This is a genomic window from Pseudoalteromonas piscicida, assembly GCF_002208135.1.
Taxonomy (GTDB): Bacteria; Pseudomonadota; Gammaproteobacteria; order Enterobacterales; family Alteromonadaceae; genus Pseudoalteromonas; species Pseudoalteromonas piscicida_A.
The window spans coordinates 646544-761886 of record NZ_CP021647.1 but is presented as its reverse complement, the minus strand read 5'-3'; the positions used below and the strand labels follow the sequence as shown (position 1 = coordinate 761886).

97 protein-coding genes and 2 pseudogenes (1 of these 99 cut by a window edge) are annotated in these 115343 nt (G+C 43.0%); 43 read left to right on the top strand and 56 right to left on the bottom strand.

Annotated features, from left to right (window positions below; translation table 11 throughout):
* Positions 1–379: 379 nt before the first annotated feature.
* Together B1L02_RS21820 and B1L02_RS21815 are read left to right on the top strand one after the other, a co-directional pair.
* Positions 380–1255 carry a trypsin-like serine protease gene (locus B1L02_RS21820; protein WP_223192156.1) on the top strand — a complete coding sequence of 292 codons (876 nt, stop codon included), beginning with the start codon at positions 380–382 and terminating at the stop codon, positions 1253–1255.
* A 79-nt stretch (positions 1256–1334) separates the two neighbouring features.
* A complete protein-coding gene (locus B1L02_RS21815; protein ID WP_088532841.1) occupies positions 1335–2147 on the top strand; it encodes a response regulator transcription factor in 813 nt (270 codons plus the stop codon).
* 91 nt (positions 2148–2238) lie between these two features.
* Here the strand turns inward: B1L02_RS21815 and B1L02_RS21810 are convergent, their stop codons facing one another.
* The 3 genes from B1L02_RS21810 to B1L02_RS21800 are packed head-to-tail and all read right to left on the bottom strand — an operon-like array spanning position 2239 to position 6089.
* Positions 2239–3327 (bottom strand): HlyD family secretion protein, encoded by a 1089-nt coding sequence (locus B1L02_RS21810; RefSeq protein WP_088532840.1) that lies wholly within the window; start codon positions 3325–3327, stop codon positions 2239–2241.
* Between the two features lie 30 nt (positions 3328–3357).
* A complete protein-coding gene (locus B1L02_RS21805; RefSeq protein ID WP_088532839.1) occupies positions 3358–4686 on the bottom strand; it encodes a glycosyltransferase family 2 protein in 1329 nt (442 codons plus the stop codon).
* Positions 4683–6089, bottom strand: a complete 1407-nt coding sequence (locus B1L02_RS21800) for a diguanylate cyclase (RefSeq protein WP_088532838.1) — start codon at positions 6087–6089, stop codon at positions 4683–4685. The genes B1L02_RS21805 and B1L02_RS21800 overlap by 4 nt, the downstream gene beginning before the upstream one ends.
* A 244-nt stretch (positions 6090–6333) precedes the next feature.
* On the opposite strand from B1L02_RS21800, the gene B1L02_RS21795 reads away from it, so the two are divergent.
* The 5 genes and pseudogenes from B1L02_RS21795 to B1L02_RS21775 all read left to right on the top strand — a co-directional run bounded on the left by B1L02_RS21795 (position 6334) and on the right by B1L02_RS21775 (position 11623).
* Complete coding sequence (locus tag B1L02_RS21795) at positions 6334–8154, top strand: leukocidin subunit S (protein WP_088532837.1); 1821 nt, start codon at positions 6334–6336, stop codon at positions 8152–8154.
* 297 nt (positions 8155–8451) lie between these two features.
* Positions 8452–8820, top strand: coding sequence for a VOC family protein (locus B1L02_RS21790; RefSeq protein ID WP_088532836.1), 369 nt, complete (start codon positions 8452–8454; stop codon positions 8818–8820).
* A gap of 905 nt (positions 8821–9725) precedes the next feature.
* Positions 9726–10910 carry an alpha/beta hydrolase-fold protein gene (locus B1L02_RS21780; RefSeq protein ID WP_088532834.1) on the top strand — a complete coding sequence of 395 codons (1185 nt, stop codon included), beginning with the start codon at positions 9726–9728 and terminating at the stop codon, positions 10908–10910.
* Between the two features lie 125 nt (positions 10911–11035).
* Positions 11036–11180 (top strand): annotated as a pseudogene (locus tag B1L02_RS25250) (IS30 family transposase); the annotation flags it as partial.
* A 131-nt stretch (positions 11181–11311) separates the two neighbouring features.
* Entirely contained in the window at positions 11312–11623 is a 312-nt protein-coding gene (locus B1L02_RS21775) for a cupin domain-containing protein (RefSeq protein WP_088532833.1), read from the top strand.
* A 309-nt stretch (positions 11624–11932) separates the two neighbouring features.
* On the opposite strand, the gene B1L02_RS21770 is transcribed toward B1L02_RS21775, so the two are convergent.
* Entirely contained in the window at positions 11933–13633 is a 1701-nt protein-coding gene (locus B1L02_RS21770) for a hypothetical protein (protein WP_151208261.1), read from the bottom strand.
* 454 nt (positions 13634–14087) lie between these two features.
* Positions 14088–15098 (bottom strand): nucleoside hydrolase, encoded by a 1011-nt coding sequence (locus B1L02_RS21765; protein ID WP_197696999.1) that lies wholly within the window; start codon positions 15096–15098, stop codon positions 14088–14090.
* Positions 15099–15563: 465 nt separating this feature from the next.
* On the opposite strand from B1L02_RS21765, the gene B1L02_RS21760 reads away from it, so the two are divergent.
* Together B1L02_RS21760 and B1L02_RS21755 are read left to right on the top strand one after the other, a co-directional pair.
* Entirely contained in the window at positions 15564–16535 is a 972-nt protein-coding gene (locus tag B1L02_RS21760; protein WP_088532830.1) for a transposase, read from the top strand.
* A gap of 326 nt (positions 16536–16861) precedes the next feature.
* The gene (locus B1L02_RS21755) at positions 16862–17659 is read left to right on the top strand and encodes an SDR family oxidoreductase (protein ID WP_088532829.1); all 798 of its coding nucleotides are present in this window, start codon (positions 16862–16864) and stop codon (positions 17657–17659) included.
* Positions 17660–18016: 357 nt separating this feature from the next.
* Here the strand turns inward: B1L02_RS21755 and B1L02_RS21750 are convergent, their stop codons facing one another.
* The 10 genes from B1L02_RS21750 to B1L02_RS21710 form a co-directional block, all read right to left on the bottom strand.
* Positions 18017–18220, bottom strand: coding sequence for a hypothetical protein (locus B1L02_RS21750; protein WP_010375761.1), 204 nt, complete (start codon positions 18218–18220; stop codon positions 18017–18019).
* Between the two features lie 18 nt (positions 18221–18238).
* Entirely contained in the window at positions 18239–18376 is a 138-nt protein-coding gene (locus B1L02_RS24070) for a hypothetical protein (protein WP_019647480.1), read from the bottom strand.
* Between the two features lie 185 nt (positions 18377–18561).
* A complete protein-coding gene (gene cspE, locus B1L02_RS21745; RefSeq protein WP_010375758.1) occupies positions 18562–18774 on the bottom strand; it encodes a cold-shock protein in 213 nt (70 codons plus the stop codon).
* A gap of 256 nt (positions 18775–19030) precedes the next feature.
* Entirely contained in the window at positions 19031–19546 is a 516-nt protein-coding gene (locus B1L02_RS21740) for a hypothetical protein (RefSeq protein WP_088532828.1), read from the bottom strand.
* Positions 19547–19655: 109 nt separating this feature from the next.
* A complete protein-coding gene (locus tag B1L02_RS21735) occupies positions 19656–22328 on the bottom strand; it encodes a TonB-dependent receptor (RefSeq protein ID WP_088532827.1) in 2673 nt (890 codons plus the stop codon).
* 74 nt (positions 22329–22402) lie between these two features.
* Positions 22403–23446, bottom strand: coding sequence for a FecR family protein (locus tag B1L02_RS21730; protein ID WP_088532826.1), 1044 nt, complete (start codon positions 23444–23446; stop codon positions 22403–22405).
* Between the two features lie 23 nt (positions 23447–23469).
* Positions 23470–24045, bottom strand: a complete 576-nt coding sequence (locus B1L02_RS21725) for an RNA polymerase sigma factor (protein WP_088532825.1) — start codon at positions 24043–24045, stop codon at positions 23470–23472.
* A gap of 86 nt (positions 24046–24131) precedes the next feature.
* Positions 24132–26876, bottom strand: coding sequence for a family 20 glycosylhydrolase (locus B1L02_RS21720; protein ID WP_088532824.1), 2745 nt, complete (start codon positions 26874–26876; stop codon positions 24132–24134).
* A gap of 128 nt (positions 26877–27004) precedes the next feature.
* Entirely contained in the window at positions 27005–29290 is a 2286-nt protein-coding gene (locus tag B1L02_RS21715; protein ID WP_088532823.1) for a beta-N-acetylhexosaminidase, read from the bottom strand.
* A 208-nt stretch (positions 29291–29498) separates the two neighbouring features.
* Complete coding sequence (locus tag B1L02_RS21710) at positions 29499–32027, bottom strand: TonB-dependent receptor domain-containing protein (RefSeq protein WP_088532822.1); 2529 nt, start codon at positions 32025–32027, stop codon at positions 29499–29501.
* 687 nt (positions 32028–32714) lie between these two features.
* On the opposite strand from B1L02_RS21710, the gene B1L02_RS21700 reads away from it, so the two are divergent.
* Positions 32715–33296 carry a hypothetical protein gene (locus B1L02_RS21700; protein WP_088532820.1) on the top strand — a complete coding sequence of 194 codons (582 nt, stop codon included), beginning with the start codon at positions 32715–32717 and terminating at the stop codon, positions 33294–33296.
* 113 nt (positions 33297–33409) lie between these two features.
* Here B1L02_RS21700 and B1L02_RS21695 read toward each other — a convergent pair whose 3' ends face one another.
* Positions 33410–35638, bottom strand: coding sequence for an EAL domain-containing protein (locus tag B1L02_RS21695; RefSeq protein WP_223192158.1), 2229 nt, complete (start codon positions 35636–35638; stop codon positions 33410–33412).
* A 291-nt stretch (positions 35639–35929) separates the two neighbouring features.
* Positions 35930–36274 carry a VOC family protein gene (locus B1L02_RS21690; protein ID WP_088532818.1) on the bottom strand — a complete coding sequence of 115 codons (345 nt, stop codon included), beginning with the start codon at positions 36272–36274 and terminating at the stop codon, positions 35930–35932.
* Positions 36275–36442: 168 nt separating this feature from the next.
* Between B1L02_RS21690 and B1L02_RS21685 the strand changes: the two genes are divergently transcribed.
* The 4 genes from B1L02_RS21685 to B1L02_RS21670 all read left to right on the top strand — a co-directional run bounded on the left by B1L02_RS21685 (position 36443) and on the right by B1L02_RS21670 (position 40383).
* Positions 36443–38239: a glycoside hydrolase family 3 protein gene (locus tag B1L02_RS21685; RefSeq protein WP_088532817.1), complete on the top strand. Its 1797-nt coding sequence runs from the start codon at positions 36443–36445 to the stop codon at positions 38237–38239.
* Positions 38240–38251: 12 nt separating this feature from the next.
* Complete coding sequence (locus B1L02_RS21680; RefSeq protein WP_088532816.1) at positions 38252–39052, top strand: D-glutamate cyclase family protein; 801 nt, start codon at positions 38252–38254, stop codon at positions 39050–39052.
* 9 nt (positions 39053–39061) lie between these two features.
* Positions 39062–39790 (top strand): 5-oxoprolinase subunit PxpA, encoded by a 729-nt coding sequence (locus B1L02_RS21675; protein WP_088532815.1) that lies wholly within the window; start codon positions 39062–39064, stop codon positions 39788–39790.
* Positions 39791–39852: 62 nt separating this feature from the next.
* Entirely contained in the window at positions 39853–40383 is a 531-nt protein-coding gene (locus tag B1L02_RS21670) for a GNAT family N-acetyltransferase (protein WP_088532814.1), read from the top strand.
* Between the two features lie 366 nt (positions 40384–40749).
* On the opposite strand, the gene B1L02_RS21665 is transcribed toward B1L02_RS21670, so the two are convergent.
* The gene (locus B1L02_RS21665; RefSeq protein ID WP_088532813.1) at positions 40750–41163 is read right to left on the bottom strand and encodes a VOC family protein; all 414 of its coding nucleotides are present in this window, start codon (positions 41161–41163) and stop codon (positions 40750–40752) included.
* A 166-nt stretch (positions 41164–41329) separates the two neighbouring features.
* Here B1L02_RS21665 and B1L02_RS21660 point away from each other — a divergent pair, with 166 nt between their 5' ends.
* From B1L02_RS21660 to katG, 4 genes are all read left to right on the top strand, one after another.
* Positions 41330–43348: a S9 family peptidase gene (locus B1L02_RS21660; RefSeq protein WP_088532812.1), complete on the top strand. Its 2019-nt coding sequence runs from the start codon at positions 41330–41332 to the stop codon at positions 43346–43348.
* A gap of 88 nt (positions 43349–43436) precedes the next feature.
* Positions 43437–44219, top strand: a complete 783-nt coding sequence (locus B1L02_RS21655) for a class I SAM-dependent methyltransferase (protein WP_088532811.1) — start codon at positions 43437–43439, stop codon at positions 44217–44219.
* A gap of 122 nt (positions 44220–44341) precedes the next feature.
* The gene (locus B1L02_RS21650) at positions 44342–45490 is read left to right on the top strand and encodes a hypothetical protein (RefSeq protein WP_088532810.1); all 1149 of its coding nucleotides are present in this window, start codon (positions 44342–44344) and stop codon (positions 45488–45490) included.
* A gap of 487 nt (positions 45491–45977) precedes the next feature.
* Positions 45978–48200, top strand: coding sequence for a catalase/peroxidase HPI (gene katG, locus B1L02_RS21645; RefSeq protein WP_167651283.1), 2223 nt, complete (start codon positions 45978–45980; stop codon positions 48198–48200).
* Positions 48201–48487: 287 nt separating this feature from the next.
* On the opposite strand, the gene B1L02_RS21640 is transcribed toward katG, so the two are convergent.
* Together B1L02_RS21640 and B1L02_RS24810 are read right to left on the bottom strand one after the other, a co-directional pair.
* Positions 48488–49384 (bottom strand): MBL fold metallo-hydrolase, encoded by an 897-nt coding sequence (locus B1L02_RS21640; RefSeq protein WP_223192159.1) that lies wholly within the window; start codon positions 49382–49384, stop codon positions 48488–48490.
* Complete coding sequence (locus B1L02_RS24810; protein WP_223192160.1) at positions 49345–49599, bottom strand: hypothetical protein; 255 nt, start codon at positions 49597–49599, stop codon at positions 49345–49347. Before B1L02_RS24810 ends, B1L02_RS21640 begins: the two co-directional genes overlap by 40 nt.
* An 84-nt stretch (positions 49600–49683) precedes the next feature.
* Between B1L02_RS24810 and B1L02_RS21635 the strand changes: the two genes are divergently transcribed.
* Complete coding sequence (locus B1L02_RS21635; protein WP_223192161.1) at positions 49684–50643, top strand: LysR family transcriptional regulator; 960 nt, start codon at positions 49684–49686, stop codon at positions 50641–50643.
* Positions 50644–50710: 67 nt separating this feature from the next.
* Here B1L02_RS21635 and B1L02_RS21630 read toward each other — a convergent pair whose 3' ends face one another.
* The 5 genes and pseudogenes from B1L02_RS21630 to B1L02_RS21610 all read right to left on the bottom strand — a co-directional run bounded on the left by B1L02_RS21630 (position 50711) and on the right by B1L02_RS21610 (position 55754).
* On the bottom strand, positions 50711–51079 hold the full coding sequence (locus tag B1L02_RS21630) for a hypothetical protein (RefSeq protein WP_232003194.1): 369 nt from the start codon (positions 51077–51079) through the stop codon (positions 50711–50713).
* Positions 51080–51277: 198 nt separating this feature from the next.
* Positions 51278–52126, bottom strand: coding sequence for a lipase secretion chaperone (locus B1L02_RS21625; protein ID WP_088532808.1), 849 nt, complete (start codon positions 52124–52126; stop codon positions 51278–51280).
* Entirely contained in the window at positions 52123–53040 is a 918-nt protein-coding gene (locus B1L02_RS21620) for an esterase/lipase family protein (protein WP_088532807.1), read from the bottom strand. Before B1L02_RS21620 ends, B1L02_RS21625 begins: the two co-directional genes overlap by 4 nt.
* Before the next feature lie 367 nt (positions 53041–53407).
* Positions 53408–54370: a phosphatidylinositol transfer protein gene (locus B1L02_RS21615; RefSeq protein ID WP_088532806.1), complete on the bottom strand. Its 963-nt coding sequence runs from the start codon at positions 54368–54370 to the stop codon at positions 53408–53410.
* A 404-nt stretch (positions 54371–54774) separates the two neighbouring features.
* Positions 54775–55754, bottom strand: a pseudogene (locus B1L02_RS21610) (NAD(P)H-dependent flavin oxidoreductase).
* Positions 55755–55971: 217 nt separating this feature from the next.
* On the opposite strand from B1L02_RS21610, the gene B1L02_RS21605 reads away from it, so the two are divergent.
* Both B1L02_RS21605 and B1L02_RS21600 read left to right on the top strand, forming a co-directional pair.
* On the top strand, positions 55972–56415 hold the full coding sequence (locus B1L02_RS21605) for a GNAT family N-acetyltransferase (RefSeq protein ID WP_088532805.1): 444 nt from the start codon (positions 55972–55974) through the stop codon (positions 56413–56415).
* Between the two features lie 87 nt (positions 56416–56502).
* Positions 56503–57018: a hypothetical protein gene (locus tag B1L02_RS21600; protein ID WP_088532804.1), complete on the top strand. Its 516-nt coding sequence runs from the start codon at positions 56503–56505 to the stop codon at positions 57016–57018.
* A gap of 96 nt (positions 57019–57114) precedes the next feature.
* Here B1L02_RS21600 and B1L02_RS21595 read toward each other — a convergent pair whose 3' ends face one another.
* From B1L02_RS21595 to B1L02_RS21560, 8 genes are all read right to left on the bottom strand, one after another.
* Positions 57115–57321, bottom strand: a complete 207-nt coding sequence (locus B1L02_RS21595) for an EF-hand domain-containing protein (protein WP_010375685.1) — start codon at positions 57319–57321, stop codon at positions 57115–57117.
* Positions 57322–57330: 9 nt separating this feature from the next.
* On the bottom strand, positions 57331–57552 hold the full coding sequence (locus tag B1L02_RS21590) for a crotonobetainyl-CoA--carnitine CoA-transferase (protein WP_010375684.1): 222 nt from the start codon (positions 57550–57552) through the stop codon (positions 57331–57333).
* A 49-nt stretch (positions 57553–57601) separates the two neighbouring features.
* Positions 57602–57823, bottom strand: coding sequence for an EF-hand domain-containing protein (locus B1L02_RS21585; RefSeq protein ID WP_088532803.1), 222 nt, complete (start codon positions 57821–57823; stop codon positions 57602–57604).
* 50 nt (positions 57824–57873) lie between these two features.
* Complete coding sequence (locus B1L02_RS21580; RefSeq protein WP_017218753.1) at positions 57874–58095, bottom strand: calmodulin; 222 nt, start codon at positions 58093–58095, stop codon at positions 57874–57876.
* A gap of 68 nt (positions 58096–58163) precedes the next feature.
* Positions 58164–58385, bottom strand: a complete 222-nt coding sequence (locus B1L02_RS21575; RefSeq protein WP_088532802.1) for an EF-hand domain-containing protein — start codon at positions 58383–58385, stop codon at positions 58164–58166.
* Between the two features lie 59 nt (positions 58386–58444).
* Complete coding sequence (locus B1L02_RS21570) at positions 58445–58666, bottom strand: calmodulin (protein WP_017218756.1); 222 nt, start codon at positions 58664–58666, stop codon at positions 58445–58447.
* A 579-nt stretch (positions 58667–59245) separates the two neighbouring features.
* The gene (locus B1L02_RS21565; protein WP_232003193.1) at positions 59246–59617 is read right to left on the bottom strand and encodes an SH3 domain-containing protein; all 372 of its coding nucleotides are present in this window, start codon (positions 59615–59617) and stop codon (positions 59246–59248) included.
* 5 nt (positions 59618–59622) lie between these two features.
* Positions 59623–60549, bottom strand: a complete 927-nt coding sequence (locus B1L02_RS21560) for a hypothetical protein (protein ID WP_088532801.1) — start codon at positions 60547–60549, stop codon at positions 59623–59625.
* Between the two features lie 178 nt (positions 60550–60727).
* Here B1L02_RS21560 and B1L02_RS21555 point away from each other — a divergent pair, with 178 nt between their 5' ends.
* Complete coding sequence (locus tag B1L02_RS21555; RefSeq protein WP_232003192.1) at positions 60728–61366, top strand: hypothetical protein; 639 nt, start codon at positions 60728–60730, stop codon at positions 61364–61366.
* Between the two features lie 247 nt (positions 61367–61613).
* On the opposite strand, the gene B1L02_RS21550 is transcribed toward B1L02_RS21555, so the two are convergent.
* Positions 61614–62339: a YebC/PmpR family DNA-binding transcriptional regulator gene (locus B1L02_RS21550; RefSeq protein ID WP_010375669.1), complete on the bottom strand. Its 726-nt coding sequence runs from the start codon at positions 62337–62339 to the stop codon at positions 61614–61616.
* A gap of 195 nt (positions 62340–62534) precedes the next feature.
* On the opposite strand from B1L02_RS21550, the gene B1L02_RS25055 reads away from it, so the two are divergent.
* From B1L02_RS25055 to B1L02_RS21535, 3 genes are all read left to right on the top strand, one after another.
* Positions 62535–65270 (top strand): methyl-accepting chemotaxis protein, encoded by a 2736-nt coding sequence (locus B1L02_RS25055; RefSeq protein WP_088532800.1) that lies wholly within the window; start codon positions 62535–62537, stop codon positions 65268–65270.
* Positions 65271–65433: 163 nt separating this feature from the next.
* A complete protein-coding gene (locus B1L02_RS21540) occupies positions 65434–65754 on the top strand; it encodes a GNAT family N-acetyltransferase (protein ID WP_316829548.1) in 321 nt (106 codons plus the stop codon).
* 907 nt (positions 65755–66661) lie between these two features.
* A complete protein-coding gene (locus tag B1L02_RS21535) occupies positions 66662–67078 on the top strand; it encodes a hypothetical protein (RefSeq protein WP_088532799.1) in 417 nt (138 codons plus the stop codon).
* A 598-nt stretch (positions 67079–67676) separates the two neighbouring features.
* On the opposite strand, the gene B1L02_RS21525 is transcribed toward B1L02_RS21535, so the two are convergent.
* Both B1L02_RS21525 and B1L02_RS21520 read right to left on the bottom strand, forming a co-directional pair.
* Positions 67677–68150 (bottom strand): peroxiredoxin, encoded by a 474-nt coding sequence (locus tag B1L02_RS21525; protein WP_088532798.1) that lies wholly within the window; start codon positions 68148–68150, stop codon positions 67677–67679.
* A gap of 119 nt (positions 68151–68269) precedes the next feature.
* Positions 68270–70339, bottom strand: coding sequence for a winged helix-turn-helix domain-containing protein (locus B1L02_RS21520; RefSeq protein WP_088532797.1), 2070 nt, complete (start codon positions 70337–70339; stop codon positions 68270–68272).
* Positions 70340–70679: 340 nt separating this feature from the next.
* Between B1L02_RS21520 and B1L02_RS21515 the strand changes: the two genes are divergently transcribed.
* Entirely contained in the window at positions 70680–73715 is a 3036-nt protein-coding gene (locus tag B1L02_RS21515; RefSeq protein WP_088532796.1) for a TonB-dependent receptor domain-containing protein, read from the top strand.
* 46 nt (positions 73716–73761) lie between these two features.
* Here B1L02_RS21515 and B1L02_RS21510 read toward each other — a convergent pair whose 3' ends face one another.
* The gene (locus B1L02_RS21510) at positions 73762–74919 is read right to left on the bottom strand and encodes a serine hydrolase domain-containing protein (protein ID WP_088532795.1); all 1158 of its coding nucleotides are present in this window, start codon (positions 74917–74919) and stop codon (positions 73762–73764) included.
* A 246-nt stretch (positions 74920–75165) separates the two neighbouring features.
* Between B1L02_RS21510 and B1L02_RS24795 the strand changes: the two genes are divergently transcribed.
* The 5 genes from B1L02_RS24795 to B1L02_RS21490 are packed head-to-tail and all read left to right on the top strand — an operon-like array spanning position 75166 to position 78292.
* A complete protein-coding gene (locus B1L02_RS24795; protein ID WP_232003191.1) occupies positions 75166–75483 on the top strand; it encodes a hypothetical protein in 318 nt (105 codons plus the stop codon).
* Positions 75480–75956 carry a MipA/OmpV family protein gene (locus B1L02_RS24790; RefSeq protein ID WP_335682214.1) on the top strand — a complete coding sequence of 159 codons (477 nt, stop codon included), beginning with the start codon at positions 75480–75482 and terminating at the stop codon, positions 75954–75956. The genes B1L02_RS24795 and B1L02_RS24790 overlap by 4 nt, the downstream gene beginning before the upstream one ends.
* A 10-nt stretch (positions 75957–75966) precedes the next feature.
* A complete protein-coding gene (locus B1L02_RS21500) occupies positions 75967–76338 on the top strand; it encodes a DUF3019 domain-containing protein (RefSeq protein ID WP_088532794.1) in 372 nt (123 codons plus the stop codon).
* Between the two features lie 8 nt (positions 76339–76346).
* A complete protein-coding gene (locus tag B1L02_RS21495) occupies positions 76347–77039 on the top strand; it encodes a response regulator transcription factor (RefSeq protein ID WP_088532793.1) in 693 nt (230 codons plus the stop codon).
* Complete coding sequence (locus tag B1L02_RS21490) at positions 77039–78292, top strand: sensor histidine kinase (protein WP_088532792.1); 1254 nt, start codon at positions 77039–77041, stop codon at positions 78290–78292. The genes B1L02_RS21495 and B1L02_RS21490 overlap by 1 nt, the downstream gene beginning before the upstream one ends.
* Positions 78293–78383: 91 nt before the next feature.
* Here B1L02_RS21490 and B1L02_RS21485 read toward each other — a convergent pair whose 3' ends face one another.
* Complete coding sequence (locus B1L02_RS21485; RefSeq protein ID WP_088532791.1) at positions 78384–80372, bottom strand: beta-propeller domain-containing protein; 1989 nt, start codon at positions 80370–80372, stop codon at positions 78384–78386.
* 210 nt (positions 80373–80582) lie between these two features.
* Between B1L02_RS21485 and B1L02_RS21480 the strand changes: the two genes are divergently transcribed.
* The 6 genes from B1L02_RS21480 (at position 80583) to B1L02_RS21455 (ending at position 86018) form a co-directional block, all read left to right on the top strand.
* Complete coding sequence (locus B1L02_RS21480; protein ID WP_223192165.1) at positions 80583–81458, top strand: MipA/OmpV family protein; 876 nt, start codon at positions 80583–80585, stop codon at positions 81456–81458.
* Complete coding sequence (locus tag B1L02_RS21475; RefSeq protein WP_088532790.1) at positions 81448–81837, top strand: DUF3019 domain-containing protein; 390 nt, start codon at positions 81448–81450, stop codon at positions 81835–81837. Before B1L02_RS21480 ends, B1L02_RS21475 begins: the two co-directional genes overlap by 11 nt.
* A complete protein-coding gene (locus tag B1L02_RS21470; RefSeq protein WP_010375648.1) occupies positions 81837–82526 on the top strand; it encodes a response regulator in 690 nt (229 codons plus the stop codon). The genes B1L02_RS21475 and B1L02_RS21470 overlap by 1 nt, the downstream gene beginning before the upstream one ends.
* Positions 82527–82533: 7 nt before the next feature.
* Positions 82534–83769 (top strand): ATP-binding protein, encoded by a 1236-nt coding sequence (locus B1L02_RS21465; protein ID WP_088532789.1) that lies wholly within the window; start codon positions 82534–82536, stop codon positions 83767–83769.
* A 110-nt stretch (positions 83770–83879) separates the two neighbouring features.
* Positions 83880–84851, top strand: coding sequence for a DUF3137 domain-containing protein (locus B1L02_RS21460; RefSeq protein ID WP_088532788.1), 972 nt, complete (start codon positions 83880–83882; stop codon positions 84849–84851).
* A 225-nt stretch (positions 84852–85076) separates the two neighbouring features.
* Positions 85077–86018 carry a PD40 domain-containing protein gene (locus B1L02_RS21455; protein ID WP_088532787.1) on the top strand — a complete coding sequence of 314 codons (942 nt, stop codon included), beginning with the start codon at positions 85077–85079 and terminating at the stop codon, positions 86016–86018.
* Positions 86019–86101: 83 nt separating this feature from the next.
* On the opposite strand, the gene B1L02_RS21450 is transcribed toward B1L02_RS21455, so the two are convergent.
* From B1L02_RS21450 to B1L02_RS21410, 9 genes are all read right to left on the bottom strand, one after another.
* A complete protein-coding gene (locus B1L02_RS21450; protein ID WP_088532786.1) occupies positions 86102–87001 on the bottom strand; it encodes an SMP-30/gluconolactonase/LRE family protein in 900 nt (299 codons plus the stop codon).
* 7 nt (positions 87002–87008) lie between these two features.
* Complete coding sequence (locus tag B1L02_RS21445) at positions 87009–89375, bottom strand: beta-N-acetylhexosaminidase (RefSeq protein WP_223192168.1); 2367 nt, start codon at positions 89373–89375, stop codon at positions 87009–87011.
* Between the two features lie 7 nt (positions 89376–89382).
* Positions 89383–90336: a sugar kinase gene (locus B1L02_RS21440; RefSeq protein WP_088532784.1), complete on the bottom strand. Its 954-nt coding sequence runs from the start codon at positions 90334–90336 to the stop codon at positions 89383–89385.
* A complete protein-coding gene (locus tag B1L02_RS21435; protein WP_088532783.1) occupies positions 90333–91763 on the bottom strand; it encodes a sodium:solute symporter family protein in 1431 nt (476 codons plus the stop codon). The genes B1L02_RS21440 and B1L02_RS21435 overlap by 4 nt, the downstream gene beginning before the upstream one ends.
* A 37-nt stretch (positions 91764–91800) precedes the next feature.
* On the bottom strand, positions 91801–92187 hold the full coding sequence (locus B1L02_RS21430) for a RidA family protein (RefSeq protein ID WP_088532782.1): 387 nt from the start codon (positions 92185–92187) through the stop codon (positions 91801–91803).
* Between the two features lie 28 nt (positions 92188–92215).
* Positions 92216–93682 (bottom strand): N-acyl-D-amino-acid deacylase family protein, encoded by a 1467-nt coding sequence (locus B1L02_RS21425; RefSeq protein ID WP_088532781.1) that lies wholly within the window; start codon positions 93680–93682, stop codon positions 92216–92218.
* A complete protein-coding gene (locus B1L02_RS21420) occupies positions 93682–94554 on the bottom strand; it encodes a MurR/RpiR family transcriptional regulator (RefSeq protein WP_088532780.1) in 873 nt (290 codons plus the stop codon). Before B1L02_RS21420 ends, B1L02_RS21425 begins: the two co-directional genes overlap by 1 nt.
* 13 nt (positions 94555–94567) lie before the next feature.
* Complete coding sequence (locus B1L02_RS21415) at positions 94568–95794, bottom strand: amino acid deaminase (protein WP_088532779.1); 1227 nt, start codon at positions 95792–95794, stop codon at positions 94568–94570.
* A 106-nt stretch (positions 95795–95900) separates the two neighbouring features.
* Positions 95901–99119, bottom strand: coding sequence for a TonB-dependent receptor (locus tag B1L02_RS21410; protein ID WP_088532778.1), 3219 nt, complete (start codon positions 99117–99119; stop codon positions 95901–95903).
* A gap of 486 nt (positions 99120–99605) precedes the next feature.
* Between B1L02_RS21410 and B1L02_RS21405 the strand changes: the two genes are divergently transcribed.
* The gene (locus B1L02_RS21405) at positions 99606–99965 is read left to right on the top strand and encodes a hypothetical protein (protein WP_088532777.1); all 360 of its coding nucleotides are present in this window, start codon (positions 99606–99608) and stop codon (positions 99963–99965) included.
* A gap of 20 nt (positions 99966–99985) precedes the next feature.
* On the opposite strand, the gene arfB is transcribed toward B1L02_RS21405, so the two are convergent.
* The 6 genes from arfB to B1L02_RS21375 all read right to left on the bottom strand — a co-directional run bounded on the left by arfB (position 99986) and on the right by B1L02_RS21375 (position 106061).
* Positions 99986–100399, bottom strand: a complete 414-nt coding sequence (gene arfB, locus B1L02_RS21400; protein ID WP_088532776.1) for an alternative ribosome rescue aminoacyl-tRNA hydrolase ArfB — start codon at positions 100397–100399, stop codon at positions 99986–99988.
* Between the two features lie 80 nt (positions 100400–100479).
* The gene (locus tag B1L02_RS21395) at positions 100480–101688 is read right to left on the bottom strand and encodes an ABC transporter permease (protein ID WP_088532775.1); all 1209 of its coding nucleotides are present in this window, start codon (positions 101686–101688) and stop codon (positions 100480–100482) included.
* Positions 101689–101698: 10 nt separating this feature from the next.
* Positions 101699–103030, bottom strand: coding sequence for an ABC transporter permease (locus tag B1L02_RS21390; protein ID WP_088532774.1), 1332 nt, complete (start codon positions 103028–103030; stop codon positions 101699–101701).
* A 9-nt stretch (positions 103031–103039) separates the two neighbouring features.
* The gene (locus tag B1L02_RS21385; RefSeq protein WP_088532773.1) at positions 103040–103729 is read right to left on the bottom strand and encodes an ABC transporter ATP-binding protein; all 690 of its coding nucleotides are present in this window, start codon (positions 103727–103729) and stop codon (positions 103040–103042) included.
* A gap of 12 nt (positions 103730–103741) precedes the next feature.
* Positions 103742–105013 (bottom strand): efflux RND transporter periplasmic adaptor subunit, encoded by a 1272-nt coding sequence (locus B1L02_RS21380; protein ID WP_088532772.1) that lies wholly within the window; start codon positions 105011–105013, stop codon positions 103742–103744.
* Positions 105014–105257: 244 nt separating this feature from the next.
* Positions 105258–106061: a chromosome partitioning protein ParA gene (locus B1L02_RS21375; protein WP_088532771.1), complete on the bottom strand. Its 804-nt coding sequence runs from the start codon at positions 106059–106061 to the stop codon at positions 105258–105260.
* A gap of 92 nt (positions 106062–106153) precedes the next feature.
* Here B1L02_RS21375 and B1L02_RS21370 point away from each other — a divergent pair, with 92 nt between their 5' ends.
* Positions 106154–107053: a response regulator gene (locus B1L02_RS21370; RefSeq protein ID WP_088532770.1), complete on the top strand. Its 900-nt coding sequence runs from the start codon at positions 106154–106156 to the stop codon at positions 107051–107053.
* On the opposite strand, the gene B1L02_RS21365 is transcribed toward B1L02_RS21370, so the two are convergent.
* Together B1L02_RS21365 and B1L02_RS21360 are read right to left on the bottom strand one after the other, a co-directional pair.
* Complete coding sequence (locus tag B1L02_RS21365; RefSeq protein WP_088532769.1) at positions 107045–107470, bottom strand: hypothetical protein; 426 nt, start codon at positions 107468–107470, stop codon at positions 107045–107047. The genes B1L02_RS21370 and B1L02_RS21365 overlap by 9 nt on opposite strands.
* Before the next feature lie 125 nt (positions 107471–107595).
* On the bottom strand, positions 107596–107901 hold the full coding sequence (locus tag B1L02_RS21360; RefSeq protein WP_223192171.1) for a hypothetical protein: 306 nt from the start codon (positions 107899–107901) through the stop codon (positions 107596–107598).
* Between the two features lie 185 nt (positions 107902–108086).
* On the opposite strand from B1L02_RS21360, the gene nhaR reads away from it, so the two are divergent.
* A complete protein-coding gene (nhaR, locus tag B1L02_RS21355; protein ID WP_088532767.1) occupies positions 108087–108977 on the top strand; it encodes a transcriptional activator NhaR in 891 nt (296 codons plus the stop codon).
* A gap of 13 nt (positions 108978–108990) precedes the next feature.
* Here the strand turns inward: nhaR and B1L02_RS21350 are convergent, their stop codons facing one another.
* A complete protein-coding gene (locus tag B1L02_RS21350) occupies positions 108991–109701 on the bottom strand; it encodes a LytR/AlgR family response regulator transcription factor (protein WP_088532766.1) in 711 nt (236 codons plus the stop codon).
* A 280-nt stretch (positions 109702–109981) separates the two neighbouring features.
* Here B1L02_RS21350 and B1L02_RS21345 point away from each other — a divergent pair, with 280 nt between their 5' ends.
* The 3 genes from B1L02_RS21345 to B1L02_RS21335 all read left to right on the top strand — a co-directional run.
* Positions 109982–112825 carry a TonB-dependent receptor plug domain-containing protein gene (locus tag B1L02_RS21345; RefSeq protein ID WP_088532765.1) on the top strand — a complete coding sequence of 948 codons (2844 nt, stop codon included), beginning with the start codon at positions 109982–109984 and terminating at the stop codon, positions 112823–112825.
* A 223-nt stretch (positions 112826–113048) separates the two neighbouring features.
* Positions 113049–114848, top strand: coding sequence for a 2OG-Fe(II) oxygenase family protein (locus B1L02_RS21340; RefSeq protein ID WP_088532764.1), 1800 nt, complete (start codon positions 113049–113051; stop codon positions 114846–114848).
* Between the two features lie 17 nt (positions 114849–114865).
* On the top strand, positions 114866–115343 hold the start of the coding sequence (locus tag B1L02_RS21335; protein WP_088532763.1) for an aspartyl/asparaginyl beta-hydroxylase domain-containing protein. The gene runs 683 nt beyond the window's last position; only the first 478 of its 1161 coding nucleotides appear in the window; it begins with the start codon at positions 114866–114868; its stop codon lies off the right edge, out of view.

Here is a 115343-nt window from a genome sequence, read left to right as displayed (position 1 = left end):
ATTGATTCAAAATAGTATAGCGCTAGGTTAACGGTTACTGACTTTCCTCTATCAATAACTCGCCCTTGATTACAAAAACCTTAACTTCGACATGCTATGAGTACATAAATCAACCTCACCTTAATGCTGTTACCCCACAAACTTGATTGCAGCTGTCACATTTCTTATCAATCATGTTGCTGAACTAATTTGCAATATTTTTGGCGCCATAACATGACAACAAACATTTGTTTTTATTTCTTTTAATCTTGTGAGCGTACAAATATTTTTGAAGGAGAGAGCGCCTTAAAAATAGGTACATTTATTAATGCATTGAAAAGAAAGTTTACGTATGATGTTTTATTGGCCACTTTGGAAACAATAACAACTATAAGGAATAATGATGAAATACCTTGCCATTTTTTTGCTCATGTTTGCCTCTTTTCAGAACCATGCGGTTGTCAAAAGACATGATGTTGACCCTGACTTATATAAGGTTAACAGCATCCCGCAGTTTTATGTTGATATGCCATTTCAAGGCGGATCGGTGTTAATTGACAAACATTGGTTGTTGGCACCAGCTCACGTTATTTATACGTTTATGTATGACTACCAAGACAAACCTATCATGGTACATGGCGTTGAAAATCAAATTGCACAAATCATAATTCATCCGGATTACAAAAAGGTAGAAGGTGATTGGAGTGAAGGCGATCCGGCACCGCTTATGGAGCAGCTAAATAACGCCAAAGACATTGCGTTAATTCGCTTAAGTAAGCCTGTGACACACATTCAACCCATCGCCATATATGAGGGAAATGAAGAGTTAGGTATGGAAATAACCGGATTTGGTCGTGGTGCTATCGGAACGGGGATAACAGGTGAAGAGAACGACTCTGAAGGACCAAGCCTAACTACCTATGCATGGTATCAAGTCACCAAATTTTTCTCAGATTGGGCTTTCACTCAAGACGACTATCAAATGCATGTTTACAACAATGTGATCACAGAAGCAAAAGCCCACTGGCTCAGATTTACCTTTGAACAAGGAGCCGATGCGCTACCGTTAGAAGGCACGATAGGTTCTGGAGATAGCGGCGGCGCAGCAATCATTTATCAAGGCTCAACACCGGTGTTGGTTGGATTAGCAGCGTGGAGAGAAATTGAAGGCGATTTGGAAAATTATACTTTAGGAAAATACGGTTCAACTGCAGTATTAACCCGTGTATCTTATTACCAAGATTGGATAAATAAGCATATCAATAAAGGTCAGTAGCAAGTATAGCGCTTCTAAAAAGCAGACCATAAAACGGTTGCTAAATTTACCAGCGTCCATAGCTAGATGCAGAGGTTTTATGGATTACAAAAAATTTTTACCTAGTGAAAATTTATCCTCATTTATCAATTGCTTTTGGACGCTGGAAATTACCGCAGATAAAGATGCCGCAAAGCAACGCATTGTTCCCGACGGCTGCATTGAGCTGGCCTTTATATTGGGCGACGATATTAAGCGCTATATATCAGAACATGACTATATACTGCAACCGCGCGCAATGGTACTTGGACAAACTGTTTCGCCTTTTTATGTTCAACCAACTGGTTACGTTCACACCTTTGCAGCCAGCTTCTTTCCTTATGCCTTTTCCCACTTTATTTCGAAACCGATGAAAAACTTAAAAAATAAGGAAACATCGATTTACGAACTGTTTAAGCCCGATGAGGCAGCAAAGCTTGAAAGCGGTATCATCCAAGCGCGAAACACAAGTCAAAGGATTGAGATTTTAGAGGCCTTTCTCCTTCACAAGCTCAGCGATCCGCAGACAATTGAGCACATTGTAAAAACAACGGTAGATATTATCTTTGCACAAAATGGCGATATATCGGTTAATGCAATCACCAAATCAAATCCCAATAAAAGACGCCAACTAGAGCGGAAGTTTTTAGATCTCGTCGGTATTAGTCCAAAGCATTTAAGTAAACTTGTACGCTTGCAAAGCGCTTTAACACTCATCATAAATCGTGAAGACAACCTCACCAACATCGCGTACAAAAGCAACTATTATGACCAATCTCACTTTATTAGAGACTTTAAAGAACTCACAGGCGTGAGCCCGCGAGATTTTCTCGATGATAGCAGCATGGCGCTTTCACTGCTGTTTTACAAATAACTCCGATACTTATTCCTGTCGACGAATAATCAGCTTGGAATATTGGCTCAAGTCGTGATGCGCTAACCGTACTTTGGTTCAGGACTTGCGGTCACTCCTTTGGCCATAGATCCGCAATGCTACTTACAGCCTTTCTTTCAAATAGTATCGTAATGGGTAATCCTTCTATTTGATATTCTGCGGGTAAACTTACTTTTAATATCAGTTTTAATGCTGCCTTTTGGCCTTCAAAAGGCCCTGATAACTGCAGTGGGATCTTGCTCGTTAGTTCAGTGTATTCACTAATTACCGCATTAAATCTTTTTCCATTCGGTAATTTTACTACGGCTTTTTGGCCGATTTTTGAATATTCTAAATACTTAGGTGCAAGATACCCGTGTACTTTTACTGTTTTTTCAGTCACGACGGAGAACAATGGTTCATTAACCGTGACATACTGACCTTCTTGGACAAATATATCATTCACCTTACCTTCAAACGGTGTATTAACAGTTAAACTTTGGTTTAGTGCCGACAAACGTGCAAATTCAATTGTTAACTGTTGATAGCGCTGGCCTTTTAAGCCGTAAAGTCTTTCCATGTCTTGCCGCTCTTTCTCTCGTAAAATATCAACCTTAGTCTGCTCCAAATTAAGCTCAGCCGCATTTAGAGCTGCTACAGCACTAGCCAAGTTAGATACAGGTACAACCCCACGCTTTTGATACTCTTTATATTTATCCAGTAAATCTTGCTGTCGTTCCACGCCATGTTTTGCGACAGCCTTTCTCGTTTCTAGTTGACTTAGAATATCATCAGTAAATGGCGTTTTCTGTTGAGTTAATGAAAGCAGCTGTCGATTCACTTCTTGATATTGACCAGATAATTCAAAATTATATAGCTCTAGTAGCTTCTGATCTTGTTTTACTAATTCTCCCAACACCACTTCTACCTTCTCGACTGTGCCACTGCTAGGGGCACTGATCACCAAAGGCTCGCTGGTAACTATACCTACAGCTTCAACTTTGAACTGAGGGACAAGGTAAAACCAGGCAAGAATACACACAGGGCTAAATGCAATAACCAGTAATAAATACCATCTAAATTGATAAGACACTCTTTTTGGCCCTGTATAAGGGATCTTAATACCGTGCTCTTGGGTGGGGTGTTCAACTTTAGTCGACCCTTTAAATTTAAGTTTCATATGCATACCTATTGAAATATGTTCAAAGGTTTAAAACTTCTCACCGCGCTTAAGCACCCACCATGGTGCCATACTTGTCTCTTCGTGAGAGCGTCGAACTAGTTCGTTCAATAAAGCAAAACAACATACTGTTCTCATAAAGAATGCGTATATTGGATATAGAGGTAGCCACAAGGCTAGTTTTAAGTCTTGCCTGGGCCTCTCGGAAATACTGACTAAAACCAAAAAGTAGAAATAGCTGATGGTGAACAAATATAGGCCATAGATTACAATGAATAGCGCTAAAGCAAATTGCCATGGGAATAGGAACAGCATTGCGACTGAGTGAATTAGAATCACGAATGGCAGAATAACATTTTGTATGTAGCCATAAAGAAGCGTAAAAATAAAATTTTTCCAGCCAAGTAACTTGGGTGTAAAGGCCGGCCAATGTTTTCTGAAATAGAGAAATAGTAAATCGCCATCCCAGCGTAAGCGTTGTTTTATCAAATCCCCTATTGTGCTTGGTGCATCAGTATGTGCGATTGAAGCCGTTGCATAGGGCACCTCCATATTTGGATAGCGCCGAAAATATTGTTTAATCCGTACGGTCAAATCTAGATCTTCCGCGGTATGCGTATCCCAGCCACCGACTTGTTTCAAAAAGTCACGTCTAAATGCCCCAAATGCACCCGATATATTGTTGATCAGGTTACATTGCGCTAATCCAGTCTTTCCGCCTTGCATGGAAACCAAATACTCTATCGCCTGCATTTTTGTCCACATGGACTTATCTACATTCCGGACTCGCAGCGCCCCACCCACAGCTGGCACATCTGGATTTTCAAATAAACGTACCAAGTGGGATAACATATCATTATCAAATGAAGTATCAGCATCAACATTGACGATAATTTCACCTGTGGCAAAAGACAAACCAGCATTCAGTGTTGATACTCGCCCTCCCCTTTGCCATTTAGGTAAGAGAACAAGGTTACGATTTGGTCGATAAAAGGCTTTCTTACAATACTTGGCAGCTTCATAGGTATGATTGTTTTGTACAGCACCGTCAATTACTGCAATAATCTCAATTTTCCCAGGATAGGTTTGCTCCATTAATGAAATAATGGTTTGTTTAACGGCCTCCCCCTCGCCGTAACAAGTAATAATGCAGCTTACATTGGGTAAATAGTGACTCGAAGTGGATTCATATGTGCTTTTTAATTTTAACCATTTACAAATCCCAAAGGTAATGAGGATAAAAAGCGGGAGCTCGTAGGCTAAGTACATAGGAATAAATAAAACCAACAACGGTAAGTAACTTTGCACCCAAACAACAATTTGCATTGTGAGATGCTCTAATAATGAAATCAGGTTCATAGCTCTACTCCAGCATGGTCATTAAACGCGTCGTCAAGCCAGTTGCCTACTTCATTCACCAAGGCATTAGAGGGCAGGCCAACGGCACGTATCGATAGCGCAATATCTCCACCCGATTTCAATGCGCTAATCTCTTTTAATTTAGTATAAATAGAATCCAATTGGCTTAGTGTTGTATTCGGCAACATAAGCAATAACGTATGTTCACCAGCTAAACAGCAAATATCGGTCGTTCTAATCGTTTCATTTATACGACTTTCAAATTCATCTAATAGCTGTATGGCACGCAGTTCACCAAAATCTTGGATAAAGGAGAGTAAGTTACGCAACTCAACTCTGACTATAGAGTGCTGTTGTTTATGGCGTATTCCCAACTGATTTTGCCACTTAACAAGCCATTCAAAGTGCGCATAGTCAACTGCTTCTGCCCCTGGTAAGTGAACATTATTAAAGCGATCTCCCAACTTGATTAGACTTTTGCCTGCCTGAGATATACCAAAGCTGTGAATATTCTGAATAATTAAATCGTCTACACTATTGCTTTCGTTACAACTAAAGCAGTTAGCAATCACTTCAGCATCAACGAAGCTACTATGACACTGATTGCACCTTTGGTTTTCAATGGGACGGTCGTAATCAACACCAATATGGCGAAGCCGAACACTACAGTTAGGGCAGCTTAAGCCTACGCCATGTTTAAATTTAACCTCCTCATTTACATGACCACAATTGAAGCAATGTAAACTTGTAACTAACTCAATATCGATGCTCTGACAGCTAGGACAAGCATCAACGTAATTTAAATGACCAGACCGACAGCTTCGGCAAAAGCGAACGCGATCGATTAGTCGTTTTGGTTCAATAACCTTTCGTCTTTGAATACCTGACAACCAAGTAAAAGTCTCCTGTGGCGCTACGCCAAAACTTTCTAGAAGAGGATAGGAATAAATACTCTTTATGCCTGAATCATGGTTTGGCAACACCTCCGCATCTTTAAAGATCCATAAGTAGGCCAATAGCTTTGTCATCGTGGATTCTATTGATTCTTGACCTAACGGTAACCGGTTACTTCGCTGGAGAAATAGCTGATACTCAGGAACACATTGCGCATTCCAAACACCATTAGCCAGTGCAGCCGATAACTTACATTGGTTTGTAACGCATATATAGCTGCACCATAAGTATTCATGACTTCGCAAAGCCATTAAAACCCGACTCTGCTGAGCTACGTCCGTTCCTAGAACGATTAGCACTACTTGAGAGTAGTTTTCGATACGCTCCATCAAGTCATCTAAAGTGGAAAAAACAGAAAACTTAATATTGTCAAAGCTTTTATCAGACGTACAACCATCACCCAACCATAAATACGTTGAGCCTTTTACTTCACTATCAAAACTCGACATTTCAACCTCACTTCAACGAGCTGAACAAATTCACCATTCCGATAATTGCAACAAATTCAAACTTACAGCTCTATTTCAGCATTTATTACAATTCCATTACTAATCCTTTTTAACTAGACCGAAACTTTATGAACGAAATATACATACAAAAATACTATATAAAAATTGAAAAAAACGAAATAGTATAAAAAAAGAACAGGTGTTCACTTAAACTTTACACTAACTAATAAATTAAGGCTATAAAATGATAAACATACATAAAGTAGTTACGCTACAACTAGTGGGTTTAGCAATATTAGCTCTCCCCCCTTTTACACATGCGGCAATGAGTGACGACAGTGCCTGTATTGTCAGTAGGCAGACACAGGAATCATATTGTTTGAAAGCCGGTGAGAGCTCGGGGTATTCATTACCTAGTTATATTTACAATCATGAAGTTGATGTAATTGCTCCGCCAGGATTGGGGGTAATGTTAAGTGACTGGGATAATTTATCTTACAATCGCATCGCAACATTTACTGGTTACACAAACAATGCCCAACTGAAACAAGTAACGGCAAAAAATGGTCAAAAACTAGACTTTTCTCACCCTCGCTCCATGAGGGTTGTAAGCACACAATCCCAACCTCAAGCTTGTATCCGCAGCCTAGACACTGGCGACAAATTTTGCTTAGAGGCAGGACAGCGTTCTGGATATAGTCTACCCAGCTACATCAATAAGCATGCAGTGGAAGTGATAGCACCACCAGGTTTAGGCGTAGTGCTAAGTGACTGGGATAATTTATCTTACAATCGAATTGCAACCTTCACTGGATACAAAAGCAATAGTCAATTAATAAACGTACAAGCCCGAAATGGCGAAGCGCTTAACTTTTCGACTCCTCGCTCCATGTCGGTTGTTAGAGTGGATAGCTTAAAACAAGCGTGTATTAAGAGTTTAAAGACGGGTGAGTTTTACTGTTTACAAGCAGGTGAAACCTCGGGTTATTCATTACCTAGTTATATTTACGAACAGGAAGTCGAGGTTATAGCACCTGAAGGACTCGGTGTCGTACTGAGTGATTGGGATAATTTATCCTATAACCGTATCGCTACATTTACTGGCAATGTTAGTAATAAAATGCTTGAGGCCAATCTCGCAAACAACGGAGAGTACCTTGATTTTTCATCACCACGTTCCATGAAGGTTATCAGCATAGCCCCCAAAGTAGAGTTCACAAGTATTGAAAGTGTAACGTCAACTTATGTTCCGTATAGCAATGAATTTGTCTTTAAAGTCAATTTCATGGAAGACAGTGTCGGCACTGAAAAACTGAACATCCAATTCCAACATGAGTTAAAAAATGCAAAAGAGCAATATACATCGATTGTTTATATAAGCTTTGATGGCGGAGCGACTTGGCCTACCGTCGTAGATGTGTCTGATCTTGCAGACATCACCATTCCAAAGGGCGCACAAAGTGTATGGATTAAAGGGTTATCACTGCCAAATGCGCAACAAGGAGCCAAGTTAACATTACAAGCATGGCTTAGTAGTGCAGTGACAGACTCTTTTGAAGCCAGTCTTGATTTAAATGGGTTTATTACATCAAATTCTAGTCGCGTTTCTCGTATTAAGACGATCTCAAGAAATAAACAGGGACAGAGAAACGACACAGGCAAAAAATGTATTATTAAAAAGATCTTTAAACTTGAAAACGTTCCAGGTTATTGCACGCAAGCTGATGAAGGGGACATAGTGACAAGTAAGGTTTTCTTTGACAACCCAACGACTTCGCAGACGCACCTCTTCGTTCAGTTTGTTAACGGTACAGCGAAAAAAGATACCGATATCCGTTCTATAAAAGTGACGGTTTCTTATAAAGGTTATAGTGAGAAATACACTCTGAAAGTTAATTTAAAAGACTTTAAGGTCTTAAACCTACCGGAAGGTGTCGAGCACGTTCGTCTTTCATACCGAGTATACAAAGATAATGTCTCTGAGGATGCTGAGTATTTATCATTCAAGGCCTGGACCGTAAACGATGACGTAAACTACAGTCAAATCACCATTTCTGAAAATTAAGATCTGACTATTATTGCTACCCAGAGAGCGTATTTTTGGGTAGCAATAGGCTTATTGTCAAGTTGCAGCTCATATGCAATCCCTTCACCTTAAGGCGGCTACAACGATAAAAAAGACGCTTCAATTTACGCACTATTTGAAATTGATATTGCCGAAGCTGTCGCTTTTTTACAATTGATTGTTACTCAACCACTCTATCTTATACCCGCACTCGTTGTGCCCTACACGAGTCCATCAACCACGATGCTAGTCACACCATGTGCTAGCTGCAACACAAACTAAAATAAGGACGACAACATGCATAACTTAGCATCAATTTTTGAAATTCCGGCAACCGATTTAACACGCGCCGTAAAATTCTACAGCAGTATTTTTACTATAACGATTGAAACCATGGATATGCCTGAAATAAGAATGGGGATACTCCCCTACGAAAGACAATCTACCGTAGGTGTGATTGTTCAAGGTGCAGGTTACACACCTTCCAGCACCGGCGTCACACTGTATTTAAACGCAGGCGAAAACTTACAGCTTGTGCTATCTAAAGTAGAGGAAAACGGAGGGAAAATACTAACCCCTAAAACCCCACATGCCGACGAAAGCGGCTTCTTCGCGTTGTTTTTAGATACAGAAGGCAATCGATTAGGCCTGCATTCGCCAAAGTGAATACGATAAATTGAATACGCTGGGATTATCTTGCTTATATAAACAGCCGCTGGATAAAACCTATCGCGCAATCTGCGCAGAAAAAAGGAAAACACACTAGTACGACTTTTCATCGTTTTAGTAGCTTTACTGTGAAACACTGCAAAAACGACGGCGGACGAATCTAACAAACTGCGAGCGCTTGTTGGCTTAGCAAAACTCACATTCTCAACTCTAGAGTATCTTACTGTTGTATTTGCAGCGCGTTGTCGTACGCGATACCCCAGTTTTAGTGAATAGATACGCTGAGTGCTAAAAATTAGCCTACCGATAAACGTTTTTGCTCAAAGTGATTGAAGTGTTTTCATGCTTTTTTACTTCAATTTGTCAGCGTGAATGCTAATAGTAATTGGTGTCACGTATTTTCTACATATTTTTCAGTTAGGAAAATGAACAATCCGATCGCTTTTATCCTCAAGCAACCTAAGCTTTAAAGGCAGAAAGCTTTTTGTAGCAATAAGTTATCCAGTATGATAAAAACTCCTTAAGTAGACGTTCGAGGTGGTTAACGGTAAGAAAGCGACCGAATCGCTCTTAGGTGAAGATAGTTAGCATCACAAAGGAAACTCATCACATGAGCAGGATGCCGCAGTACTCGAAGAATATTATGCTTCATGACTGGAAAAATTCGAAAAGGAAATGAATCATTTATTGGCTATAGCTGGCGAATGGTTTTATGGCAGCATAGCCAACGAATATGCAAAATTAAAGCGAAATCTCGCAGTCCTTACAAAAAAGATCGTGAGGCATACCCCGTTAAAAAGTGGCCTTTTATACAACATGCTCTACAAGGTGCGGAATGCTAACAAGCTACGGGCGTTAAGTGCGATTTGGCGTATTCATCATCAAAGGAGTAAGTTGTGACAATGAGAAAGCTATTATTTTTCCTTTGCGCACTAATTTCGCTAAGTACATTTGCGGAAGATATTGTTATTGGTAAAAGGCACGAAATAGAATCAAAAGTCCTGAATGAAAGTAGGGAATATTGGGTATCTTTACCTACTTCTTATAAAGCAAAAGGATATAAAAAATATCCAGTTTTGTATTTCACTGATGCAAATTTAAATAGCTTTTTCCATGCTTTTTCAGGTATTACAAAACAAATGAGCTCTGATGCTAGCCCTGAAATTCCTGAAATGATACTTGTTGGGATTGTGAGTCAGAACCGTGGTCGTGATAGTTCGCCCACTAAATCACTTATTCAATGGGGTGGAAGTGTCTCAAAGTCGCAAGAAACGACAGGAGGTGCTGATAATTTTTTAAAGTTTATTCAAACGGAACTAGTACCCCAAATAGAGCAAGATTACCAAACCGCTGACTACAAAATTCTAGCAGGCTATTCATTTACCGGTTTAACTGTTATTCACTCGCTTTACCAAACGCCGGAATTCTTTAATGCATATATAGCTATTGATCCGAGTCTTTGGTGGGATAATCAAATAATGCTTAAACGTTACACAGAATTTTCGAAAAAGGAGCTTAACAAACGACAGCTTTTTGTTTCAACATCTGAACGCGTGCCCTCGCTTTATCCTAAAGAAAATTACGTCCGTGAATTTATCCATAAATTAGAGGCTTCACCAATTAAAGGATTAACCGTTCATTCCAAAACTTTTGGTACTGATCAAAACCATCATACAATGCCAATAATGAGTTTTTACTTGGGATTGAAAAATATTTTTAGTGGTTATATGGTCGATGACGCAATCAGATTTAGACCAGCAGTGGAACTGCAGGAGCACTTTAATATAATTTCAGAGAAATTAGGAGTAACCCTCAAGCCCAGAGAGAGCTTAGTGAATTTCTTTGGTTATAACAGGTTGTATGACAACCAGTTTCCTACCGATAGTCAGGTCGCAATTGATTTTTTCAGGTTAAATACTGAGTATTACCCAAAATCTTCTAATGCATGGGATAGTCTAGGTGAGGCATATTTGTTTGGAAAACAGTATAAATTAGCTCTAGATGCATATATAAAATCTAGAGAACTGAGCCCGGAAAATAAAAATGCAGAAGAAAAAATTAAGGAAATAAAAGAGCATTTAAATTGAAGATGTTGATAGTTAATGAGTTCCAAATTCAGATAATAAGGGCACCACTAGTGGTTAAACGGTGAGAAAAGATCAACTGCCTGCTGGTGGTACTCTGTAATCGCCAAAAAACAAGAGTTGATACCATGAGTTACAAGCAGTTGTTCGAAGGGCAAAGATACCAAATTGAGACCTACTTACGCGAAGGTTTTAGGAAAAAGGCTAAAAGTGAGCCACAGCGCCATAAGTTGTGAAGTTAGGCGCAATAGTACTCGAAGTCATTACTTGCCATTGATTGAAAAACGATGACATCCAAAACCATCGACTCTTCGACTAGATAAAATAACTCTATCGTTTGTACATTATGAATCTAGCAATAGACAGAGATTTTAGAATGTTAACAACCCAAACCTGGAAGCATCATGGAAATAATTAGAAGCAAAGCATTTACAGCACAACGCGCTTGGGGCGCAAAAGACATCGCCAATATGAATGGTATTACAACCCGCCTGCATTGGACTGATCAGCCTTATAAGTGGCACGTTAATGACGGTGAAGAAGTCTTTGTCGTGTTAGATGGTGCGGTTGAGATGTTATACAAAGAGAATGGCGTTGAGCAATCAACCCTATTGCAAACTGGTGATATTTTTTATGCTTCAATTGGCACTGAGCATGTTGCCCATCCTCGTGGCAAGGCGAGAATTTTGGTCATAGAATCCGAAGGTAGCGTCTAGGGTTAGGGTCGGTGTTAAACACCGATATCCATTAAATTGGATAGGTCTAAACTTGAACTGTCAGATCCGGTTGATAGGGTCCCATCAAATCTAAGAGTCGCATATTTCCCAATAGCGGGCAATGGTTACACCAAGCTTAGCTGATTTTGAAGTTTATGCTGTCGAGATAAATCTCGACCTACGGCACTCTCCAGTAGGAAGGAGTTTACCTCGCGATCTTTTATTCCTTTGAATAAAAGGTAAGCGAAAGCCGCTCAGTGGAGTGGCTCTCAGTTATCTTTAGATGATTGTTTTATCGAATACTTCAGATTAATTACGGCCTCTGAAATCTTTTAAAACATGATCGTTAGGATCATCAAGCTGCTGATTTTCAACCCACTCTAGCCATTGCTGCAATGAGATAGAAAGCTGCATCGAGTAATCCAAAGAGATCCATTCTTTCTTGTTCGGAGCAAAATCATAATTAGGTTGAGCTAGACTTTTACCATTGACACGAATATTAAATGATTCACCAGCACCTGTATTGGCGAAGTACAGGCTATCGATTTGTGCGAAGTTAATACCATCATGGATTTTACCTGTGTCTCCACCTCTATCTTTACCCAACGTTGCGCTATTAATAAGCGGTACCGCACATTCAGGCGTTTGCTCTCCAAACTGTGAGATCATCAGTGGTGTATTACGCGTACTATCAGGTAAAGAAGCAGTGCCATGGCAAGACATACAAGAGCTATTGGTGTTATCGGCAGGGCCATTCAAGCGATTGTTACAACCAAGATGTCCAACTTGGCGTGTCATAGCACTGCCACTGTACTTGTTAAGTTCATCAACTAAAGACCAGTTTATCACTGCCTCTGAAAAGCCATTTATTCTTGGGTTTACCGGTGTATTAAACGCTAAATGGCCTTTTGCAGGCGTATCGTTACCCCACATAAGTCCCAGCCATGTCATTTTTTCCCATGGGTTTTTGACATTTTCTTTGCGTTGACCGTCCGCTACAAAGGTGCCGTATACCCAACCTGTATCTTTCGCTCTATCGTCTCTGACGGCAACATCAAATTGAAGCAGTTTTACATCATCCCAAGCCTGACTGTTACGCTTACATTGCTTACTTTCTTCAATAAAGTTACACTCTTTACGCTCGTTTCCATCTTTATCTTTGCTTCCTGGTGTTACTTTACATTTACAGTAAGCGGGATCTGAGATATTGGCATTCCAGCTTGGTAATCCTGCTAACACAGGTATTTGAGCGATAGTTGAAGTATTAAATAATGGCTTAATGATGACGGCACCTTCGTGGAATCGCAGGCCTTCTTTTGGTAATTTGGCTGTGCCATCTTCTTGCCATACTTCCCCTAAAGTGTACGCTGCTGTGGCATTATAAAAGCCGACAGCCCACATGGTAGAGGCGTCTGTACCTGAGCTATCTTGAACCGAAAAAGTGACCGGCGCTTCACGTGTTAAGCCCCTGATGTACTCTCGCCCTGAAAGTGGATCGTAAGTCTGAAATGGAATGTGAAACCAAGGTCTATAGTTATTTTCACAAGTATCAAAGTCCCTCGAAGCAACCCTTCCTTTGCCCGCAACATTCCCTTCAAGGCCATAGGCATAAACAAGCTTTATGTATTCTTTGGCAAGCTTGCTTTTTTCCCGTTGCGAAGTACTTTCATCGAATAGCGCATCAAACTTGGCGTCATACCAAGGCTGATTTTTCTTTGGTTCAACAACAAGCTTTCTTGGGTATTTATCTGAAAGTGCGAATACTCCTTCATCCCATAAAGTTGTTGGCACATTTGAAATGGTTTGGCCTTTCCACATTTTTGTAAATTTGGGATTTGGGTCTTGCCAATAGCTTGGGTATGTTTGGGTACAAGTATTTAACTCTGTATATTGACCTTTGTACATTGATTGTTTGTACCAAGGTTCAGCTTTCGCTGCGACAGAGTATGACGCGAGTGCAGTCAATACCAGTGCAGCCGCTTTTACTATTGATGAGGTACTGATGTTCATTTTATTTCCTTTTATTACTTGATACACAAACAGAAGGCGCTCACCACGCCAGCTAGAATGAATAGTAATCGCATTAATTTTTAAACCAATTTGAAGAAGAGGAAGTACCATACTTGCTTGGCTAAGCGCTTTCATTTAACACAACTAAATTATAAAATTTTTCCCTACCTACATGAGTTGGCAGTCTTGCTGTAGCCGAGTGGTATAACGTGATTTCCCCGCATCAAAAAAGGCTCATTTGCTCAATGTGATTGCTATAAACTGAGCTTGTCTGTAGTTATCATCGGTGACGGATATGAGTTTGGTTGACATAACTCGAGTGAATTGTAGTGCTGAGTAGGACACATTGGTATTACATTGAATTACATTAGATTACACTTTAATATTGCAGTATTGAGTTTTTATACCGTTATGGGGTATTTGCCCACGTCGAGTGGGCAACTAGTAAAACAGACTAAGCTGTGAATACAGCAAGGTAAGTTTCGTACACGAGAGACTTATTTGCGGAGATTGCAACGCTTATTTTAGTGCCCTCTACTTCATCCACAATCAGTTTTCCTGAAGTATCTTGCTCTTCATTCATGGCTTGTTCGATGCGGATCGCAAAGGATTGAGTTGAGACAATATCTGGATTGGTAATAACACAGGCAGCAAGCGGATCCCAAAAAGATAAGAAGCTACCGATCCCCTCTTTATTATCGGGATAGTCAAGTACTTCAGATAAAAATTGGGCTTGTGGCGACTGAATGTGCTTTAGTTTTGTCACAAAATCACTGTCAATTGGCACATCTGATGTTGCATTTAATGAAACTAAAGTAACTGGGAGTCCAGAGCCAATAACCTCTTCTGCACCTAGCGGATCGATAAAAATATTCCATTCAGCCACGGCATTTGAATAGTAGGGATTGTCACCCAAAGTATCGAGTATATTACCACCTGCACCAGGCGTAATGTACTCATCGGTAAGATTTCCGCCCATCATGACTATTTGCTCTATGGCATTAAAAATACCCGTTTGCAACTGTTTATCAGTTTTGGCTGTTTGTAATAGTTGGCCAAAGTTTGTACCACCGCCAATGGATAACACAGTCACTTTGTCTGAAGTGGACGAAAAGTAATCGGTTAACCACGCTTGCGCCTCATATATATTTGCTTGCGTATTCTTTTGAGGGAATGTGGCTTGATAATGGCTATCAGCACCTTGTCTGACAGTAGCTGGGAAAACATTACTATATCGCAGTGGTGCATTCGCACCTTTTAGGATAGGAAGCTTTTGCGTTTCATCACTATACAAGGTCAAAAAGTTAGCTAAGTTTTCCACTCCTTTAGACAAGTGAGCGGCTCCACAGCCTGTAACACTGATAGCTAATACTTCTATCTGCGGATGTTGAAGTAGGTAAGTTAGTGCCATGTAATCATCAAAGTCCATGTCGGTATCAATGATAACTTTTGTTAATTTGCTCATTTTCATTTCCTGTCTAAGTGAGTGAGTTAGGAATATAGAAAATAAAGAGCAGTAAAGATATTACAATTAGTTACACACAATTACACACATCAAACTTGTTACAGAGAGCGCAAATCGCTGAAGAGCGCAAATCGCTGACACCCACCACTAACTTGCCCTATTGCACACAGGTCATATTTTTTATGCATCAATTGGCACTGAGCATATTGCGCATCCTCGTGGCGATAGCGCAAATCGCTGACACCCACCACTAACTTGCCCTATTGCACACAGGTCATATTTTTTATGCATCAATTGGCACTGAGCATATTGCGCATCCTCGTGGCGAGGCGAGAATTTTGGTCATAGAGTCAGAGGGTAGTGTATAAAAAACTAGTAAATCGCTGACACCCACCACTAATTTGCACCTTCCTAAGATCCTGCCTAAGCTTTAATTCTGCACTCAAAGGATTGAGGAAACCAACTATGGCAACCGCCCGTAAAAGACAAATCAGTTTAACCGACACCAAATACTACCACTGTATCTCCCGTTGCGTAAGGCGTGCTTTTCTGTGCGGTGAAGATAAATTTACTGGCAAATCATACGAACACCGCCGGGATTGGGTTGAAGAAAAGCTCCTAATGTTGGCAACCGTATTTTGCATCGATGTCTGTGCTTATGCTGTGATGAGTAATCACACCCACATTGTTTTATATGTTGATGATAGAAAGGCTAAGCGCCTGTCGGATAAAGCAGTTGTAATACGGTGGCACAAGTTGTTTAAAGGCAATTGGATAAGCCAAAAATTTATTGAAGGTGAGCCACTCAGTGAATTGGAGCAATTGATACTCAGTGAACATGTCGCCAAGTACAGGGAAAGACTTGCAGATATTAGCTGGTTTATGCGAGTACTCAACGAAGACATCGCCCGCAGAGCAAATAAAGAAGATAACTGTACAGGTCGGTTTTGGGAAGGACGATTTAAATCCCAAGCGCTGCTGGACGAGGCGGCATTGGCTGCTTGTCTCGTTTACGTAGACCTAAACCCCATTAGAGCCAAAATCGCAGCAACACCTGAAACCTCAGACTACACCAGCATCAAAAAACGCATCGACCACGCTAAACAGGGCAAACAACCAAAAAGCCTACTACGCTTTGCGGGCAGCCCACGAAAACATATGCCAAAAGGCCTGCCTTTTGAACTCAAATCCTATATTGAATTGGTTGAACTCACAGGCCAATGTATTCGCGCCGATAAACGCGGGTATATCAATGAAGCACAACCCATTCTTACTCGATTAAATATAGAGCCTGACAACTGGATAAAACTCACCACACAATTTTCTCGGGTATTCCATGGTGCAGTTGGTCGAGAGCGAACAATAACCGCTTACTGTGAAACACTGCAAAAACGACGACGAACAAACCTAACAAACAGCAAGCGCTGGCTGGCTTAGCGAAACTCACGTTCTCAACTCTAGAATTTTCTTACTGTTGTATTCGTAGCGCGTTGCCGTGCGCGATAATCCAGTTTTAGTGCAGAGATATGCTTGGACACTAAAAATTAGCCTACCGATGAACGGTTTTGACCAAAGTGATTGAAGTGTTTTGATACTTTTTTTACTTCACTTCCTCAGCTTTGAGGCTAATAGTGATGGGTGTCACTTATTTTCTCCTTATTTTCTCACTTATTTTCATTTCCATTTATTTTCCTTAACTTTTTTTGGGTTTGGGTGCGTTTTATTTTATATTGAGATAACAACCTACTAATTAGAAGAATAAAATGAATCTAGCGAACAAAACCATTTGGATCACAGGGGCCTCTTCGGGTATTGGTAAAGCGCTGGCTATAGCTTGTGCAAAAAAAGGCGCTCGTATAATTTTATCGTCACGAAATACAGAAGCATTAGAGCAAGTAAAGTCGAGCTTAACGTCATCTCAGCAACATCTGATAGTGCCATTAGACCTAGCACAACCTGAGCAATTAAATGAATTGGTTGTTAATGCGATGTCACAAATTGGCCATGTTGATGTATTAGTAAACAATGGTGGTATAGGTCAACGAGGATTTGCTTGCGAAACTCAGCTTGATGTGCAGCGAAAGGTGATGGAAGTAAATTATTTTGGTGCTATTGCCATGACACAAGCGCTGTTGCCCTTTATGAAGCAGCAAGGTCAAGGCACTATTGCTACTGTAGCAAGCGTAGCTGGACTAGTAGGTGGTAAGAGTATGGCTGGTTACAGTGCTTCAAAACACGCAATTGTTGGTTATATGGATTGCCTTAGAGCGGAAGAAACCACTAATGGCATCAAGGTGTTAAATATTTGTCCTGGGTTTGTACATACACAAATATCCGTCAATGCGTTTCGAGGGGATGGGTCAAAATTTGATGAAATGGCCAGCTCAATTGCCAATGGTATTGCCGTAGAAGATTGTGCCGATCAAATTGTCACTGCATTAGAAAAAGACAAAGCACAAGTTATTATTGGTAAAGGTATTAGCTACTGGGCACCAACGGTGAATAAATTTTTCCCTGCAATATTTCGTCGATTAGCGGCAGCAAAAAATTATAGAGAGTAAGCTTTAGAGCTGGATAACGAGCAAAAAATTCTGTTTTTTTACACTCAAATTGCAATGTTTTGGTTGTGTTATTCAAAAAAGTTGCAATTTGAGAGTAGTAAGATCTTTTAGATCTTCAAGTAATTCAATAAATTAAATTGGTTTCAGGAAGAACTATTTATACAAACAAGGAAGTGGTTTAGATGAACGAATTAATGTAGGGTTTGTTCAGGTGAGTTGGTTAAGATAAACACTAACTTTTCTATATTAGCTTTTGGTTCATTCCTTGAACTTTGCAACTCAGGTAAGCAAATTTAAAGCGGGATTAAAGGCAGATACATGCCTTGTCATTTGCTTTAATATTGAAGTTTATGAGTTTTAAGACTGTCTATTGATGAAACGTTCAGCACGCGCAAAGAGCTTGTCACACTTATCTTTCTGCTCGCTATATTCGACCGAATCTTCCGTAAGAGCATCAAGCACTTCTTTTGCTTGACGATATTCACCTACCACTTGTTCAAGTTTACCTTCAAAATCCTCTTTCCGTGTTTTTTTACTACTTTGTCTTCTTGGTCTAGCCATAACTCACTTCTCTTTAAATCAAAGTCCCAATAATTTCTTTCGCTCTCGTTCAGACAGAATATCTTCGATTTTTCTTCTTACAACGTGAATATTATTTGACTTACTTTTATCAAGAGCCGCATCTTCGCCACTCTTTTTTTTCGACTGTTTTTTCAATTTAAAATCCTACCTCTCAAAACAAAATAATATGAACGAAAAACGCATAAAACTCCCTATCAATGTGAGTTAAAAACGCACATCAATTAAATGGAGTTTTATGAAATTATGGTGTTAATATTGAAATGGACTTTTACTTTGAGAGATGGATATTGACTGGAAGTCCTCTCCAGTCTATTCGCTACTTATACCAAAGTAACGTTTGCAGCATTTGGACCTTTAGCCCCTTGCTCAACATCAAAAGCTACTTTTTGACCTTCATTCAGTGTTTTAAAGCCTTCACTTACAATTGATTTAAAGTGAACAAAAACATCTGGACTACCATTTTCAGGTGTAATAAAGCCAAAACCTTTTAACTCATTAAACCATTTTACAGAACCTAAAATCTTGTTAGACATATATACCTCGATATATTAAAAAATATTAGTTACTAAGCATGTAATAAAGGAAAAGATATCGCAGAGCATATATGACGAACTGGTTCGAAAGGAAACTGAGAAGAACTTGAACTAAATGTTACATTAATAGGTAACTTATTGAGTCACCCACTATACACGAAATATAATTAATAGATATAACTTTCTTTTTTATTTTATTTATTCAACAAAATCAACAGCACAACCTTTCGCATTACACCTCGACTTTAGGTGCTTACTACACCTCACTCAAATACTGGATCATCCGTCCTGAGCGTTTCTCTTCTTTAAAGTCACAACTGGTTAAACGATATTGAACGAAGTTATCTGTTAAGCAGCGGGTGTCGTGGATATCGCCGGGTAGAAACACTCGGCAATCACCTGCTTTGAGCGTGTCTGTACCTCTTGATACAAGGTGGGTTTCGCCGCTTGCTGTGGTGACGGGTTTGTAAGTTGTCATTTCCATTTCGCCGGATTGCACGGCATAAAATACCCAACCGGCGCCATGATCATGAGGCGGGCGGTACGTGCCCTTTTCTTCGGCATGGACTAGCAGCATAAAACCATGGTCAGGGTCTTGGTAGAGTGTTTTTGATGCCAGCCTTTCACGCATAATGCTCGCAAGCCAAGGCTCGTGCGGTGGAGACTGAGTAAGTTCACTTAACAATTCACGTACTGTTACTGTGGTGCTTGAATTTAACCCGCTCCAGTTGGCTTTTATGTCATTGACGATTTTATCTAAGCTATTTTGCATTGCCTCTGCCTCTTATCGTTTGTTCACTGTCATTCGTTTAAGAGGAGCATACAACTTCAAGTTCACTTTAAGTCAAGGAATAGAATTGCTCGAATAATATCGGTTTCGCTTAAAACTGATAACTTAACGAAAGTTTGATGGTGCGACCAAAAATGGGTCTAGCATAAAAGATGGCCTCTTGATGGCTTAAATCGTCCCTAGGATTACCCTCAGTCAGCCCCAAAGCATTGGTGAGGTTTTTAACCTCAAGCTGTACACTGAGCTTGTCATTAATCGCCAACTCTGTAAATAAATCCCATGTTTGATAGGCTGGTAAGGCAAACCGATTGGCGATATCCGAATAACGTTTACCAACATACGACCAGGTGATAGCCGCGGTAATAGGTCCAGCTTTGTATTCCGGCGTCAGTCGTAGTTGTAATTCCGGCGTGCGTGTTATTTGATTGCCATTAAATTCGCTTTGTGGCAATTGCTTGGGAATGCCATAAAACCCAGCGTCTTGCCACACACCTATCGCTCTAAATTGCAAAGCCGGACTGTATTGATAGTCAAACTCGAACTCCAGCCCTCGTGTTTGGGTATTGATTGAAACGGCTTGTTGAGTCGTAGCCGCGCCGAGATATACCGTAAGCGGGAGCGGATCAAACTTGGTCTCAAATAACGCGCCACTAAACTGCCAATCAGCGGTTTGATAACGCAGTCCAACTTCACCTAACGCCAAACGAATGGGTTGACCAAAATCTTGTTGTGCGCGCTCTTTTTCACTTTTAGCCCACCCGCGGCCATTGCCGTAATTAATGAGCCGTGGCATTTCAAAGGCATCGGAATAACGTGCAAATATCGCCATCGCGTCACCAATTTGGTAATTAGCGCCAATACTGAGCGCATTTTGCGTAAAGGAATCACGCAAAGTGGCAGCCGAGAGATAGTGAGAATAAGCGGCTTTTGATGAGTCTGTGTACGACTTTACCCCCTCTAGTAGCGTGCTGGTGAGATTCAGATGTTCGTTACGCAGTGCCAAGTCAACTCTAAGGTTTTCAGTGAGCTGCCAGTCTATATTGGCATACAGCGAATGTGATTGAGACAAGCCGCTACCGCTTAAATAAACGGGTCCGGCGTAAGATAAAAAGCCTTGCTCGGTAAAATTGGCAATCACATTTTCTTGCCCATCAACCAGTACGATGTCCAGTCGCTCTGGTTGGTGCTTTACGTCAGTGAGTAACGCACCAAGCCATTTATCTAGCGGTAACTCATCAAAATCATTTCGTGCGTAAATATGGCCGAGGGTCAGTGACCACTGCGCATCGAGATAATCCACACTAAAATGATTTACCAGCTGCTGTTGTTTGTAACGTGAATATAAAGGATAACTAGCAGTCACGAGACCATTACCATTAAGCGTTGCGGGGTTGGCCACTAAGGTGTTATCTGAATAACGTAAGTATCGAGGGCGCAATGCGCTATTTGCAAAATGGCGTTTAAATTCGGTGATATCGGCGTGTTGCAATCGGCTTGTGGCGTCGACTATGGTTTGGTTGCCCAAATTCATTAAGGTATACAAATCATTGTTTAAGCTTGAAAGTCGCGCGCGATTGCTCAGGTTAAAGTGTTCAAAAAGCGGCATATTAAACAGTAAAGTGTAGCTGTTTAGGCGTGTTTGCTGAGCGTCTTCTAAGTCACGCTGCACGCGTCCTTCCGGAGTGAAGAAGGTGAGCGACCTTAGGTCGTCGCTCAGTAGGGTTCCATCGTCATAAGGCAGGCTCGCCAGCTCTCGAATTTCACCGCTGTTTTGCATCACTAAAGGCGCGTAAAAGCTGGTTTTATCGTTTAAATGTTTATAGCTAAAATCAAGCTCAAATGCGTCGGGTAACCAGCTCACGCGCGCACTCACTTGGCCCCCTAGGTCGCTTTGATAGCCCGGCTCCCGAATACCGTCGGAAGTGCGATAAAACCCGCCTACAGTATAAAACCATTCATCATTCAACGCTCCGCTAAACACGCCATCAAAACGAGTGTAGTCATAGCTCAACCCCTGACTCACTTTCACTAAATTAAAAGGATTTTCTGAGCCTCGCCTACCGATATAATTCACCATTGCCGCAGGCCCGTTCACGGTAAAAATACCGCTACTGCCGCCACGCACCGCTTCAATGGCTTGATGGGTTAGGTCTGGACGTAAAAAAAAGTCCCCCCAAATGCCATCATAGGTCACGGGCAATCCATCTTCCATCAGGCTGATAAATCTAAACCCCTCGCCACCTCTGAGCCCCCTTGGCGCAACATTATTGTTGGTTTCACCACCCGAGTCTTCAACCCAAAAGCCGGTGATATTTTTAAGCGCTTCTGCGCTGGAATACGGTGTTTGTTTTTCAAGTTGTAGGCTTGCAAGCTGAGTGATTGAAATAGACGAGTTTAAAATGCTACGGTTTTTGCCGCTTACACCCGTTACAATAATGCGCTCAAAGTGTTGTGCAGACTCAATTTTTTTAGGAGTCACAAAAATACGCTGCTGCTCTGGGTCTAGGGAAAAGTCGTAGGTGGCTTGTTGAAAGCTGGTGAGCAAGACTTGTTCGAGGGTGTAGCGGCCAGTTACCTGTTTAACGCTAATGTCATCTGGAATTTCAGCTGCACTTAACTGCCAGCCACTTTGCGCAGCAATATCGAGTAAACGCTGCTGCAAAGTCGCTTTAGGCAAGTTAAATTGATGATCCGTGGTAGCAAATGCAACGCCACCAAACCATATTAACCACGCTAACAGCGGGATTAATAGCTTGAATAACATAGTTTAAATCAATGTATTTATTATTGTATAAACTTTGTACCACTTATATTGTGACTTTGCTATGACACTTTTAGCTAATTTGCGATTAGGGTGTACTCCTCGCCTTTTTGCATCACGGTGATCGGATAAATCTTTTCTAAACTATTGAGCCAATCGTCTATTTCAGTGGTTAAAAAGGTGCCGTTGTAGGTCAGTTTTGCTAGGCGTTGATCGCTTAATTTCACTTTGATTTCGCTATATCGTGACACATCATTAAGCACATTACCTAACTCTGCGTTTTGATACACTAAGTAGCCTTTTTGCCACGCCATGGTCAACGCTTCACCTTGGGCTTTACTACGGGTAACTTCGCCTTGCTGCGTGACTTCTACCGCTTGCCCTTGGGTCAATTTAATTGCTTGTTGCTGAGTCACAGCCACACGCCCCTCAAGCACATCGACTCTAATTGAAGCCGGATTGGCGCGAACATTAAACACCGTGCCTAGCGCCTCTACTTGGCTGTTTTGGTAGCGCACGATAAACGGTCGCTGCTTGTCTTTACTCACGCTAAACAGCGCCTCACCTTGGTACAACAGTAGTTCTCTTGAAGTGTTGCTGTAGCGAACAGCCAATTGGCTATTGGCCCCTAAATCAACCTGACTATTATCATCTAGCGTAATGGTGCGATGCTCGTTGACCTTAGTTTGAAAGAACTCGCTGTACACTGTATCGACTGGTGCAGGCTTCGCACTGGCAACGGGTGCTTGCTGTAGTGGCTGCTCCGGTGCCACCAAAGTTACCAAACCAACCAGCAGCAAAGTAGCGGCAATCGCAAGATACCAAGGCTGAGCGCGGCGCTTGGGTTGTGGCTTAATGTCAGTTGCAGCCGTGGTATTTTCTGCATCTAGCTGTGCAAGCTGCTGAGTAACATAGTCATCGTCAAGTTGAGCTGAAAGCGTCCAAAGCTCCAGCATTTTATTGAACACATCACTGTGTCGTGGATTTTCAGCTAACCAAGCGTTAAGCGGCTGTGGATATTGAGTGCTGTCATGAGGTGAGATCTGCTGCTCGTCTAAGACTAATAACCAATCAGCGGCTTGTTCTTCAATTATTGCTAAATCGTCAGATAATGGAGTCATGTTTATATCCTTAACACTCATGATCAAAGCTCATGCTGTAACTGCTGGTAGCAATGACGAACTGCACGTAATACATATTTTCTTACCATACTTGGGGATATCTGTAAGGTCAAAGCTATCTCCTCATAGCTTTGACCACGTATTTTATACAATAAAAAAGCCAGCCTACATTTATCGGGTAAGCTTGCGAGAGACTTTTCCATTTCTTTAAGTAGCTCTTGGTTGTGGTGGTTTTGTTCAGGGTTAGCACTTGCACAAGGCTGTGGCATTTGATCGCTATCGTGCTCACGATCATCAAACGGGCTACGCGCTTTGCGCCGCAGCTTATCAATAGCCAAATTGGTTGCAATTTTATACAAGTACGCGGCGATGTAGTTGCTGACATTATCCTGCTCAAGTCCAAGCAACTTCACAAACGCCTCTTGGGCAACGTCTTCCGCCTCACGTTTGTCTAACCCTTTACCCATAATATGGCGGATCAGCTTTTGTTGTTGTTTTAAAAACAGCTGCTCTACTTGCTGGCGACGTGCAAGTTCATCGTTTGCAGCGGCCTTAATGGTATCGACTGCTTTGCGCTTAAAAGATAATAACGGTGGCATGTATACGCATCCTACTCTTCCATTTGTGTTAGCGTGCAGCGAACCCATAAATAGTAGGTTCGCTGGCGTTGCTTAAACCAATTTGCTTAATTAACCGTTGCGACTCGGCTTACTTTGCCCGAATCACTCACCGTTCTGAGTTGTACTTTAGATGACGCGGTCAATGTCACAGGCCCTTCATAGCGCTGCCATGTTACGCCTTGGTCAACCGAATACTCCGTAGCCATGCCAACAAACCGGGTATTGACAATTAACTTACCACCTTCAATCGCGCCTCCAGGTAATGGAATACGATAATTTACCCCTACCTGCTGTGGTATTTGAGCATTAATATCGACCACTTGGTAATAGTCCAATAGTGGTAGAGCGTATTGTCCTAAAGTGTTGGTAAAGGTGTGCCAAGCCTCGGTAGTCGCTGCGCCTTGCGCTGGCATATCTTGCACCCATGCACGCTCAGCGGCACCCAGTAATTTCGGGAAAGTCATGTAATCAAGAATTTCTGGTGACTTTTGGTTTTCGCCAAATAGTTGCGCCTGAATACCTTGAACATTTTGTTTACCCGCTTCGCTCAGTAACACCCATTTTGGGTTCAACGGCACTGGATTGCCCAGCTTGTCACGCTCCGCATTAGCGTAAATATTAAACGGACGATATTCAAACGCCTTTTTGGTATCTGTGTAACCTGCCCAGTGATAGCCTATTTCATCCGGATGCTTGTTATATGCAAGGTCAAGATACAAGTTTGTCGCATGGGCCAGCACCACTTTGTGACCTTGGTTAGCAAACTTGTAGGCCTGATGCTCATTGCCCCAACCCCACACGTTATTCCAAAACACGGGGAATATCTCACCGTAACTTACATTACCCGTACCATTGTGCGATAACACATCGCCCCAGGTTGCCATATCAAAACCATGCTGATTGACTATCTGCTTCCAGCGTAAAAAGAAGTAGTCAAACAGCTCTGCATCGGTTTTGCCCGCCGTAGCTGGGTTTTGACCGACCGCTGGAGATTGCGCCCACCATTCATTCGGGCCTAAATGTGGTAGCTCGTCACCACCGCCATGTAGCCGAGTCAGTGTCGCATCGGGCACAGCATCATAAATGGCGCGTGTTTCTTTCACTACATGGTTGAGGAAAGTAAAGGTGCTCTCAAGCGCTGGGTTCACAAAATTGTCGGTATAAAATTGTGGGGTGTAATACTGCGACTGGTCGAGCGGATCAATCAACCTAAAACGATTTGCTTCAACTGGGTCGCTATCTTTGTATTTGTTGTAGCGATATTCCATCGCTTTGATTGCTGCACGCGCATGGGCTGGAAAGTCATATTCGATGATCACATCGATATGACGGTCAGCGGCATACTGAAGAATTTCTTTAAAATCATTCACCGTGTAGTAGCCCCAGCCTTTACCGAGAAAGTTTTGCTGAGCAATTTCAAAGCCTTGATAACTAGGCGCGGTGCCTAAGTTTGCTGCTGTTTCATCCGTGGGTTTATTTTCAATCCCATCTCCTGGCGCAAAACCATTGGCAGCTCCCATAAAAGTATGCAGCATCGTACTTTCGCTCAGGTCATATCCCCGCTTTGCCCCAAACTCCGTGAGTTCAGGAATACCAGGAATTTCTAGTCGCCAACCTTCATCGTTGGCAAGGTTAATTTCGAACTTGTTTAACTTGTAAAATGCCATCAAGTCCAACAACTTAAATACCGTTTCTTTGCTTTGGAAATTGCGCGACACATCCAGCATCATGCCTCGATATTCAAACCGTGGTGCATCCAAAATGGTGCTAGCGGGTAGTACGGCATTGTCGGACAAAGTGGCTGAGTTTTTAGCCGTTTTATACACAGTGGTGGGGAGCATTTGACGAAGTGTCTGAATACCATAAAACACCCCTTGGGCGTCACTTCCGGTAATGGTGATCCCCGCGAATGCATCGACTTCAAGCTGATAACCACTTGCGTCCGGCTGATTGTCTTGATTGGTATCGAGATTTGGGTCTAGCTGCAACTTGATAAGGTTCGGGCCATTTTGCACCGTGCTATTAATCGCAAATGTGCCGCTCAGAATATCGCGCAGTGCAGTTTGTAAGAAGGTGGCTTCTTTAGCCAGTGAAGCCGGCGCTGAAATACTGGTTAATTGGCTCATCAAAGTTAAAAATTCATCATTCGGAGTGACCACTGAATGGGGCTGCGGAACCAAGCGGTTTTTCAGCGGCAATGCCATGTGCGTCGCGCTGTTTTCGGCGAATCGGATGGCGGACGTTTGCACCGGCATATTATCGTTAACCGCTTGCTTTGTTTGTTTTGGATCGCTTGGGTCCATCATCACGTCCACCAGCACAGCTTGAGGCGCTTGGTTATTGTAGCTAATGTGAAAACCCGACGGTGAGTCGTTTTTCAGCATTTGCCAATACTGTGCAACGATTTCAATAGTACGAGACTCACCCGATTGAATGGGGGCAAAACCCGCTGTGGGCTTAAGTACAAAGTAATCACCACTTTTTGCGTCATCGGCATTTTCTAAACTTAGATTCTGCGCGGCGATATGCTGGCGCGCATACTGACCATTTGGATCTGAGTCTGGTAGTACGCTTGCAGGCGGCCTTACCGAGCTAAAATAAAGCGCCCAGCCAGACTCACCCAACGGTTCAAGACCATTATTAGTAATCGTCAGACTGCCAAGAAAGATATTCTCTCCAATGCCATGATCCACGACTTGCCAGCGTAATGCTAAGTTATCTGGGTGAGGATGTGCGACGCTATAGTGGCTCGCAGTCAACAAGGCTAAGCCTGACAGTGAGGCAGTAATTATCTGTTTTTTTGCAAACATGTTGGCTCCTAAAATATTGTTATTGTTCGGATAGAGCGCGTACTGCTGCCACTCTATCTATTAAAACGTTTGAGCCGAGGAAGTTGGGAATGGAATCGTAAATAATGCCCTAATTAGGGCTGGTGTGATTAATATACCGCTATTTCATCGATATACAGCGGAAGTTTGGGGATCTGGATATCGTCAGATTGCTTACTATTAACGGCCACCACCTTTAAAAAGCGCACACTTACAGGAGCAAACGACAACACCGACATGGGCCCACGCGGATTATTAACCTCAGCTAACGTTTGCCACTGTTGTTTATCACTTGAACCCAGTACTTGAATATGTGTTGGCGGGTGCAGTTGTCTATGTCGCCCGCTGTCAAAGCCCAGCTTAACCTGCTGCACTTGCGTTGACGCATCCAAGTCAATAACCGCCTCAAGATCAGTATCGTAAAAAATCGCATAATCATCAACGCTGTAAAATTGATCATAGGCAAATTGACCATCCTGCAGCTTAGTCGCAGAGCCTTCGGCGGCTAGCGAAGCAAGCGTTATCTCTTTTCCAAGCGCTAAATGAGGCGAAAGCGTTAAACGCGCATCGCCTACCAGTTGCCCTAGATCGCTTACATAACTGCGGGCGCGAAGCTGCGTTTCGTCAGTTATCACTAGCGGCTTTTGATATTGCTGGGATTGTAGCGTTGGCTCGCTGCCGTCTAAGGTATAGTAAATAGCCGTGTTGGCAATTTCAGAGGTAATGGTGGCGATGAGCTGCTGCCCATTAATCTCACTTGAAATAATAGGCTTATGGCTACTATAAGCGGTATTGAGGTGCATCTGCTGGTAGCGTTTTAAAAGCGCGGGTAAACGATATTGGCTGTAATCAGACCACGACTTTTGTGTTTTATCCGACCACAATGTTTCGGCCAGCGCACTCAAGCGCGGAAACAGCATATACTCAGCATGACGAGGCGTTTTTATATATTCAGTCCAAAGTGCCCCTTGCGCACCAATTATAAAGGCTTGTTGCTCAGCGGTTAAGTGGCTGGGTTGTGGCTCATATTGATAAACGTTTTTTAGACTTGAAAGCCCATGGATGGCTTTGGGCTCGTCAAGATTGCGCGATTGATAGGCATCAAAATAAATATATTGATAAGGGCTCATGATCACCTGATGACCCATTTTTGCAGCTTGAATGCCTCCTTCCGTGCCCCGCCAAGACATAATCACGGCGTCATCCGCTACCCCTCCTTCTAATATTTCATCCCAACCAATCACCGTATTGCCAAGATTTTGGACGATTTTGGCGACCCGTTTAATAAAATAGCTTTGCACTTGCTCAGGTGTGGTTAACTGATGCTGTTGCATCAACTTTTTCACCTCGGGACTTTCTAACCACTGTTTTTTTATCACCTCATCGCCACCAATATGAATATATTGGCTTGGAAATAGCTCGGCAACCTCTTTGTATACAACACCAAGAAAAGCAAACACGTCTTCACGGGGGCATAGCACATCTTCAAAAATACCAAACTGCGGCTGTACCTTTACTGCTCGCTGGTGACAAGATAACTCTGGATATGCGGCAAGCATCGCACTGCTATGCCCCGGAATATCAATTTCAGGGATCACTTCAATATGTCGCGCCTGCGCATACTCAATCACTTCCTTAATTTGCGCCTTGGTATAAAAGCCCGACACCGTTTTATTATCAAACAATGGTTGATAATCATAGGTATGACCAACCACGGTATGAGGCCGCGTTGCCCCAATTTCGGTTAGTCTAGGGTACGCATCAATGGCAATTCGCCAGCCTTGATCATCGGTTAGGTGCCACTGGAAGACATTGAATTTATGCATCGCCAGCCAATCGATATAACGCTTCACAAAAGCCACATCGAAAAAGTGCCGACTCACATCTAAATGCATGCCACGGTATGAGAATCTGGGCTGATCTTTTATTTCTACCGCAGGTATTGCCCAACTCGCCTGATTGATGGGCATACGCGACTCAATCTCTGCAGGGAGTAATTGTCGCAGCGACTGCATCCCCCAAAATAATCCGGTCGTAGTATTCGCTCGTATTTCAACCCCTTCAGGTGTCACGCTCAGCGTGTATCCCTCTTGAGATAACGCTGCATCGACAATCTTAAAAGCAATACTATTTTTAGTTGTATTATCAGCCTGAGACACTGGCAACTGATAGCCCGTAGGCGAGCGCAAAAAGATCGCTAATTGCTGCGCAACGCTTTGAGCTTGCTGCTGGTTAAAGGTAATTTTACTGTCATGGGTAAGGTTAAAGTGACCGTTACCAAAACTAGCACTCACCGGTTTTGGGGTGATCTGTAGCGCTGCACAAAGTGGTGTGAGCAACAAAGAAAACAGCAATAAACTGCTTTGCAAAAACGTATAAAAGACACTCTGGTTCATAAATAACTTCCTGAGAAAAGCCCGCTTGTAGCGGGCTTGAGTGAACTAATTAGCACTGGGCAGTGTGCAGATTAGCAAGGGAAAGACAGGGTCTAATGACCTTTGCTATTTAATTTTTGTTCCCCTGAGTGAGTTTTGGTCGCGACGCTCGACTTGTATAAATACCAATCAAACTGCTGCAAAAACAAACTTAAAAGAACATTAGGCCCTAAAAATTAAGCGTCAGCGATGCGCTGATGGTGCGTCCTAAGATCGGCCGAGCATAGTAATAGTCGTATCCTGCTTGAACATCGTTGATGGCACGCGGGTTTCCTTCGGTTAACCCAAGTTCATCACTGATATTTGTCGCTTTCACATGCAGTGCAACCGCGTCGGTAAAGCGATAATTCACCCCCATATCGATTGTGGTGTAGGCAGGGAGCTCAAACTTATTCTCACCGTCTGAGTAACGCTCTCCTAAGTGGTGAATGGTTAAATAGATATCACCATCGTCAAAGTAGTAGGTTGGCGTTAACCTAAGCTGCACTTTGGGTGTGCGCTTCACTTGCTTGCCTTCCCAATGTGCAAATGCCCCAGTAAATCCTTCCATTTTTGGGTTTTGCAACACGCCAGTCAACTCAAGCTGTAAATTGTCGTGTGCCTGCCACACTGTTTCAAACTCAAGACCATCGGTAACTGTGTCTATGGTTTGATTCGCCACCTCACCATCGCTGCCGGTAAAATTACGTTCCACTAAGTCATTAAATTTAGTTCTAAACAAGGTCAGTGATGCGCCAATTGAATCGCCAGCATAGCGAGTACCCAATTCGCTAAAGATTAAATTAACGCTGTCATTAAAGTCAGCATCAACCCCTGAGTGAATATTCTGACCAAAGCTCATTAACCTTGGCATTTCAAAGGCGTCGGCATAACGACCAAATACTGACACATCATCCGAGAAGGTATAGTTGAATCCCACCGTCCATGCAGTTTCGGTTTCGCTACGTGTTTTCGATAAGAAATTGTTTGACGGGATGTCGACGTAATTGTTGGCAAGATTGTTATCTATGTCATTACCAGCGCTGTCAAAAGCGCCAGCAACAGGCTGGGCAAATGTGGTCGCAGAGGCTGTGCTATCCAGCTCCAACCACTCAACCCGAATCCCACCGTCAATACGAAGGTTATCGGTTGCTTGGTATTGCTCATTGATAAATAAAGAGTTGGAAGTACTGGTACCAAAAGCGGTTGCCTGACCCCAACCAGGAGCATAACCCGTTGAGCCGTGGTCAGTTAGTTGACCAACCACTTGCTGATTGCTGTTAACTGCAACAATATCGAGTAATCGAGCATTGTCTTTTACTTCCGTTAAAAACTGCGATTCCCATTTATCAACTGGCAAGGAGTCCGCATCTACATAGGCAAATAACCACCCTATGGTCAGCGTGTGCTGATCACCTTCATAGGTAAAATTGAGCTTGTTAACAAACTGCTCGGCATCATAGCGCGAATAAAGCGGGTAGCTTGTGGTGACTAAGCCGTTTCCGTTTAAATTGCTGACATCTGTCAGTATTTCACCACTATCGACGTATCGATACCGTGCGGCAACGGCGCCATCACTGGCAAACTGGTCCAGCATATTTTGCACATCTTGCTGCCCAAGTCGGGTATTGGCATTGACGAGCGTCGAGTTATCGAAGTTAAGCAAAATATACATGTCGTTTTCAAACTGTGAGTAACGGCCAGCTGTATTTAGCAGCCAACGGTCGCTTAACTCCCAATCTAAGTGATAGCCTAGCGTACTAAACTTGGTATGCTGCCCATCTTTAAGGTCTCGTGTTTTATAGCCGCCATCAGGCTGTAAATAGTGTAAAAAGCGCTGACCATTACCAATTAGGGTGCCATGCTGTGGGTCAACACCAGCAATGCCTTTAGGGTCGCTTTGATCTCTAAGCGGAATAGGCACAAAGAAAGTGGTATGGTCATTAAGGTGTTTGGCAGACAGCGTGAGTTGGCCTTTTTCGAACTCACGCACTAAATTGAGTCGAAGTTGGCCGCCGTGATCTGCGGTAAACTCAGTGTCTCTCACGCCATCCGAGCGACGATAAGAGCCACCGATCGACATTTTCCAGTTGTCACTAATGGGTGTGCCATAAAAGAACTCGCCGCGATACATGCCGTAATCGGCAGCAGTTAAGCGGATCGTCGCTTCTTCAATGTCATCCGGTTTGCGGGTAATAAAGTTTACTAACGCCGCAGGGCCATTGGTGGTCAGTAGGCCTGAGGTGCCCCCACGAACCGCTTCCATATGTTCAATCGTGATATCTTGACGCTGATAAAAATCAACCCAAACGCCGTCGTACACAACAGGTAGCCCGTCTTCTTCAACACCGATATAACGGAAACCTTCACCGCCACGTAGTCCTCTAGGCGCAACATTATTGTTGGTTTCACCACCTGAATCTTCAACCCAAAAGCCAGGCACGCTTTCCAGTAGATCCGCCGTACCTAGCGGTGCTTCTCGCGCCAACTGTTCGGCATTTAAGGTGGTAATTGAGACTGATGATTCCAACTTAGTTTGGCCACGCCCACCGCTGCCAGTGACGACAATTCGCTCAAGGTCGAGTAGTTTCTTTTTTTCTGTATTTACTTGAGCGTCTTGTGCTTTTGTTTGTGCAAGCGCGGCTTGCGAACCCAATAACGCGCCACTGATAGCAAGCGCAATAAGATGTTTGTTATAACGAGATGTATTGTTGCTCATGGTATTCCCTTCATTCTTGTTGTTGGCAGAGCAAGTGAGTGAACGCTCTGTAAACCTATAAACGAACGAAGTGAAAGTTTTAGGAATATTTTTAAGCAAAAAAAATAAAGAGAAGTAACTTTTTGATACTAAGAGGCAAAAGATAATATCGCCAAAGGTTATAATTTCAATATAGTAAATTGCTGTATTCTGTTACTTGACAATTGCAATTTTTAGAACTACATACCATAGACTCATAAGGACATAAAAAACGCCTTCATGAGCCGCCCCACTTGCGCATATAAACAAGGTGAAAGCTTCGTTAGCTTGCGGGTTTCAGTGGGTATTTAACCTGAATTTTTGTACAATTGACGATAAGGAATTCTGTTATGAAAGTAATATCCACTTTAATTATACTAGTATTCAGTGCTTGTGCATTGGCAACTCAAACTACAAATGAGCCTTCCATTCAAACTCAAGTTGAACTAGATAATTTACTTATCAACAATCAGCAACCAATTCATTTAAACTTGGTGTCGTCAACAAGTAGAACTCCTCCTTCGTGTGACTGGAGTGAGTGTGTTGACAATTGTGATGAATCTCGAAAAGATTGCCTCAAAGGTAGCAACTCTTCTAAGTGCGGCCCTATTTATGAGCGTTGTAAAGAACGCTGTAACAAGCGCTGTAAATAGAAGCAGGCATTAGAAAGTGATATATATAGGATATAGTATATTTGCCTTAGTACTGGGGTGCTTTATTGGCGCGTCAAATACCCCAGTCGTTGCTTCTTTTTTTGCGGTTGTCGCTGCTTTATTAGGTACTATTTTTGGCGTTATTAAGATTGAGGTTAATTCACCGACTAAGCAGAAACTCAACTTACTCGGTGCATTAATTGCAATATTTTCAGTATCATTACTCATTGGCGCAATCATTGGGGAAAAATATCGAAACTATGAAATACCACTAAAGCAAAAAATAGTTCCGTGGGAAGGAAAGCAAGCACCTTCTAATACGTATGAAGCGCTCGACTGGATAATAACCGCTAAGAAACTCTCGGCGCTTGGATATAGTACGAATCAAATATCAGAATTGTATGACATTAGGCTAATTGAGAAAGTAAGACTGGAAAAAGTCATTGCTCAAGAACAAGAAAGTCGAAATGACTGTTATACACTTGAAAATACCGTTATATATAACCAATCAAATCCATTTCACACCATGCTTCCGGATAATTTAACAACACCGAAAAAAGCCGCAGCAAGAGGCCCTGCTAGTGAGAAAGACAATTAATCGCTCTGGGCTTAGCTTTCAGAATTAATATTTTCTCATCCAGAAATTAACGAATTGTTAGGCAGTTAGCAGGTGGTGCACTTGGATTTATGCACCAACAAGAACCTTCAAAACTAATTTTGGCCTAATCTACGTCGCTCTACGCTCATGTGGGTGCTGAGAATCGGGGTGATCTCGGACTCTGGGGCGGGAGCAAAAAGGTGGTTGCCTTGGATAAGGTGACAACCATTGAGATTGAGAGACTTAGCTTGCAACGCGGTCTCAACACCTACCGCTACACATTCTACATCCAAGCACTTTGCCATCTGTACAATCAATTTTGCAATATCATTTTGTGAGGCAACCGACTGAGGGGTCGCAAGGAAAGCCGGTGGAATTTTAATGGTTTCAAACGTGAGCTTTTGCAGGTACAGCATGCTGGTATGCCCTACACCAAAATGATCAATTGAGATCCGCATGCCGGTTTGCTCTAATTCCGCCATCACATCCGGTGCTTTATCAAGTAGTTCTATCAGATCAACTTCTTTGATTTCTATTTCAATTTGCCGAGATAGCAACTGATGTTGTGCAGCCTGCTCCATAAAGTTTTTTATTACTGTTTTATTGGTGAGTTCAGCAAGCGAAAAATTAAAGCTAACCACGAGATTATCGTACTTATAAAACCATGTTTTCATCGCCTTGAAAGCTTGTGTTCTGAGCTGCTGCCCAATTTCTACCATCAGATCGCCATCACATGCCGCTTCAAAAAAGTCTTCAGGTAGCAACAATTGTTCATCTTGCTGCCACCTTGCGAGCACTTCAAGTTTTTTAATCTTGCGTGTATGCGCATCGACAATAGGCTGGTAATAAGGAATAAACTCTCGATTTTCTAGCCCCTGAATGATCCGACTTTCTTGCACTAAGCGCTGCTCTGACTCGTGATCTAGGCGTGCGTTATAAAACTGAAATTCCGTTTGTGTGGCTTTTTTAGCTCGATACATTGCCGTATCAGCATGCTTTAACAAAGCTTCCGTGTTATCACCATCATCAGGGTAAATTGCAACGCCTGCACTCACAGTTGCTTTTAGGCTAACTTGGCGCAAACAATACTGCCCGTTAACGCTACTCAGTACTTTACTCACCACCTTACGTACATATTTTTTATCTTGGATGCCATCAATGAGTAACACAAATTCATCGCCCCCCATTCTGGCAACGGTGTCGCATCCTCTAATTTGCTGAGTTAGCCGGCTCGCAATCTCTCTGAGTAATAAGTCGCCATAATCGTGTCCCAATGAGTCGTTGATTTTTTTGAACTTGTTGACGTCTACAAAGACCAAAGCAAACTGGTGATTCAAGCGCTTGGCCCGTTTACAAGCCTGTACTAAGCGGTCATGAAGCAACAAGCGATTAGGTAACCCAGTTAACGCATCGTGATGGGCAAGGTGATTCATTCTTTTCGCCATCAATCTCGACTCAGTCACATCCTGAAAGACCATCACTGTGCCAAGATAGCTGCCATCTTTAGCAATAATAGGAGAGAAGGAATCTTGGATCGCAAAGGTAAGGCCAAGATGATTGGTAATGGAAGTGAGCTCAGGTAAACAAATAGTATGACCTTGTTTTAGGCAAAGCTCAGGGAATTTATTAACCGAAGCTTTGGTTTCTTCGTGATACATAGACATAACATCATCAAATCGCCGCCCGACCACTTCTTCATTTAACATCGCGAGAATGGCCTCTGTGACTGGATTAATATAAGTGATCACGCCGTTTACATCTGTACAGATCACGCCATCACCAATAGAGCTCAACGTCACTTCGAGCAATTCCTTTTCTTCTTCCAATGCCTGAGCGAGGCGATTCTCTCTGTTACTAGTATTAAAATAACAGAGGTATCCAGTAACGGTATCGGCGACTTTGATTGGTAAAGCAACAGGACTAATAACTTTGCCATTCTTTTTGGTCGTGCAATTGCCATAGCTTTGTGTAACCAGCGCTTCGATCATATTCGTTGCACCAGCCTTCCCCTCACTATTGATGTTACCGCTCACGGTGATTAAACTTTCAAGTTCTAACCCTATTACTGTACTGCCACAACCCACCAGTATGGCTTGCATTTGTTCATTGGCTTGCAAGATGACGCCATCACTGTCTAACACCATTTGTGGCACTTTAGAGCCATCATCAACTGTAACTTCTTTAGCACCTCGGGCTTGCCACCAGAGCAATGATACAAGTAAAAAAACCACAGCGCTGATGGCAATAAAAGTAACAGGCAACAATAAGAAAAGGCCCAATTTATCGGCCATAAGCATGGTTAAGGAGAGTAAAATACCAACAACTAAGAATATCCGTCTCATTGCCTAATCAAACCTAAGTGTGGTGATGATGCGTTTAGCGGTGTTTCGCACAATGGTTGCCCTTGCCACCGGCACTTCTACGCTAAAGCTGAACCCGTGAGATAAGCCAGTCAGCCGATTAGGCAGTAAGCAGGTATCAAATACAAAGTGATGTTTGCACCAATGTTTAATAACTATTGTTCACAATAACAACGAATTCAAGTTTTTATCTGATATGAAAATTAGAGGTTACTGCTGCAATAACTGAGTGTTCACATGCGTTGTAAAGCCCCTTTACAACGCAAGGTTTGGTTATTTAGCCCATACCGCAAATTCATTGCCGCTGGGCTCAATAAAGTGAAAGCGACGACCGCCAGGAAATTCAAATATAGCCTTGCTTATCTCTCCGCCCGCTTGCTCTACTTTGCTTTGCACGGCTTCCAATTCATCGCTGTATAACACCACCAATGCGCCTCCTTGTGCTTGCTTAGAACACACATCGGCTCGGAAAAAGCCGCCGTCAAGGCCTGAATTTGCAAACGCAATATAATCTGGCCCGTAAGATTCAAATTGCCAATCAAACACTTGCTCGAAGAAAGCTTGTGTTGCTACTAAGTCTTTTGCTGCTAATTCTACATAGTTTATATGGTTGTTCATTTTTTATTCCTTTTAAAATCTGTGCTTCATTTATGCAGTTATCGCCTAACAGAAAGCATTTTGTAGTCGCTTCTAAATCAATGTTAAAGTGTAGACAATTTTATTCAGCGTTTATTATTGATTGTGCGATTATTATCTCTGCTCACTACTTTAGGAACTATCACATTCATGAGTTTCATCACTTCAGCTCACGCAACAGCAGCACAAGTGCCACTGACCACTTCGCAAATGCTTGGACAAAAGCTTATGCTCGATTTTCGCTATTACTGCGGTGAAAGCAAAAAGCCAAGTGGAGATTGTAGAGCAGCGATGACAACTTTACCGCCTGAGCTGTCCGAATTGATTAGTAAATACGACATCGGCGGCGCTATTTTGTTTGCCGAAAATGTGCAAAACACCGCGCAAATCGTTAGCCTCACCAATGCTCTGCAACATGCGGCACGGCAAAGTAAGAGTCAACTTCCTTTATTTATTGCAATCGATCAAGAAGGTGGCCGTGTTGCGCGAATAAATCGTGAACAAGCAACGTCATTTACCGGCAATATGAGTATTGGGGCAACCTATCCAAAACAGGGCGATACTTACGCAACCAAAGTGGCAAGCGCAATTGGAAAAGAGCTAAATAGCTTAGGGATCAACGTAAACTTCGCCCCAACGGTAGATGTGAACAGCAACCCGAACAATCCAGTGATCAATGTGCGTTCATTCTCGGAAAATCCCAAAGTGGTCGCCAAGTTAGGTCTTGCTCAGGTAAAAGCATTTGAGGCCGCAGATGTTCTATCTGCGCTGAAGCATTTTCCTGGCCACGGTGATACACATGTTGATAGCCACACAGGATTGCCTCGTGTTGATCACGACCGCGACAAAATTAATCAGCAAGATTTATTGCCCTTTGCCGAGATAATCAAAGCATCGCCTCCTGGCATGATAATGACCGCCCATATTCAATATCCTGCGCTCGATAACAGTAAAGTCGTAAACTCTCAAGGTGAGAGCATGATAAGGCCTGCGACTATGTCCTATCAGATCATGACGCAACTACTCAGACACGAGTTGGGATACCGAGGCGTAACGGTCACCGATGCGCTAGATATGGCCGGGATCAGCGATTTTTTTAATCCAGTCGATGCGACGATTGAAACGTTCAATGCCGGAGTGGATATCGCGCTAATGCCTATTGCTATTCGCAATCGTACAGACATCAAACGCTTTGAGCAGTATATGGCTCAGTTAACTGAAGCACTTGATAAGAATAAACTAGATAAAGCGCAACTCAGTGATTCTATGACGCGTATCGCTAAGCTTAAGACAAAACTGCCGCAATCAAGCGCTTCTTTGGCCATTGCCAATTCAACGCTGGGCAATCCGAGCCATCGTCGCTTAGAAGCAGAGCTTGCACTAGCGGCTATCACCGAAGTAAAAAACGATGGTGTATTGCCGCTCAGAGATAACACACAAGTTATCCACCTTATCATGCCAGATAGGCAAAAATGTTTTGCACTCGAGCAAGCACTACAAACATTCAGCAATAACTCGCTTATACTCTCTTGCACAAGCCTACAAGCCTACGATCCAAACATTGCGCATGATGCAATTAAACAGGCCGACGTCATAATCGCCGCACATGCCTCACCACCGCAAAGTGCGGTCGAGATTGGTGGCATGGACGATGTGAAAAAGTTACGAGTGCATGGCGTTGCACGTAATGCGCAACCTGAAGCGCTGAAAGCGTTACTGCAATACGGTCAACAGCAGGGTAAAAAGCAATTATTTATCAGCCTAAGAGCACCATACGAAATTAGTACCTTTAGTCCTTTTAGTAACGCAGTGTTAGCAAGTTACGCCTATAATGTAGACATAAATCATGATACAAAAGTGGCAGGGCCTGCCTACACGGCGCTAGCCAAGGTGATTTTAGGAATAGCAAAAGCGGAAGGTTCACTGCCTGTTACAGTAAACCACTAATTGGAGGAATCTATGGATCCCAGTGCTTCGTTAAGTGCACCACATGCAATTAGAAAAATGATCAAAGATGGTGATTATACGGGCCCTACTAAAGGGTTCGTGCCTGGGTTCACACAATGTAATGTGATTATTTTGCCACAAAGCGAAGCATATTCGTTCTTTCGCTTTTGTGAGAGTAATCAATCTGTTTGCAAACTTATTATTCCACCTAGTGAGCCGGGTAATTTCAACTTTGAAGCTTTGGGTAAAGATATAGACATTCGCTACCACCTCCCCAAGTATCAGATGTTAAAACATGGCCAGCTCGTCCAAGAGTGTCACAATATTGAGGAGCACTGGCGCGACGACTTAGTTACCTTTGCTTTTGCCAGTTACCTTTCTTTTGATAACTTACTCGCGCAGTATGGAATAAACCCGCCATCGGCGAACCCAACCACGCCTTTACCACTCTACATCAGTAACTTGCCTTGCAACTCAGTAGATAAGTACGAGGCGAATCAAATACTGGCGATGCGCCCATTAACAAAGCAAAACCTTATTAATGCAATTCAAGCGGCCACACTCAGCCGACTCCCCTATGCGTTACCACTTCATTTTGGTGAGCCAAATGAGGTCGGGATAAAAGATCTCAGCAAGCCTAATTTTGGCGATCCACTGACTTGTAAAGAGGGACAGTTGCCGGTTTTTTGGAGTTCCAGTCTGACTGCCCAGTTAGCCATCGCAAAAGCTGCACCAGAGTTTTGCATTATGAATAGTCCACACCATTTATTGGTGACAGATAGACAAGATTTAGAGCTTGCAGTAACAAAGTAGGAAATAAACATGTTATTAAATTGCGATTTGGGTGAGAGCTTTGGCGCTTGGAAAATGGGGTTAGACGAATACGTAATGCCACATATCGATATGGCCAACGTCGCTTGCGGCTTTCACGCAGGAGATCCTGATGTACTCGCGCAGACACTACAACTGGTCAACACACACCAAGTGACGCTTGGTGCACATCCAAGTTATCCAGACCGCCAAGGGTTTGGCCGCCGCTCAATGCAGCTCTCAGAGCAAGAGATCATCAACACCTTACATTACCAAATTGCCGCAATTGACGGGATGGCAAAGGTGCAAGGCTTGACGCTAAGTTATGTAAAACCACACGGTGCACTTTATAACGATATGATGAAGTCACAAACGTTGTTAAGCTGTGTTATCAAGGCCATTTCACACTACCCAAGTGAGCTAAAGTTGATGGTGTTAGCCACTGCGCAACAAGCAAAACATCAACAACTCGCTGACGACTATAATGTATCACTGATTTTTGAAGCCTTTGCCGATAGGTTGTACACCGATGAAGGCTTACTGACTGCCCGCTCTGAAGCGGGCGCAGTACACGACAAGTCAGCGCTACTTGCGCAAGTTAAGCAATTACATCAGCAAGGCAGTGTCACGACAGCAAGTGGAAAATCACTTACCTTACGCGCCGACACCTTATGCGTTCACGGTGATAACGAGGCGAGCATTGCCTTAATCGAAGAAATAAGAAACGTGATAAATCAATAATTTGTGATAGTCTGGCCGTACATGTTTAATAAGTGAAAGTTAACAAAGCGAAAGGACTTTACATGCAGCTCACAACAGCAAGACTTACCTTAAGACCCATACTTAATACAGATTGGCCGCTTTGGTTAGAACTTCATCAACAACCAGATGTCATGCGTTTCGTCGGTGAAATTACCGATGAAGCTACGCTGCGTGAAAAGTTTAACCATGGTTTAAGCGCCGGACTTGGGCAGTGGTACAAAGAAGATAACACTTGGCTCACCTTAGTGATTGAAGAAACGGCCACAGCGACCCCAATCGGGCTACACGGATTTTTAAGTATGTGGACACCGTTTCAACAGGCTGAGTTAGGCTTCATGCTTTCCCCCGAATTTCAAGGAAAGGGTTACGCCTTTGAAGCTTCTAGAGCCGTCATTGACTTTGCCTTGCGCGAATGTAATTACCACAAGCTCATCGCCACCGTTACCCAAGGAAATCATGCCTCTCACCATTTACTCAAAAAACTAGGGTTTGACCTTGAAGGCACGCTAAAACATAACTTCCAAATTAACGGCGAGTGGGTAAATGACGAGAAGTTTGGGTTGCTTAAGTAACCTGAGCTTCGGATAATTAATGCCTTTCTATCAGCCAGTTTTAGCGCTAACTGCGTTGAATTCACTTCCAATAGCCAGCTATTGGTGCGCAAATTTGCCTTGCCTACAAGGATGTAGGTACCTGGGCGGTAGCAGGACGCGAGAGCGGAGTTATCCCTAAAACTCTCTGGCTAGATAAGAAGATAGTTTAAGGTGATTAAAAAACAATGAGTTAGCTCATTCCTTATCCAAACCTCAGGTTAAGTAATAGCAGAGCTGTACTCACCAAATGAGGGCGGATCATTTGTTTTTAAAAACGCTAGATCTCCCTCATTCTAACCACTCACGATAGCTATAACATGGGTAACACTCACGCTTCTTAGTAAGTTAATCACTATTGCGCTCAGAAGGCAGATCACTCATATATTCCACAAATTCAATTTCGTATCCGGCTGGATCAATAAAGTAAACGTTTTTGCGATGCGGGTGCTGCACCCCAACTTTATCGACTGCATAACCCGCTTCGGTTAGCCTGTTGACGACACGCTCGATATTTTGAACCACATAAGCAAAATGTGCCAAGCCAACTTGGTGACCTTCAAGTGCTCTGTTTTGACCCTCACCGTGATCGCTAAACGCTATATAATGATAGTCATCACCAAAGTGCAGCCATGTTCGTGCTTTGCCGTACCACTCGCCTTGCCCTTTGCTTCTAACTTTCCAGTGAGGAAATGCGGCGCGATAAAAGTGAAGCACTTCTTCTAGGTCGCTAACTACTAAATTGACGTGTTCTAAGTACATATCATCCTCTTCTTTATAAGTTCCGCTAACTGGTGATAACGATAAAACCGCAAGCTAAGTTGAGGTAAAGCCCTTTTTTATGGATTTTTAATTTGTTCACCGCAAAGAGTTGATTAACCTGCAATATGGCGCATAGTGGAAATGATAATTAGAAACAGGATGAGTCATGAAATACTTTCTAGCAGCCGTCGCCATTGCAAGCTCAGCTTGCGCAGTGCAAGCCGCATCGCTTCAGCCAACCGATATATTTAATCTTGAATATGCTAATCAAATTGACATCACCAATGGCGGTGACAAAGTCTTCTTCGTGCGAAACCGCATGGATATCAAAAGTGATAGAAAAGTCGGTAATATCTGGTCTGTCGACCTTGCTACCAACGCAATGCAGCCAGTTACCTCTGGACTGCACATGGATTATTCTCCTGTGCTGTCGCCTAGTAATGATCGTATCGCTTTTGTTTCTACTCGCGACGGTAGCAGCCAAATTTATGTGAAATGGTTGGCAACTGGTGCCATTGCCAAGATCAGCAATTTAGCCCACGGACCATCAGGACTACATTGGTTCCCAGATGGTAAAAGCTTATACTTTAGCCAGTTTGTTCCCAGCCAAAAGGCACCACCGGTATCTGTTGCAGGGAAACCCAAGGGAGCAGAATGGGCAAAGCCCCCCGTATTTATCGATGAGGTATATTATCGCGCCGACGGTGCTGGTTATACCGAAGCGGGCTTTAATCATATTTTCAAAATTGACGCCAACGGTGGCAACGCAAAACAATTAACCTCAGGCGACTTTGATCATGGCGGCGAACTGAGTTTTGCTGATGACGGAAAGACACTCTATTTTTCGGCTAATCGCCACAAGGATAATCAGTTAAACCCAACCAACAGCGAAGTCTATAAGCTAGACCTAAACTCGCTTGAAATCACAGCAGTAACTGACCGTGTAGGCCCAGATAATCACCCAGAGGTGTCACCTAATGGCCGTTATCTGGCCTACCTTGGTTATGATGATAAAAAAACCAATTACGAGAATAGCCTACTCTATGTCAAAGATCTCAAATCAGGCGAGACTCAAACCTATGCAGCCGATTTAGATAGAAGCCTTTCTTCTGTTACTTGGGCCGCCAATAGCCGTGGCGTCTATGTAAGTTACGACAGTGAAGGGAAAACCACTCTCGGTTATCAGCCGTTAAAAGGGCGTTTTGAGCAGATAACGGATGCCATTGGTAGTGTTAGTTTTGGTCGCCCCTATTCAGGTGGAGACTACGCCATCAGCGACCGTGGATTAGTGGCTTTTACCCTCGCAGATACCCAGCGTCCTGCCGATGTTGCGATTGTGAAACGCGGCGAGCCAAGACCAATTACAAAGCTTAACGAAGATGCCCTTGGCGATAAAACACTGGCAAAAGTTGAAGAAGTTTGGCTAAAGTCGAAACATGATCAATTGCCAATTCAAGCTTGGGTCGCCTACCCTCCTGGGTTCGATAAATCTAAAAAGTACCCACTCGTGCTTGAGATCCACGGTGGCCCCGTTGCAAACTACGGCCCACATTTTAGCGCCGAAGTACAACTTTTCGCTGCCCAAGGCAACGTGGTACTTTACATGAACCCACGAGGCAGCGACTCCTACGGCAAAGAGTTTGCCCAAACCATCCATCACAACTACCCAAGCCATGACTTTGATGACCTAATGACAGGTGTGGATCATCTGATCGGTGAAGGCTATATAGACAAAGACCGCTTGTTTGTTACGGGCGGTTCAGGTGGTGGCGTACTCACCGCGTGGACGGTCGGTCACACGGATAGATTCGCAGCAGCGGTCGTAGCAAAACCGGTGATCAACTGGTATAGCTTTGTATTAACAGCAGATTTCTATCCATTTTTTGCGGATTACTGGTTCCCAGGAAAACCATGGGAGCACATGGAACATTATATGAAACGCTCGCCCATTAGCTATGTGGGGAATGTAAAAACCCCAACCATGCTACTGACAGGTGAAGCGGATTATCGTACGCCAATCTCAGAAACTGAGCAGTATTATCAAGCGCTTAAGCTACAAGGTGTAGAAACAGCTATGGTCAGAATTCCAGATGCCTCACACGGAATAACCAAAAGACCATCCAACCTGCTAAACAAAGTGGCTTATATTCAGTGGTGGTTCGACAAACACGATCCGAAGAAATAAACGGGATCCCAACCAAGCCGAGGCAGTCTTGCCTCGGTTTATTTACTCGTTATTGTTAAAGAAAATCCACAAAAATAGGGAATTCAATATGGATTATGTCTCTCTCAATCGTGCGGCATGGGAAGAACGAGCCAAGGCACATTTTGACTCTGAGTTTTATGACGTCAATCGCTTTTTGCAAGGTACCTCTTCCCTCAATCCCATTGAATGTGAGCTACTTGGTGATGTATCAGGCAAGAGTCTGCTTCACCTACAATGTCACTTCGGCTTAGATAGCCTATCATTCGCAAGGTTGGGGGCTAAGGTAACTGGTGTCGACTTTTCGACAGAAGCCATTACCCGAGCAAATACATTGGCTCAACAAACTGGACTTGATACCAGTTTTATCTGTCAGGATATCGCGCAATTTGGGCTTGAGAATACCACGCAATTCGACATTGTCTTTGCATCCTATGGCACCATTTGCTGGTTACAAGATTTATCTCAGTGGGCTGCCACTATTGCCTGCGCATTGAAATCTGGCGGTCAGTTTTGTTTCGTGGAGTTTCACCCAAGTATTGATCTTCATTTAGGCTACCCTTACTTCCCACAAACTCAGCCTGATATTAGCGAGGAATCAACCTATACCGAAAACCATCAAGATAGCAAACAAACCATTGCGACTTGGCCGCACTCAATCGCCGAAGTGATGCAGTCATTAATACACGCTGGTCTTACAATCACTCACTTTGATGAGCACCCTTTTAGTCCATATAACTGCTTTGAAGGTTTAGAGGCGGTGTCTGGACACGGCTTTCAGTTATTGAATAAAGGGCATCAAGTGCCATTGCTATTTTCAATATTGGCGAGTAAAGCGGGGACTACATTTTAAAAATGTTAAGAAGCCAAAACCTAAATGCGCGCAACAAGCAGAGTTATGATAAATAAATGCTTACACTTAAAGAAATAAATGTAAACTCAGTGCGTGAATTGACCAATATATAAGGAAATAATATGAAGGTAATTACATTACTGTTTTTTATTTTACTTTTTAACTCCAACAGCAGTAGCGCAAGTTCAAATGAGGCATCAACTAGTTCAAGAGACTTCTACGAGTCTCTCATTTGTGATAACTGTGGTTATAGTGAGGCAAGAAGTATCGCATCAAGATCTAAATACGTCCCTACCATGCAATGCGTCGTCGGTAGTTCTGGTGGACCAGAAGATGAAGCTTGCTATTCAGCTGCCAACAAATTAGTGGTTTATGACATCGCACGAGAAAGCGCATATGGCTTTTATATTAGGCATAAAAATCAAGGCGGTATATCCCTAGATCTAACTATTGAAATCGCCGATATGCAACAGATCCCCGCTGATGTGATAACGCTTCATAAAAATATCGTCAATGGCTACAAAGTGATGACGAATGTCACTCGTAGTTTAAGGCAGGACTTTAGTTTTGATTCTTTAGTTTCTGGCTCTACCCAGTCAAGTCCATCGCTCAACAGTCGAGCTACATCGGCCAATACGTTAGCCACAGACTGTAGTAATAGCCCAGAGACGAAGGCTATGGATTTAGCTCATAATCTTTTAGCAAGAGGTAAATTAGGAATTGAAGCTAATAATAGGGCGGATCGTGATAGCAATTATAAAGGCTCATTCCAAGATATAAGGATAACAGGTGCCAACTTTCAAGCCGCTATCTACTCTGTTGGGATCGATGGTACTGTGGAGTATTTTGATACAACCAAGCAGATTGTTACCGACTTTACCGTTCACTCAAAATACTTTGGTACAGATATGCAAAATCAAGTCGTATTCGATTTAAAAATGCTTGATGGCACCGTGGATGCTGAGGTCAATGCTCCAAGAACTGTAATTGGAGGTGTGAGCTTGCTTGATATTCAGAGGAGTGGCAGTAGCGTCGGAACAATAAAGGCGAGTCAAATATCTAAGTGTTTAGCCGACGCGATAGATAAAACATTTCCTAAAACGGTAAGTAGCTCTGGTAGTATAGGCGGTGGAAGTAGTTCAAGTCCAAATTGGGGAAATATTCCGCTGAGTCAAGGCCATGGTAATACCGGTGGTGGTGATAGTTGTGCACACACTTACCACAATTTAAATGGAGAGCCGATGTTTTCGTTTTTAGGCCCCTGCCCTTAGCTTCGCTCTTTATGGCTCTAAGGAGGTTTGCGTATCACCCCCCTTGACTCAGATAGCAATCAATCCACAATCTAACAAGTTATTCCCCCCCTTTAGCGAGATATCAGGCATCATGTGCCATTGCTATTTTCAATATTGGCGAATAAAGCGGAGTAGAACTCACTACTCCGCCATATATTTTTTCATATCCAATACAATCACGAGACTTTTTTTGCACAACCCTTGCGCACCTAGCTAACTACCAAAACTCAATATGATCTTACAAGCTTTCTGTTTTAAGTTAATTATTGCAAAAGACTAAATTAAAGTTTTACTTCAAAAATATTCCCGCTATAGAAAATAAATATAACACTTTGATAAATATTATTTTTTATCGATTTATTTTTCCGAACATACCAATTTGTTTTTCTGGATTTTCTCTTTTTAATTTGTGAACTAAAGTTTAACACGCAGTTTGAGACACACTTTAATTACGAGGGAAAACCCCATGAATAGAAAATCTAGAACGATGTTGTCTGCCGTAGCGCTCGCAGTAACAACAACGCTATCAGCCCCGAGCTTTGCTGCAATGAGCGAAGCAAAAACCAACCAATTTTGGTGGCCAGAACAACTAAACCTAAGCCCATTAAGACAACACAGTCCAGAATCCAACCCTTACGGCGCAAATTTTGATTATGCCGCTGAATTTAGCAAACTAGATCTCAAGCAAGTCAAAAAAGACATTGAGCAAACACTCACCGATTCACAAGACTGGTGGCCTGCCGACTGGGGACATTATGGTCCGTTTATGATCCGTATGGCATGGCATAGCGCCGGGGTCTATCGTGTACACGATGGCCGTGGTGGCTCGGCAGGTGGCCAACAACGTTTCGATCCGTTAAACAGCTGGCCTGATAACGCGAACTTAGACAAAGCAAGACGATTATTATGGCCGATTAAACAAAAGTACGGTCGTAGCCTATCGTGGGCAGACTTAATGGTCTTAGCGGGCAATGTTGCGCTCGAGTCAATGGGCTTTAAGACCTTTGGTTTCGCCGGTGGCCGTCAAGACGATTGGGAACCTGATTTAGTTTATTGGGGTCCAGAAGATGCTTTCTTAAAAGACGAGCGTCGTGACAAAAAGGGCAAACTAAAGGGCCCATTGGCAGCAGTTGAAATGGGACTTATTTATGTCAACCCTGAAGGTCCACACGGTAAACCAGATCCATTACTTGCCGCAAAAGATATTCGCATGTCATTTGGTCGCATGGCCATGAACGACGAAGAAGTGGTCGCACTTATCGCGGGTGGTCACACCTTTGGTAAAGCACATGGCGCGAAAAAGCCATCTGATTGTGTGGGTAAAGAACCAGCCGCTGCAGAGATTGAAGCGCAGGGCCTAGGCTGGAAAAATAAATGCGGCACGGGTAAAGGTGCAGACACCACAACAAGCGGTTTAGAAGGGGCTTGGACGGTCACACCAACTCAATGGTCAACCAATTATCTCGACAACCTAATGAACTTCAACTGGGTAATGACAAAAAGCCCAGCAGGCGCGACCCAATGGATCCCTGACAACAAAGCTGCGGCAAACCTAGTGCCAGACGCCCACATTGAAGGTAAACGCCACGCACCAATAATGTTCACCACGGATTTGGCATTAAAATTTGACCCTGAATATCGTAAGGTCATTGAACGCTTCCGCAAAGATCCAAAGCAATATGAGTTGGCGTTCGCGAAAGCTTGGTTCAAATTGACCCACCGTGATATGGGTCCAAGAGCCCGTTATGTAGGTTCAGAAGTACCGAGCGAAGTACTGACTTGGCAAGATCCAATTCCAAAAGCGGATTATAAGATGATTGATAACAAGGACATAAACGCCCTGAAAAAATCAATCTTGAACTCAGGTCTAACAAAGCAAGAACTGATCAGAACGGCATGGTCGGCAGCATCTAGCCACCGTGTTACTGATATGCGTGGTGGTGCAAACGGTGGCCGTTTACGCCTTGAGCCTCAGATAAGTTGGGAGATAAACAACCCTGACGAAGTAAACAAAGTGCTAGCTACATTGACGGACATTCAAACCCGCTTTAATAAGCGCGCTGGCAAAAAAGCAGTCTCTATAGCCGACTTGATTGTGTTAGGTGGTTCTGCGGCAGTTGAAAAAGCCGCAAACGACGCGGGCTACAAAGTAAATGTAGCGTTTAAACCGGGCCGTACCGATGCCTCACAAGCACAAACGGATGTCTTATCATTTAGCTATCTGGAGCCAAAGGCAGACGCATTCCGTAACTACTACAGTGATGAGGCATTTATGTCACCAACAGAAATGTTAGTAGACAAAGCCAATATGCTGGACCTGTCTGTACCAGAAATGACAGTACTATTAGGTGGTCTACGTAGCTTAGACGCAAACTACAAAGGTGTAGAACACGGTGTATTTACTGACAAGCCAGGTCAGTTAAGTAACGACTTCTTTGTTAACCTGCTAGATATGTCGACTAAATGGTCAAAGGTAGAAGGTCAAGAAGGCCTATATGAAGGCCGTGACCGTAAAACTGGAGAGATAAAATGGACGGCAACACCAGTTGATTTAATCTTTGGTTCTAACTCTGAGCTTCGCGCAATTACCGAAGTCTATGCATCGGACGATGCCAAACAGAAGTTTGTAGACGATTTTATCGCTGCTTGGGTGAAGGTAATGCAACTAGACCGCTTTGACTTAAAATAAACCAATTAAGTAGAGCAAACAGGGCCTAATTTAGGCCCTGTTTTTTATTGTGCTAAAAACCTACCAAGGTCAAATATTGCCTATATGCGTTTTCGCACCACATGCCCGCAGTGTTTTCACCAGACAATTTGTGAATTAGTTTCAGGTATTCGAGACCCACGAGTAGACAAATATGGTTGATAATTTATCTGACTGGCCATGGGTAGTTGGCTTTATGCAATAGGTAGAGAGCCGATTCTTCAATTTAGTTTATGCACAAAAAATCGGCGCTTAGCGCGCCGAGTAACTTAATGGTCAATCATATCAGCCAAAATGATGGCTGCGTGGGTTTCCACCACACCTGAATCGAAACCATACATATGCCCATATTTATTCGCTAGTTCGGTATGCACATTGTTGACGATCTCTTCTTGCCAGCGTTTGAACCAAATGAAGTGGTTGCCGTCACTAAAAATTGGGGTGTAGGGTGCAACTTCTAATTGTTTACCGACTTCAGTTCTAACATCAGCAATGTACTCCAGCAGATCTTTTACGTCCTTTTTTGAACCTATATTGCCATGACCGCCATTAATAAAGTTCCAGTGCTTACTGAGCGGTTTCCTCAGAAGATTTTGTAGATCCACTTCGTAACCATGGAAATCTTCCGCTCCCGCAAAATTGTAAAACGGCAGCTGATCAGGGTTAATCATGTCAGCGAAATGCAGCACGCGATCGCTTGGAATTAGAATCATCGTGTTATCCGGTGTGTGACCAGAACCTTCTGGTGCCATCATCTTCAGCCTTATTGAGCCAAATTTGACCGTTCTAGCCTTTTTCAAATCGTACACTTCATTTGGTGCTGGAACTTTAGGGGTTATCACACCGTTTTCGTTCAATTCAGCGTGAAGGTTGATCTTGTCAGCAACGGTTTGACTAGCGATAACACGGACACGCCCCACCCTTGGGTAATTTTTCTTAATTAAGTCAATAAGTTGATTACCTCCACCTACATGATCTAGGTGATAATGAGAATACATAATGGCAGTGATCGGCTTATTGGTGATGGATTGAATTCCTCGAAAAAGTGCATCAATACGGCCATCACCAAGAGGGTCAATCAGCAACACCGAGTCTTTGGACACCACAACGGTAGCATTGTAGTAATTTACTCCAATCCAGTAGGTGTTCCTGCCCAACTTTTGCACCGTGAATTTACTGTCATCAAACTGGCGTTCATAAAGATTATTGATTTTTGGCCTATTTTCAGCGAGTGCTTTGCTGATGGTTCGACTTCGATTTGAGCCGTTTCACCAGGGAATAAAATCGCGTGTTGGTTATTATGGCCATGGCCTAACGCACTGACATTAAAAGCAAACACTGCAGCAGCAATAGGGGTTAAAGCTAAGTTGGATAGTTTCATTTTTCTCTCCTCAATAAGATGAAAAAAAGATAAAACAAAAACAAACATATCAAAAATGCATGTTTGTTATAGTATGTAGATCATTTGCGCATAATTTTATACGGTGATGGTATGGGTGTACCTGAGTTGAATCTACGTAGTATTGACCTAAATCTGTTAACGATCTTAGAGAAGGTGTTGATCCACAAGCATATTAGTCAAGCCGCTCAAGCATTAAACATGAGCCAGCCTGCAGTGAGCCGAGCCCTGATGCGCTTGCGAAAGCAATTTGCTGATCCATTGTTGGTAAAGGTGAAAAATGAGTACCGTTTAACTGCAAAAGGCGAGCGCCTTCGTAGCGAACTAGAACTATCACTCACTACTATTCGTCACATGTTGGTAGATGACGAGTTTGACCCCATGCAATACTCAGGCGTGTTCACTATAGGGGCACTGGATTTCGAAATGATGATGATTGTGCCGAAATTGTTGGCGCGTTTTCAACAGCGTGCTCCAAATTTGAAATTACAAATTGTGTCTTACAACTCGTTTATACCGCTTCATGACTACTTGGAAAAGGTGGCGGATTTATTACTGTACTCCACAGATGAGACACCCACTAACGTATTTAAACAACGCCTATTTAATGAAAATTATGCCATAGTAATGTGTTGTCAGCATAAATGGGCTCATCAGCCTATGACGTTAGCGCGCTATTGCCAGAGCCGACATCTCATCATTTCTGGTAATGGCTTGTGCAAAACGGATATGGATCATGAGCTAAAAAGGTTGGATGCTCAGCGGGAAGTAGTGGCATCTTTACCACATTTTTCGATGGTGCCGGAGTTATTGATTAACACGGATCTGATTGCCACATTACCAAAACGTCTGGTCACTCATTTAAGTAGACGTTATGACATCACGGTGGCCGATTTACCGTTTCACACTGCCGATTTTCAAGTTGAACAATTTTGGCATCTCATTCATCACAATAGTCCAATCCACCAGTGGGTGAGGCAGGAAATAAAAAGCTTGGTGGATGAAGAAATCGGTGAAGCGGTGTAAGTCCACTCAATTGAATCTCCTTTTCACTCGGTCTCCTAACTGAGCATTAGCTCTTTCGACAGTTCTGTTATTGCACAGCGCTTCGCACAGCTAGACACCCAGAGTTCTTTTTAGGCAGTGCAGCAAAGATAATCCGATATACGAACTTATCCGTCACCATATCGCTTTGCGCTTTATCGCTGCTGTTATAGAGGTGCAATTGATTATCTTCGACAAAATAAAACCCCAGTTGATTTAATCGTGCCGCCCATCGGAATCCCGATGCTAAGTCACACTTTATATAAGCACTTAACTCTCGATATTGCATTTGCTTATCACCGCCCCACAGCAACTGATAAGGCACATTTGCACGCTGTAAAGCCCCTTGCCAAAATCGTGATAAGCGCTGATTTTTATCTTTACAAAGTACCTTTCCATGTGGATTCCAGAGACTCAAGATAGCGCCCGTGTATCAAGGCGGATTGGCTGTAATGGTTGAAAATATACTTGTAAATAAAGCTGCCACAGGTTTGGTTCAATTTTCATGTTTTACTGCTTGTTTGATTGTATTTATCTGCAACCAAAATGGGGTCACAACTTAAGGTTTGGTTGCCCCTTAGTCGGCCTATCCATCTTATCAATAACTAAAAAATTATCACTCAACCAATACAGCAACTCGCTTTTGCTCGTTCTCCGTAAAGGTTTGTTTGAGTAGTGACTCGACTTTTTCTTTTGCGATTTGGCTATCACCAAGCTCGGCTAGAATATTTTGCTTTTGCAGCATAAAACTTTGTAGTTTTTGCTGCCAATGCTTTTGCTGCTTCTGGACTTCAAGTATACGAGTTGCGGCTTCATCGCCGTATTCAGCACTTAGTTCGTTATAGTGTTTTTGCTGCCAATTTGCGTTTAGGGTGTGTAACTGGGCTGAGGTATGAAATAACACTTGTTCGCGCTTTGGGAGCCCACTGATATGCGTTTCAATTAATTGTTGCTTTTGCGACTCAGATATAGATGCATCTGACAAAATTTGCCAGCGGGTCAAAGCTTGCGTATCCCAAGCATTATCATCTTCAAACCAAACTGCGATCACTTCATCCGTAAAAAATTGCCGCTGCAGTGCGTGTAGCAGCTCAACGCGTTCTTGTAGATTAAGATGCGTATCCACGTCAATTAAGGCCTGCTTAAATTGCACGTAGAGACCAGCAACTTCGTGAAGGCATTGTGGTAAGAATTCCAGATAAGCTTGCCACTGCTCGGCTTGGTTATTGTTTTGTAGCTCAAAAAGCCAATCGTCGATTTGGTTCTTATGCTGTTTATTAATCGGCTCACAATGTACGCTTGCAGATACATTCTTTGTGGGTTGTGGGACCTTATGCGCATCATTTTGCTGCTCAGATATCACCGCGAACCGGGGAACATGACGCGGCGTCTCTTGCTGTTCACTCTCGATATAAACCAGCGACAGCATAGTCAAAATGATTAGCAAAAGGCCCCACTTTTTCATAGCGCCAGACCTTTTAAGCGGCGAATATGCTGGCGATAAACGGTTAATGGGTCTGTTTCGAACAAGTGATGAATACCAATGGTGTGGTTTACCTGATCTAAATGGTTCATTTTGAATTGGTTGTTGATCACCTGACCTAAATTACTAGAACAAGTTGATACTAGGCCGTCGTTGGCCTCATCAAAAACTTGAGAGAACAGTGCAAGGGCGTTGTCAGCAGGGTCAAATACGTTGGTCCATGCTTTGCTGCCACTCCATGAAAAATAATGCACGCCATTGCTCGCTAGACTTTGCGTTTCGCCACAATAATGACTTGGCACACCCTCAGGGTATTTTTGGTTAAATGCTAATGTGCCAGCCGTGGTCAAAGCGCCTAGCGCTTCGAGTGCGTCTTTTGGTGCGGTTGCTTTACCAGATAACAAATCAATCAATCCCGCAAGGCCGTTAGCAAGCGACGCTAAAAACTGCTCCGAAAATGAGCCACTGTCTACTCCACCGCGAACAACATCAGCAAAGCGGCTGCCCCAATTTACGCCACCAATACTCGTCGCTGAGGCCACCCACTCAGGTTTAACTGAGGCGACGTAGCGAATCGTTTGCGCGCCTTGGCTGTGGCCAATTAAATTAACTTTGTCTTTGCCTGTTAATGCTCGAACCAACGCAACTTGCTCTAGTAGTTGCTCACCACGCAATTCTGAATTATGGGCTGATGATACTTCTGCAACATAAACCTGCCCACCTTCATCATGGATCACTTGTGGTACGCGATAAAAATAATCTACTCCGAGCAGATTATCAAAACCAAACAGACCGTGAACTAACACCACGGGGTACTCTAATTCCTCACCGCTGTGGGCGGGAGAGGTAACGACCGACAGCAACCCAAGCAGGGCGCTGAGAATTAACCTTTTCATGTACTTGCTCCAATTATTACAATTTAGTAACAAATAAACTTTAGATTACAATGGTCAGAGGTCAAGCCGGAATAGTGTGAAAAATGAAATTTTGATGAATGTTACGTAAAAAAAAGTAAATAATGGGAGTGTAAGTTAGTACCTAGGCCCAGAGGTTAGTAATACCAATTAGCTTAATTAAGTGATCTATTTTGAGGCGAGAAAATTTTGCTATTTAGTTTTTCTAAATGAAAAATTTTTAACACAGTTAGCGTCAGATTTGCTCCTTCAAATTGAGCAAGTATTAAGACTAATTGGTATAAACACAGGATGACCCAAAAGAAGCCAAAATACAGCTTCTTTTGTGCATTTCTAAAAAGGGTAAGGTCTACAAGCAATCAGCGTGCGGGTAAGTGGCCAGCTCACCTAAATGCACTCGATAACTATTGCCAATAATCGCTGTGGTGCCATAGTGACCGGCATCAGAACCAATGGTAAACGCCTCTGAAGCTGGGATCCCCGCTTTGATAAAGGCTTCAGCATCTGTTTTGGCATTACCATAAGCACGAACGACATCGATACCCTGGGCTTTTAGACGGTTAATTTCCGCAGTTTTATACTCTGCCGTTTTAAACAAGCTGGTTTCATTACTAAGTGATGTCCTTAAAAAGCCTTGCGGTAAGCCCATCCAATTTAACCAACCACGCGTCCCTTTGGCATACCAATACACTCGAGCTGTTAAAAATACGGGTTGGTAGCCCAAATCAAGATAGTGACGAACTAAATCATAGGCACCATCTTTGGGGTCGGCATGATCTATTCCGGTATAGTCGCCAATTTGCTCGGCATCGGATTCGGTCAATGTGCCATCAATGTCAAACAGGACCGCTTGAGTACCTGGCTCAACAACCGTGACATAACCTTGTGCACCGGTGCCATCAGCTGGTACGCCTGCGTATATACGATACTGACCAGCCGGTAATTCGGGCAAGGTGATAAACGCCTTGCCATCGCCATTGGTTGTTTGCTCACCAAGATACTGCCAATTTGTGTCCGACTCAGCACGGTAGTAAAACTCCACCGACTCGAATTCCAAGTCTTTATGAGTGATGCTACCGTAGTCAAATTTAGCAGTGATCTGAGTTGCAACACCGCCAGCGGTTACTTGATCATGTACCATATGGTAACTCGGCAACCAAGATAAGTATTTGTTAAACGAGCTAGAAAAGCTACGCTTGACCATATTAGGTGCTGCATAATGGGTTTCTAATGCGGTAATACTTGGGCAAGTAGGGGTTGCCAGCGAATAAAAAGAAGCGAATAACGCTGCAGCCAAAATAGAATGTCTCATGCACGACTCCGTGTTTATTATTGTCATAACGAATACGTCACCTAAACATAAAAATGAGCTTGTTCAGGCAACAAGGGACAAGGCACAACGAACTGGCCTTGTCATAAAACGCTAGAGCATAAACTCGAAATGTGTCAAATTTGTTAACTAAAGTTTCTTATTTAACCTGAGGTTTGGATAAGGAATGTTCCAACTCATTGTTGCTAAAGCACAACTTAGTTTTCTCCTTGTCTAGCCAGAGAGTTTTAGGGAAAACACCGCTTCCGCGTCCTGCTCTCGCTAAGGTACCTACATCCTGTAGGCAAGGCGAATTTACGCACCAATAGCTGGCTATTGGAAGTGAATTCAACGCAGTTAGCGCTAAAACTGGCTGCTAGAAAGGCATTAATTATCCGCAGCTCAGGTTATTTAACATTCCATAGATGTTCTACCATCTCTTGTGTGCTCACTTCCATACAGCCTTGGCGGTTAACCCCTGCCCAGAGTGGGCTAAAATCGCCACTTCCTTGCTTTTCAGCGGCGGCGCGTAATGGCGTCAAAGCAGCTGATGCATATGGAAAAGTCGGTACGTCTTCATTCATGAAATTAAGATCTATCATTAATCGATTTTCAATCCCACGCGCAGGGCGACCAGAGAACACATTGGTCACGGCAGATGGTTCAGCCAGTGACTTAAGTGCATCTCGATGTACCAAAGAGGTGCTTGCTTCATCACACAGTAAGAAGCAGGTGCCGATTTGTGTTCCACAGGCACCCAATTCGTGCATCATCGTAACATCATGATGAGAAGCAATCCCCCGGCAGCCACTACAGGCACAGACAGCGCATCACTAAGGATAGTGACCAATTGCCGAGTATGCAGTTGAGACTCAAGTTTTGTCTCGGTGAAGGTTGCCCTATGCCCACCCGCTTCAATCCCTTGCGCTATCACGATGTCTGCACCATTTTCAGCTAACCATATTCCCTCTTCCAAGGTCGTTGCGGAAGATAAAATAGTCGTCCCCCACGATTTTACGAACTCGACCAATTCGGCATCTGGAAGACCAAAATGAAAACTGATCACGGGAGGCTCATAAGGCGCAATGGCCTCAGCCATTTCCCTATCAAATGGGCGTCTTAAGATCCCCATTTCATCGCTAGGTGTTAACTCAAGCTCATCGTAATATGAAGCTAGTTTTTTCTTCCACGTGTCTTGCTGATAAGGGTCAAGTTCCGGCATTTCATGGCAAAAAAAGTTAAGGTTATATGGGCCAGAAGCATGCGCTTTGAAATGCTCAATTTCTGCAACGACCTGCTCTTTACTCAGCATACCACAAGGGATTGAACCGAGTATTCCGGCATTTGTCGCTGCGGCCGCTAAGCGCCAATTTTGCACGCCTGCCATTGGCGCTTGGATCATAGGGATGGAGATATTAAGTAATGTAGTAAGCTGCATCACAGGGTCCTTGTTTTAGGCAAAACGACATAAAGCCGAAGGTGTTTTCCAGTGTGAGGAACAAGTGCTTAACGGTCAATGATTGTGCGCTCAATAAAGCAAACTTTCTCTTGTTAAAACATGCCTATTTGGAATATTGTTTCTATAACAATACAAGGACGCCGTGATGAATATCTCTCTAAGAGCCATTGATAAACAAAACTACGAAGCCATTTGCGATTTAGATGTCAGCCCTGGGCAGCAAGATTTAGTTGCCTGCAACATGTTTTCCATCGTGGAATCAAAATTTAATGATGGCTATACCACACGCGCAATTTATCACGATGATGAAGCTGTTGGGATGCTAATGTGGGTACAAGAAAGTATAGAGCGCATCTCCATTTGGCGCTTTATGGTTGATCAGCAATTTCAGCAACAAGGGATTGGACGTAAGGCACTCGCCCTCGCACTCGAAGAAATCAAACAGACACCAAACCTTACCACCATAGAAATCTGTTATGTACCGAGCAATCCCGTTGCCAAACCGTTTTACGCGAGCTTTGGCTTTGAAGAGGTCGGAATCAGTGAAGATGATGGTGAAATGCTAGCGGTGATCAAGCTTCCTTTATAAATAACTGTAATCAACAGTAATTTGCGCAAATAAAACCTTAGGTTAAACTCACTTAAAAATGTAAGTTGACCGATTAAAGGAATTACCATGCACGAGCATACAAAGCGCATTTGTGATTTTCTCACCGAAATCCAGCTGCCTTTTCGATTTCATGAAGTCGAGGGAAATACGTTTTTACCGGGTCTAAAAACGGTAATGGGCACGCTCTATATTGATAATGAGAAATTGCTATATTCAGGTGATATATTGCACGAAGCCGGTCATATCGCCGTATGTGAGCCAATATTCCGCGATCAACTTCATGAAGATGTGTATAAAAATGGCCTAAAAAATGGCCGTGAGAAACAAGCAATGCATGGGGAAGAAATGGCTGCCATTGCTTGGTCAGTCGCTGCTATTCAATATATTGGCTTACCCCTCGAAGTCGTGTTACACCAACAAGGGTATAAGGGGGCTAGCACTAATTTAGTAGCGGCATTTACACAAGGAAACGGGCTCGGATACCCACTACTCACTACCTGGGATATGACTTGTCCAAAAGAAGGTTTCCCTAAAATGCAAAAGTGGATTAGAGAGCATCGCTGGATCGAGGAATTAAGTTAATCCATTCCCTATCCAGACCTTAAGTTATCTGGTAATAAAAAAGCCCGACTACAAAGTCGAGCTTGGGGAGGCGTGGCGCTTTGGATTGCCACTTGCTTACTGATTAAATTCTTTCTCGGACAGTTTGCCATCTCCGTCGCTGTCTAGCTTATCAAAAATTGAAGCAAGAGACTCTGACAGTGACGCTTCGCTTTTAGAGATAAAACCGTCTTTGTCTAAATCAAAATCGTTAAATTCTGCTGCCATTGCTGAGCCGGCAAAAAGTACTGTGGCGGCTGTAATTGCTGTTGCTAACTTTTTCATTGTGACCTCCTAGCCTTTAAAGTTAGAGAATTCAGAAGCGCTTAACTGACCATTTTTGTCTGCATCTAGCTTCTCGAACTGACCAAGTAGTGTTGATGATACCGACGCTTCCTGCTGGCTGATCTGCCCGTCTTTATCCTTGTCTACATCTTGAAATGACAAGGTTGCTGCCAAAGCCATCGTGCTCACTAATACACCTATGGTCGTTGCACATACCGTTCTAAGTTTCATAGCCATTCTCCTCACTATGCCCGTCTCTCATTGCGGCTCTAGTCGCAAATTAACCTTTAAAGTTAGAGAACTCAGTTTCGTTTAGTTCTCCGTCAGCGTTTACATCTAAGTCTTTAAACTGTTCGATAAGCGCTGTATTTACTTTTGCTTCGCTCATGCTAATAGCACCGTTGCCGTCTGTGTCATAGCTTGCGAAATCTTCACCAGCGATAGTATTTGCTGAAGCCATTGTTAGCCCTGTGAATGATAGTGCGATAAGTACATTTTTCATAAATCTGCTCCTAAAATTTCCTAAATATGATTTACTTTTGGGCGGCTCGATTAACCTTGATAGTTTGCGAATTCAGACTCGCTTAACTCGCCGTCGGCATTGCTGTCTAGTTGCGTAAATTGCTCTGCAAGGGACTGATTTACTTTTGCCTCAGTCATGCTGATGGTGCCATTACCGTCAGTATCATATTTAGTGAAATCTTCACCAGCTAATGCAGAAGCTGAAGCGAATGTTAAACCTGCAATTGAAAGTGCTGCTAATACGTTTTTCATGATAGTCCAATCCTTCTGTCGTTTTCGTAATGGAGTTAAAGGTCGTGGGCGCTAAGCCCACCTAGCAATTAACCTTCGTAGTTCGCGTACTCAGATTTGCTTAGCTCGCCATCGGCGTTCGTGTCTAAGTCAGCAAACTGCTCAGTTAACGAAGTGCTTACGCTCGCTTCCGTTACACTGATTGAACCGTTGTCATCGGTATCTAGTTTTTCGAAATCGCCACCAGCAAATGCTGATGCTGAAACCATTGATAAACCTGCGATAGATAGTGCTGCTAGTACGTTTTTCATAATCTTTTCCTTAAATTGGGGTATATTTTAAACTTCGCTATTATGTCGTCGGCTTGTGATTAGCCTTCAAAGTTATCAAACTCAGACTGGCTTAGCTGGCCGTCTTGGTCGGCATCAAGATCTTTAAACTGCGCCATCAAATTTGGATTTGCTTTTGATTCGCCTAGTGAGATGTAACCATCTCCATCAACATCGTATTTATCAAACTCAGAGTCTGCGTGAGCACCTACTGATGCGAAAGAAAGTACAGCTGCTGATAGTGCGATTGCTAAAGTTTTCATAATCAGTTCCTCTCATATTTCTAAACTTGTCGTTTCTGCTTCTCTACGTTGGTTTGTGTTGAAGCGAATGTTTTTTGCTTTCGAGATAACTATTCCAACTTTGATGCCAAAGTTTAAAAGTAATTAAAAATCAATAATTTAAAAATAAAGGTGGATTTTCATTAAGGATGGATTCAGTGAGATTGTTGCCATTTAGCAACAGGTGATGTCGAGATTAAATTAAAAACCTTTATTTTCAATGGGTTAATCTGTTGCATAAAAGCAACACCCTAAAAAATTAGGATGTAAACCTAGCCTAAAGCGGTTAAGTTTCATGCGACAATCATTCATATTCGGTATTGAGCAGAGCCGCCAGAAAAAATTTTTATAAAAATATCGAAAATTTTTACTTATCTTTTCAAATAATCCAGATACAACAAAAAGGCGATACAAATCAATATATTAAAATTTAACTTAATCTTTAAAATATTGATTGAGAAGCGATAACGTGGGCGAGAGACTTGCGAAAATAAAAGTACTTTAAGAAAAATAGAAGAAAAAAGGGAATGTGTTGCTAAAAAGCAACACACTAGATTTGTGTTAGATTACGAAGCGGTACCCACCTTGCAGCTCTGACTTTTTACTTGCGCACCACGCCCAACCATTGAGTTGGTTATGACCCAACAGCTGTTCACCTTGAACTACTGATAGTTCCTGAGCGGTATAGTCCATTAATGCGACACCCTGTTTGGGATTGACTAAGTGAAACACTTGAGCAGGTACCCAACCAGACACTTGCTCCTCAGTTTTACAGAAAAACCAATTTTCCCATCCCTCTTCGCCTTCATATTCTTCACCAACGGTCAATCTGGCACCTTGTTTAAACGTGATGGGGGTCGGAAACTCATTGATATGTTCCTTGATTACTTCGTATTCGATATCTAACTGCTTAGTTTCCAAGTTTAACTCCATGTACATCAGCCGTTAGACTGGCGTTTTAGCTCTTCTAGCATACGCTCATCACCCATCAAATTTTTGAGGATAGCTTTAACTTTAGGATCTGACGCATTTTCATAAAGAGACAGCAAATCTTGCGCGATCCTTTGTTGCTGCTTTGGATCAGCGCCTGACTGGAAGTACTGCGACATCAACCCTTCTGCCGCGAGACTTTTCACGTAATCATTAGGCTCTTGCTCTAACATTTTCACAAACGACTGCGACAAACGCTCATCAACGATAGGTGTGCGCGACACTAGCTCAAGCGCCTGTAATCTCAACTTTTCATCGCTCATGCTATGCGTCATATTGAGGATAGATTCCACGGTTTGATAATCATATTGCTCTAAATCATTGCGATTTAGCATAAACATGTTCATTTGCAGCTGACTCATCGCTGCTAGACGCTCCGCCGCCGGTAAACTGCTATTCAGAATTTTCTGTTTTAAATCGTTGCTGACTTGACTTGCATACTCAGGATCGGTTTTGATGCGCATTTCGTAGTCTTCGGGTAAGTCTTCGTAAAAGCCATAAATCGGATTTTCAGCTTTCATCTCGTCGATTTTCTGCTGCTCACGCTTTTCGATTAAAGAAAAGATCAAAGACTCAAACTCATCTGGTGCCTGCTCAGAGAGTAAATCAGACTTTTCCATCGACAATGCCTGTAATCTCGTTTCAAGTTTATTGATCCGAGCCATTAACCTAGCAACTTGTTCAGACTCGTCAGCTGAAATCTGAGTGCCCTGCGTATGCTGAGTTGCATTGTAGTGAGGCTGTTGAGCGGGACTCTGATATACGTGCGTTGCCACAGGAGAGGTTGCTAATTTGGTTTGTATGACATTAAACCCAGAAAAAGCCAATGCGAGAACTGAGCATGAAAGCGCTATATTGAGTTTAAGATTAGACATGAACGGGTTACCTTTATTAAAAGTAGCAATGTAATAGATCTGCAAGACAAATACTGTAAATGATTGTACTGTAAATTGATACAGCGAAAGACGAATACCCAAACAATTATTACACTTAAAATAAGTGATAAAAATGAGTCTCTAAAAAGCGAGCCGTTTTCGCCAACAAGGAATGTCCGTGAATAATATACTGCAAACCGTCCACTATAAACCTATCACATTGTTTTTACTTGTCATTGCGACAGTTACGTCCTTGCTTGGCAACAGTCTACTTTGGCAAACTCACCAAGCCTTATTTCAATGGATATTACCATCAGCCTCACTACTTCTTGTGTTGCGATTAGGGTGGCATGTTCGCCAAATAAGCTTGGCTGTTAGCCCTAGCACTTTGCACAAAGACATAAAACTCTGTTGGATTGCTCTGCTCTTATGCACTGGCGGAGATATCGTCAACTTCAACCTCTTTGAGCTGTATCATCGTCAAGATCAAACCATAAAGCATGACTACTTAATCGACTCTATTTGGTTTTTTGCCCTTGGCTATGGGCTTTTACTATGGCTACTCATCAAGTTTTTACGACGAGAGTTCGCATTAAAGTTACCAACAGCGACTGTATTGGTTGTTTTGTCCGTTATGTTATCGTCGGTTAGCTACCAAATGATGTACCTACCCACGATTAGCCAATACTCCCTACTGTTGAGCGCATGTTATAGTGTATTAGTGACCTTGCTCGGGTTTTTGGTTTCTGGCTTCTCGTTCAAAACCTCAAACTCAATGAAAAAACCAACTACGCGGTTGCTTGTGGTTTTATCCTAGCAATGCTAGCGGATGCTATTATCGGTCAATTTTGGCTGTTCGCAAACCAAGGCGATGGTTACTTCCCTATTGCTAGACACGTTAATTGGGTCATCTATATTGGCTCGCAAACGTTACTATTATTATTTCCTATTGCCATGATAAAAACCAATGTTGCGAGGTATAAAGAATAGACAAGAAAAAGGCCGAACTATGTCGGCCTTAACTGTTTGTACGCAATGTGCTGCGTCATATTTCGATAAGCGGATTATCTTTTTACAATCGCATTGTGATAAACGTTTTGTACGTCATCCACATCTTCAAGCATATTGATTAGCTTTTCGAATGTCTCGATTGCTTCTGGATCTTCGATTTCTACGTGAGTTTGCGGAACCCAAGTGATTTCGTCTACCTCAAACGTGATCCCCTCAAACGCTTCTGTCAGTGCTGTTTTCGCCTTGAAGTATTCAGTGTGAGGTGCGAAAACAGAAACTTGGCCGTCTTCAACTTCTACGTCAGTAACATCAACATCAGCCATCATTAGCGCTTCCAAAACTGACTCGTCGTCATCACCTGCAAATCCTAAGATTGCAAAGTGGTCAAACATATGTGCCACACAGCCTGGGTTACCTAAGTTTGAACCAGTTTTGGTAAACGGTAAGCGAACATCTTTGATAGTACGGTTCATGTTGTCTGTTAAACAGTCAACGATAATCATGCTATTGCCAGGACCGTAACCTTCGTAACGTGCTGGCGTGTAATCCTCACCTGCACCGCCTGCCGCTTTTTCGATTGCTTTATCAATAACGTGTGCAGGAACTTGATCTTTCTTTGCTTTGTCGATTAAACGACGTAGTGACAAGTTCGTTTCAGGATCTGCGCCGCCATTTTTAGCAACAACGTAAATCTCTTTTCCGTATTTTGAGTTTACTTTTGTTTTTGCCGCCGCCGTTTTTGCCATGGCGTTTTTGCGGACTTCAAATGCTCTGCCCATCTTAATGCTCGTTTTTATAAAAATTGGCGAAGATTTTACCAAGACATTTGTGTTACGGCTATACCCTTATTATCCGTGATGGTAATTTGCTTAAAGCGACAAGATTATATACTTGTTTTACCACTATTTTATGGCGGACCTAGGTAACTTTACTATAGTTAATATTGTCAAAATTTATCGCTACGGGTGGCTTATATGATCACGTTTGGTTTGGGAAAAGCAAAAAAGCAAGATGGACAAGATGCCGCGCTGTTTCAACACTTTAAGGCAACAACCCCTTACTTAGAAGTGGATTATCAAACAGATATTTTTCAGCTTAGTTCGGCTTTCAACCACTTACTCGGATATCCAGTTAACCACACACTGAAATCACTCAGCTCTATATGTCACACCTCTGAGGATTCTGCTGCACTTAAGCGCGGGCTAGCTCAACTTGAACATCAAGCACATGTAAAGGTTGAGCTCTCTCTCAATGCTGCGAGCGACAAGCCAAAAAAACTACAACTGGCGCTATCACCTACTCAAGAAGGCAGAATTTTAGTCGTTGCGACTGACATCAGTGATTATCTCACAGTCATCGCCAACATGAGTGCAAATTTACGTGCTTTATCAGCGTCCTTCGCAATTATCGAGTTCGACATGCACGGCAAGGTGCTGAGCGCTAATGATAACTTTTTATCCGTTATGGGTTACAGCTTAGAAGAAATACAAGGCAAGCATCACAGCCTGTTTGTAAAAGATGACTACGCTGCCAGTGAAGAATATCAAGCATTTTGGCAACACCTAAATAATGGCGAGTTTTTTGAAGGTGAATTCGCAAGGCAAACAAAATCAGGCGAAACTATATGGATCCAAGCCACTTATAATCCTATTTTCGATGAACTGAATCGGCCTATTAAAGTCGTAAAATATGCCTCAGACATCACAGCACAAAAATCAAGAGCAGCAGCTTTTCAAGGGCAAATTGATGCCATCAAACACACTCAAGCCGTTATTGAATTTGACCCTTACGGCAACATTAAGACTGCAAACACGCTATTTTTAAATGCAGTTGGTTACACATTAAGTGAAATACAAGGCCAACACCATCGACTATTTGTGGCAGAAGAAGACGCTGAGAGTAGCGAATATCAAGACTTTTGGCACGCTTTACGACAAGGTAAACATCAATCAGGTGAGTTTAAACGCCTAACCAAATCAGGAAACACTCTGTGGATCCAAGCTACGTATACTCCCATCTATGACGAAAATGGCCAGTTGGAAAAAATCGTCAAATATGCCTCGGATATTACTCAAGCAAAGCAGGCGTCTTTCGACTTTGCTGGACAACTCAAAGCCATCAATCGCTCGCAAGCTGTTATCGAGTTTGATTTGCAAGGTAATATTTTAAAAGCAAATGAAAACTTCCTGTCTGTCATGGGCTACAAGAAAGAAGAAATCATTGGCAAGCATCACAGTATGTTCGTCGACAGCTTTTACGCGCAAAGCAGTGAATACAAAGCATTCTGGCAGCGTTTAAAGCAGGGCCAGTTTGAATCCGGAGAGTTTCACCGTTTAGGGAAAGGTGGTAAAGCAATCTGGATTAGTGCTACCTACAACCCAATTTTAGATGAGCAAGGCAAGCCTCTAAAAGTTGTTAAGTTTGCGACGGACATTACTGAACAAAAGACCATTGCTGCTGATTTTGATGGTCAGCTTCAGGCTATTCGCAAATCACAAGCGGTTATTGAGTTTGCAATGGATGGTACCATTTTATGGGCTAATGACTCGTTCCTAGATACGATGGGGTACACACTTGACGAAATCAAAGGTAAACATCATCGTATTTTTGCCACACACGAACAAGCCACTAGTCCTGAATACCTGCAATTTTGGCAGAAGCTCAATCGGGGAGAGTTCGACTCGGGGCAATACTTAAGACTTGCAAAACAAGGTAAAGAGGTATGGATCCAAGCGTCCTATAACCCTATCCTCGATCAACAAGGCCGCCCCTTTAAAGTTGTTAAATATGCAACGGACATCACAGAACAAAAGCAAGCTATTGAACATATCAAAAATGCCATCTTGGCAATGGAACAAGGCGATTTAAGACATAGGATCACCCATCACTTAGGTGGCGAGTTTTCAATACTGCAACAAGCGATGAATGGCTTATTCGATAAATTGAGCGACTTAGTAAACACCATAAACCACGGCGCAGAGCAAGTGTTCGATGTGGCGAAACAAATAGCAAATAACAACGAAGAACTTAATAGCCGTATTGAGAACCAAGCTGCAAGCTTAGAAGAAACCGCCGCCACAATGGAAGAGCTGACCGCAACCGTCAAAAAGAATGCTAATAGCGCAAGCTACGCTGCAGAGAAAACTACCTTTGTCAGGGAAAAAGCACACGCAGGTAAGGTATCTATTGATGATGCAATTACCGCAGTGGGCAAAATTGAATCCTACAGCACAAAAATCTCTGACATTATCAGCGTCATTGACGAAATCGCTTTCCAAACGAACCTCTTAGCACTCAATGCTTCCGTTGAAGCAGCAAGGGCTGGTGAAGCTGGTCGTGGGTTTGCCGTGGTTGCCGGAGAAGTGAGAAACCTTGCTCAACGTAGTGCATCAGCAGCACGTGAAATCAAAGCTCTGATCAAAAATAGCGTTGATGCGGTGGCGCAAGGCAGTAAACTTGTATACGAGTCTGGCACGACTTTCGATGAGCTAATGCAATCAATTGCCGAGGTGAGCAAAATGGTGGCAGACATAGATAACGCGGGGAAAGAGCAAGCTGAGGGCATAGCTGCTGTTTCCACCACCATCGCACAAATGGATAATATTACTCAGCAAAACGTCACCTTAGTTGAAACAACATCTCGCTCAGGTAAAAATATGGAAAATCAAGCTAAACTACTTACCGATCAAGTTTCGTTTTTTCAACTATGATGAATAGTTAATAATGCCCAATCTAGACCACATACAAGTCATTTACCTTAATACCCGTTGTACCCTTAACGCATCGGGTATGTTATGCGCGTCCAGCTGGCTAGTCTCCCTTTTGTTTATCGCTTAACCCCATTTGGACAGTTTTATTAGACAAAAGGAAATAATGATAAGTCCAGTTACATCAAGCGATTACCAGGAACTACTGGCCGTTTGGGAAGACTCCGTGCGAGCCACTTATGATTTTATCACTGAGGCGGATATCGCTTATTTTAAACCAATTATTATTGAACAGGCGTTTCCAAACGCTATGCTGTATTGTGTAAAAAATGACGACGCGAAGGTTGTCGGTTTTATCGGTGTATATGACCAAAAAATCGAGATGTTATTTGTACTCGCGAACAGCAAAGAACAAGGTGTCGGTACTGAGCTGCTTCGCTTTGCACTTGAAACACAAAACGTGCAGTTTATTGATGTCAATGAGTAAAACCCAGAAGCCGTTGGCTTTATGAAGCTAAAGGCCTTGAGGAATGTGAGCGCTCACCAACTGACGATATGAGAAAGCCTTTTCCAATCCTGCGAATGCAACTTTATAAATCCATTTAGCTTATATTAGGCCCAAAGTATGGCCTATTTTCTCTATCTCCGAGCGGTATTAATTCACCTGAGGATTAGGCCAGAAACCAATTAACTCTTTGTCGCTAAATCTCAACTTTAATCACATTATTGAATAGCCAATCAGTTTTAGAGATAGCATCACCTCTCTACCCTGTTCTAGCAAAGGCACTTACGTCTTGTAGGTAAAACTTATACCAATAGTTAGAAATTCAACTCGATTAGCGCCAAAACTAGCAGCCAATAAGGCATTAGCGATTCAAAGTTTAAGTTAAATAGATAAAGCTTACTTAATCCTCTGCAAGAAAATGCCCCACCGTTTACAATTATTTACCATTTCAAAAAAAGGAACAAAAAAAACATCCCCCCCAAAAAAAGTGTATGTTTTTCAAACTAAAGGTCCTATTTTTCAGCATAAAATACAACCTAATGGAAACTTTAAATCAAAAGCAAAGTTGACAATAGATCATAAAATGAAATAAATATAACAAAGAAGAGCAAATTGAGAAACTGCTACTTGGTAACTTGTTTGTTTAGAGCTTTTGTTGATGCAGTACCACGAGCGCTCGCTCGAATCAGTGCTCTTAGAGAAATAAAGACCTGTAGCAAGGTGCCCAGCAATTAACTTTTCATAGGCCATCGCTATATCTGCAGTCAAAGGAGCAGAGAATTTAGCTTGCAGCTTGTCCTTACCGGTGCTAGGGGGACAGCACAGCGCCTTTGGAAAAGTCATTACTTTCTGTGATGTTGGAAAAATAACTTAAATAAGGAACATAGAAATGAAACAAGCAATAATCTTGAGCGCTTTACTCACACTCGCGACTACCACATACTCACATCAGGCAGAGGCTGCTCATGTCGAGTGCCTAATAGGAGGAACAAGTACGCAACAATTTTTTAAACCTGATTTTTGTTCTGCCATGACTAATACTGATCGTCCTTCGGTTGCATTTAGATTTGTTGCAGATAGAGAAGTAGCAGAAGTAGTTTGGTCGTATAGTGCTTCAGCTTCGGGGAGTTGGAATTGTGGTAGCAGTACAAACTGTAGTTTCCGAGACAATGGCAGACAAAATAATGATTTCTTCTACAACGCTTCGGCCTGCGTAACAAAAGTGCTATATAAAGATGGGACGTGGGAAAATACAAATCATTGTGCTAACGGGCATTACTCCAAACCACAGAGCAATCCATTTTAAGCATTCACAACACGTAAGATTTGCAATATCATCATGTAAAAAGGCTTAGCTTCTGAAGTGAGGCCTTTTCAAAAATCCATGAACACATGCACAAATAGTGATGAAGTTAGAGGCACGAGTGAAGTAGAAGCAATACACTGAAAAAGAACGAGCCGTTGCTTCTCACCTAGATACTTTGGTGCCGTAAAGGCAGAATTTACTGCTCTGTTTTGATCAAAGTCACTATTGTCAGCCTACTACGCTCGATGAAAAGCTAAAACGACTCGCTTTATTTTGTTAAGTTCGGCGGACGATATAAAATTGTGTTTTATAACGTAGCCACACTCGTCAAAATGATTGGCTGATTTTACCATCACATATTGACATCTGACATCGCTGAAAAAATTCCTGTAAATCAATTAGCCCCATGCAACCTTAAAAAAGCTAAGAGGCATTCGGTCCAAACAGAGCGCATATTTATCGTCACTTACCAGGACTTAGTCTCTAAAATTAAAAATAGTAGTTCTTTTGCATACCAATTCGCTCAGACAAGCTCCTTTAGGCCAGTCAAAGCGAACTTGTATTATTTACCTGCACTTCAGGTCACTTAATTTTACAATCATAGAGCATCTAAAATAACATCAGCTTTACTGACTTCAAATTGCTTAGGTTGTTCTACATTGAGTGTGGTAACGACACCGTCTTCAATAATCATAGCGTAACGCTGCGAGCGCACACCGCCAAATGCGCCAGTATCCATTTCAAGTCCTAGCGCTTTGGTAAAGCTTGCATCGCCATCTCCAAGCATCATAATTGCCTCTGCGTTTTGCGCATCACCCCAAGCTTTCATTACAAAGGCATCGTTTACCGATACACAAGCGATGATATCAACACCTTTTTCTGCAAATTTATCTGCATTCACGACAAAACCGGGTAAATGAGACGCAGAGCAAGTTGGTGTGAAGGCACCAGGAACAGCAAAAAGCACTACTTTCTTACCAGCGAATAACGCTGTTACTTCGTGATTAACCATGCCGTCAGCGGTAAGTTCACTCAATTCGGCTTGTGGTAATTTTTGTCCAACTTCAATCATTATTTAAATCCTTCATCTAAGGGCTAACTGCCTTGAGTTTGTTATATAACCTGAGCTTGGGATAGCTAATCTCTTATCCAAACCTATGGTTATGATAGTCGAGAAATTGTGACTCATGACTACATTTCGATTCGTTTTATATCCACTTGTGGGATTTCGTAACCGGTAAATAGCAGCCATTGTTTTTCTGCTATATATGCAAGCCCACGACTTCGGCTAAAGCTACGCTCTGGAACTCGGATAATATCTTTGTGCGCTTTACTGGCAAAGTCAAAATAGCTAATGCGAAAATCTCCGTGCTGAACATACAAATAATAGAGCCCAGAATCAGACACCGACCAACTTGCACTAGAAGCCATGTGGGCATTTTTAAATAAAAGCGTCTCTGCTCCAGTTGCCAGCTCCATACACCACATCTCTTGCAATTCGCTTTTATATACGTACAACCTCCCCTTATATTCAACCGCAGTGGTGCCCGCAGTTAACTTCAACGGCGCACTTCTTGACTCAAGAAAAATGCGAAAGACATTATTTTCATCAGAAATATAAATTGAGTTACCGTCTTGAGACCAACTGGGTTTTCCGTGATACTTTAGCCCAGTTTCCAGTTCAGTTACTTGTTTAGTGACCGTATCTAAAAGCTGAAGTTGGCTTCCTTGGTGCGACTTTGTAGTAAAAATCACTTTAGTGCCATCGGGTGACCAGGCTGGGTGCATTGCTTGCAGCTGGAGCTCCGTCAACTGTATTCGCTGGTCACCTTCCAAATCAGACATCCAAATTTCATCAAATCCTGATTGGTTGGACACAAACAGTAAACGCTTCGACACTGGTGAATAACTGGGATAACGAAAGCTGGTTTGTGATTGTAATAAGGGAAAGGGTGAACTGGCGACTTGCGCGTTAAGGTCAAGCTTCATAATAGAAGTATTAATGTTCCAATCATGAAAATATAAACGCCCTGATTGACTAAAACTCGGGTAACTTAACCCATCAAACGGCAGTGCCCCTAACATCTTACCTTCAAGTGAAAGTCTATACGCACTGCGTGCGCCATGCTCAATCATTGATACAACCAAATAATCATCTGTGGGATGCCAACTCACACCGCGTAAATCATCATGCCCACTTAATATTTTAACTTCCTTTCCGGTATCAAGATTTTTCAAGTAGAGATTTTCTAGTCCGTTTGATAGGTTGCGACTAATCGCGATTTGCTTGGCATCGGGAGAAAGCGCAATACTTTCCAGCTCGCTCCCTTCACAGTCCAGCTCACAACCTAACTCTGTCGCCGTTTTATCGTTTAAATTTAGCAAGGTTACTTTAGGAGCATCCGCGAGGCCTTGCTTCGCGATAAATCCAAGGAGATTTTTTTCACTAGAATAGCTTAAGGTGGTTGTCGTATCTACAACACAATTTGCTATATTTGATTGTATTTTCGTCACTATATCCAAAGACCTAACCGTACATTCTTCGGAACGCTTATCTATATAAAATAACGTGCGATTATCTCGTCCCCACACTGACACCGACACATTCCCAGGGCCATCGACTAATACCTCAAGGGGTTCATCGGGACGCGTTAGATTTTTTAAATATAATCCTGCATGACTGCCAAACTTGCGCCACGCAAACGCTAGGTACTCCTCATTCGGAGAGACACTAGGAAAGAGCTCACGTCCTGGGTAATCAGTCAGCCCTTCGAGTTGATAACTGGACTGTTCAACTAGAAAATATAGCAAGACACTGAATAGAATTAATAGTGTAGCAATAGCACCTATCACTTTAATTTTAAAAGGTAAATTTTTCTCACTAGATTTACTGAGCGTAGTCTTGGTATCGAGAAAGGTTGGCTGTACTTTTAATCGGTATCCGGACTTTCTTATGGTTTCGATTACTTCGAGATCTGCAATACCACTTTTTTCCTCGTTGGTTGCAAGTAGGGTTTTAAAAGTTTTGCGAAGATGCCAAATTGCATTAGTTAGCGCTTTCTCTCCAACAAATAGATTCCCTCCCCAAACCTGCTCAATGATTTCCTCTCGGGTAACCACACTTGGGTAAGCAAGCGCCAATACTGTCAACACTTCGATAAATTTAGGCTGGACGCAACACACCTGCCCTGCACTGGACAGAATATGTCCAACAGGATCAATTTTGACATCTAATAACTGATAAGTCGCACTGTGCTGCATTTTTCCAACCATGAGTAAACACGATGTAAATCATACCTAAATTAGCGACCAAAAGACAAAACTAACGCGACAAACATCATGGCAACAATACTACACTTCAAAAAATAAACAATAAGACATTGAATTATAAACTTATTTTTAAATAGATATTAAATAGAGTTAAAAACGTCAAAGAATAGATATCCAATTCGTTGCATGAATAATAGTGACGGTCACAATGGGTAAAATGAGGTGCAGTGCTTCTGTTGCTGAATTAGGCAGCAGAACATGTGCTTCTTTCAACAAGCCCTAACTATCTAATAAATAAACAACAATCAGAAATTAATAAAGAGGGACTCCCGTGTCACCTAACAATAATATTAAATTACTCGCCCTGTCTATTGCGCTCGCATGTAGCAATACAGCAACTGCAGAAGAACAACAAATCGACCGTCAACAAGTTGAACAAAGTAATTCGGTAGTTAAAACGCAAGGTGAAGATAAATCACTAGAAAAAATCGTCGTTACCGGCTCTCGTATCAAGCGTGATAGCTTTTCGGTGCCTACTCCTATCGCCACGATGGGAGCAGAATCGCTCAATGATGCAGGCTTCGGTTCGCTTTCTGATATTCTCTTTGAAGAAATGCCTCAAGTCAGCGAAGGAACGGGCAATGGTAACTCGCAAAGTAGTGTTCAAAATACCGGACTTTCAACTATCGACTTACGCGAATTGGGTGTCAGTAGGACGCTAACTTTGATCGATGGCAGAAGGGTGGTATCAAACAGCTATTCAGGCAACTACGTTAGCCTATCAACCATCCCCAAAGGTATGGTTGAGCGAGTTGAAATCATTACCGGTGGTGCGTCAGCGGCTTATGGCTCTGATGCAGTTGCAGGTGTTGTGAACATCATTACTCAGCAAGACCAAGAAGGGGCAACATTTAGTGCCCGAGGTGGTGAAAGTACTGAAGGTGGTGCTCGTGAATATACGGTAAATGCTGATTATGGTACGACTTACGATAATGGTAAAGGCTACTTATTTGTCAGTGCTACTTACGACGAAGAAAAAGGACTAAGCTATTGGGATAGAAAGCGTGCACAGCAACAAGATAGCTGGGACTATGATGACGAACGTATGTGTAACGTGATGCTCACAGCAAACTACGATCCTGATACAAAAAGTGCCTTTCATTGCATGAGAGACATTGATAAATCGCAGTGGACTAGTCTGAGCGACTCAATTCCTGGTGGTGTATTTGATGAGACGAGCAGTGCCAAACCAAATTCGGGCTTTTGGTATGACGGCACCACCTTAAGAGATGATTGGCAAGAAGAACTTCACGGTATCGATTTCAACCAGTTTACTATGCTTAAGGTGCCTGACAAAGATCTCTCCGCGGCAGTAAAAACAGAGTACGAATTTGATTCTGGTACAGAAGCTTACTTCCAACTGCAATACAGCCGTAATACCTCTCGTAATGTAAAGTCACCTGAAAGCGAAGATGAATGCGATGCGATTGTTACCTATGACCCAAGCACCAACCAATTTGGTTCAGACTGTATGGGTCGTATACCCTACGACAACCCATATATGCCGGAGGCGATTCGTGCAGAGGCAAGCTCAAAAGGCGTAAAGTGGGATAGACTCTTTACCGAAGTAGGTAATATCATCAATAGCAATGAAAGAACCACTATCAGATCTTGGGGTGGTCTACGTGGTTATATTTGGGATGACTGGGAGTGGGATGTTTCTGTTGGCTACGGCAAATTTAAGCAAGAACAAACCCGCAGTAACGAAATTTACGTTGCTCGAGTCAAACAGGCGCTAAATGCTGAGCGCCTAGCTGATGGTACGATTCAATGTAAAGACGAGCAAGCCCGTGCCGAAGGCTGTGTACCAATTAATTTGTTCGGCGAAGGCTCAATCACATCTGAAGCGGCAGACTATATTCGCGCTAATCCTTCCATCACAACTGATATTGATCAGGTAACGGTATCTGGATTTGTTACCGGTGATTTATTTGAGCTCCCGGCAGGTGCCGTTGCTTCAGCCTTTGGTTTTGAATACAGAAAAGACACACAGAGCGTATCGACCAACGTGCCAAATGGCGGCGTAACGTTTAACTATGTGCCCACATTTGAAGGCGATGTAAGCGTTCGTGAAATCTTCGGTGAGCTGTCGTTACCACTATTAAAAGACGCGCCGATGGCAAAATTGCTTAGCGCCGAGGTCTCTGCTCGTATCGCAGATTACAGCTGGGCAAATACGGGGTTAATCCAAAGCTACAAGGCTGGCTTTATTTACGAACCAATAGAAGGTTACTCCATTCGCGCTAACTGGGCTCGAGCCATGAGAGCACCGACAATAACGGAGCTGATGTCTCCACCTCGTGGTGACTATGATAGCTTTGATGATATCTGTGATGGTGTTACTGCAACGTCAACAGGTGCTGGCCACGACAACTGCCGTAAAGATGCGGGAATACAAGCCGCTATTGCCGCAGAAGGCACTTTTGAAGACGAAAATAACGGCTATTCACCCAACTCAGGGAATAGCGAGCTGTTTGAGGAAACAGCAGATACCATTACTATTGGTTTATCTTTAGCGCCTTCCTTTGCACCGGATTTTAGAATTGCGCTTGATTACTACGACATTCAAATTGATGATGCGGTGAGCTCACTGGCTAACGAAGACATCATTAAGTTCTGTTACGCTTCATCTATGGAATTCGGTGACAATAACGAGTTTTGTCGTGATATTAAACGCGATGAAGAAGGGCAGATTTATGAAGTCAATCAACGTGTTATCAATACCGATGAGATCCGTACTAAAGGTTACGATATCGCATTAGAATATGTGTATGACGCTAGCGATTACGGTAGCTTTAAGGTAAAAGCCGATTGGACACACGTGATCGAATACTCAATCACCAGTACGGGTCCTGATGGACAATACGAAGACCTATACGAAGGCTACCTCAGCACGGATATCTTTGAAGACAAAGGCGCTATTTCACTGACTTGGTATAAGAATGATTGGCGTGTACGTTGGAGCACAAAATATAAAGGCGCAGTGGAAGCAAGCCGCTCTAGATATGAAGACTGGCAAACTGCTATCGAGAAAAATAACGAGCGCTGTGCTACAGGTGAGACAACCTGTATCGCAAATCCTGAGCCGCTATGGCAAGGTGCACTGCCATCAGTAACGACTCATAGCTTAACGGTAAACTACAGCATGGAGCTAGGCGATAATCGCACTCTCTCTGTTTATGGTGGTGTGAATAACCTGTTCGACGAAAAAGGTCCGTTCATCGTCGGCGGTACAGGTAATTTTGATAGCGCCTATGGCTCAGGTGTTGGCCGTTTTGCGTTTATTGGAGCAAAATACCAGTTTTAGACTTATGCATTGATTCGAGGGGCTACCACTGAGTAGCCCCTTATCTTTACAAACCAAAAAGTGTATCGCGTAACTTATCCGAGATTTTATCAATCTCTGTATTGCATTGATTGTAGCCTTGGCAATTAATAATTGCGCTCATAACCATGTTTTCTGACGGCAGATACCAATTTAACGTCGCATACCCAAGCTCTGCACCGTTATGATGATAAACAGGTTTATTTCCGACTTGCTCACTAAAGATACCCATGCTGTATTGCTGTCCGGTGACATCAGTATCCACCCATACAGATTCTCCTAGCAATTGCTCACGCACCTTAGCGGGAATATCTGGGCTCGTTATCATGATTTTAAATAAGTCACCAAGGTCCTTAGCCGTCGATACAATCGGTGCATCAGCCACACCAATATTGGCATAGTAAGGCTGCGTATTAATTTCATTGCCCTCATCATCAACAAAGTACCCTGATGCAATTTCACCAAACGCCTTTTCGATTCCTCCATAACTCATACTACTTAAGCCAAATGGTTCAAAGATATACTCACGCATCGCCTTTGAGTGATGCTCCCCCAAAACTTTATCCATAATTAGGCCCGCCAATAAATACCCGGTATTAGAATATTTCCACGCAGCTCCGGGTTTGAAATTGGCTTCTTGATTGAGGGCAAACTGCAGTGCAAAGCTATCCGTTTTTATTAAGTCTGGCTGTTGTAATACTGCAGCAAAAAATTCACCGTTAGCATCATTGAGATAATCATATAATCCAGCCGTATGATTGAGTAACTGTCGAACATACATTTCGTCACTGTTTTCTATCTGTTGTAAAAGTTCGTCAGACAAATAATCACTTATCGGTGCATCTAGATCTAATAACTGTTGTTCATGTAACATCGCCATTAAGAGCGCAGTTACTTTTTTCCCCGCACTGCCATTTGGGATCCTTGCGTCCGTGGTCATGGGTATCGTGTTTTCTTTATCTGCTAACCCTGCAGCACCTTGAAATTGAATTGAAGGTGAATCGATATAAAGCACAATACCAGGAATACCCGCTTCAACACTTTGTTCAAGCATTCCTTGAAAATCAACTACCGCAACAGAAGGAGATACAGGGTTCGGGTTATCATTCGACGTCGACTGACTATCATTACAGCCAAATAACGACAGTCCACCACACAATAATGTGACCAGTTTTAGTGTTCTCATGAGAAATACCTCGTTTCGTTTAAGTAATAAAACAATAACTAAGGTATGTACGCCATGCTGTCTCTGACTTTTTCAAAATGTATCAAACAGTAACGACTTCCTTTATTTTCATGCATAATGTCAGACCATTATGGAAAGCCAGAACAAGCTTGATACAATTCGATACAACTTGCAGAAAGTCGATACAGCTATACTCGCTTACACTCACTACAGTAACTAGCAAATTAATAACTAATAGTAATTGCTATGAAAACACATTTATTGATTGCAGCCTCACTTATGGCCGCAAGTACAGCGCAGGCCAAAAGCACTGACGCAAAAAAAGAAGGTCACGGCTATTTGGCCATTGGTTACGGGATAAATTACAACAGCGATATTTACAATAATGCCGAGACCTCGCTTTCGCCCACTGTACATGGTGCCTACTATTTTAGTAATGGTCTATTTATCGAGTTTCCGGGCCGCGCTGAGAAGTTTGACCCAGCACTTGCACTCGGTTATCAGTTTTATGAAACAGAAAATTGGGAATTTGATGCCCTACTCTCAACCGCTCATGGCGAATAAATTACCGTTTTGGCGGGACTCGCTATGAGCTAAACACTTCGTCTTATCTTGGGGTAAGAGCTACAGGGGATGTATTTGGCTTACAAATTAGAGCTATTTTTGCACCAAAAGTGATTAACTCTGATTATTCAGATGGTAGCTACGCTTCATTATGGATCTCTAAACCCTGGCAATACAAAAACTGGCACTTTTATAGCGCAGTCGGTGCACAATACCGAAACTCGGCCATGTTAGATTATTACTACGGTGGCGCACCATTTAAAGGTTACGATGCCAAAGGCGGGGCTAATCTTGGGGTAAAGCTCGGATTTTCACGCGCTTTAACAGAAAATTGGATAGTCGATGGCCACGTCAGCTACACCAAATATGCATCAGGTATTATGGATAGTCCTATCACCAAAGCAATTGTCAGTTTTAACGATAGAATTGAGCATGGTGAAAGCATTGGCTTGTCACTTAGCTACGTTTTTTGAGGAGCTAAATATGAAAAAACGACTATTTGGCTTAGCGCTACTGGCAATGCAAACTCAAGCGAAAGAAGAAATTAACGTCCCCGTATGGACCGTAAAACCAGGGCAATGTGTTGCGCTCGAACAAGGTCAGCAATGTTTTATCGACCTCTCAGTGACCTGGCAAACCTCTGTGGCCGGTAACTTTTGTCTCCATGCCGATGAAAAAGAGCTGGTTTGTTGGCAGCAGCAAAAAACCGCGAGTTGGCAAGGCGAGATTTTAGTTGAGAAAGATTTGCTCATTACCTTAGAAGATCACAAGGATATTCTCGCAAGCCATGCGCTGCAATATGCTTGGGTGTTTAAACAACAAAAAAGTAACGCCGTGCGTTGGCGACTTTTCTAGGAGTAGTTGTGGTAGCCGAGTTAGTCCTAATAGAAGACGATAAAGAATTGGCCCAGTGGCTGAGTGATTACCTCTCTACCAAGGGGTTTTCAGTGCGGCTATATCATGATGGTCAAGACGGGCTGGAGCACGTTTTAGCCTCTCCTCCTGACCTAGTGATTTTAGATGGTATGCTGCCAAGTTTAGATGGCTTTGAAGTCTGCAAGCAACTTCGTCAGTCGCTAAGCATCCCAATATTAATGCTAACAGCAAGGGATGAGGAAATTGATGAAATTATCGGTTTAGAGATGGGTGCTGACGACTATCTCAAAAAGCCAGTAAGAGGCAGGTTATTAGAAACTCGCATAAAAGCGCTATTAAGGCGCCATCATCCTCAAGATACCGTTCCCAAACAAACACTTGAGTTTGGTGCTCTCTATATCAATAAAGAAGACAGAAGCATTACTCTTGCTGGGCAGCCAGTTAACTTATCCAGCAATGAGTTTGATGCGCTTTGGGTACTTGCCAGTAAAGCCGGAAAAATTGTTACCCGAGATGAGCTTACTAAAGCACTCAGAGGATTTGATTATGATGGGTTTGACCGCTCTATAGATTTGCGTGTTTCGCGACTGAGAAAGAAGCTCGGTGATGATGGCCAAAACCCATTTAAAATAAAGACGGTATGGGGTAAAGGATATCAGTTGGCGAAGGACGTGTGGTAATGTGGCGCTTCGTGTTTGCTTTGCTTACCATCTTAACGCTCGCAAGCGTTATCACAGGGCTGATATTTGACTCGCTTATCGCCTCATCCTCAGAGAATAATGAAGCCCACTACGATCCACTGAGCACAACCGCACCAATTATTGCCGCAATGGCTAAAGACAACATACCAGAATCACAAATTATTGCGATCCCACTGCACCAAACACTAACCGCTCAACTTGTACCAAGAGCCGACTATCCACTTCCTGTGAGCTTAAGCCGTAAACTCTCTCAACAGCGGTTTATTTACCTCGAAAGCGAATCATCAGTAAGTGCCTGCATACTTATAAACCAAGAAAGTGTCTATATTTTAACTATGCAGAAGCAATTGCAGACTAAATATGGTCTGCTCATGACCTTGTTATTTTACGCTATCGTTATCGTTGTTGTCGTCGCCTTTTTAACCCCATTTATTGCTAGACTGTTAAAGCTCAAAAATGCCGCACATCAGCTGGGCAAGGGCGAACTCAACGCCCGCGTGCAAGTCGGTACGGTATGGTACTTAAAGGATATTGAGCAAGCGTTTAATCAAATGGCACGACAAATAGCCGGGTTAATGACTGACATGAAGCTATTAAGCAGCGGACTTTCTCATGAATTACGTACGCCTCTTGCAAGGGTAAGAATGGGGCTAGACACACTGGTTGAAACTCATGATGATGAGCTGCGTACACAGTACGAAGATAGGATCAACCAAAACCTTGATGAAATGGAGCAAGTAATTGATGCTATTTTAGATTACGCAAGATTGCAGCACCGCCTTGACGACGTGGAACTTCAGCCTGTTGACTTGAATGCTATGGTTCGCCTGTTAGCCAATAACGCCCACCATCATGACTTAACACTAAAACTTTCGTCAAAACCTTGCTGGATAATCGGTGAAGGTCAGTACTTACGCATGCTAATCAATAACTTATTATCTAACGCGATAAAATATGCCAACGGTAAAATATCACTAGAAACCCGAGTCGATAATGACAAGGTTAAGCTTATTATTGAAGACGACGGGATAGGTATAAGTAACGAGGTTCGAGACAAAGTGCTACTACCGTTTTATCGCGACGATTCTCAATCGCAATCAGGGTATGGCATTGGCTTGGCCTTTGTGCAACGTATAGTCACTCGTTTTGGCGGTACCATTGTAATTCAAAAAAGCCCCGCGCTGGGCGGGGCCAAAATCACTGTTTCGCTGATACAGACTCAGCAAAAGTAACGTTAACTCTGAAGCTGTGGTAAGCAGTGCTACAGTTCACCGCTTGGCAACGAAACAGTGTACAACAACCTAATATTCAAAGGGAGTTAGGTTAATGTGGTCCACTGTTGTCAGCAGGCGTTTGCCAATTACTCTGCCACACGTAGTTGCCATGGATATAAAGCAGTTTATCAGCCTGAATAAGACCTCTATCGGCTTCGGTATACCCGAGTGCTTTGTCACTCGCTATGGGCGTTAATACCTGTGCACGGCTACTACCGCGATAAGTGAGTGTTGAGTCCACGCCGTGGATAATTTCAAATGCGGCGAGATCGTTTTGGCTATACCAGTTATAACTACTTTCATTCACTTGCTCTGTATTCCAGTAAACAATCGGCAAAGTGAACCGGGTTACTGAGGCATTGTCTTTTAGCATGGCCAAAGCGCGATAATCATATTCCAGCGGTGTAAATCCCCCTGCAAATGTATGATCTTTTAATAGCTTGGGTTCAGCAGGATCTGCGACATCAAACAAGCTCACTTTGGTGCTAGGCTGCACGTTTCCAAGGTGCTGACCTACCCCAAGAAGCAAACCGTCACCAACAGGGTGCAAATAAGAAGAGAAACCGGGGATCTCTAAACTTCCCGCGATTTTAGGCTGTGATGTGTCAGATAAATCCAGAACGTAGAGAGGGTCTATTTGTCTAAAGGTCACGATATAGGCGGTATCGTTAAAATATCTAACCGCATAAATGTCTTCATCCACAAGCCCCGTATCCGGATTAATTTTGCCAATAGGGGTTGGATTTTGGCTATTTGGTAGCGTCGCTACGGTGTTAAGTTCATTCCCTTGTGGTTTGAGCATATACAACTTATGACTATTACCGATATCTGTATCATACTGACTCGTTACTACGCGCAGAATGCCATCTTTTTCATCAAATCGAGTCGCAGCCATCGTATCGCTGACACGAGCAAGTTGACCTTCCACCTCACCGGTTGCTTGGTATGTCACCCCTTCATCCGTTAACAATAACTTATGTAATACTATGCCTGATGGCTCCCAGATTGATGTGTTGAAATCGCCATCACTGCCATTAAATGAGTAATTGTAAAGATACACAGCTGTTGCAGACATATAAAAGCCAAAGGTGCGCGTACTGACGCAAGTTGTTTTCACCTCATCAGGATTGCGAATGTCAATCTCAGTCACTGTTGTTAAGCCATTATATCCATCTTGCGCGGTAGCATCTGCTGGCAAATAACAGCCATCTGCGGCAACCAGTGGCGCTACACTTCCTTGCTTTAAATTTCTAAATTGAGGTAATAAATCGTTAATGTTAGTGTCCATTAAGCGATTGTAGCTTGCTACTTTGTCAGCGCTATTAAAACCACTGTAGCGTATAGTATGGTCGGCGATAACATAGAGTTTGTCACCGATTAATCTGCTGCCAACTAGTGAACCATCAATTTGAAAGCGTTTTTCGACCTCAGCCTGTGCGGGTAGGGATACGTTACTAAAAGCAAGCTCAATCACGCCTTGATAATTGACCTCAGGTTGAACCTCTTGCGATGACATATCATCAGCAAAATCATACTCATAGTCCATTAATACGCTAATGAGTTGATTGTTTTTAAGGTAAAGATTTTGGCTTGCAAACTCTGAATCTGATACCGTTAATTCATTAACTTGTGTAGGGACATCCGTAGCTTCTGTATCTAAGATCCTGACGAAGGTTTTGCTGTCTGTATCCGTGTATGCAACGCTGGTCGATCCGCCGATAAATAAGTAACGGCCATCGAATTTAATCCGGTCGCTTTCTGATACCCCATCAACCAGTTGATTCGTACCTGAATAAGGCGCGCTATCCGTTGTTGAGGGGTTTTCCAAATCATCGCCATTATTCAACCCACCGCTGGCAACGAAAATACCGTTTTTGATAAACTGACTAAACTGAGCTGATGAAGCTGCCTTCAACGGCGCAGCGCTGTTATTAAGCGCGTTAAGTTCTGGTAATTTATCTTCACCATTATCGCTACTACCACCACATGCGCAAAGGCTAGCGGCAAGCGGAAGACTGAGCCAAATTTTGCATCTCATGATATGTTTCCTTGTAAGTTAAGTGCCAACGTAAGCCTAAACTTTCACACTAAAATTTCTGTTATCTTCGCTACTTGTTTTGTTATTTAATGTTACCCTTTCTGGTAATTTGTACAGCGACTGGTAAATTACACTGGTAGTAATAATGCGCTTTGATTGACACCTCTAAAAAGCCTGTGCAAAGCCCAAATTCTGAACTGGAGCTCCAAGTTGAATAAGTTATTAATGGCCTTAACCTTGCTGGTTACCACTCAGGTAAATGCCACGGCGGTGCCATGTGACGCCAATGACAGCGAGTGTACGCCGGTCGATGAATGGCGATTTGGCGTTGCGCTTGGCGGCGGCGTGATCTCCAACCCACTCCATGACGGTGAAAATATTCCCTTGGTTGTTGTGCCCTATATTAGTTATTACGGTGAACACCTCTTTCTTGATAATGGAACTTTGGGCTATACCTTTCACTACACTGATAAGTTTGATCTTAGCTTGATCGGCACATTTAATACCGAGCAGGCCTATTTCGAGAAATTTCACCCCAGTAATATATTCGTGCAAAAAATGGGGTTTGATGCCAGCAATGAGCTACCTGGCGGTGAATTTGCCGCAGAGCAAACCGCCATTTCCTTAGACGATATCGAGTCGCGAAAATGGGCCATAGATGGCGGCGTTTTAGCCCATTGGGTAATGAGTGATAGTGTAAAAATCAGCGCATCATGGCTTACGGACATCACCAATACTTACCAAGGTTACAATGCAGATATTGGGGTTAGCTATCGTTTTAGATTCGATAATTTACCGAACACTTATGTGTTTATTAAAGCGGGCCTAAAATGGAAAAGTCGACAACTGGTGGACTATTACTATGGCATAGACAAAGCAGATACACCGAATAGTGAGCTATGGTATAAAGGCAGCTCAAGCTTCCAGCCTTATGTTAGCTTTGCTTACTCTTATCCCGTAAGTGAGTCTTGGACCTTTAAATTTAACGCAAAATATCAGCAACTTGATAGCACAATGACAGATAGCCCGATAGTCGAGGATAGCTATACCGCGACGGTCTTTGTCGGGGGAAAATATGAATTTTAGGCTGTACTTAATCATAATTATAATTTTCAGCGCACCAAGTAAAGCTTTAACCAAACCCAACAGTGGCATTAAATTAGAAATAAAACCGATTACCTGCATGGTGAAACAAGCGGGGCAACGCTGCGAAATGACGGCAAAAATTGCTTGGCAATCGCCCTCAAAAATGAACTTATGTTTATTTCAGGAAAAACAAAAATTACAATGCTGGGAGCAGGCCAAGGAGGCAAAATCAACACAAATTATCCAACTCTCAAAGTCCATGCTCTTTACCCTAAAAGATGCTAAAAATAACGTTGTTGCAAAACAAAATATTGAAGTACACACAAGCGTCAACCAACAATATAGACGCAAACTCAGAAGCGATTGGAGTGTGTTTTAATGGCCAAGGTATTACTTGTCGAAGATGATGTAAAACTAGCGGAGTTAACCGCAAAGTTCTTAATCCATAATGGCTTTGAAGTCGTTCAATTACACAATGGTATTAACGCAATCAAAGCCATTGAAGCAGAAAAACCCGACATTCTCATTTTAGATATTATGCTACCGGGACTTGATGGTTTTTCTATTTGCAAAGCTGCGCGCGGTGAGTTTAAAGGGCCGGTTTTATTTCTTACCGCCAAAGACAGCGACTTCGACCATGTAAAAGGGCTTGAAATCGGTGCTGATGATTACATTATCAAGCCTGTTGAGCCATACGTACTACTTGCCCGTTTGAATGCGCTATTAAGACGTACACAAAATGATGAAGTTCAGTCTGACTCCATTACCTTAGGCGAATTACAGATAGATAAATCGGACCGTAAGGTCTATTTGGCTGGAGATGAGGTTGAGCTCACAAGTTATGAATTTGATTTACTAAAGACATTGGCAGGCCATGCCGGCGAAACGCTGAGTCGAGACTATATCTATAAACATGTTGTTGGCCGCGAATATGACGGATTAGATAGAAGCGTTGACGTACGGATTAGCCGGTTGCGTAAAAAGCTTGGCGACAATCTAGAGCAACCCGCAAGGCTCATTACCGTGTGGGGTAAGGGCTACCTCTGCTCTAAGTCTGCTTGGGGCTAGTGTATTCGTGCTAAAACTATTGCTCAGCCTCTATTTGGCTGTGTTTACCAGTATTGTCGTTATCAATCAAGTAAGCGAAGCGATTTGGTCTCATTGGGTGCACTCCGCGCCCGATGAATTGCGGCACGCAAAAGCGGTTGCCAACACACTGAAATCCACTATTTCCCCAAACAAGTTACCCCAAGAGTCAGAAACCGTGAAAGTACTCGACATGGACGATGTCGCTTGGCTGCCTGAGCAAGCTGGTACATTAATACAAGGAGGTATTTTAACGAGTTTTGACGATGAAGGCCGCGCTTGGCTGACTTTCAAAGTACCTGATTCAACATTGCTGCTGCAATTAGGGCCATTAGCACCAGCCGATTCAGCTGCCAATAAACAGTGGATCATCAAATTGCTTTCTTATGCCGTGCTCGCGTTTTTACTTATGCTGTGGATAAGACCCTTGTGGCTTGATTTATTGCAACTGAGGTATATCACCGAAAATCTCACTCAAGGTCGGCTGCCCAAAGCGACCCGACGTTCCCAATTTTCTGCCATTTCAAATTTAACCGAGCAGATCCGTGATTTGGCATCTCAAGTCGCAAGGCTAATTGAAAACCAAAAACTACTCGTTAATGCCGTTTCTCACGACCTGCGCACCCCACTTGCCAGACTCAAATTTGCTTTAGCCATGTTACCGGAGCAAAGCCGTGAGCAGGCAAATGATATGGCGGACGATGTAGTCGAAATGGAAGCGATGATTGATGAAATGCTAGCTTACGCACGGCTTGAATTTGAAGTAGAGAAACTTGAGATAACGCCAATTGACCTTTGTGAACTTGTCAGCGATCAGATAAGCAAACTCAATAAGCTTACCGTTAAAAAAATAACGTTCAAGAAAATGAGTAATACAGTCATCATCTCTGGCAACCTACATTATCTTTCTCGGGCTTTGCAAAATATTGTACAAAACGCTGATAAATATGGTCGCTCAACCATAGCGATTAATATTGAGTGTGACAAAAGCAATGCCTATATCCATATTGAGGATGACGGTGATGGAATTCCTAAATCTCAGTGGGAGTCGGTTTTTATTCCCTTCTCACGCTTAGATGAAAGTCGCAGCAAAGATAACGGTGGTTATGGCCTAGGACTGGCTATCGTACGCAAAATCGCCACTTGGCATCGCGGCAGTTGCCATGTTGGGTTCTCCGAACTTGGCGGTGCTAAGTTTATTCTGACTTTGCCACTGGCAAAGTAGGGATAGGTATAGCGGTGAATACCGCATAAAACAAAAATTTTACCTTTACCATTTTATTTGGGTAAAATTTTATACCAGTTGTATTTAAACATGACTTACAAGGAAAGTTTATGGCTTTATTAGACCAAAGGTCTCTCCATCATATTGATCCACGCTTAGCTGGTATTGAGATGCAATTAAAAGAGGCCTATTACAATTTAGATAAAACCACATCCAGCTTTGATAGCGATCTTGACAATAAATTGAAGCCGCTTAAACGCTATAAGTGGTGGGCAATTGGTATTGCAATCCCCTTACTATTTCTTGCGCCTTTTCTCTTAATCTCAATAATTCCTATCTACTTTTTGTTAAAACACTCGCTTAAGTCTTTTACTAAGGGTGTGTTAACTAGAGCTTATATGATGGCGCCAATTGCTTCAGCACTTAACTTAGAATATTCAGTCGGCGGTAATTTACTTATCTGCGAGGAAGCTATTAGTGCAGGTATATTAGCCAAAGGAGGACGAGCTGTAGCTGAAGATGGATTTAACGGCGAAGTAAATGGCATTCATTTTTACTTTACTGAAGTGCATATACGCACGCTTCATCAGAATAATGACAGTAAACGTTTGTTTAATGGTGCAGTTATAAAACTGAGTATGCCTGAACCTGTAGATACTCCAATTGTGGTGTTACAAGATGCGGGACTTTGGAACATGCTGATAAATCGACGTCAATCTCTAAAAGGATTACAGCGAGTTAAATTTGAACAAGAAGACTTTGAAAAAGAGTATCAAGTATACGCCAAAGATGAAGCGAGTTGTCGTAAAGTTCTTACCCCTAAGTACCTAAAACAATTATCACAGGTTAAATCCTTTTTCTCCTCAGAGAACCTACCTAAAGGACTAAAAATTCCAAAAGTAAAGGCACAAATGTTTATAGAAGGTAGCGATATACTGATCTCTCTTGATTATGGTGCCAATTTATTTAGCCCAAAAAAACTGCAAAATGAATATGATCCCAGCTGGGCTGAAGATATCGCAAAACAATTTTTACTGATTGAAAATCTAGCAAAAAGTCTGGTGCACTCACGCTGGACTTAGATAGTTTGTGGTTGAAAATGCAATAATCTAACGACAAACACAATGACTGTTATAACCATTGCAAAAAAGCTCTGAGGTCCTTTAACCAACTTAGCTATTTTTTACACAAGGTTAGACACGGAATTAGTTCAAAGATGATACAGTGTTCTCTGTTTAAAAGAATAATGTAGATCGCTTACGCCCTGCTACTGTATGCAGGTTTACCTAGCGCTTAAGGAGAACAGCATGAATATTATAAAATCCACCGCCCCCTTACTTTTTGCAGCCGTCATGCTCACCAATCATGTCCATGCTAACGAAGCCTTTCCTAGGCTAAAAGGACCTTGGCTTGGCCAGACACCGCCTGGGTTAACCGCGCAGCTTTTTGCCCCCGATATCATCTCGATTGATGGCCGTTATGAATTCGGCGTGTCGTTCTCTCCCGACCTTACAGAAGTGTATTTCACTGCCTTTGAAGAGCAAGAAAATGTGGATTCAAGCCCACAGATCATGTATTCAAAGATGGAAAATGCACAGTGGACTCAACCTCAAGCGGCAAGTTTTACTGATGGAAGAATGAGTTATGAACTGGTCCCCCATGTAAGCCTGAACGACAACCGAATTTACTTTACCGCGCGTTCAGATGACCCCAAAGCGTCTGGAATTTGGTACGTTACCCGTAGCAAAAATGGCTGGAGTGAGGCTAAAAGATTCGATTCAGCAATAAATACGGGTAAGTTTTCAGACTTCAACCAAAGCGCAAATGGCGAAGCTGTTTTCTCCAATATGTCAGAACGCAAAATGTATACCGCTGAAAATAAAAACGGCGCGCTTACGAATCCCAAAGCCATTGATATTGAGTTTGGATTTCATGGTTTTATTTCGCCCGCTAACGATTACCTATTGGTTAATAGTCGTCACAGAGGCGATAAAAGTCGAAAAGATAACGATCTATATGTCTATTTTAAGGAGCAGGATGGCACTTGGTCTAGCCCTATAAATTTAGGTGAAGGGGTCAATACCCCTTATTCAGAAACCGTCCCAAGAATTACACCCGATGGTAAATACCTATTTTTTGGCAGATATAATGAACCCGGTGATGTATCAAACATTTATTGGGTAAGCACCGAGGTCATTACCAAGCTAAAAGCAGCTTATTTTGCAGGAAAGTCGACTAAGCAGATTTAGCAACGTGTTAGATGTGGCAGCTCAGCTTCGAGCTGCCAGCTACCTATTTTTAATTGCTGATGGCTAATTTAAACCAAGCCGAACTACTTCTCACGTCCAGCAAACTCTACCTCAGCCATCTCGATAGCGCCGCGTTTTTGCAAGGTAATAAATAAGCGTTTACCCTCCTCTCCGCCAAAAGCCACGTTGGTCGGGTACTTGCCTTTAAGCTTAATTTCTTTAATTAGCTTGCCCTGAGGTGAAACCACAGCGACCACACCAGCGCCATAACGGGCGATATAAAGATTGCCTTGGTTATCCGTGCGCATACCATCTAAGCCAAAATCGGTAAACGAGATAAATAATTGTTTGTTACTAATATTGCCTTGTTCATCTAACTCATAGCGCCATACTTTACGCTGCACGCTTTCATTCACATAAAGCGTTTTATTGTCAGGGCTAACTTCTATGCCATTGGTGGTGCCCATATCCGCTTCCAATAGGGTTACTGCTCCGTTTGTATTTATACGCCAAAGGTTACCGCTGCTGGCTTGCCAATTAGGATCGCTGGCGAAAAGAATTCCGTTGTCCATGATCGCAAGGTCATTAGGCTGATCCATGCGATTATCGTGAGCAAATACCGTCACGGATTGCGACAAATCACCACCTTGTGCAAGTGCTGCTTTGGTGACTTTGAGCACGTTATGATTGACGTAATCGGCTATATACATATTTCCTTGCATATCGAAGCGAATACCGTTACCAATAGAGCCATTTTTTAACGTCAGTAGGGTTTCGGCTTTGCCTTGTGCTGTCACTTTACCAATGGTGCCTTGCTGCTGATGGTTAACCGCATATAACACGCCAGCGTCATCCACCGCAGGTCCCTCAATACCTTGCGTGAAAACACCATCCGGTATCCAATCTTGTGTATCTACAGCCGTGTTGGCAGCTACATAACCACTGCTCTGTAGCAAGAATAAACTGAATATGACTTTTCTCATGTCTTTCCTATTTGCAATGAAGATAAAGCGCTCGAACTGGATATATTCCAGTTATGACCACTTCATCCGTTAAATTTTGCAGCGCTAACAGCTTGCTATCGAGGTGCGGAGTCTGTAAAGCCCCTTTACAAACCTCAAGCACTTGCTGACTCAATTCAATAAACTGCGTCACCTTTAACGCCGTTGAGTGTGCTTCTGTAAGTTTTGGACTTTGCTGTAACAGTGTTAACGCCTCAAGCCCCGCTTGCCAACGTTGCAATATCGCGTCAATGTGCGCTAAGGCAGTGTTATCACCAGCGATATAGCTTGCGACTCGCTCCTCAAGCAGCCTCACCTGACGGCTTTCAACCGCAACATAGTCAACAAATTTATCAAGCGCTGCAAACTGGTGATACCCGTCGTTTAAGAACTTAATATGGTGACGCGTGTAATAGTGACTTGGCTCTACAAGCTCTGCAAAATGAGTGAGTAATGCAAGCGTAGCCTTGCGCTTTGGGTCACCTAAGGTTGTGCTGATAAGCCTATTAAAACCCGCTTGTTGCTGCGTTTTATGACCTAAGCCAATCACGTTATGTGCAAAATCGCTAATATGATCCAACCGCGCATACATCTGCTTGCTATCCGTAAGCGTTTTAGCAGACCATAAGCGCTCGGCAATCACAAAAAGTCGCGGCCATATTCTGACATCAAGATTATGTTCGGTGACCATTTCGCTCCAAATGGTCGCCTCACCACCTAAAATACGTGCATCACTTGCTTGGCTTAACGGTGTTGAAACCTCGACAGGCTGAGGTTTTTCAAGCGCCTCAAGTGTGAGCGGATAACGGCTATTACCAATCATTGCCGCGCCTTGTTGCTGCGCTGTATTAAACTCAAACTGTAACGGTCCCATCCAACTATCCATAGCTGCTGTAAATTGTTGAGTATTGCTAGTAATAAGCTTATCTGTTTGTACTAGCTGATGGCGGTTGTTATTAAGCTTTATAAACACTTGTTCACCCAACACCACAAGCTCCCCTTTGACTGCGCTGCCTTTTAAGCGTGGGATCGTAAAGGCTAAGCTTAATACTCGCGGTTGAGTAAGATCCACTGTCGGTAGCACCGGATGTGGGTCGTTACGGTAATGAAATGATGAATACTGCGGCTGATCAATATAAAACCCGGTTGATAAAATGCCTTGATAACCTGCTTCTGCAATTGCATTTAACGAATCATGACCACGCCAAGACTGCACGACAGTATCCGTAGGCAACGCCGGATGAAAAATTTCATCCCACCCCATCATCACACGTTGGTGCTTAGCGATAATCTTTTGTACACGAGTATTAAAGTAATTTTGCAGGTCATGACCGTCTTTCAACGCATGTTTTGCCATTAGCTCCTGTATTTCAGGGCTTTCCAACCAATGCTCAGGCTCTACCTCGTCACCCCCAATATGCAGGTAGCCGTCTGGAAATAAACTCGTCATCTCAGCCAGTAAATCGTCGATAAAGGCGTACACATCAGGACTTGCGATATTGAGCAGAGGCTTAAATACTCCCCAATGGCGCTCCATCTCATAAGGTTGCGCTTTAGTCATCAGCTCTGGGTAAGCGACGGCAATCGCGCTTGCATGCCCCGGCATACCAAATTCAGGCACCACGCGGATCCCTAAAAGGCTTGCATACTCAATCACTTCTTTCACTTCTGATTGACGATAATACAATCCGTCTGAGGCCAGTTGAGTCAGCTTAGGAAACACCTTACTTTCCATTCGCCAGCCTTGGTCATCAGTTAAGTGCCAGTGCAAAACGTTTAGCTTTGCCGCGGCCATACCATCGAGTTGGCGCTTTATTGTCGCAATTGGCATAAAGTGGCGAACACTATCAATAAGTAGCCCACGCCAAGGGAAACGGGGACTATCGCTGATAGCCGTGTAAGGGAATGTTAACTGACCCAAGACCTTGCTCTGAGCTAGTTGTAATAGGCTAGCAAGACCATGCTGCGCGCCGAAAACGGAGGTTGCGCTAAGCACTATTCCACCCTTTTCAATTTGAAGCTGGTAGTCTTCTGGCATATTCAGCTGAGGAAACTGTAACTCGGTTTCGATATTTTCCACGCGAATGGTTAAGTCCGCTTTGCCATCTTTTACTATCCGTAAAGGGATAGGTTTTCCAGTAATGCGCTCAATGTATTGCTGCGTTCTGGCGAGCAGAAAAGCCTGCCTTTGCGCACTAAAGCCGTGTATCGCAACCTTGATTTCGTTATCAAACACCAGCGAGCCTTCGCTCATACTCACTTGTTGTGGCATAGGCATAAGTGACAGTGGCGTGGCCTTTGCAATTGAAATCGGCAACAACACGATGAACAAAAAAAGACTAAAGTACATTCTCATAATGGCACTATTCCTGAGTAACAAGCTTTGGTAGAAAGTCGGCGGATATCAGCGCGCCGTGATGCTGGATTACCTCGGCGGCAACTTGGTGTGCAAAAAAAGCAGCCGTTTGCAAATCGCAACCTATCAGCCAATGCGCCAAAAACCCTGCCGCAAACGCATCTCCTGCACCACAGGTATCTAAGATAAGCTGTGGCGCTATGTTTTGCGCCGCGATATAAATGGGTGAAGAATTATCTGGTGGCACGAGCATGCATGGCTGAGCGCCTTGGCGAATAACTAAGAGTTGTGAGCTTTGCTGTTGATGCTGCGCAATTATTTCATCCACATTCGCGCTACCATACACTGCATATTCGTCCTCGTCGGTTAAAAATGCGATGTCCGCCAGCGCCATTACAGCCTGATAACTCAATTCTGGGTTATCGCTACACCAAAGAGCTTGGCGATAGTTGTTATCAAAAAAGATGAGTCCACCTCGGTTTTTAAACGCGGCTAATGCCTTAAATAGGTGTTTTCTCTGCGGCTCATCTAGGATGGCAAGGCTTATTCCAGAGAGATAAATTGCATCAATAAGCTTGTTGTGAAGTGCCTGAGTTAAGGTCTCATCACGCTTAAAATACTGCCTTACGGGGGTGTGCTCACGGGCAAAGGTAAAGCGTCGCTCCCCTTTCTTATCGAGCGTGATCCAGTACTCGCCAAGTGCGCTATGTGATTCAAGCACAATATAGTCTTGTTTGACGTTGGTGTTTGACAACATATCAAGCAAGTTTGTACTGGCCTTGTCCGTGCCAATGGCGCTGGCAAAACTGACTTCTATGTGGTTATCGTTGCTTTGCTTGAGTAACTGAGCCAAGTACCAAGCCGTGTTAAAAGTATCACCGCCAAACGAGCTTGTGCCATCTGCTCTATGCTCCACCATGCATTCACCAAAGCACACCAGCTGTTTTAATGCGCCTTTCATGATGCCACTTCCGTTTTTTCGGACGACACGGTTTCATTGGGCTTTGTCACGATACTCGTCAATACGCCAAACACCAAAGCACTGAGCAACGCAGGAATAACCGGGTTACCAAAATAAGCCAGCCAACCGTCGTTCATACCAACGAGTAGAGCGGCAACTGAACCTGCCATCAGGGTGACTAAACTGCCTTGCCATGTATAACCTTGCCAAAAGCGCCCCAATAACCCCATCACACAAAGCCCAGCTAATACAACGGAAATCATTTTGGTGATATAGCTGATAATATCGCTCGACAACAGCGCCATAAATAATGCCAGCGATACGGTAGTCAACATGGCAATACGAGAGACCAAAAGTGGATTGTGTGGCACAGTATTTCCCTTACACCAAGTCAGGTAAATATCAGCAACCAACACACTGACTCCAGCAATGGCGTCGGAGCTGGCACTAGAAAGCGTTGCGGAAATACCCGCCAATAAAATAAAGCCACCAATCAACACCGGCATCGCCGTTAACGCCAAATAGGGAAAAGCAAATGAAGGATTGTCTAAACTCGAGTTAACTGCATAAGCACCGATACCAATCACCGCAGGAATAAATGAAAACCCTAAATAAAGTAATCCCGAGATAATAAACGAAGTACGAATACTGCTTATGCTTTTGGCGGAGTAGATCCGCTGCCTAAACGATGGTGTTGCCAATACGCCCACCAGCACCGCCAGCGCCATTGAAATAGCAGGCAACAAACCAATATTATGATATGAAAAGAGCCCCGCTCCCGCTGCAACCGAAGCACTGGTTAGCGTTTGCCAACCACCGCTCACCTCGACTACAAAGTAGGTCATCAACAAAAAACCCGAAAACAAAATAACGGCCTGAATTGCATCCGTCCAGACTACCGCCGAATATCCACCTAAGGTCACATATAGCGCAAGCCCCAGTCCAATGAGCAGTTTTGCACTGGTCTCATCTAGCCCAGTGAGCCAAGCTAAATACATGCCCCCGCCAATCAAATGTGCGCCAAGCCAGCCGACACTTGCCGCGTAAATCAATATCGCTAAGAGCTTTTTAACGATTTGATGATTGCCAACATAGCTCGCTAGTTCCTCACTCATCGTCCCAAAGCGCTCAGCCCTAACCGGCGCAAACAGCCAAGCCAGCAATAAAATACCTAGCGCGCCACCGATACCATAAAGCGTGCCCGCCCAACCATGTTGATAGGCAAAACCGACCGCTCCCATCGACGAGCCGGTGCCAACCATAGTGGCAACGGTGGTGCCTAGCGTCAGCATCAGTGGTACTTTACGCCCAGCTAATAAATAGTCGCAATTTGACCGTTGCCACCGAGATGCCAGCCAACTCACGATTATCATGGCAGACAAATACAACAGAAAAATAAGCAAATACATTTGCTGGCTATCCGTCATGCTTCCCCTCCTGTGAACATTGTTGTTCGTATAACGTCTATTCGCCTTTGTAACAGGTGACATCAACCTCAACTTTACAGTCCACGACTAAGTCGGCCACCATACAAATTCGCGCAGGAGGATGTGCTGAAAAATACTCTGCAAAAACCTTATTAAAAGACTGAAAATATCTTGCGTCAGTTAATACCACGGAGACATGCGTAACATGCTCAAGGCCATAACCCGCCTCGCTCATAATCGCAATACAGTTTTCGATGGCCAGACGCGACTGCTCTACAATGCCACCCTCAACCACTTCACCATCTCGCATTGGCGTTTGTCCCGAGACCTTTAACCAAACGCCAGCTTCAACTGCTCGTGCAAAGGGTAAGTGTTGTCCACCAGTGCCCGTGCCGCCCTCAGCACCTATTCTTCTTATTGTCATGTTAACCTCTTGATGATTTTGATTTTTATTAGTTTTGATGCGTTAAAAATCGTCCTGCCCGGCCGAAATCGACAATGGTGTCTGCATTCGCGCCTTCAACATAGCTGAGCTTGCCATTCACCCAAACCTTCACAATGCCTGAGGCAAGTTGTTTTGGATTGCTGTAACTTGCTTGGTCTAACACTCGGTTGGGGTCGAATAACACCAGATCGGCGAAATAACCAATTTGAATATTGCCACGTTGCTGTAGCTTAAAGCGCGCTGCTGGCAGCGCTGTCATTTTATGGATAGCCAACGCCAACGGCAGCGATTGTTGTTCTCTACAGTAATGTCCAAGCACCCGCGGAAATGTCCCCCACAGTCTCGGATGCGGATGCGGGTCGCACGGTAAGCCATCAGACCCTACCATGCTGTATTCATAACTTAAAAACCGCTGCACATCATCTTCTAGCATACAGTGATACACAGCGCCCGCTGGCTGCAAGCGCTTTGCTGCTTCACGCTGAGACACTTGCCATTGCGTAGCAATGTCTGCCAAGCTTTGCTGTGCAAGTTCTGGATGAGACTCCGACCAAGTAATAAAAATATCCGTCTCCTCCGTCACTTGATTAAGATCTAAGGTGCTTGAACTCGCAGCGTAAGGGTAGCAATCGCAACTCACTGGATGCGTTTTTCTATGTTGTTCAAAATGCGCTAATACCTCAGGCGATCTGCCCCAATTCTCTCTACCTGCACATTTTATATGTGAGATAACCAGCGGCAGTTTGGCATGCTCTGCCGTCGCAAAGGCTTCGTCCATGGCTCGGATGACTCCTTGAAATTCCGTGCGTAAATGCGTGGTATAGATACCATCAAATGGTGTAACAACCTGGGCCAACGCATGCACTTCTGCTTGACTTGCCCCCTTCGCATTGTAATAAGCAAGGCCAGTACTAAACCCTATCGCCCCCTGCGCCATCGCTTGGTGCAGCAAGGATTTCATCTGTTCGAGTTCTTGCGCGTTGGCGGCTTGAGATAGATCCTTCATGACCTGTGCTCTGAGCGTTGTATGACCAACTAACATGGCTAAATTCACACTCGGAGCGGCGTTACTAAAGGCGTGTTGATAATCTTGGAGTTCACGATAGACGAACTCTGATTGCTCCCCAAGTAAGTTAATGGGGTCGAGCAGCGCTTGATCTGCACAGTAAGGCACTGCGCTAATACCACAATTACCCGCAATGACGGTGGTGACTCCTTGGCTGACCTTGCTCAGCATATGTGGACCTCGCAGTACTTCAAGGTCATCATGGGTATGAACGTCAATAAAGCCGGGCGCGAGCACTAAGCCTGTGGCATCGATGCATTGCTGTGCTTGCAAATGGCTGCAGTTGCCAAGCGCAACAATTCTGTCTTTGCTAATGGCGACATCCACCACTTGCGCTTCAGAATCTGATTCAAAATACACCGTCGCGCTTTGAATGAGGGTATCAACATAAAGAGATGTGCTCTGCATTAATCCCCCAGCGGAAAGCGTTTATCGGCAGGTGGCATATTACTGTTTTTATCTCGATGCTGATCTAACTGGGTTTTAAGACGTCTGAGTTTTTCTCTTGAGCGCTTTTGATTACGGATGGCAACCTCGCTCGACAAAATGTCCACCGCTGCCATCATGGCATAGCGTGCAGCGCTGGGCTTAAATATGTAATCACTTTCTTGAGTTTTGATGGGCAAATGATGATCGGCGATGTCCGCCAAGTCACTCACTGGGCAAATAGCAATAACCTCTGCACCATACTCTTTGCCGATAAGCGCCGCCGCTTTCACATCAGGAGAAACACCACTAAGCGAGAGACAAATCACCACATCCCCTTTATTCACCGTTGCGGCAACCATGCGCATCATCATGGGATCGGAGTGAGCATTACTAAGTACGTCCAAGCGAAATAAGCGATTTTGGCATTCTTGTGCCATCAGGCTGCTACCACCACCAACCCCAAAAATTAAGCAATGACGCGTGGCGCAAATCACTTCACTCGCCTGCTCCACCACCGCTTCATCGATGAGTCCCGCATTGAGCGTGAGGATCTCCTGAATAGAGGTATAAACATGAGAAATCTTCTCTTTTTCAATTGGCTCAGGATTTGTAAAACGCTCACCAATTGCGGCTGATTGTGTCAGCTGGAACTTAAGGTCGCGCACATTGGTGCAGCCTAAGCTACGCGCTAACCGCGTAATGCTGGCGTGACTGACCTGTGCTTTTTCAGCTAACTCGCTAATAGATGCGCTTGCGGCAAAGTTAAGCTCAGCCAAAATAAGCCGAGCGACTTTTTCTTCCGCTGGGCTAAAGTGCCCCAAACCTTCCTTAATTTTGCTAATAATGTCCACAGCGTCGCCTCAATTAAAAATAGGTAGAAATGGTTCGAGTGATCACCCAATCTCGCTCGACAACACCAATTTGTCGCCACTTATCAAAGGTTAAGCAAGGATGAGAAGTCGAAAAACAGATCATATCGCCAACCTGTACCTCGCACCCAGATGCAATACTTACCATAGCATGTTGATCCATGATTGTTTCGACCTTTACCGCGCCGCCTAATGAGCACAGCTGCTTTGACGGCGGAGAGTAAAGCAGCTCTGGTGTGGGCACGCCAGCATCAAATGCGACATCCCTTTTACCCATGCCAACTATCGCGACGCCCGGCTCTGGAGTCGAAAGCACGTAAGCCCATATGTTTAAGCTCGACACCAAACTTTCCCCCAAATCGCAAGCGAGGTTGCTCCGTGATAACACGGCTTGCTGCGCATCCTGATAGATCCCGGTATCGTGAATAAGGTAGCATCCGGGACGGATCACAAAACGAAATTGCTGAGCCTGTTCATTTTTGTTTAGTTCCTTTGTCACAACATCGTACCAAGCAGAACCCGCCCCCGTGATAATAGGTAACGCCTTTGAAAACACATTTTTTTGTCGTAAATCTGCCGCCGTTTTTATTACTGAGCTAACGAATGTGGCGATCCTTTGCTCGGCATTATCACCGTGGATCACGCCTTCATAAAATCCAATACCTGCGATCTCTAAACTAGAATAGCGTTGGCATACATTAACCAGCTGCAATAACGTTGCAAGATTGCGCCAACCAGCGCGACCGCCTTCAACTCCCACCTCGAGTAAAATGGAAATACGCAGCGAATACCGGGTAAAAAATGTGCCTAAAGCATGGGCATTTGCAATAGAGTCAACAAAACAATAGAGCTCAACGTCAGTATCAGTAAGCATGTTTGCAACTTGCCTCATATGATATTCGCCAACAAGTTGGTTCGCTAAGATCACTCGTTTTGCGCCCGCGGCAATCGCCACGGAAACTTGCGGCACGGTCGCTACCGTGACGGCCCACGCGCCATGTTCAAGCTGTAGTTTAAATAACGCTGGTGACATCGTCGTCTTGCCGTGGGGTGCCAATAATACTTGGCTTTCCTTTGCAAAATTCGCCATCCAATTCGCGTTGTGGCTGATGGCGTCTTGCTTTATCACTGCAACTGGCAAACTTACCTGCTCTGCGAGAATATCCCAGCCGCTATCTTCTAGTTGCAGTGGGTCGCCAGTGCCTTTCGCTAATATTGTCATTGTTTATTCAAACCCTTGAGTTTAAACATTAGTTCCCCACGTCAAAATAGTACATTGACTTACTGCGATTGGTATAAGGCCAAGCTGCACTTGGCCTTTGCTGACATTAGAAAGTCGCACGGACGCTCAATGCAAAACGTCTATCCGTGGTAAAGTTGAGTGCCTGCGTTTTTGTCCCTGCTTGGTCCATTTGATACTTGGTTTTGGTTTCCGTATCCAATAAATTGCTGGCTTCAAAACCTACTTTCCAATGGTCGTTGATGGTGTAATACAGACTTGCGTCCATCATACCTGACGCCTCTGCATAGGCAGGGACATACTCTTCAGATTCCCTAAGTGTGAGCAAATACTCAGAGCGCCAAGTGTATGCAAGGCGAAAAGAAATATCCTCGTACTCATACATACCGATGATATTAAAGTTTTGGTCAGAGTAACCTTGTAGCGGCAAACCTCCAAACACTCGGAAGGTATTACGATTATCGGTCAGCGGATTACCATTTTCATCGAAACCAAGCGTGCCTTTAGAGACTTCATTTGGATCTTCAAGTCCATCTTGATCGATATAGGTAAAGTTAAGTTGCAAACCTAAACCGCTCCATGCCCCCGGTAACATGTCGTAGAATTGTGAGTAGGAAAACTCCATCCCACGAATGGTGCCAGAGCCCGTGTTAGCAGGGCCATAAGCAGAGACATCATAATCTTCACCGCCATAAGAAATATCAAGATCAAAGGCGCGGCTACGGATTATATTATCTAGCTTTTTGTGGAATAGCCCTACCGTCACATAACCTGCGGACGCGAAATACCATTCGGTAGTTAAATCGGTATTGATTGCTTCTTCAGGCTCTAAATATGGATTGCCAGAAAGCGCGGTTAGACTGATATCGTCTAGCCCAACAACGGGGTTAGTTGCCTCGTCGTAATCAGCGCCGGGAGTTTGTAGCACGCGAGTGTAATCCAAGTTAAGAATACTGATATTTCTGGCATCAACTAAACTTGGGTAATACAGCGCTTTTGATGCACCAAATCGCACCACTACGTCTTCTGATACACCAAAACTCAAATTTAAGCTCGGAAGTAAAGTGCTGTAATCTGTGCCTTCAACGGTACTGAGTTCGGACTCACCCCCTGCAATGTCGTAATATCGCTTATATTCTGCCTGCTGCATTACACTATTAAGTGATGTCCCCTCTTCACCACGTTTGATGAGAGCGGGTTGCACCAAAGCGCCCGTAGACTCAAGTTGATAATTTACGTAGCGCAGGCCAACGTTGCCCACCACAGGAATGTCTTGAAACTCGAAGTCAAAATCACCGCGAATGTAAAATTCAGTACGCTTCTCGTTGGTCGAACTTATATTGTGTGCGGCGAATGGGCCTTCAACGCGATTGGGTTTGTCTTCATAAGGTACATACGTGCCAGAGCATGTGCCGTTGTTTGCCGCACTATTGGTGGCATTGTGCCAACCATCACGACAACCTTGGCGCAAAGACTCGGCGTAGTTTTTCACCAGTTCCATATTTGGGAACAAGAAGTTATTGACTGGCCCCTGCAACACCTGACCATTGTAATAATCTGAAAAATCAACGTGCTCAAATAATTCTGGACGATTTACCGCCGCGGCGGCATTTCGGTCATCTTGGATCCAAGGGGTGCCAATTGCAGACCAGCCCTCGTAAGCGGTATCTCGTACGGTTAAGTCTTTATCTGACATATAAAAACCGGAACTGACACTCGTAAAATGGCCATCTAGTTCATACTTAACATCCAGTTTAACGCTGTCTGATTCTGCCGTATTGCGCTCAACCTGCTCCATACCGCTGCCCAAAAACAGGTTAGGCACAGGTCCATTCCAATCTTCATTGGGGGACCAACCTGCCGTTAGAATATTGTCACTGAGAAACTCTACTGTCGGCCTTGAGCCACGCATATCGAGGAAATAAGGCGAGACAACGTGGACATGGTTTCCCCGTGTTTGACCCGACATACTGTAGTTTTGCACTTCTTTGTCGGAGTCGATCCGTTGGTAATCAAAATCAACCGTCAACCTATCTATTGGTTTTAACGTTAGCTTAAATGAAGTGTCCTTCACGGTATTTTCGTTGTAATTCCAGCGGCTACGATAAAAGAACGGTGTTTCGGGGCTCACGCCAAGTGCGATGCCGGAAGTCACAAAACCATCATCTGTAGTTAGTGGATGGCCACTTTCCGTATTTTCAGTCCAATTTTGTGAAGATCCCATAAAACCTTTAAAGCCTTGAGCAGCTTGTCCTATTTGGCGCTCGTTCCACTCAAGAGACGCTTCTGAGCGAATGTGCTCTAAAGTCGCAACTATGGTCTCATCGGCATTTGCCCACTGCAGTGAAGAGGTTAAGCCGGTACGTTCGCGGTCATTGGTTGCTGTACTCATATGGATAGCGACAGGCACATGCCATACACTGCCAGTTGGCTGCCCTGGTAAAGCGGGGCCATCCACAGGCGATGACGGATCAACACCGGTTATACCACCCCATTGATCCAAGGTAGGAATAAAGGAATCGCCTCGAGAGTGAAAATTGCCAAGGCCAACGCCATCTCCTCGAGTCTGATATTCTGATGAAGAAGCCGCAATTAAAAATCCGAACTTACCAGCACTGGTTTCCCAACTGTCGGAAAACAACGCAGAAAACGAAGGCGTCACTTCTTCTCTAAAGTCGCCATAGTTGGCCTTTGCATTGAACGAAATAAGCCGTTCGTCAGAGTCGAATGGTTTGCGGGTAATAAGATTTACCGTGCCAGATATACCGCCTGATATAAGATCCGCTGTTTGGTTTTTAACCACTTCCACCGCACCTAGTAATTCAGCAGGAAAGTCTTCATAGCTCAGACCGCCTGACGGATTTGCACTAAAGGCGTCTCTACCATTCACCTCAGAGCGAACCCTGTCTAGGCCACGAACCAGCACGCCGGTACCTTCATCAGCATAATGTTTAGGGTCATCGGATGATGCAAATCGCTCAATCGTAACACCCGGCACACGCTGCAGCGCTTCAGTCACCGATTTGTCTGGTAATGCTCCGATATCTGACGCTGTGATCACGTCTTTGACGGTATCAGCGAAGCGCTTAATATTTTGGGCGCTATTGATACTGCCTCGGATCCCGCGAACTTCAATGACTTCAACTTCTTCGTTCTGCGCCGAACCTTTGACATCGCTGTCATTTTGACCCACAGTTTCAGCCGCAACCCAAAGTGGAGAAAGCCCAAAAAGTACAGACGAAACCGCAAGGCTCAGTTTGCTTCGTTTAGGGTTATGTTTACCAATATCGGTGACTAGTTTTGACATTTTATTGTTCCTTTCTTCTTTTTAAAAACCAGTGAAAAAGACAGCAATGCCATCACTAGCACCACAGCCCAAAAACCTACCACACAGTGACGTGCTCTAAACGCCCCCAACACATCAAATGTTACTTACTAACAAAAAAGCAAGATTACATTGTTACTTTTTAACATTACAGACTAAAAAGCAAACACTTTTTATGAAAACATTGACGAAATATGCTATTGCATTGAAATAAAAAGCATTAAAATAGATTTTTCTTTGGAGGCAAGTAACGAGCTTGAGGACCACTCAGAGCGACTACAAAGTAAATCAGTACCCCCTTCGAGACAAATAACTATGAATCTATTTATTGAGATGGTCTGCTGGCAAAACATGTTTTGCCAAATTAGCACTAATAATTGTAGTATTATTCTTAGATTTAGGATCCCGGTAAAAAGCGCCAAATGGTGTTACTTTTGGGGAGGAGCAATCTGCTTAGCGAAGGACATTATGAGTAAATTTTTAAATTCTGTTGCGTTGTTACCGATGCTTGGTTTCATCGTAACAATGATTTACACCATTGTTGTGAAAGAGGAAACTTTTTCAAATTATCATTGGTTTATAGTAGCGCTAATATCACTGTCAGCTTCTTCTGAGCGACTTAAACATGCTAATACAGTAGCTGTAACCATCTTTGTGTCGAGTATTCTTTCCAATATACTTCTACTAGTAGCATCCAGTGTTGATTTAAAAATCACCTCATTTACTTTCATATTGTTTTTGGGTTATTTAAGTATTGGGTTTTTAATTTTGATGGCCAACCTTGCTTTTATTAGATACAAGAAAAACGAAACCATCATCAACAGCTAGGCTAGGTTTGATTAAACCCATTACCAATTGACCGAGCCCCTTAATGATTTCGTTTGGCCGCGTTTGGTCTTTTGATTCAGGCGTTTCTTTTGCGAGCTTTTTGTTGGCTTGGTTGCTCTGCGTGCTTTTTCAACTTTGGTGGCCGCGAGGATCAGTGTTTTTAGCCGCTCCAAGGCATCTTCCTTATTTTGCTCTTGGGTACGAAAGCTCTGTGCTTTAAGCACAATGACACCCTCTTTGGTCACTCTAGAGTCTTTAAGTGCAAGTAGACGCGCTTTGTAAAAGTCTGGCAGTGTTGAGCGATTGATATCGAACCTAAGATGAATGGCGCTGGAGACTTTATTGACGTTTTGCCCACCCGCACCTTGGGCGCGAATAGCGGAAATATCGATTTCCCACTCTGCTAGTGTGACATTATTTGAGATTTTAAGCATAGTAATTTCAAGCCTCCGTTTGCCATTTTAGCAAAGTAACAGAAGGCTTGAAATAGCAGCGGTAAGCGCGGAGTGTGTAGCTATGCTGTTCGAGTTGCGATAGCTGGAGATACTCTTGCAGCAACCATAGCAGGGTAAGTAACCGCCAACTGACCTGCGAGCAGCATTACTATCGCACCTGCAATCAAATAATCACCGGGTACACTAGTAAGCCCAAAGTAGTTAACCAAATAAATATTCGCAGTGATTGCGATGATTATACCCAGTGTAATGCCAAATAAAGACACCACCGCATTTTCAATCATAAAGTAACGTAGAATATCGGCCTGAGTTGCTCCAAGTGCACGACGAGTACCGATTTGCTTACGACGTTTATAGACTGTATATCTTGCCTGACCAAATATACCCAGCATAGTTACACACGCCAGAGCTGCGATCACCGCTTTTAGCGTTTGGCTCACCGCATAATCAGCTTGTAAGTTTTCCGTTTTTATTTGCTCGAAGGATTTAAAGGCATCAAGTTGACGGCCAGGCTTTTTAAGCATTAAGGCTTGAACTTCTTCCATTGCGATATCTCTTTGGCCAGGCTTAGCTTTTACTACTATGATGCTTTCTTCATAATGTTCTCTAACCGAACTTATTACCGTCATATCGTAAGCGTACCAAAACCGCCAAGGTGACTTCATTGTCTCTACTATTCCCACCACTTTCTGCGGGACAAATGCAACGTAAATGGTTTCTCCAACAACACTGCGCCAATCGTTAGGACGGATTTTATGAGCCAAATCCTGCGAAATTAACACGCTGGCTGATTCCGTATGGCCATCAAAGTACGTGTGAACTACATCGTTGTGTTGCAGGTTTCTACCCGCAACCACCCTCAGTCCCAGCGTATCGACAATGGTGTCGTCAGAACCATAGTAGCCTGCATGGGTTATCCGAGCTTCTTTTTCAGGCGTCAGCGCCACATTAAGTGAACGTCCCCAATTAATGAGTGGTAAACTGGTTATCGTACTTGCACTTTCAACACTAGCTAGTGCACGGATATCGGCAAGGTCGGTATCAAGGGCTGCATTTTTTTCTTCATCGCTGCCGTCTAAGTTAGTTCTGAAACTGAACAGCTGACTCTCAGCCAACCCTGTCGGTTGCACCAACTCTTGCTCTTTAAGCACCATCATATAAATGGCATTAACCAAAATCGTAAATGTCAGCGCAATTTGCAACACCAGTAGCAGCGGGGAAGCCTTATTTTTGTTTAAGGTTTTCAAAATTGGCAATAAATCTCTCATTGTCATGCTCCTACAGACTTTTTAGCTGACTAGATGGTTGAACTTTTGCCGCATGTAAAGTCGGTAGCAAACCAAAAGTCACAGCACTCGCTACTGCCAACGCAATCGTCATGATGACGATACCCACGGTCATCTCAAGCATCTCAGCATAAAGGTGACTGTAAAGTTGCGCGGTTACACTCAAGCCAATTTGCGCAAGTAACAACCCGATAATCCCGCCCAATAGTCCTATAATACAAGTCTCAACAGTAAACTGAGCGATAATATCTTGCTTAGAAGCACCAACCGCTCTGCGAAGCCCAACCTCACCAGCCTTGCCATGAAACTTTGCGACCATCATTGCCATACAGTTCAGCAGACAAACCGCAAGAAATGCGAATGCAAGCCACACTGCTACGTTGCCATCATCTTTGATAATTTTTCTTTCAATGAGCTGTTCTTTAACATTGAATAATTGGTGTAGTGGCTCTCGTAAAAAGCGACCATACTCTCTTTGTTCCATTGAGTAATTGACCAAGAAGTCCATGTAATTTTCGCGCTCTTCCGCGGAGCTTAGTTCAACCCAATACGAAACCCATACACATTCCGAAGCTAAAATTGCCGAAAATGAGTCATCAGCAGGTTCTTTCCAGCACTGATAAGACACGTCGGAGCCAGTCCACAACTCATTATTGATTTGCGTTTGGAATGGCACAATAATATCTCTGGGTTTGTTGAATGCACGAGTTCTATAATCAAAGAACTTGGGGATGGGATACCAATCGTCGGTAACACCAACCACTCGATATTGTAAATCACCTAAAAGCAGCGATTTACCGACGGAGTTTTCGCCACCAAATAACTTATCATTTAGCTCGCGACTGATCACTGCAACTTGCAGCCCATCCTGATCGGCAATCTCATCCCATGCACCACCAAACTTAAACGGCACTTCAAACATATTGAACATGTCACGGTATGCACTTCTGATTAGGGTCATTTTTGCTTCAGTGATTGGCTGGTCCGTGGTGCGAATCATCATTTTGAAACTACCAAGAGGCGTTTGATTAACGCCCTGTTTCGCATTTTGCAAGTTTATTGCATCTTGATAAGTAAGAATAAAAGGTGGAACTTCTTTTCCTTGAGAGATATTGAACGGCTTATCTGGGCCGTAGCTATTCAATCGAACATTAAACAAGCGGTCGCTTTTTGTAGGGATCGGATCTTTTTGTAGCAGATAACTCACTGTATAAGTTGTCATTGCTGCGCCAATTCCAATCGCGATTGTCATAATCATTAACAATGATAAAAAAGGCGTTTTCCGTAATGAGATAAGCGCTAATTTAAGATAGTAACTAAACATAACTTATCCTTAAGCAATGGCCTTATCGTAGTTCTTTCTTTCACTCAACATACCATCGCGGATTTCGATAATACGCTGAGCTTTTGCCGCTTGTTGAGCGTCATGAGTCACCATGACAATACTTGTTCCTTGCGCATTGATATCTTTGAGAAGCTCCATAATGCCATCGGCCATTTTGCTATCTAAGTTGCCCGTTGGCTCATCGGCAAGTAGAAAAGACGGTTTACCAGCTATCGCCCGAGCGATCGCTACCCTTTGCTGTTGACCTCCAGACAGTTGCGATGGGTAATGCGCTTTGCGTGATGCAAGACCCACTTTATTCAACGCATCCATGATCCGCTCGTGGCGATCTTTTGATGATAACTTACGATAGCGTAAGGGCATGTCGACATTATCGTAGAGGTTTAGCTCAGGAATTAAATTAAAGCTTTGGAAAATAAAGCCTACTTTTTCATTACGCAGCTTTGACTTGGCTTTATCACTTAACTTTTCAACATTGACACCATCAAGCTCATAGCTGCCATCGCAGAAATCTTCTAATAAACCGGTGATGTTCAGAAAGGTCGTTTTGCCAGAACCTGAAGGGCCAATGACGGCGACAAACTCTCCTTGCTCGATACTCAAGTCAAATGGCTGCAAAGCTTGAGTTTTTATTGTTTCTGTATAGTAAGCTTTTGATAGATGACGCATGGTTAGCATGTTGCAGCTCCTTTATTGAATTATTTTCACACTGGGAGCATCTTTAAAGATTCGTGCGTCAGAGGTGATAACCTGATCGCCGACATTAAGCCCCGATAGTACTTCTACTTGTCCAATACTTCTCAATCCAATCTTTATTGGCGTTTTGATAGCCGTGTCTTCTCTTACCACATAAGCAAACTGCCCGTTGTAAGCTTCTAAGTACTGTCCATGTGGTAGGTATGCAATATTCTGTTTTTGCTCTAGCACAATCCGACTGGTAAGCCTTTGATTCTGTCTAAGACCCTGAATTGATCCGTCTTTAAATCTAATCTTTCCAGCAACGCGGCCATTTTCAATTTCAGGTGAAATGGCAACGATTTCGCCACTATAAACATCACCATTGAGATTCACCTCGGCTAACATTCCCAAAGCTAAATCATCTGAATAGCTCTCAGGTATTTGTACTTCTATCTCATATTTGGAGAGATCGACTACGTTTAATAGTGGCTGGTTTTTAGCAACTGAATTTTTTTGCTCGACCACTAAATTACCAACAAGTCCCCCTACTGGCGAGACAACTTTAAGTGCATCGACTTGCCTTTCAAGCTCTGCCACTTTGACTTTTTGTGCTTCAAGTTCAAGTTCTTTGGTCCGAATCTCAAACTTCTGGCTTTCTTTTTGCAACTCAACTTCTTTAATTGCTAGGCGATACTCCCGTAGCGCATTTTCGAGGTCATCTTTGGCTTTTTGATAATCGATATCGCTGACAACTTGAGTTTTTAAACCATCTTCAAAACGGCGCATTTCACGCTTAGCTGCATTCAATATAACGGTAGCCTTACCTAAATAGTTTTCCTGTGCTAGGTCTTGCTTTTTAGCTTGTATGATTTGTCGCTGAAGTTCAGTATCTAACTGATTTAACTTTGCTTGATGCTGGGCAAACTCGCTCTTTAGCTCCGGACTATCTATAACAGCAAGGGTTTGCCCTTCAATAACGCTATCTCCCGATTCGACCAAATAAGTCACCGTCCCCTGAGCAGGGCTATATATTGTAGGACGCCTTGCTGCGACGACTTTTCCCTGAACAGAAATATCGCGAATAAAGTCACCTTGTTTAACTGCTGAAATATGAATTTTATCGCTTGAAACTGCTGTTTGGCCACTTACCCACTGGCCAATAATTGGTGCAAAAAAGAAAATAGTAATTAATATGAGAATGCTAGCTACCGCTATCAGTATTTTATTTTTTTTAGGTCTCTCAACCGCAGAGTCTTGAGCACTCGTATCTGGAATATAGGCCATGAAATAATCCTTTTACCACTGCCTTTGTTATTGAGAATAATGCACCTTACAAGCGTTTTTAACCGCTATTCGCTCAACTAGCGCTCGCGTCACTTGATAGAGATTGAAACCGAGTCAGTTCATCTTTCTCGTCACTTTTCAGGCGAAGCAAATCTCAAAAGCTAAAGGCAAAACAGGTAATGTAAGTGCCTAAACCTTACACAAACTCAAGACTAATGTCACGAAAAATAAAACACTTTGTTAACTATTTGGTTTGATTTTTGACGACTTCCAGATATCGGCTTTCTATAAACTTCTTCTCTTTAGACAAATGCTCAAGTGCTTCTCTGGTTTGCTCCAACTCTTTTTGAATAGCCTGAAGCTTTGGACCATCTTCAACCTCTTGTTCTTGAACCATTAGCTGTTGCAGAGCCTGACTTTGTTCGGCAATTTGTCTTTTGTATTCATTGATAGTTTGAGACATATCTTGACGTTCCTTTTCAAAGGTTGCGACCAGTTGCTCCAGCTCTTGTTCGGACGTACCTCCCATCGTTTTAGAAGCTTCCAGCTGCTGCTTTAGTGTGTCATTTTCTTTTTGTAATTCCTCTGTAGATTCATATTGATCATATAGCTTTCTTCTCGTTTGCTTAAGTCGCTCTAAACTCTTTGACAAATCTCCTCGAAGCTTTTTTATTAGCCGATGCGATTTAAGGAGCTTAGTGTTTAAATCATCCATGCGAGTTTGCTCTTCTGACGAGATATGGTCCTGCGTTGAGCGTTTAACCTCAGCTAACTGCTGCTCTAAATGGACTTGTAAATTAGCCAATTCTTGAATGGTGTGTTGGTTATCTTCGACAAACTTCATTGACTTGTTAATTGCATCGCGACAATGCTGAAGTAGATACTGTTGATCTGGGTTAGATGTACCAGCTCCACCAGCGGTCTTTGCAAACAATCTAAACTCTCGTAGGATTGACAATAAGATATAAAACCAAAAAGCTAATATCAGCAGCCCGATATTCACCGCCATATAGATAAATACATCAACTGGTAGTTTGCCTAGAAACATATTACGCACTCATTATTTTCTTACTTTCATTTTAGTATTGGTTAAAAATCGTGCCTATAATAAATCTATATTTTTCAATAAAGTGGTAATGTGTGAAGATATTGCTCGTGGATGACAGTGCGGCAACACTTGAGATCATTCGTCGCGGTTTAGTGCGTTTTAGATATCGTAAGCTGTTGATAAAGAAAGCACAAAGTGCAAAAGAAGCACTGAAGATTATCGGTTCTTGGCATCCAGATATTGTATTGACCGACTGGCATATGCCCGATATTTCAGGACTCGCTCTCGTCAAAGCAATCAAACAAAAACAGTTGGATGTCACTATGGCGATGGTAACGACTGTCGACGATCGTGAACAAATTAAGCTCGCCCTTGATTATGGTGCGGCATTTGTATTGTCGAAGCCATTTGCTGACGACGACCTTCATAACAAAATCATGCCGTTGGTCAAAGCCGCGGAAGAAAGCAGCAAAACAAGAGAAATTCATACGCTGCATAAAGGCGTGCCTTTACCTCAAGTCGGGCAACTTGAAAAACTAATGAACAAACATATTGATACTGAACTTAGGCTCTATCAGGTGCATCAAATGGAATATGATCCCGATAACCTTCCTTGCGTTATGGTCGCATACGAAGATCCGAGCAGCCAGAAGGTTCGCGCAATCGGAATATTTGATGTGTATTCGGTCTGCGTGCTTGCCGCATCTACTGGGAGCTTATCGGATCAGGCGGGGTTTGAAGCGATTCATCAACATCAGATCACAGACGACATGTTAACCGCCTGCCACTCAGCATTAAACTCTACGTCTTATGCATTTCTAGACGGCATAACAAGAAGAAGTCTAAGAGTAAAAACCCTACAGTTGGTCACTAAGCCTTTTCCTAAGTTAAAACGCTTGTATAAATCCGCCGCAAACATGCGCATAGATTTATGTTGCCAACGTCCAAATATGGCGCAAGGTAAAATATTGTTGGTTGGGTTTTTAAGCTAGTGCTTTAAGCAAGATACCAGGATCGGTTATCCCAGCTTCTTTTAAAGCTTCTTGGATATTTTTGGTTAGTCCAATAACTTGACTCTGCATACGTAAAATATATTCAAGCTTTTGTGTAACTAGCTCCGCTTTCATTTCATCTGAGTATGCGTCATTTGCTTTTAGCTCTTCGAGTAATTTTTGCTCTTCCTTTATTTTTTCTCTGAGTTCTTCTAGCTTTTCAACCATTTTTTGAATATGCGGAGGCAATGCGGCCTCTTCTTGCTCTTCCTTTACCTCTTCTCCAGACAATTTAGACATATCTTCTTCAGATAACCTAAGAGGTTTGGACGAGCTCGTCTCTTCAACTTTGGTTTTCTGCTCCATCTGACTCGTGGTTGATTTAGCTGGTGAGTGAATTAAGAAGTTCACGTTCATTGTCTTTGGCCAACATGATTTCCTTTGACCTACATATCGGTAATTTATCAAGGATCTTTAAGAAAAATTGCGCGGCTTCCTTGCCGCTGCAAGTGCTTGGGAATGGAATCACTCAGTACTGAAGACTAACCGAGTTTAAAATAATTCTGTTTTAAGATTTGCTTGCAATTGCTTAATGCCCGATTTAACGCCTGCAACAACGTTTTACCTTTTGCCTTGACCTTTAATGTAGGTAATCCGGGTAATAAAAGCTCAACTTGGCATAACGTAAGCCTGCCAGCCTGCTTGTCCACCTGTTTTTCAATTCGTACATTTATTTTTCGAATATTGTTTGCATAGCCGTACAACGCTTCATTTATTGCTTTAGCAAAAGTCACTTTACTAGACACCGCTATCGGCTCATTTACACCAACAAGGTTCAATTTCATCATTACCTCAGACAATCCCATCACATATAACTGTGTCGAAAACTTAGAATGACTCGAATATCAAAGCGCTTGCTCTATCCGGTACATTATCTCAACTTCTACTTGCGCTATGAGATCAAATCTACTAATGTTCAATAAAAGATAAAAGCTGATTATATCTAACTTAAAGTAAGGTTTTTACGAACAATATGAACATAAACTTCAATCACCTTTACTATTTTTGGCAGGTAAGTAATGAAGGCAGTATTGCTGGTGCAAGCAAAGTCCTTCATTTGACGCCTCAAACCATCAGCGCGCAACTATCAAGCTTAGAAGATCGGCTAGGGAAACCTTTATTTATAAGAGAAGGAAGAGGACTCAGGTTGACTGACTTCGGCATTTTGACCAAGCAGTATGCGGACGATATGTTTTCGATTGCCAAAGAATGGTTAGAAACAACACAAGATGGTGCAACAGCCATACATCGCACATTAAAAGTAGGTATCTCAGATGCTATTCCAAAATCGTTAGTATCAAAGTGGCTTGCGCCTTTGATAGAAAATGAGCAAGTTGCCAATTTACATTGTATTGACGGTCAACAATCAGAATTGCTAGCTCAGATGGCCATGCATAAGCTCGATATCGTGCTTGCAGATAAGCCACTTGATAGTCACCTTCCTTTTAATGTTTTTTGCCACGAGATTGGAAAAAGTCAAATTGGCTTATATGGTTCAGCTTCAAACAGTGAGCAACTCAGTGCAAATTATCCAAAATCGTTACAAAATCAGTCGCTCATTCTTCCAGCAAAGCACAGCCCTGTAACTAACTCGATTCAATTTTGGCTACAAGAGCAAAATATAGAAATTAAAGTGGCTGGTCATGTAGATGATAGTGCTTTAATGAAAGCATTAGGCCAACAAGGATTCGGTATCTTTCCAGCCCCACTTTCAATAAAATCAGAATTGCAACGGCACTACGACGTCTGTCTCATAGGCACTATCGAAAGTACGTATCAAAATTACTACGCTTTCACACCCGATCGACTTATTAAAGACTCAATTTTTAGTGAGTTCGTCAATTTTGCCAAAGGAGTAAGCTGACACTACAGTCAGCTTATGTTGGCTGCAAAAGAGAGGACAAGTTTTGTTTATAACGTCTCGAAAGGTGGAGTGAATCTCCGTTTTCTAGAATAACGTCGTAATCTCCATTATCTCTTGTCTTAAGTTCACTGATAGCATTTAAATTAACGAGTGAAGACTTATGGATCCTAGAAAAGCCAAAGGTTTTAAGACTTTTTTCCATTGATGACATCGTGTCCCTATGCAAGATTGAACGCTGCCGATTGATCATATGAAGTTCAACATAGTTTCCCGCACCACCAACCCAAGCTAAGTCTTCCACTTTTATCACATGAATATGCCCCGAGTCTTTTACAATCAATCTTTGATTCGGGACATATTCCGATGAAGCTTCTTTAGAATCCAAGAATGCTAGCTGAAGAATATTGGTGATCAGAGCACCTTCTGTATCTTTCCCATCAACACTCATTGTTGTAGAAGCATTTAATTTAACATCTGTCGTTATTTTAATAGTTGGCACAGAGTCAAAATTTTTTATGATTGATTCTTGCTTTCCCAGGTCAATATCATGTGAAATATCAATTAACAAACAGTCGATTTCACCCGCCGAAATAGTTTCCAAAACATCAACAATAGATTGATAATAAACAAACTGGGAACAAACTGCGACTTCTTTTAATTTTGTACTTATTTCGACTCCAAGCTCAGACAAATAGCTAGGAATAGAGATCGTCACTCTTTTCATTCATCACCTTAAACACATCAACAGGTTAACAAGGATACTAATACTTTGTATCCTATTTCACAATAGTTAACATATTATTGTTATAGATTGTCACTATGTAATCTGCAAATTAAATTTGATCTTTTTTTTCTCGCCTGTCGTCACTGATTCCCATCGCCTTACGTATCTCAACTGGCATATTCCAAGCTTCCGTCATAACTTCGTCGTGATACTAATAAGCCTTTGTGATGAGTTATTAAACTTGCCGAGGGTATCTAAAACAAACCTATCAGGGGATATCATGAAACAATTCAAGCGTTCTAAGTTAAGTATGCTTATCACTTCTGCGTGCCTAATCGGCGGAAGTTTAAGCATCCAAGCATCAGCCGAAGAAGCAGCTGATGGTGCCAATGAAGAAGTCGAAAGAATTTCTATTACAGGTTCTCGTATTCAACGTGTTGCTTTAACGGCAAAAACACCGGTTATCGAACTAGACGGTTCTGAATTTGCCATGTCGGGTAACTTAAACGTTGAGCAAAAGCTTGCCGAGCTACCATTGACAGTTCCTTCGTTTGGCCCAAGCTCAAATAACCCGGGGGATGGTACTGCTCGTGTTGACTTACGCGGTTTAAACGATGAGCGTACTCTTGTTCTTGTTAATGGTCGCCGCTGGGTACCTGCAACACAAACAGGTGTTGTCGACTTAAACACTATCCCTGCGTCTCTTATTGAAGGCGTAGACATCATTACTGGTGGTGCAGGTGCGGTATATGGTTCTGATGCTCTGGCTGGTGTTGTAAACTTCCGTTTGAAAGATGACTTTGAAGGTGCAGAAATTTCTGCGTTATACGACATCACAGAGGAAGGCGATGGTGAAAAGTTCAACACTGACCTTACCTTAGGTGGAAACTTTGCCGACGGTAAAGGTAATGCAACTGTTTATATTGGTTACGCCAAACGTGAGTCAATCTTCCAAGGTGATAGAGACTTTACTAACGTAACACTCACGGAAGGCGATACAGGTTTAGTGCCTGGTGGCTCATCAGGTATTCCTGGCACTCGTATATTTTCCGGCCCTACGCTTCCTAACGGTACAACTCTAGGCCGCTTTGGTCCTAATGGTGAAGGCTTACCGTATACATCAGCCGATGCATTTAACTATGCCCCTGATAACTACCTACAACTTCCACAAGAGCGCTTAACGCTTAACTCTTTTGCACACTATTACATCAATGATGAAACTCGCTTATATAGTGAATTATCATTTATTCGCAACGAAGTACCATCACAGCTAGCGCCAACTCCAGCGTTCGTAAATGGCTTGGTGGTTAACCCTGACAGCCCATTCTTTGGTGCAGATGTTCAAGCCGCAATGAAAGCGTTAGTACCTGAACTTGATGCTGAAGGTGAACCAACAGGTAACATGGTTAGTCAACTTGACGCTAATGGTAACTTTACATTCGCTACAATTGGTCGCCGTATGGTTGAAAACGGGCCACGTCAATCAATTGATACACGTAACGCTATGCGAGTGTTAGTAGGTGTTGATGGTTTTATTGGTGATTGGGCTTACAACGCATACTACAGCCGCTCTGAACTAGATCGCTCTAATCTACTTAATAATGACGTTTCTGAAACGCGCTTCAGACAAGCAATTTTAGTTACTGATGACGGTAGCGCATGTCAAGATACATCTGGCGGTTGTGCACCATTGAACATATTCGGTGAAGGTAATATTTCACAAGCGGCGATTGATTTTATCAACGTTGGTGCATCTAACGTAACAAATATCAAACAAGAGATCTTCCACGTCGATTTTGCTGGTGAATTACCATTTACCGTGCCATCTGCTGATTTACCGGTAGGTTTCGTAATTGGCTACGAAAGCCGCTTTGATGATTCGAGCTTCCGTCCTGATGAATTCTTAGCATCTGGTGATGTTTTGGGCTTTAACGCTGGTGAGCCAACCGTTGGTAGCTATAGTGTTGATGAAATCTTCACAGAAATCGACATTCCATTAGTGACAGATGCGGCATTTGCTGAAGACATTACACTATGGTTTGCAGGGCGTCTTTCTGACTATTCAAACATTGGTAACGTCTCTTCATTTGCAACAACGCTAAACTGGAAAGTGAATGAATACGTTTCGTTCCGCGCGGGTTATCAAGAATCTGTACGTGCACCTAACATCTCAGAACTATTCCAAGGCGCAGCAAATGGTTTCCCTAGCGCAACCGATCCATGTAGCGTAGACGGTTTTGTAGAAGGAAAAACAGATAGAGCTCTTTGTGAAGCTCACGGTGTTGCATCTTCTCAAGTCGGTGTATTCGAGCAAGCAAACGCGCAAATCGAGGGGAGTTTTGGCGGTAACCCAGATCTGAAGGAAGAAACATCGGAGACAGTTACACTAGGCCTTGTTATTACACCTACCGAAAACTTTGACGTGACTATCGATTACTTCGATATTCAAATTGATGATGCTATCGATGTACTAGGTGGTGGCGTAAACAATATTCTGGATGTTTGTTACAACCAGCTTAAAGATCCAAGCTCTGAGTTCTGTCAAGCGATTACTCGTCGTCCTGATGGCAACGTAGACCTTGTAACGGCACTCAATGCTAACATAGCTGAACTAGGTACTAAGGGTTATGATGTTAACTTCAATTGGAGAACTGAGCTTGACTTTGGTATCGGCGAAAATGGATCAACATTGAGTATTAATTCAAAGAACACCATTCTTGATGAGTACTTTAAAACAGCAAGTGTTGGCTTTACAGAAACTAATTACTGTGAAGGTAAATTCGGTAACACATGTCTTACTCCTCGACCAGAGTTTCAGAGTAATAACCGCTTCACTTGGACTTCAGGTGACTTAAGCGTGTCAGCACTAGTGCGATATATGAGCGAAGTTGATGATGACACTGGCGAAAACGAAATTGTGCCTACATCTAAAGCTGTATGGTACCTTGATCTTAGCGCAAGCTATCACTTCACAGATCATGTACAAGCAACATTTGGTGTTAAAAATGTGCTAGACACTGAGCCAACACCACTAGGTGACGCTCAGCAACAAGCAAATACATTCCCAGAGCTGTATGACGTAATTGGCCCACGTTACTTCGTGAGTGCTGTGTACACGTTCTAATCTGTGATATTGAAAGACTAGGGAGCTGCGGCTCCCTTTTCTGTTGTTAGCGTAATAGCTCCCTTATTTACAGTAAGTTACTGGCTTTTTCATCGAGTCTACTGAAAGATTGACCTAGACCAACAAAACTTCAAAATAACAACACTTTACTCGCAACTAAGTCAAGTTTAGCTAAAATAAAAAGTATGCAGCTCAGCCTAATTAACCGTTTAAGAAAAGTAACATGAAGCAAGCGCCAGAAATTACTATTGCAGTTCAAGATGCCTTCCAATTGATCCAACAAAAACAATACCAACAAGCGTTAACTAAGCTACAACCTTTTTCTGGCTCGCCTCACCCCGATCTGCATTACCTTTTGGGAATTTGCTATAAATCACTAGCCGAGTGGCAAAGCGCAATAACCTCATTAATTTATGCAGCTAAACTCGCTCCACTTAAAACTGAAATCTTAACTCATCTAGCCAAATGTTATTGGCTATCGGGTGATTTACACCAAGCAGAGTGCCATTACCTTGCGCTTTATGAAGCTGAGCCAAAAAATCTAGATTTACTTAAAAACTTGTCGCTTCTATATCTTGAACAAAACCAGCTCGACATGGCCAGTCAATGGGCTCTCAAAGGACAATCACTCGATAATTCTGGACAACTCACCAAAATACTCGGGGACGTAGAAAAAACGAGAGGAAACCTTAGTGAGGCGATCAGTTACTATCAACAAGTCCCCCAACACTCTCCGATTGTCTTTCGGGCAATACACAATTTAGGCCTTTGTTATAAATTACAGGCTAAATTTGATTGCGCAATTCAATGCTTTAAATTTGTGCATCAAAAAGCACCTGAGCACTATGAACCGCTTTACAACCTCGGGGACTGCTTTTTTGCAAGTGGTCAATTTGAACCAGCACAACAAGCCTACAATCTGGCATTGAAGCAAGCCCCATACAATCCAACCATACATAAAGCAATTAACGAGCTTTACTGGCAAAGTGGGCAACATCAGCTTTTTGCGACCAGTTTATTAACCGCGCTGGAGTCAGCAGATAATCAGCAGGAACTCATAGAGTGCCTCGCTGAGCTTTACTGGAATACCAATCAGTACAGGCTATGTGAGGAATGTATACAGACGTCGGGTTACGCCGATACTTCAGCTATATTACTCGCGTTAAGAGGGCGTCTGGCGGCCACGAATAATGAACTAAACACCGCCTATAAGCATTTCGATAATGCCAATAAGATAGCCGTTAATTACGATAGGATCTGTGAGCAAGCAAAATTCGCAATTCAGCTTGGTGAGTTCAGTACCGCACAATTTCTGCTCGAAAAAGTGTTGCAAGCGCAGCCCAACTCACAACTTGCATTGGCTTGGCTAAGCGTAGTGTATCAAGCCACAGATAAACAGAAGCACCAAGCCCTATGCAACCCTGATTTTATTCTGACTGCAACCTTAGGCGCACCGAGTGGCTATCAAAGCAGTGAAGACTTTCTTAAAGAGTTAGAGTCTTGCTTGCTAACACTTCACCAAGGGAAACAAGCGCCCAGTGAGCAAACCTTAGTTAATGGCTCACAAATTTCAGGAGGCTTACTCAATAGAGATATTGAAGTCATCACCAAAGCTCGAACTCAATTACTGCAAGATATAGGAAAATGCCTCAGTAAATTGACGTTAGAACCAGAACACCCTTTTTTGGCTCATTTACACAAAGATATATGCATTACGGGCTCGTGGTCTGTCAAACTGACGGAGCAAGGCTTCCACGTGAGCCATATTCACCCCGCAGGTTGGATTAGTGTAGTGTTATATATCAACACACCAAATGACGATAGCAACAATGGTGTAATTGAATTTGGGAGGCCGCCACTGGCACCACCCTACGATTTTCCACCATTCAAAACTGTAAAACCTCAACGAGGGCAAATCGTGATCTTCCCCTCTTATTTTTGGCATGGAACACAGCCATTTAGCGCTACAGACAATAGCTATCGAATGACTTTGCCACTCGATATTGGCGTTATCAATAATTAGAAAGAGACATCACTTTAATGACAAACGAAGAGACACAACCTCTCAATATAGACTCACTTTTACAACCAATTCTCGAATGCGAATCGCAAAATAGTTGGCCATTATTGTTATCAAAGCTAATCGATAGCTATCCTCAAAGTGCTGAACTAAGCTATCGAGTTGCTGTAATTTTAGAGCAAATTGGAGCGTTAATTGAAAGTGAAACAGCCTACTTTCACTGCCTTACTCTGGCACCCAAAAACTACTTAGTGTATCTGTACCTTGGACATTTATTAGAGAAGAAGGGAGAAGACAGTACAGCACTCATATGTTACACCCTATGTGAAGCGCTCACAGGTAGCTTTAAGCGGCTTCAACTCGCCAATAGCACCGCCCCCCAAACACTTGAGCGCTTCCAAAAAGCTTGGCAGTGTATGGAGAAGAACCTTGGTACAGCATCAAGCATTGAGTCCGGTCGTTGGGTTCAATACAGTAGTAAACCCTTCGAAACAGCCC

Coding starts and splice junctions, on each gene's coding strand:
- B1L02_RS21385 (WP_088532773.1), bottom strand. CDS start 103,729: ATGCTAACCATGCGTCATCTATCAAAAGCTTACTATACAGAAACAATA.
- B1L02_RS21670 (WP_088532814.1), top strand. CDS start 39,853: ATGCAGCTCACAACAGCAAGACTTACCTTAAGACCCATACTTAATACA.
- B1L02_RS21375 (WP_088532771.1), bottom strand. CDS start 106,061: ATGTTTCTAGGCAAACTACCAGTTGATGTATTTATCTATATGGCGGTG.
- B1L02_RS21410 (WP_088532778.1), bottom strand. CDS start 99,119: ATGTCAAAACTAGTCACCGATATTGGTAAACATAACCCTAAACGAAGC.
- arfB (WP_088532776.1), bottom strand. CDS start 100,399: ATGCTTAAAATCTCAAATAATGTCACACTAGCAGAGTGGGAAATCGAT.
- B1L02_RS21765 (WP_197696999.1), bottom strand. CDS start 15,098: ATGAGCAAATTAACAAAAGTTATCATTGATACCGACATGGACTTTGAT.
- B1L02_RS21540 (WP_316829548.1), top strand. CDS start 65,434: ATGATAAGTCCAGTTACATCAAGCGATTACCAGGAACTACTGGCCGTT.
- B1L02_RS21595 (WP_010375685.1), bottom strand. CDS start 57,321: ATGAAAAAGTTAGCAACAGCAATTACAGCCGCCACAGTACTTTTTGCC.
- B1L02_RS21815 (WP_088532841.1), top strand. CDS start 1,335: ATGGATTACAAAAAATTTTTACCTAGTGAAAATTTATCCTCATTTATC.
- B1L02_RS21575 (WP_088532802.1), bottom strand. CDS start 58,385: ATGAAAAACGTACTAGCAGCACTATCTATCGCAGGTTTATCAATGGTT.
- B1L02_RS21695 (WP_223192158.1), bottom strand. CDS start 35,638: ATGAGACGGATATTCTTAGTTGTTGGTATTTTACTCTCCTTAACCATG.
- B1L02_RS21445 (WP_223192168.1), bottom strand. CDS start 89,375: ATGAGAATGTACTTTAGTCTTTTTTTGTTCATCGTGTTGTTGCCGATT.
- B1L02_RS21485 (WP_088532791.1), bottom strand. CDS start 80,372: ATGAGATGCAAAATTTGGCTCAGTCTTCCGCTTGCCGCTAGCCTTTGC.
- B1L02_RS21510 (WP_088532795.1), bottom strand. CDS start 74,919: ATGAGAACACTAAAACTGGTCACATTATTGTGTGGTGGACTGTCGTTA.
- B1L02_RS21475 (WP_088532790.1), top strand. CDS start 81,448: ATGAATTTTAGGCTGTACTTAATCATAATTATAATTTTCAGCGCACCA.
- B1L02_RS21725 (WP_088532825.1), bottom strand. CDS start 24,045: ATGCCACCGTTATTATCTTTTAAGCGCAAAGCAGTCGATACCATTAAG.
- B1L02_RS21430 (WP_088532782.1), bottom strand. CDS start 92,187: ATGACAATAAGAAGAATAGGTGCTGAGGGCGGCACGGGCACTGGTGGA.
- B1L02_RS21775 (WP_088532833.1), top strand. CDS start 11,312: ATGGAAATAATTAGAAGCAAAGCATTTACAGCACAACGCGCTTGGGGC.
- B1L02_RS21440 (WP_088532784.1), bottom strand. CDS start 90,336: ATGAAAGGCGCATTAAAACAGCTGGTGTGCTTTGGTGAATGCATGGTG.
- B1L02_RS21690 (WP_088532818.1), bottom strand. CDS start 36,274: ATGAACAACCATATAAACTATGTAGAATTAGCAGCAAAAGACTTAGTA.
- B1L02_RS21790 (WP_088532836.1), top strand. CDS start 8,452: ATGCATAACTTAGCATCAATTTTTGAAATTCCGGCAACCGATTTAACA.
- B1L02_RS21340 (WP_088532764.1), top strand. CDS start 113,049: ATGAAGCAAGCGCCAGAAATTACTATTGCAGTTCAAGATGCCTTCCAA.
- B1L02_RS21735 (WP_088532827.1), bottom strand. CDS start 22,328: ATGTTATTCAAGCTATTAATCCCGCTGTTAGCGTGGTTAATATGGTTT.
- B1L02_RS21520 (WP_088532797.1), bottom strand. CDS start 70,339: ATGCAGCACAGTGCGACTTATCAGTTATTAGATGTCAAAATTGATCCT.
- B1L02_RS21625 (WP_088532808.1), bottom strand. CDS start 52,126: ATGAAAAAGTGGGGCCTTTTGCTAATCATTTTGACTATGCTGTCGCTG.
- cspE (WP_010375758.1), bottom strand. CDS start 18,774: ATGTCTAACAAGATTTTAGGTTCTGTAAAATGGTTTAATGAGTTAAAA.
- B1L02_RS21470 (WP_010375648.1), top strand. CDS start 81,837: ATGGCCAAGGTATTACTTGTCGAAGATGATGTAAAACTAGCGGAGTTA.
- B1L02_RS24810 (WP_223192160.1), bottom strand. CDS start 49,599: ATGAAACTATCCAACTTAGCTTTAACCCCTATTGCTGCTGCAGTGTTT.
- B1L02_RS21750 (WP_010375761.1), bottom strand. CDS start 18,220: ATGGCTAGACCAAGAAGACAAAGTAGTAAAAAAACACGGAAAGAGGAT.
- B1L02_RS21655 (WP_088532811.1), top strand. CDS start 43,437: ATGGATTATGTCTCTCTCAATCGTGCGGCATGGGAAGAACGAGCCAAG.
- B1L02_RS21760 (WP_088532830.1), top strand. CDS start 15,564: ATGGCAACCGCCCGTAAAAGACAAATCAGTTTAACCGACACCAAATAC.
- B1L02_RS21345 (WP_088532765.1), top strand. CDS start 109,982: ATGAAACAATTCAAGCGTTCTAAGTTAAGTATGCTTATCACTTCTGCG.
- B1L02_RS21590 (WP_010375684.1), bottom strand. CDS start 57,552: ATGAAACTTAGAACGGTATGTGCAACGACCATAGGTGTATTAGTGAGC.
- B1L02_RS21820 (WP_223192156.1), top strand. CDS start 380: ATGATGAAATACCTTGCCATTTTTTTGCTCATGTTTGCCTCTTTTCAG.
- B1L02_RS21500 (WP_088532794.1), top strand. CDS start 75,967: ATGAAAAAACGACTATTTGGCTTAGCGCTACTGGCAATGCAAACTCAA.
- B1L02_RS25055 (WP_088532800.1), top strand. CDS start 62,535: ATGATCACGTTTGGTTTGGGAAAAGCAAAAAAGCAAGATGGACAAGAT.
- B1L02_RS21405 (WP_088532777.1), top strand. CDS start 99,606: ATGAGTAAATTTTTAAATTCTGTTGCGTTGTTACCGATGCTTGGTTTC.
- B1L02_RS21665 (WP_088532813.1), bottom strand. CDS start 41,163: ATGTACTTAGAACACGTCAATTTAGTAGTTAGCGACCTAGAAGAAGTG.
- B1L02_RS21755 (WP_088532829.1), top strand. CDS start 16,862: ATGAATCTAGCGAACAAAACCATTTGGATCACAGGGGCCTCTTCGGGT.
- B1L02_RS21710 (WP_088532822.1), bottom strand. CDS start 32,027: ATGAGCAACAATACATCTCGTTATAACAAACATCTTATTGCGCTTGCT.
- B1L02_RS21605 (WP_088532805.1), top strand. CDS start 55,972: ATGAATATCTCTCTAAGAGCCATTGATAAACAAAACTACGAAGCCATT.
- B1L02_RS21550 (WP_010375669.1), bottom strand. CDS start 62,339: ATGGGCAGAGCATTTGAAGTCCGCAAAAACGCCATGGCAAAAACGGCG.
- B1L02_RS21730 (WP_088532826.1), bottom strand. CDS start 23,446: ATGACTCCATTATCTGACGATTTAGCAATAATTGAAGAACAAGCCGCT.
- B1L02_RS21525 (WP_088532798.1), bottom strand. CDS start 68,150: ATGATTGAAGTTGGACAAAAATTACCACAAGCCGAATTGAGTGAACTT.
- B1L02_RS21450 (WP_088532786.1), bottom strand. CDS start 87,001: ATGAGAAAAGTCATATTCAGTTTATTCTTGCTACAGAGCAGTGGTTAT.
- B1L02_RS21580 (WP_017218753.1), bottom strand. CDS start 58,095: ATGAAAAACGTATTAGCAGCACTTTCAATTGCAGGTTTAACATTCGCT.
- B1L02_RS21560 (WP_088532801.1), bottom strand. CDS start 60,549: ATGTCTAATCTTAAACTCAATATAGCGCTTTCATGCTCAGTTCTCGCA.
- B1L02_RS21425 (WP_088532781.1), bottom strand. CDS start 93,682: ATGCAGAGCACATCTCTTTATGTTGATACCCTCATTCAAAGCGCGACG.
- B1L02_RS21685 (WP_088532817.1), top strand. CDS start 36,443: ATGAGTTTCATCACTTCAGCTCACGCAACAGCAGCACAAGTGCCACTG.
- B1L02_RS21810 (WP_088532840.1), bottom strand. CDS start 3,327: ATGAAACTTAAATTTAAAGGGTCGACTAAAGTTGAACACCCCACCCAA.
- B1L02_RS21535 (WP_088532799.1), top strand. CDS start 66,662: ATGAAACAAGCAATAATCTTGAGCGCTTTACTCACACTCGCGACTACC.
- B1L02_RS24795 (WP_232003191.1), top strand. CDS start 75,166: ATGAAAACACATTTATTGATTGCAGCCTCACTTATGGCCGCAAGTACA.
- B1L02_RS21740 (WP_088532828.1), bottom strand. CDS start 19,546: ATGCAAAATAGCTTAGATAAAATCGTCAATGACATAAAAGCCAACTGG.
- B1L02_RS21795 (WP_088532837.1), top strand. CDS start 6,334: ATGATAAACATACATAAAGTAGTTACGCTACAACTAGTGGGTTTAGCA.
- B1L02_RS21715 (WP_088532823.1), bottom strand. CDS start 29,290: ATGAACCAGAGTGTCTTTTATACGTTTTTGCAAAGCAGTTTATTGCTG.
- B1L02_RS21380 (WP_088532772.1), bottom strand. CDS start 105,013: ATGGCCTATATTCCAGATACGAGTGCTCAAGACTCTGCGGTTGAGAGA.
- nhaR (WP_088532767.1), top strand. CDS start 108,087: ATGAACATAAACTTCAATCACCTTTACTATTTTTGGCAGGTAAGTAAT.
- B1L02_RS21570 (WP_017218756.1), bottom strand. CDS start 58,666: ATGAAAACTTTAGCAATCGCACTATCAGCAGCTGTACTTTCTTTCGCA.
- B1L02_RS21615 (WP_088532806.1), bottom strand. CDS start 54,370: ATGAGACATTCTATTTTGGCTGCAGCGTTATTCGCTTCTTTTTATTCG.
- B1L02_RS21490 (WP_088532792.1), top strand. CDS start 77,039: ATGTGGCGCTTCGTGTTTGCTTTGCTTACCATCTTAACGCTCGCAAGC.
- B1L02_RS21435 (WP_088532783.1), bottom strand. CDS start 91,763: ATGACGGATAGCCAGCAAATGTATTTGCTTATTTTTCTGTTGTATTTG.
- B1L02_RS21360 (WP_223192171.1), bottom strand. CDS start 107,901: ATGATGAAATTGAACCTTGTTGGTGTAAATGAGCCGATAGCGGTGTCT.
- B1L02_RS21720 (WP_088532824.1), bottom strand. CDS start 26,876: ATGTTTGCAAAAAAACAGATAATTACTGCCTCACTGTCAGGCTTAGCC.
- B1L02_RS21390 (WP_088532774.1), bottom strand. CDS start 103,030: ATGTTTAGTTACTATCTTAAATTAGCGCTTATCTCATTACGGAAAACG.
- B1L02_RS21395 (WP_088532775.1), bottom strand. CDS start 101,688: ATGAGAGATTTATTGCCAATTTTGAAAACCTTAAACAAAAATAAGGCT.
- B1L02_RS21680 (WP_088532816.1), top strand. CDS start 38,252: ATGGATCCCAGTGCTTCGTTAAGTGCACCACATGCAATTAGAAAAATG.
- B1L02_RS21585 (WP_088532803.1), bottom strand. CDS start 57,823: ATGAAAAATGTACTTATCGCACTATCATTCACAGGGCTAACAATGGCT.
- B1L02_RS21455 (WP_088532787.1), top strand. CDS start 85,077: ATGAATATTATAAAATCCACCGCCCCCTTACTTTTTGCAGCCGTCATG.
- B1L02_RS21805 (WP_088532839.1), bottom strand. CDS start 4,686: ATGAACCTGATTTCATTATTAGAGCATCTCACAATGCAAATTGTTGTT.
- katG (WP_167651283.1), top strand. CDS start 45,978: ATGAATAGAAAATCTAGAACGATGTTGTCTGCCGTAGCGCTCGCAGTA.
- B1L02_RS21350 (WP_088532766.1), bottom strand. CDS start 109,701: ATGAAAAGAGTGACGATCTCTATTCCTAGCTATTTGTCTGAGCTTGGA.
- B1L02_RS21650 (WP_088532810.1), top strand. CDS start 44,342: ATGAAGGTAATTACATTACTGTTTTTTATTTTACTTTTTAACTCCAAC.
- B1L02_RS21660 (WP_088532812.1), top strand. CDS start 41,330: ATGAAATACTTTCTAGCAGCCGTCGCCATTGCAAGCTCAGCTTGCGCA.
- B1L02_RS21565 (WP_232003193.1), bottom strand. CDS start 59,617: ATGGAGTTAAACTTGGAAACTAAGCAGTTAGATATCGAATACGAAGTA.
- B1L02_RS21600 (WP_088532804.1), top strand. CDS start 56,503: ATGCACGAGCATACAAAGCGCATTTGTGATTTTCTCACCGAAATCCAG.
- B1L02_RS21620 (WP_088532807.1), bottom strand. CDS start 53,040: ATGAAAAGGTTAATTCTCAGCGCCCTGCTTGGGTTGCTGTCGGTCGTT.
- B1L02_RS21415 (WP_088532779.1), bottom strand. CDS start 95,794: ATGACAATATTAGCGAAAGGCACTGGCGACCCACTGCAACTAGAAGAT.
- B1L02_RS21800 (WP_088532838.1), bottom strand. CDS start 6,089: ATGTCGAGTTTTGATAGTGAAGTAAAAGGCTCAACGTATTTATGGTTG.
- B1L02_RS21780 (WP_088532834.1), top strand. CDS start 9,726: ATGAGAAAGCTATTATTTTTCCTTTGCGCACTAATTTCGCTAAGTACA.
- B1L02_RS21770 (WP_151208261.1), bottom strand. CDS start 13,633: ATGAACATCAGTACCTCATCAATAGTAAAAGCGGCTGCACTGGTATTG.
- B1L02_RS21460 (WP_088532788.1), top strand. CDS start 83,880: ATGGCTTTATTAGACCAAAGGTCTCTCCATCATATTGATCCACGCTTA.
- B1L02_RS21365 (WP_088532769.1), bottom strand. CDS start 107,470: ATGAACGTGAACTTCTTAATTCACTCACCAGCTAAATCAACCACGAGT.
- B1L02_RS21675 (WP_088532815.1), top strand. CDS start 39,062: ATGTTATTAAATTGCGATTTGGGTGAGAGCTTTGGCGCTTGGAAAATG.